At 63.8% G+C, this 115,343-nt stretch carries 98 protein-coding genes, 1 tRNA gene and 5 pseudogenes; 67 read left to right on the plus strand and 37 right to left on the minus strand.

The features are described from left to right. From X726_RS161155 to X726_RS161100, 12 genes are all read left to right on the plus strand, one after another. Nucleotides 1-348: MotA/TolQ/ExbB proton channel family protein (locus tag X726_RS161155; protein WP_023668585.1), on the plus strand; the 348-nt coding region annotated here is incomplete at its 5' end. Between the two features lie 6 nt (nucleotides 349-354). Beyond that, entirely contained in the window at nucleotides 355-813 is a 459-nt protein-coding gene (gene exbD, locus X726_RS161150) for a TonB system transport protein ExbD (RefSeq protein WP_023668586.1), read from the plus strand. Further along, a complete protein-coding gene (locus tag X726_RS161145; protein WP_023668587.1) occupies nucleotides 810-1,760 on the plus strand; it encodes an energy transducer TonB in 951 nt (316 codons plus the stop codon). Before exbD ends, X726_RS161145 begins: the two co-directional genes overlap by 4 nt. A 171-nt stretch (nucleotides 1,761-1,931) precedes the next feature. Beyond that, nucleotides 1,932-3,026 carry a transporter substrate-binding protein gene (locus X726_RS161140; protein ID WP_023668588.1) on the plus strand — a complete coding sequence of 365 codons (1,095 nt, stop codon included), beginning with the start codon at nucleotides 1,932-1,934 and terminating at the stop codon, nucleotides 3,024-3,026. Next, nucleotides 3,023-3,637 carry an ANTAR domain-containing protein gene (locus X726_RS161135; RefSeq protein WP_023668589.1) on the plus strand — a complete coding sequence of 205 codons (615 nt, stop codon included), beginning with the start codon at nucleotides 3,023-3,025 and terminating at the stop codon, nucleotides 3,635-3,637. The genes X726_RS161140 and X726_RS161135 overlap by 4 nt, the downstream gene beginning before the upstream one ends. Then, on the plus strand, nucleotides 3,615-4,517 hold the full coding sequence (locus tag X726_RS161130) for an ABC transporter permease (RefSeq protein WP_023668590.1): 903 nt from the start codon (nucleotides 3,615-3,617) through the stop codon (nucleotides 4,515-4,517). Before X726_RS161135 ends, X726_RS161130 begins: the two co-directional genes overlap by 23 nt. 13 nt (nucleotides 4,518-4,530) lie before the next feature. Continuing rightward, nucleotides 4,531-5,451 (plus strand): ABC transporter permease, encoded by a 921-nt coding sequence (locus X726_RS161125; protein WP_023668591.1) that lies wholly within the window; start codon nucleotides 4,531-4,533, stop codon nucleotides 5,449-5,451. Nucleotides 5,452-5,479: 28 nt separating this feature from the next. Then, complete coding sequence (locus tag X726_RS161120; protein WP_023668592.1) at nucleotides 5,480-7,123, plus strand: ABC transporter substrate-binding protein; 1,644 nt, start codon at nucleotides 5,480-5,482, stop codon at nucleotides 7,121-7,123. Beyond that, nucleotides 7,113-8,057: an acetamidase/formamidase family protein gene (locus tag X726_RS161115; protein WP_023668593.1), complete on the plus strand. Its 945-nt coding sequence runs from the start codon at nucleotides 7,113-7,115 to the stop codon at nucleotides 8,055-8,057. The genes X726_RS161120 and X726_RS161115 overlap by 11 nt, the downstream gene beginning before the upstream one ends. Before the next feature lie 187 nt (nucleotides 8,058-8,244). Further along, nucleotides 8,245-10,026 (plus strand): ABC transporter ATP-binding protein, encoded by a 1,782-nt coding sequence (locus X726_RS161110; RefSeq protein ID WP_023668594.1) that lies wholly within the window; start codon nucleotides 8,245-8,247, stop codon nucleotides 10,024-10,026. Nucleotides 10,027-10,154: 128 nt separating this feature from the next. Continuing rightward, the gene (locus X726_RS161105) at nucleotides 10,155-11,105 is read left to right on the plus strand and encodes a hypothetical protein (protein ID WP_031196424.1); all 951 of its coding nucleotides are present in this window, start codon (nucleotides 10,155-10,157) and stop codon (nucleotides 11,103-11,105) included. A 52-nt stretch (nucleotides 11,106-11,157) separates the two neighbouring features. Then, nucleotides 11,158-12,372 (plus strand): hypothetical protein, encoded by a 1,215-nt coding sequence (locus tag X726_RS161100; RefSeq protein WP_023668596.1) that lies wholly within the window; start codon nucleotides 11,158-11,160, stop codon nucleotides 12,370-12,372. A gap of 47 nt (nucleotides 12,373-12,419) precedes the next feature. On the opposite strand, the gene X726_RS161095 is transcribed toward X726_RS161100, so the two are convergent. The 3 genes from X726_RS161095 to X726_RS161085 form a co-directional block, all read right to left on the minus strand. After that, complete coding sequence (locus X726_RS161095) at nucleotides 12,420-15,845, minus strand: acyl-[ACP]--phospholipid O-acyltransferase (RefSeq protein ID WP_023668597.1); 3,426 nt, start codon at nucleotides 15,843-15,845, stop codon at nucleotides 12,420-12,422. A 91-nt stretch (nucleotides 15,846-15,936) separates the two neighbouring features. Next, complete coding sequence (locus X726_RS161090) at nucleotides 15,937-16,224, minus strand: YiaA/YiaB family inner membrane protein (protein WP_023668598.1); 288 nt, start codon at nucleotides 16,222-16,224, stop codon at nucleotides 15,937-15,939. 111 nt (nucleotides 16,225-16,335) lie between these two features. Continuing rightward, nucleotides 16,336-17,022 carry a PspA/IM30 family protein gene (locus X726_RS161085; RefSeq protein WP_023668599.1) on the minus strand — a complete coding sequence of 229 codons (687 nt, stop codon included), beginning with the start codon at nucleotides 17,020-17,022 and terminating at the stop codon, nucleotides 16,336-16,338. A 107-nt stretch (nucleotides 17,023-17,129) separates the two neighbouring features. Between X726_RS161085 and X726_RS161080 the strand changes: the two genes are divergently transcribed. Both X726_RS161080 and X726_RS161075 read left to right on the plus strand, forming a co-directional pair. Then, nucleotides 17,130-17,738, plus strand: coding sequence for a TetR/AcrR family transcriptional regulator (locus tag X726_RS161080; protein ID WP_023668600.1), 609 nt, complete (start codon nucleotides 17,130-17,132; stop codon nucleotides 17,736-17,738). Nucleotides 17,739-17,840: 102 nt separating this feature from the next. After that, entirely contained in the window at nucleotides 17,841-19,802 is a 1,962-nt protein-coding gene (locus tag X726_RS161075) for an acyltransferase family protein (RefSeq protein ID WP_084630639.1), read from the plus strand. A 47-nt stretch (nucleotides 19,803-19,849) separates the two neighbouring features. On the opposite strand, the gene X726_RS161070 is transcribed toward X726_RS161075, so the two are convergent. Then, nucleotides 19,850-19,925: transfer RNA gene (locus X726_RS161070), tRNA-Ala, on the minus strand. Between the two features lie 148 nt (nucleotides 19,926-20,073). On the opposite strand from X726_RS161070, the gene X726_RS161065 reads away from it, so the two are divergent. Both X726_RS161065 and X726_RS161060 read left to right on the plus strand, forming a co-directional pair. Next, the gene (locus X726_RS161065; protein ID WP_023668602.1) at nucleotides 20,074-20,364 is read left to right on the plus strand and encodes a YggT family protein; all 291 of its coding nucleotides are present in this window, start codon (nucleotides 20,074-20,076) and stop codon (nucleotides 20,362-20,364) included. Between the two features lie 13 nt (nucleotides 20,365-20,377). Next, nucleotides 20,378-20,692 carry a DUF167 family protein gene (locus X726_RS161060; protein WP_023668603.1) on the plus strand — a complete coding sequence of 105 codons (315 nt, stop codon included), beginning with the start codon at nucleotides 20,378-20,380 and terminating at the stop codon, nucleotides 20,690-20,692. Between the two features lie 3 nt (nucleotides 20,693-20,695). Here the strand turns inward: X726_RS161060 and X726_RS161055 are convergent, their stop codons facing one another. Genes X726_RS161055 through X726_RS161045 form a run of 3 tightly spaced genes read right to left on the minus strand, consistent with a single transcriptional unit; the run spans nucleotide 20,696 to nucleotide 23,468 of the window. Beyond that, the gene (locus tag X726_RS161055; protein ID WP_023668604.1) at nucleotides 20,696-21,577 is read right to left on the minus strand and encodes a MurR/RpiR family transcriptional regulator; all 882 of its coding nucleotides are present in this window, start codon (nucleotides 21,575-21,577) and stop codon (nucleotides 20,696-20,698) included. A 50-nt stretch (nucleotides 21,578-21,627) separates the two neighbouring features. Continuing rightward, nucleotides 21,628-22,695, minus strand: a complete 1,068-nt coding sequence (ugpC, locus tag X726_RS161050) for a sn-glycerol-3-phosphate ABC transporter ATP-binding protein UgpC (protein WP_023668605.1) — start codon at nucleotides 22,693-22,695, stop codon at nucleotides 21,628-21,630. Between the two features lie 2 nt (nucleotides 22,696-22,697). Next, nucleotides 22,698-23,468 (minus strand): SDR family oxidoreductase, encoded by a 771-nt coding sequence (locus X726_RS161045; RefSeq protein ID WP_023668606.1) that lies wholly within the window; start codon nucleotides 23,466-23,468, stop codon nucleotides 22,698-22,700. Nucleotides 23,469-23,646: 178 nt separating this feature from the next. Between X726_RS161045 and X726_RS161040 the strand changes: the two genes are divergently transcribed. The 4 genes from X726_RS161040 (at nucleotide 23,647) to X726_RS161025 (ending at nucleotide 28,535) form a co-directional block, all read left to right on the plus strand. Further along, nucleotides 23,647-24,879, plus strand: a complete 1,233-nt coding sequence (locus X726_RS161040; protein WP_023668607.1) for a sugar ABC transporter substrate-binding protein — start codon at nucleotides 23,647-23,649, stop codon at nucleotides 24,877-24,879. A 424-nt stretch (nucleotides 24,880-25,303) separates the two neighbouring features. Continuing rightward, nucleotides 25,304-26,173, plus strand: coding sequence for a sugar ABC transporter permease (locus X726_RS161035; RefSeq protein WP_023668608.1), 870 nt, complete (start codon nucleotides 25,304-25,306; stop codon nucleotides 26,171-26,173). Beyond that, complete coding sequence (locus X726_RS161030) at nucleotides 26,170-26,994, plus strand: carbohydrate ABC transporter permease (protein ID WP_023668609.1); 825 nt, start codon at nucleotides 26,170-26,172, stop codon at nucleotides 26,992-26,994. The genes X726_RS161035 and X726_RS161030 overlap by 4 nt, the downstream gene beginning before the upstream one ends. A 65-nt stretch (nucleotides 26,995-27,059) precedes the next feature. Beyond that, complete coding sequence (locus X726_RS161025) at nucleotides 27,060-28,535, plus strand: M81 family metallopeptidase (protein WP_023668610.1); 1,476 nt, start codon at nucleotides 27,060-27,062, stop codon at nucleotides 28,533-28,535. A gap of 158 nt (nucleotides 28,536-28,693) precedes the next feature. On the opposite strand, the gene X726_RS161020 is transcribed toward X726_RS161025, so the two are convergent. From X726_RS161020 to X726_RS160995, 6 genes are all read right to left on the minus strand, one after another. Next, nucleotides 28,694-30,748 (minus strand): M3 family metallopeptidase, encoded by a 2,055-nt coding sequence (locus X726_RS161020; protein WP_023668611.1) that lies wholly within the window; start codon nucleotides 30,746-30,748, stop codon nucleotides 28,694-28,696. An 88-nt stretch (nucleotides 30,749-30,836) separates the two neighbouring features. Continuing rightward, the gene (locus X726_RS161015) at nucleotides 30,837-31,250 is read right to left on the minus strand and encodes a hypothetical protein (protein ID WP_023668612.1); all 414 of its coding nucleotides are present in this window, start codon (nucleotides 31,248-31,250) and stop codon (nucleotides 30,837-30,839) included. A gap of 67 nt (nucleotides 31,251-31,317) precedes the next feature. Then, nucleotides 31,318-31,962, minus strand: a complete 645-nt coding sequence (locus tag X726_RS161010; protein WP_023668613.1) for a carbonic anhydrase — start codon at nucleotides 31,960-31,962, stop codon at nucleotides 31,318-31,320. A gap of 149 nt (nucleotides 31,963-32,111) precedes the next feature. Continuing rightward, complete coding sequence (locus X726_RS161005; RefSeq protein WP_023668614.1) at nucleotides 32,112-32,876, minus strand: DUF429 domain-containing protein; 765 nt, start codon at nucleotides 32,874-32,876, stop codon at nucleotides 32,112-32,114. Next, on the minus strand, nucleotides 32,873-33,757 hold the full coding sequence (gene pdxY / locus X726_RS161000) for a pyridoxal kinase PdxY (protein WP_023668615.1): 885 nt from the start codon (nucleotides 33,755-33,757) through the stop codon (nucleotides 32,873-32,875). The genes X726_RS161005 and pdxY overlap by 4 nt, the downstream gene beginning before the upstream one ends. Nucleotides 33,758-33,890: 133 nt before the next feature. Continuing rightward, complete coding sequence (locus X726_RS160995) at nucleotides 33,891-34,142, minus strand: hypothetical protein (protein ID WP_023668616.1); 252 nt, start codon at nucleotides 34,140-34,142, stop codon at nucleotides 33,891-33,893. A 163-nt stretch (nucleotides 34,143-34,305) separates the two neighbouring features. Between X726_RS160995 and X726_RS160990 the strand changes: the two genes are divergently transcribed. The 7 genes and pseudogenes from X726_RS160990 (at nucleotide 34,306) to ppa (ending at nucleotide 39,356) form a co-directional block, all read left to right on the plus strand. After that, nucleotides 34,306-34,938 (plus strand): LemA family protein, encoded by a 633-nt coding sequence (locus X726_RS160990; protein WP_023668617.1) that lies wholly within the window; start codon nucleotides 34,306-34,308, stop codon nucleotides 34,936-34,938. A 239-nt stretch (nucleotides 34,939-35,177) separates the two neighbouring features. Then, the gene (locus tag X726_RS160985; protein ID WP_196813610.1) at nucleotides 35,178-35,948 is read left to right on the plus strand and encodes a YgcG family protein; all 771 of its coding nucleotides are present in this window, start codon (nucleotides 35,178-35,180) and stop codon (nucleotides 35,946-35,948) included. 49 nt (nucleotides 35,949-35,997) lie between these two features. Next, a pseudogene (locus X726_RS160980) lies at nucleotides 35,998-36,453 on the plus strand (TPM domain-containing protein); the annotation flags it as partial. 35 nt (nucleotides 36,454-36,488) lie between these two features. Beyond that, on the plus strand, nucleotides 36,489-37,379 hold the full coding sequence (locus X726_RS160975) for a YgcG family protein (RefSeq protein ID WP_023668620.1): 891 nt from the start codon (nucleotides 36,489-36,491) through the stop codon (nucleotides 37,377-37,379). A gap of 6 nt (nucleotides 37,380-37,385) precedes the next feature. After that, nucleotides 37,386-38,024: a TPM domain-containing protein gene (locus tag X726_RS160970; RefSeq protein WP_023668621.1), complete on the plus strand. Its 639-nt coding sequence runs from the start codon at nucleotides 37,386-37,388 to the stop codon at nucleotides 38,022-38,024. A gap of 168 nt (nucleotides 38,025-38,192) precedes the next feature. After that, on the plus strand, nucleotides 38,193-38,699 hold the full coding sequence (locus tag X726_RS160965) for a GNAT family N-acetyltransferase (protein WP_023668622.1): 507 nt from the start codon (nucleotides 38,193-38,195) through the stop codon (nucleotides 38,697-38,699). Nucleotides 38,700-38,822: 123 nt separating this feature from the next. Then, a complete protein-coding gene (ppa, locus tag X726_RS160960; protein WP_023668623.1) occupies nucleotides 38,823-39,356 on the plus strand; it encodes an inorganic diphosphatase in 534 nt (177 codons plus the stop codon). 218 nt (nucleotides 39,357-39,574) lie between these two features. On the opposite strand, the gene X726_RS160955 is transcribed toward ppa, so the two are convergent. After that, complete coding sequence (locus tag X726_RS160955) at nucleotides 39,575-40,171, minus strand: hypothetical protein (protein WP_023668624.1); 597 nt, start codon at nucleotides 40,169-40,171, stop codon at nucleotides 39,575-39,577. Nucleotides 40,172-40,426: 255 nt separating this feature from the next. Beyond that, nucleotides 40,427-41,044 carry a TetR/AcrR family transcriptional regulator gene (locus X726_RS160950; protein WP_023668625.1) on the minus strand — a complete coding sequence of 206 codons (618 nt, stop codon included), beginning with the start codon at nucleotides 41,042-41,044 and terminating at the stop codon, nucleotides 40,427-40,429. 73 nt (nucleotides 41,045-41,117) lie between these two features. On the opposite strand from X726_RS160950, the gene X726_RS160945 reads away from it, so the two are divergent. Both X726_RS160945 and X726_RS160940 read left to right on the plus strand, forming a co-directional pair. Then, nucleotides 41,118-42,401, plus strand: a complete 1,284-nt coding sequence (locus X726_RS160945) for an MFS transporter (protein ID WP_031214717.1) — start codon at nucleotides 41,118-41,120, stop codon at nucleotides 42,399-42,401. Between the two features lie 263 nt (nucleotides 42,402-42,664). After that, nucleotides 42,665-44,239 carry an alkaline phosphatase gene (locus X726_RS160940; protein ID WP_023668627.1) on the plus strand — a complete coding sequence of 525 codons (1,575 nt, stop codon included), beginning with the start codon at nucleotides 42,665-42,667 and terminating at the stop codon, nucleotides 44,237-44,239. 47 nt (nucleotides 44,240-44,286) lie between these two features. Here the strand turns inward: X726_RS160940 and X726_RS160935 are convergent, their stop codons facing one another. Further along, the gene (locus X726_RS160935; RefSeq protein WP_023753187.1) at nucleotides 44,287-44,565 is read right to left on the minus strand and encodes a hypothetical protein; all 279 of its coding nucleotides are present in this window, start codon (nucleotides 44,563-44,565) and stop codon (nucleotides 44,287-44,289) included. Between the two features lie 197 nt (nucleotides 44,566-44,762). On the opposite strand from X726_RS160935, the gene typA reads away from it, so the two are divergent. Beyond that, nucleotides 44,763-46,592 carry a translational GTPase TypA gene (gene typA / locus X726_RS160930; protein ID WP_023668629.1) on the plus strand — a complete coding sequence of 610 codons (1,830 nt, stop codon included), beginning with the start codon at nucleotides 44,763-44,765 and terminating at the stop codon, nucleotides 46,590-46,592. Nucleotides 46,593-46,651: 59 nt separating this feature from the next. Here typA and X726_RS160925 read toward each other — a convergent pair whose 3' ends face one another. Together X726_RS160925 and X726_RS160920 are read right to left on the minus strand one after the other, a co-directional pair. Continuing rightward, nucleotides 46,652-47,278 (minus strand): DUF1062 domain-containing protein, encoded by a 627-nt coding sequence (locus X726_RS160925; protein ID WP_023668630.1) that lies wholly within the window; start codon nucleotides 47,276-47,278, stop codon nucleotides 46,652-46,654. A gap of 341 nt (nucleotides 47,279-47,619) precedes the next feature. After that, nucleotides 47,620-48,654 (minus strand): L-idonate 5-dehydrogenase, encoded by a 1,035-nt coding sequence (locus X726_RS160920; protein WP_023668631.1) that lies wholly within the window; start codon nucleotides 48,652-48,654, stop codon nucleotides 47,620-47,622. A 139-nt stretch (nucleotides 48,655-48,793) separates the two neighbouring features. Here X726_RS160920 and X726_RS160915 point away from each other — a divergent pair, with 139 nt between their 5' ends. Next, nucleotides 48,794-49,408: a LysE family translocator gene (locus tag X726_RS160915; RefSeq protein WP_023668632.1), complete on the plus strand. Its 615-nt coding sequence runs from the start codon at nucleotides 48,794-48,796 to the stop codon at nucleotides 49,406-49,408. Between the two features lie 25 nt (nucleotides 49,409-49,433). On the opposite strand, the gene X726_RS160910 is transcribed toward X726_RS160915, so the two are convergent. Both X726_RS160910 and X726_RS160905 read right to left on the minus strand, forming a co-directional pair. After that, a complete protein-coding gene (locus tag X726_RS160910; RefSeq protein WP_023668633.1) occupies nucleotides 49,434-49,874 on the minus strand; it encodes a hypothetical protein in 441 nt (146 codons plus the stop codon). A gap of 3 nt (nucleotides 49,875-49,877) precedes the next feature. Then, nucleotides 49,878-50,441 carry a peroxidase-related enzyme gene (locus X726_RS160905; RefSeq protein WP_023668634.1) on the minus strand — a complete coding sequence of 188 codons (564 nt, stop codon included), beginning with the start codon at nucleotides 50,439-50,441 and terminating at the stop codon, nucleotides 49,878-49,880. Nucleotides 50,442-50,572: 131 nt separating this feature from the next. Here X726_RS160905 and X726_RS160900 point away from each other — a divergent pair, with 131 nt between their 5' ends. Both X726_RS160900 and X726_RS160895 read left to right on the plus strand, forming a co-directional pair. Beyond that, nucleotides 50,573-55,318 (plus strand): NAD-glutamate dehydrogenase, encoded by a 4,746-nt coding sequence (locus X726_RS160900; RefSeq protein WP_023668635.1) that lies wholly within the window; start codon nucleotides 50,573-50,575, stop codon nucleotides 55,316-55,318. Then, entirely contained in the window at nucleotides 55,203-56,807 is a 1,605-nt protein-coding gene (locus X726_RS160895; protein WP_348626748.1) for an MFS transporter, read from the plus strand. Before X726_RS160900 ends, X726_RS160895 begins: the two co-directional genes overlap by 116 nt. A 44-nt stretch (nucleotides 56,808-56,851) precedes the next feature. Here the strand turns inward: X726_RS160895 and purH are convergent, their stop codons facing one another. The 3 genes from purH to X726_RS160880 form a co-directional block, all read right to left on the minus strand. Then, entirely contained in the window at nucleotides 56,852-58,468 is a 1,617-nt protein-coding gene (gene purH / locus X726_RS160890; protein ID WP_023668637.1) for a bifunctional phosphoribosylaminoimidazolecarboxamide formyltransferase/IMP cyclohydrolase, read from the minus strand. A gap of 106 nt (nucleotides 58,469-58,574) precedes the next feature. Next, the gene (locus X726_RS160885) at nucleotides 58,575-60,299 is read right to left on the minus strand and encodes a heparinase II/III family protein (protein ID WP_023668638.1); all 1,725 of its coding nucleotides are present in this window, start codon (nucleotides 60,297-60,299) and stop codon (nucleotides 58,575-58,577) included. A gap of 217 nt (nucleotides 60,300-60,516) precedes the next feature. Then, nucleotides 60,517-61,356, minus strand: coding sequence for an AraC family transcriptional regulator (locus X726_RS160880; RefSeq protein ID WP_023668639.1), 840 nt, complete (start codon nucleotides 61,354-61,356; stop codon nucleotides 60,517-60,519). A 93-nt stretch (nucleotides 61,357-61,449) separates the two neighbouring features. Between X726_RS160880 and X726_RS160875 the strand changes: the two genes are divergently transcribed. Continuing rightward, a complete protein-coding gene (locus X726_RS160875; protein WP_023668640.1) occupies nucleotides 61,450-62,388 on the plus strand; it encodes a phytanoyl-CoA dioxygenase family protein in 939 nt (312 codons plus the stop codon). 19 nt (nucleotides 62,389-62,407) lie between these two features. Here X726_RS160875 and X726_RS160870 read toward each other — a convergent pair whose 3' ends face one another. After that, nucleotides 62,408-63,787: an RsmB/NOP family class I SAM-dependent RNA methyltransferase gene (locus X726_RS160870; protein WP_245272077.1), complete on the minus strand. Its 1,380-nt coding sequence runs from the start codon at nucleotides 63,785-63,787 to the stop codon at nucleotides 62,408-62,410. Continuing rightward, complete coding sequence (gene htpX, locus X726_RS160865) at nucleotides 63,784-64,809, minus strand: zinc metalloprotease HtpX (RefSeq protein WP_023668642.1); 1,026 nt, start codon at nucleotides 64,807-64,809, stop codon at nucleotides 63,784-63,786. The genes X726_RS160870 and htpX overlap by 4 nt, the downstream gene beginning before the upstream one ends. A gap of 105 nt (nucleotides 64,810-64,914) precedes the next feature. Between htpX and X726_RS160860 the strand changes: the two genes are divergently transcribed. Continuing rightward, nucleotides 64,915-65,121: a DUF1674 domain-containing protein gene (locus X726_RS160860; RefSeq protein ID WP_023668643.1), complete on the plus strand. Its 207-nt coding sequence runs from the start codon at nucleotides 64,915-64,917 to the stop codon at nucleotides 65,119-65,121. Nucleotides 65,122-65,232: 111 nt separating this feature from the next. Here the strand turns inward: X726_RS160860 and X726_RS160855 are convergent, their stop codons facing one another. Further along, nucleotides 65,233-65,898 (minus strand): HAD-IA family hydrolase, encoded by a 666-nt coding sequence (locus X726_RS160855; RefSeq protein ID WP_023668644.1) that lies wholly within the window; start codon nucleotides 65,896-65,898, stop codon nucleotides 65,233-65,235. A 179-nt stretch (nucleotides 65,899-66,077) separates the two neighbouring features. Here X726_RS160855 and X726_RS160850 point away from each other — a divergent pair, with 179 nt between their 5' ends. Together X726_RS160850 and X726_RS160845 are read left to right on the plus strand one after the other, a co-directional pair. Further along, nucleotides 66,078-66,947, plus strand: coding sequence for a transglutaminase family protein (locus X726_RS160850; protein ID WP_023668645.1), 870 nt, complete (start codon nucleotides 66,078-66,080; stop codon nucleotides 66,945-66,947). A 387-nt stretch (nucleotides 66,948-67,334) separates the two neighbouring features. Beyond that, nucleotides 67,335-68,603 carry a cyclopropane-fatty-acyl-phospholipid synthase family protein gene (locus X726_RS160845; RefSeq protein WP_023668646.1) on the plus strand — a complete coding sequence of 423 codons (1,269 nt, stop codon included), beginning with the start codon at nucleotides 67,335-67,337 and terminating at the stop codon, nucleotides 68,601-68,603. 66 nt (nucleotides 68,604-68,669) lie between these two features. On the opposite strand, the gene X726_RS160840 is transcribed toward X726_RS160845, so the two are convergent. Together X726_RS160840 and acs are read right to left on the minus strand one after the other, a co-directional pair. Further along, on the minus strand, nucleotides 68,670-69,407 hold the full coding sequence (locus tag X726_RS160840; protein WP_023668647.1) for an MOSC domain-containing protein: 738 nt from the start codon (nucleotides 69,405-69,407) through the stop codon (nucleotides 68,670-68,672). Nucleotides 69,408-69,416: 9 nt separating this feature from the next. Next, complete coding sequence (acs, locus tag X726_RS160835) at nucleotides 69,417-71,372, minus strand: acetate--CoA ligase (RefSeq protein ID WP_023668648.1); 1,956 nt, start codon at nucleotides 71,370-71,372, stop codon at nucleotides 69,417-69,419. Nucleotides 71,373-71,676: 304 nt separating this feature from the next. On the opposite strand from acs, the gene X726_RS160830 reads away from it, so the two are divergent. Next, nucleotides 71,677-71,949, plus strand: coding sequence for an usg protein (locus X726_RS160830; RefSeq protein ID WP_023668649.1), 273 nt, complete (start codon nucleotides 71,677-71,679; stop codon nucleotides 71,947-71,949). A 59-nt stretch (nucleotides 71,950-72,008) separates the two neighbouring features. Here the strand turns inward: X726_RS160830 and X726_RS160825 are convergent, their stop codons facing one another. Continuing rightward, nucleotides 72,009-73,043 (minus strand): aldo/keto reductase, encoded by a 1,035-nt coding sequence (locus tag X726_RS160825; protein ID WP_023668650.1) that lies wholly within the window; start codon nucleotides 73,041-73,043, stop codon nucleotides 72,009-72,011. Nucleotides 73,044-73,087: 44 nt separating this feature from the next. Next, complete coding sequence (locus X726_RS160820) at nucleotides 73,088-74,227, minus strand: MFS transporter (protein WP_023668651.1); 1,140 nt, start codon at nucleotides 74,225-74,227, stop codon at nucleotides 73,088-73,090. Between the two features lie 127 nt (nucleotides 74,228-74,354). Between X726_RS160820 and X726_RS160815 the strand changes: the two genes are divergently transcribed. After that, the gene (locus X726_RS160815; RefSeq protein WP_023668652.1) at nucleotides 74,355-75,263 is read left to right on the plus strand and encodes a LysR family transcriptional regulator; all 909 of its coding nucleotides are present in this window, start codon (nucleotides 74,355-74,357) and stop codon (nucleotides 75,261-75,263) included. 51 nt (nucleotides 75,264-75,314) lie between these two features. Here X726_RS160815 and X726_RS160810 read toward each other — a convergent pair whose 3' ends face one another. The 3 genes from X726_RS160810 to X726_RS160800 all read right to left on the minus strand — a co-directional run bounded on the left by X726_RS160810 (nucleotide 75,315) and on the right by X726_RS160800 (nucleotide 77,511). Next, nucleotides 75,315-76,364 (minus strand): aldo/keto reductase, encoded by a 1,050-nt coding sequence (locus tag X726_RS160810; RefSeq protein ID WP_023668653.1) that lies wholly within the window; start codon nucleotides 76,362-76,364, stop codon nucleotides 75,315-75,317. Between the two features lie 141 nt (nucleotides 76,365-76,505). Next, nucleotides 76,506-76,760: a type II toxin-antitoxin system Phd/YefM family antitoxin gene (locus tag X726_RS160805; RefSeq protein WP_023668654.1), complete on the minus strand. Its 255-nt coding sequence runs from the start codon at nucleotides 76,758-76,760 to the stop codon at nucleotides 76,506-76,508. An 88-nt stretch (nucleotides 76,761-76,848) separates the two neighbouring features. Beyond that, complete coding sequence (locus X726_RS160800) at nucleotides 76,849-77,511, minus strand: YggS family pyridoxal phosphate-dependent enzyme (protein ID WP_023668655.1); 663 nt, start codon at nucleotides 77,509-77,511, stop codon at nucleotides 76,849-76,851. A gap of 148 nt (nucleotides 77,512-77,659) precedes the next feature. On the opposite strand from X726_RS160800, the gene leuS reads away from it, so the two are divergent. Both leuS and lptE read left to right on the plus strand, forming a co-directional pair. Further along, entirely contained in the window at nucleotides 77,660-80,287 is a 2,628-nt protein-coding gene (gene leuS, locus X726_RS160795; RefSeq protein WP_023668656.1) for a leucine--tRNA ligase, read from the plus strand. Continuing rightward, a complete protein-coding gene (gene lptE, locus X726_RS160790; RefSeq protein ID WP_023668657.1) occupies nucleotides 80,274-80,870 on the plus strand; it encodes an LPS assembly lipoprotein LptE in 597 nt (198 codons plus the stop codon). The genes leuS and lptE overlap by 14 nt, the downstream gene beginning before the upstream one ends. Nucleotides 80,871-80,958: 88 nt before the next feature. On the opposite strand, the gene fsa is transcribed toward lptE, so the two are convergent. After that, complete coding sequence (fsa, locus tag X726_RS160785) at nucleotides 80,959-81,615, minus strand: fructose-6-phosphate aldolase (RefSeq protein WP_023668658.1); 657 nt, start codon at nucleotides 81,613-81,615, stop codon at nucleotides 80,959-80,961. Nucleotides 81,616-81,705: 90 nt separating this feature from the next. Here fsa and X726_RS160780 point away from each other — a divergent pair, with 90 nt between their 5' ends. The 4 genes from X726_RS160780 (at nucleotide 81,706) to X726_RS160765 (ending at nucleotide 88,046) form a co-directional block, all read left to right on the plus strand. Continuing rightward, complete coding sequence (locus X726_RS160780) at nucleotides 81,706-83,889, plus strand: primosomal protein N' (RefSeq protein WP_023668659.1); 2,184 nt, start codon at nucleotides 81,706-81,708, stop codon at nucleotides 83,887-83,889. 280 nt (nucleotides 83,890-84,169) lie between these two features. After that, nucleotides 84,170-86,374 (plus strand): TonB-dependent receptor, encoded by a 2,205-nt coding sequence (locus tag X726_RS160775; RefSeq protein ID WP_023668660.1) that lies wholly within the window; start codon nucleotides 84,170-84,172, stop codon nucleotides 86,372-86,374. 8 nt (nucleotides 86,375-86,382) lie between these two features. Further along, entirely contained in the window at nucleotides 86,383-86,763 is a 381-nt protein-coding gene (locus X726_RS160770; protein ID WP_156940617.1) for a hypothetical protein, read from the plus strand. After that, nucleotides 86,760-88,046, plus strand: coding sequence for a RhtX/FptX family siderophore transporter (locus X726_RS160765; RefSeq protein WP_023668662.1), 1,287 nt, complete (start codon nucleotides 86,760-86,762; stop codon nucleotides 88,044-88,046). Before X726_RS160770 ends, X726_RS160765 begins: the two co-directional genes overlap by 4 nt. An 11-nt stretch (nucleotides 88,047-88,057) precedes the next feature. On the opposite strand, the gene X726_RS160760 is transcribed toward X726_RS160765, so the two are convergent. Then, a complete protein-coding gene (locus tag X726_RS160760) occupies nucleotides 88,058-89,230 on the minus strand; it encodes an MFS transporter (protein ID WP_023668663.1) in 1,173 nt (390 codons plus the stop codon). Between the two features lie 119 nt (nucleotides 89,231-89,349). Here X726_RS160760 and X726_RS160755 point away from each other — a divergent pair, with 119 nt between their 5' ends. The 5 genes and pseudogenes from X726_RS160755 to X726_RS01000000166700 all read left to right on the plus strand — a co-directional run bounded on the left by X726_RS160755 (nucleotide 89,350) and on the right by X726_RS01000000166700 (nucleotide 96,228). Beyond that, entirely contained in the window at nucleotides 89,350-91,137 is a 1,788-nt protein-coding gene (locus X726_RS160755) for an IucA/IucC family protein (protein WP_031214726.1), read from the plus strand. Further along, nucleotides 91,134-92,198 carry a GNAT family N-acetyltransferase gene (locus tag X726_RS160750; RefSeq protein ID WP_023668665.1) on the plus strand — a complete coding sequence of 355 codons (1,065 nt, stop codon included), beginning with the start codon at nucleotides 91,134-91,136 and terminating at the stop codon, nucleotides 92,196-92,198. Before X726_RS160755 ends, X726_RS160750 begins: the two co-directional genes overlap by 4 nt. Beyond that, nucleotides 92,195-94,015: an IucA/IucC family siderophore biosynthesis protein gene (locus X726_RS160745; RefSeq protein WP_050588508.1), complete on the plus strand. Its 1,821-nt coding sequence runs from the start codon at nucleotides 92,195-92,197 to the stop codon at nucleotides 94,013-94,015. The genes X726_RS160750 and X726_RS160745 overlap by 4 nt, the downstream gene beginning before the upstream one ends. Beyond that, nucleotides 94,012-95,346, plus strand: coding sequence for a SidA/IucD/PvdA family monooxygenase (locus X726_RS160740; RefSeq protein ID WP_023668667.1), 1,335 nt, complete (start codon nucleotides 94,012-94,014; stop codon nucleotides 95,344-95,346). Before X726_RS160745 ends, X726_RS160740 begins: the two co-directional genes overlap by 4 nt. Before the next feature lie 110 nt (nucleotides 95,347-95,456). Then, nucleotides 95,457-96,228 (plus strand): annotated as a pseudogene (locus tag X726_RS01000000166700) (aspartate/glutamate racemase family protein). A gap of 16 nt (nucleotides 96,229-96,244) precedes the next feature. On the opposite strand, the gene X726_RS160735 reads toward X726_RS01000000166700, so the two are convergent. After that, on the minus strand, nucleotides 96,245-96,433 hold the full coding sequence (locus X726_RS160735; RefSeq protein ID WP_023668668.1) for a hypothetical protein: 189 nt from the start codon (nucleotides 96,431-96,433) through the stop codon (nucleotides 96,245-96,247). A 137-nt stretch (nucleotides 96,434-96,570) separates the two neighbouring features. On the opposite strand from X726_RS160735, the gene X726_RS160730 reads away from it, so the two are divergent. The 7 genes from X726_RS160730 (at nucleotide 96,571) to lepB (ending at nucleotide 103,652) form a co-directional block, all read left to right on the plus strand. Then, nucleotides 96,571-96,966, plus strand: coding sequence for a DUF4345 family protein (locus tag X726_RS160730; protein WP_023668669.1), 396 nt, complete (start codon nucleotides 96,571-96,573; stop codon nucleotides 96,964-96,966). A gap of 246 nt (nucleotides 96,967-97,212) precedes the next feature. Continuing rightward, nucleotides 97,213-97,773: a F0F1 ATP synthase subunit delta gene (locus X726_RS160725; RefSeq protein ID WP_023668670.1), complete on the plus strand. Its 561-nt coding sequence runs from the start codon at nucleotides 97,213-97,215 to the stop codon at nucleotides 97,771-97,773. Continuing rightward, a complete protein-coding gene (atpA, locus tag X726_RS160720) occupies nucleotides 97,773-99,302 on the plus strand; it encodes a F0F1 ATP synthase subunit alpha (RefSeq protein ID WP_023668671.1) in 1,530 nt (509 codons plus the stop codon). Before X726_RS160725 ends, atpA begins: the two co-directional genes overlap by 1 nt. Nucleotides 99,303-99,336: 34 nt before the next feature. Then, entirely contained in the window at nucleotides 99,337-100,221 is an 885-nt protein-coding gene (locus X726_RS160715; RefSeq protein ID WP_023668672.1) for a F0F1 ATP synthase subunit gamma, read from the plus strand. Nucleotides 100,222-100,291: 70 nt separating this feature from the next. Continuing rightward, a complete protein-coding gene (atpD, locus tag X726_RS160710; RefSeq protein WP_023668673.1) occupies nucleotides 100,292-101,863 on the plus strand; it encodes a F0F1 ATP synthase subunit beta in 1,572 nt (523 codons plus the stop codon). 109 nt (nucleotides 101,864-101,972) lie between these two features. Beyond that, entirely contained in the window at nucleotides 101,973-102,380 is a 408-nt protein-coding gene (locus X726_RS160705) for a F0F1 ATP synthase subunit epsilon (protein ID WP_023668674.1), read from the plus strand. A 525-nt stretch (nucleotides 102,381-102,905) separates the two neighbouring features. Next, complete coding sequence (gene lepB, locus X726_RS23805; protein WP_032892998.1) at nucleotides 102,906-103,652, plus strand: signal peptidase I; 747 nt, start codon at nucleotides 102,906-102,908, stop codon at nucleotides 103,650-103,652. Nucleotides 103,653-103,680: 28 nt separating this feature from the next. Here the strand turns inward: lepB and X726_RS160700 are convergent, their stop codons facing one another. Next, nucleotides 103,681-105,189 (minus strand): mannitol dehydrogenase family protein, encoded by a 1,509-nt coding sequence (locus X726_RS160700; protein WP_023668676.1) that lies wholly within the window; start codon nucleotides 105,187-105,189, stop codon nucleotides 103,681-103,683. 189 nt (nucleotides 105,190-105,378) lie between these two features. Between X726_RS160700 and uxaC the strand changes: the two are divergent. The 10 genes and pseudogenes from uxaC (at nucleotide 105,379) to X726_RS160665 (ending at nucleotide 115,144) form a co-directional block, all read left to right on the plus strand. Next, nucleotides 105,379-106,879: pseudogene (gene uxaC / locus X726_RS01000000166705) on the plus strand (glucuronate isomerase). A gap of 38 nt (nucleotides 106,880-106,917) precedes the next feature. Beyond that, nucleotides 106,918-107,895 carry a TRAP transporter substrate-binding protein gene (locus X726_RS160695; protein WP_023668677.1) on the plus strand — a complete coding sequence of 326 codons (978 nt, stop codon included), beginning with the start codon at nucleotides 106,918-106,920 and terminating at the stop codon, nucleotides 107,893-107,895. Between the two features lie 166 nt (nucleotides 107,896-108,061). Beyond that, nucleotides 108,062-108,529, plus strand: coding sequence for a TRAP transporter small permease (locus X726_RS160690; RefSeq protein ID WP_245260093.1), 468 nt, complete (start codon nucleotides 108,062-108,064; stop codon nucleotides 108,527-108,529). Beyond that, on the plus strand, nucleotides 108,530-109,810 hold the full coding sequence (locus X726_RS160685; RefSeq protein ID WP_023668679.1) for a TRAP transporter large permease: 1,281 nt from the start codon (nucleotides 108,530-108,532) through the stop codon (nucleotides 109,808-109,810). A gap of 38 nt (nucleotides 109,811-109,848) precedes the next feature. Further along, nucleotides 109,849-110,625 (plus strand): FadR/GntR family transcriptional regulator, encoded by a 777-nt coding sequence (locus X726_RS160680; RefSeq protein WP_023668680.1) that lies wholly within the window; start codon nucleotides 109,849-109,851, stop codon nucleotides 110,623-110,625. 23 nt (nucleotides 110,626-110,648) lie between these two features. Then, nucleotides 110,649-111,506 (plus strand): 5-dehydro-4-deoxy-D-glucuronate isomerase, encoded by an 858-nt coding sequence (kduI, locus tag X726_RS160675; protein ID WP_023668681.1) that lies wholly within the window; start codon nucleotides 110,649-110,651, stop codon nucleotides 111,504-111,506. Then, nucleotides 111,503-112,200 (plus strand): annotated as a pseudogene (locus X726_RS01000000166710) (SDR family oxidoreductase). Before kduI ends, X726_RS01000000166710 begins: the two are co-directional and overlap by 4 nt. 10 nt (nucleotides 112,201-112,210) lie before the next feature. Further along, complete coding sequence (locus tag X726_RS160670) at nucleotides 112,211-112,549, plus strand: cupin domain-containing protein (RefSeq protein ID WP_023668682.1); 339 nt, start codon at nucleotides 112,211-112,213, stop codon at nucleotides 112,547-112,549. Between the two features lie 240 nt (nucleotides 112,550-112,789). Next, nucleotides 112,790-114,597, plus strand: a pseudogene (recQ, locus tag X726_RS01000000166715) (DNA helicase RecQ). Nucleotides 114,598-114,991: 394 nt separating this feature from the next. Then, entirely contained in the window at nucleotides 114,992-115,144 is a 153-nt protein-coding gene (locus X726_RS160665) for a hypothetical protein (protein WP_023668683.1), read from the plus strand. Nucleotides 115,145-115,343 lie beyond the last annotated feature (199 nt).

Raw genomic sequence — 115,343 nt, forward strand, 5'->3', positions numbered from 1 at the left:
CGGCGCGTGTCGCGCGGCACCGGCGTGCTGGCGACGATCGGCTCGACGGCGCCCTTCGTGGGCTTGTTCGGCACCGTCTGGGGCATCATGAACGCCTTCATCGGCATCTCGCAGGCGCAGACCACCAACCTCGCGGTCGTCGCGCCCGGCATCGCCGAGGCGCTGCTCGCCACGGCGATGGGCCTGGTCGCGGCCATTCCCGCAGTGGTCATCTACAACCTCTTTGCAAGGTCGATAGCGGGCTACCGGCAGATTCTTGCCGATGCCTCGGCCGGGGTCGAACGGCTGGTCAGCCGCGATCTCGATTTCCGCACGGTGCCGCAGGCGCCCGCGCTGGCGGCGGAGTGATGGGCCATGGCGGCTAGAATTCGCGAGGCTATCGATGGCGATCTCGAAGAAAACCACGAGATCAATGTCACCCCGTTCATCGACGTCATCCTGGTGCTGCTGATCATCTTCATGGTCGCTGCCCCCTTGGCGACAGTCGACGTCAATGTCGATCTGCCGGGTTCGACGGCGACACCGGCGCCGCGGCCGGAAACGCCGCTGTTCCTGACGTTGAAGGACGATCTGACGCTGGCGATCGGCAATGACAGCGTGCCGCGCCAGGCTTTTGCCTCCGTGCTCGACGGCAGAACCAAGGGCGACAAGCAGATGCGCATCTTCCTGCGTGCCGACAAGGCGGTCGGTTATGGCGAGCTGATGGAGGTGATGAACCTGCTGCGCGGCGCCGGTTATCTGAAGATCGCGCTGGTGGGGCTGGAGACGGTGCCGGCGGACGCATCCGCGGCGCACCCGGGCGCCGCCCCGTGACGCAACTGGCCGCCGCCGCCCCCGCGGCGCCGCGCGCCGGCGTGCGCGAAATTGGCTTGTGGGCGGCTGCGGCCATTGTCATTGTCGGCGCGCATGTCGCGATCGTCTATGCCGTCCAGAGCTTCAGCCTGGCCAACATGGCCGATGGCGGCCCGCCGCCGGCTGTGGCTATCGAGCTGTCGCCGATGATGGTGGCGCCGGCGGTGCAGGAGGACTCGATGGCCGACGTGGTGACGCCCGAGCCGCCGAACCAGATCGAGGAGGCGGTTGCCGAACTGAAGCCCGTCGTAGAGCCCGAGCCCGGTCAGCCGGAGCCGGTCGCCGAGAAGACGGAAGCGGTTCAACCCGCCGCTCCGATCGAGACGGCAGCGGCCGAGCAGCCCGATCAATCGCCGCCGCTGGAGGAGGTGGTGCCCGACATCGTCCCGACCATAGCGCCGGATGTGGTCATTCCGCCGCCCCAGACCAAGCCGGCGGAGACCACGCCGGCGGAGACCAAGCCGATCGAGAAGGCGAAGAAGGCTGCCGAAAAACCCAAGCCGAAACCGAAAGAGAAGAAGGAAAAGGCCGCGCCGGCGAAAGCGGTCGTGACCGCCAGTGTCGATCAAAAGGCAGCGGCGAAGGCGTCGGCGCCGAAGGCTTCGCAATCGAGAGGATCATCAGTCAGTGCAAGCAAATGGAACTCCCAGCTGATCGGATGGATCAATCGCCACAAGCGCTACCCGAGCGCGGCAAGGTCGCGGCGCGCCGTGGGTACCGCAAATGTGACCTTCGTCGTCAGCGCTTCGGGCAAGGTGACCTCCGTCCGGCTGACACGATCTTCGGGGGACGCCGATCTCGATCGCGCCGCGCTCGGCATTCTGCAGGGTGCGACGGTGCCCGCGCCACCGCCTGAGAAGGCCGGTACGGCTGTCGTGGCGCCTTTGATGTTCACGCTGCGGAACTAGAAGCAGCCGGACAAGGCCGATCCCATGACCACGTACTTTCCCGCTTGACTGACCCGCCGGACCGAATACGCTAGCGCAAAATACCGGCCTTGGTCGCCGGGCGGCAAACATGCCTCGTATGCCTCGCCCTCCGGCGCTGGCTGCGGGGCATTGTCATTTCTGAGGATCGGTTTGAAACGGCGTATCGAGATCGGCATCCTGTATTCCCGCTCGGGCAGCTACCAGCTGGTCTCCGATGCGTGCCGGATGGGCGCCATGCGCGCCATCGCCGACATCAATGCCGATCGGAGCTATGGCATCGAACTGGTTCCGGTAGAGCGCGATCCGCAAAGTAATGCCGATCGCTACGCGACTTTGTGCGAGGACATTTTCAGGACCAGCAGCGCGCGCCATGTCGTCGGTTGCGTCACCTCGTGGAGCCGCAAGGAAACCATCCCGGTGCTGGAGAAGGCCGGCGGCATGCTCTGGTATGCCTGCCCCTATGAAGGGTTCGAGGCCAACGAGCATGTCGTCTACATGCACGCCTGCCCCAACCAGCATCTGGTTCCGCTGATGGCGCATGTCGTGCCGCGTTTCGGCGCCAACGGCTTCCTGCTCGGCTCGAACTACATTTGGGGCTGGGAGATGAACCGCGTGGCGCGCGACCTGATCGCGGATGCCGGCGGCAAAGTGCTGGGCGAGCGCTATCTGCGCATCGGCGAGACCGACGTGTCGCGGCTGATCGCGGAAATCCGGGCGACGAGGCCGAGCTTCATCCTCAACAATCTGATCGGCACCTCATCCTACGCCTTCCTGGCGGCTTACCGCGAGCTGGGCGATGAGGATGCGGCATTCAGGCCGGAAAACTGCCCCGTCATCTCCTGCAACCTCACCGAAGGCGAGTTGCCGGCGATCGGCGATACAGGGAAAGGGCATCTGTCGGTCGGGCCCTATTTCGCGCCCCGGCCGGCTGCCTTCGCTTCGTCCTTCGAGGCCTCCGCCTATGCCTCGGTGCAGGTGATGGCCGACGTGCTGTCGCGCGACACTGATGCCGGCCCGGCGGAATTTTCCAAAGCCTTCGCCGAGCGGCGCTTCTCCACCCGGCTCGGGCCGATCGCCATCGACGCCCACTCCCAGCACGCGACGCTGCCGGTGATCATCGGCCGGATCGCCGATGGCTTCTTCGAGGTCGTCAGCCAGGAGGATGAGGTCGCGCCGGATCCATATCTGTCGCGCTACGACCCCGCCAACACGTTCGGCCGTCCGCGTCTGAGAGTGGTGTCATGACCCGGACGCGCATCCCCAATCTCGGCGGCGCGCGGGCTTTCATCCTGCATCGCCCGCATCCGACGGTGCAGGCAATCACCAGGCAATTGTCGGCCATCGGCCTGGCTACGATCGACTGCTGGCCGGAATTGCCGCCGGAAGCTCTCGCCGCCGATTTCGTCTTCTTCGATGCCGATCTCGGTTTCGACGAGCAATTCCCGTGGAAGCCGGGCGAGGCGCCGATGCCGCTGGTGGCGCTGATCGGTTCCGAGGCGCCGGGGCGTATCGAATGGGCGCTGTCGCACAAGGCCGATGCGCAGCTGCTGAAGCCGGTCGGCAATGCCGGCGTCTACAGCGCTCTGTTGATCGCGAGACAGAGTTTCGAGGCCCGAAAACATTTAGCCGGCGAGATAGCGTCGCTGCGCCAGCGCGTCGCCGAGCGCCAGACCATCGTGCGCGCGGTGACGGCCTTGTCGAAAGGCAGCGACGACGAGCGCGCCTATGCGCAGCTGCGTTCGCTGGCGATGAGCTGGCAGATCAGCGTCGAGGATGCCGCGCGTCGGATCGTGGCAATGACAAGCGAGGAAGCGACGGGGGAAGAAGGCGGCGATGACCAGTCCCATCGCGCCTGATCTACCGGTGCGCATGCCGGCAAAACCGCGCGCCGGTGTCTGGCGCCGGCTGGTGAAACGCCGCCTCGCGCTGCTCGGCCTGGTCATCGTCGCCATTGTCCTTGCCGGCGCTGTGCTGGCGCCCCGGCTGACCGGCTATGACCCCAACGAGCAGATGTTCGACGGCCTGACCATCGAGGGCTCGCCGCTGCCGCCCAGCGCCCAGTACTGGCTCGGCACCGACCTGCTCGGACGTGACCTCTTGACCCGCATCCTCTACGGCGCCCGCACCTCGCTGATCATCGGCATCGTCGCCAATGGCGTGGCGCTTTTGATCGGCACTTTGGTGGGCGTCACCGCAGGCTATTTCCGCGGCTGGATCGGCAGCGCGCTGATGCGCTTCACCGATCTGATGATGGCGTTCCCGGCGCTGCTGCTCGCCATCTGCCTGGCGGCAGTGTTTCAGCCCAGCCTGTGGATCGTCGCCATGGTCATCGCGCTGGTCAACTGGGTGCAGACGGCGCGTGTCATCTACACCGAGACATCGTCGCTGGCCGAACGCGAGTTCATCGATGCCGAGCGCAGCATCGGGGCGAGTGCGCCGCGCATCCTGTTTCGCCACATCCTGCCGCATCTCCTGCCCACCATCATCGTCTGGGGCACGCTCGGCATCTCCACCACGGTACTGCTGGAGGCGACGCTTTCCTTCCTCGGCATCGGCGTGCAGCCGCCGACGGCGTCGTGGGGCAACATCATTTTCGAGAACCAGACCTATTTCCAGGCCGCGCCCTGGCTGGTGTTCTTCCCCGGCGCCGCAATCCTGGCGTTGGCGCTGGCCTTCAATCTGATCGGCGACGCGCTGCGCGACATCCTCGATCCGACGCAAAGGGGCCGGGAATAATGGGGGGCCGGTCATGATCGCCTATCTCGGCCGCCGGCTGATCCAGTCGCTGCTCATCCTGCTTGGCGTCTCGCTGATCACTTTTGCGCTGCTCTACCTCTTGCCGGCCGACCCGGTGCGGCAGATCGCCGGCCGCAGTGCTACGCCGCAGACCGTGGAAAACATCCGCCAGCAGCTCGGCCTGGACCAGCCTTTCGTCGTCCAGTATTGGCACTACCTGACGAAGCTAATCAGCGGCGATCTCGGCCGCTCCTACATCCAGCGCTCGGAGGTTACCGAGCTCATCGTCTCGCGGCTGCCGGCCAGCCTGCTTTTGATGGTGGGCGCCATATTGTGCGAGTTGCTGATCGGTCTAAGCATGGGGCTGATCGCCGCCGTCAAGCGCGGCTCCGCCACCGACCAGACCCTGATGGTGGCCTCCTTCGTCGGCGTCTCGGCGCCGCAATTCGTCGTCGGCTTATTGCTGCTCTACGTCTTTGCCGTGCGGCTAAGCTGGTTTCCGATCGGCGGCTACGGCACATGGCGCCATCTGGTGCTGCCGTCGTTGACCATGGGCGTACTCGGCGCCGGCTGGTATGCGCGCATGATGCGCTCGTCGATGATAGACGTCCTGCGCCAGGATTATGTCCGCACGGCGCGGGCCAAGGGCCTGGCGCGCAGCGCCATCATATTCCGCCACGCACTGCCGAATGCCATCCTGCCGGTCATCGCCATGATCGGCATCGACATCGGCATCTTCATGGGCGGCATCGTCGTCGTCGAAAGCGTGTTCGGCTGGCCCGGCATCGGTCAGCTGGCGTGGCAGGCGATCCAGCGCGTCGACATTCCGATCATCATGGGCGTCACGCTGGTGTCGGCCTTCGCCATCGTGCTCGGCAATCTGCTCGCCGACATCATCGCGCCGTTCATCGATCCCCGCATCAAGCTCAGATGAAAATGAAACAGAGAAAGGGAACACAACAATGAAAAAGTTTCTCGCATCCACAGTCGCGGCATCCGCCTTGGCCCTCATGCTCGGCATGACAAGCGTCCGCGCCGAAGACACGGTCGATCCCAACGCCAAGCAAGGCGGCGCCATCACCATCACCTACAAGGACGATGTTGCGACCCTCGATCCGGCGATCGGCTATGACTGGCAGAACTGGTCGATGATCAAGAGCCTGTTCGATGGGCTGATGGATTACGAGCCAGGCACCACCAACCTGAAACCCGATCTGGCAGAAAGCTACGAGATTTCGCCCGACGGCCAGACCTTTACCTTCAAGCTGCGCCATGGCGTGAAATTCCACAATGGCCGCGAGATGACGGCCGACGACGTGAAATATTCGCTCGACCGCGTCACCAATCCGAAGACGCAGAGCCCCGGCGCCGGCTTCTTCGGCTCGATCAAGGGCTATGACGATGTCGCTGCCGGCAAGGCCGAAGGCCTTTCCGGCGTCACCGTCGTCGATCCCTACACGGTGAAGTTCGAGCTGACCCGGCCCGACGCCACCTTCCTGCATGTCATGGCCATCAATTTCGCCCATGTCGTGCCGAAGGAAGAGGTCGAGAAATATGGCGCCGATTTCGGCAAGCATCCGGTGGGCACCGGCGCCTTCAAGCTCGCCGAGTGGACACTCGGCCAACGCATCGTCTTCGAGCGCAATGCGGATTACTGGCACAAGGGCCTGCCGCATCTCGACAAGATCACCTTCGAGATCGGCCAGGAACCGATCGTGGCGCTGCTGCGCTTGCAGAAGGGCGAGATCGATGTGCCCGGCGACGGCATTCCGCCGGCAAAATTCCAGGAGGTGATGGCCGATCCCGAGCAGAAGGCGCGCGTCGTGGAAGGCGGTCAGCTGCACACCGGCTACGTCACCATGAACACTACCATGGCGCCGTTCGACAATGTGAAGGTGCGTCAGGCCGTCAACATGGCGCTCAACAAGGCGCGCATCATCCAGATCATCAACGGCCGCGCCGTGCCGGCCAACCAGCCGCTGCCGCCGTCGATGCCGGGCTACGACAAGGAATACAAAGGTTATCCCTATGACGTAGCCAAGGCCAAGGCGCTGCTGGCCGAGGCCGGTCATCCCGATGGTTTCGACACGCAGCTGTTCGCCATGAACACCGATCCCAACCCGCGCATTGCCCAGGCGATCCAGCAGGACCTGGCGGCCATCGGCATCAAGGCCAGCATCCAGTCGCTGGCGCAGGCCAATGTCATCGCCGCCGGCGGTGACAAGGCCGGCGCGCCGATGATCTGGTCGGGCGGCATGGCCTGGATCGCCGACTTCCCCGATCCGTCGAATTTCTACGGCCCGATCCTCGGCTGCGCCGGCGCGGTGCCGGGCGGCTGGAACTGGTCGTGGTACTGCAATAAGGACCTCGACGCCAAGGCGGCCGAGGCGGATTCTGTGGTCGACCCGGCAAAGGCCGGCGAACGCGACAAGATGTGGAGCGCCATCTACGACAAGGTGATGGACGACGCGCCCTGGGCGCCGGTCTTCAACGAACAGCGCTTCACCATGAAATCCGCCCGAATGGGCGGCGCCGACAACCTCTATGTCGACCCGGTCCATATCCCGATCAACTATGACAATGTGTACGTAAAAGATGTGCAATAGCTGCGACTACACCATCCATGGGCGCCATCACCATTTCGGCTGGGACAATTCCTTTGTCCCGGCCGAGCGGGTGGCGCCCGGCGCGACCATCGAGTTCCAGTGCCTCGATGCCGCCGGCGGCCAGCTGAACGCCGACAGCACGGTCGCCGAAATCGTCAAGCTCGACTTCGCCGGGGTCAACCCGGTGACCGGGCCGATCTTCGTCGAGGGCGCCGAGCCGGGTGACGCGCTCAAGGTGACGATCGAGATGTTCAAACCGTCCGGCTTCGGTTGGACGGCGAACATTCCCGGTTTCGGCCTGCTCGCCGATGACTTCACGGAACCGGCGCTGAACATCTGGAAATACGATGCAGCCGCGCTCGAACCGGCGCTGTTCGGGAAAAACGCGCGCGTGCCACTGAAGCCGTTCGCCGGCACCATCGGCAATGCGCCGGCTGAGATGGGGCTTCACTCGGTGGTGCCGCCACGGCGGGTCGGCGGCAATCTCGACATCCGCGATCTCGCTGCCGGCACGACGCTCTATCTGCCGGTTGAGGTGGCCGGCGCGCTGTTCTCGGTCGGCGATACGCACGCCGCACAAGGCGATGGCGAGGTCTGCGGCACGGCGATCGAGAGCCCGATGGACGTCGTGCTCAAGCTCGACCTTGTCAAGGACGCCAGGCTGAAGACGCCGCGCTTCACCACGCCGGGCCCGGTGACGCGCCATCTCGACGCCAAGGGTTACGAGGTGACGACGGGGATTGGGCCGGATCTGATGGCGGGCGCGAAGGAGGCGGTGGCGCAGATGGTCGATCTGCTCGCTGGGCGTTACCAGATCGATCCGGTCGAGGCCTATATGCTGGCCTCGGTGTGTGGTGATCTGCGCATCAGCGAGATCGTCGACATGCCGAACTGGGTGGTGTCGTTCTATTTTCCGCGTTGCGTGTTTGAATGATGTCAGGTCGGCGCTGCACCCCCACCCCGCTGCTTCGCAGCGACCCTCCCCATAAGGGGGAGGGTAAAGCGCTGCCGCCCTACCTCCCCCTTGTGGGGAGGTCGGACCGGACGTCCGGGTGGGGGTCAGCGCCAAGGTTTGTGCGAATGGTGCGACGGAACCAATCCGTCGCAGGGCTCCACCCACAATGACCCTCGCCGACACCCCCGTCCTCTCCATCGCCAACCTCTCCGTCAGCGTGCGCGGCGAGGACGGCGAGCGCGATGTCGTCTCCAACCTGTCGCTGACGCTGGCGCGCGGTGAGACGCTTTGCATTGCCGGCGAATCCGGCTCCGGCAAGTCGATGACCGCGCTGGCGATCATGCAGCTTTTGCCGCAGCCGGCGGCGCGCATATCGTCAGGCATGATCCGTCTTCGGGATGGGAATCGGGGCGACACCGACCTAGCAACCCTCGACGAACGCCAGATGCGGCGCATTCGCGGCGACCGCATCGCCATGATCTTCCAGGAGCCGATGACCTCGCTCAATCCGGTGCTGTCGATCGGCCGGCAACTGACCGAATCCATCGAAGCGCATACCAGCCTGTCGTCGGCGCAAGCCCGCCAGCGCGCGATCGAGGCGTTGAAGGCGGTGCGCATTTCGGAGGCGGAAAGCCGGCTAAAGCAGTTTCCGCACGAACTCTCCGGCGGCATGCGCCAGCGGGTGATGATCGCCATGGCGCTGGCGCTCGAGCCCGACGTGCTGATCGCCGATGAGCCGACGACGGCGCTCGACGTCACCGTGCAAGGCGAAGTGCTGGAGCTGTTGCGCGACCTGCAGCGCCAGCATGGCACCAGCGTCATCCTGATCACCCACGATATGGGCGTGGTTGCCGAAATGGCCGACCGGGTCATCGTCATGCGCGACGGCCGCATGGTCGAAGAAGGCACGACATCGGATATTTTTGCCCGCCCGCAGGCCGACTATACGCGCGAACTGCTGGCTGCCGTGCCGCGCATCGGCAGTGGTGTCGGTCGACAGAAATCCAGGGATGCGATTGACGTCTTGAAACCGGCCAATGTCGCCGAGATCAACGACCTGCATGTCCGCTTCGATCTGCGTGGCGGCATCTTTGGCCAGGTCACCCGCCGCGTCCACGCCGTCGAGGGCGTCAGCTTCTCGATCGCGCCCAACGAAACGCTTGCTCTGGTCGGCGAATCCGGCTGCGGCAAGTCGACGACCGCCAAGGCGCTGGCCGGACTGGCGCCGTATAGCGGCGACATCGTCATTGGCGGGCGCAATCTCTCCGGTCTTGGCCGCGACGAGCGCAAGGCGGTGCGCCGTGACGTCCAGATGATTTTCCAGGATCCCTTCGCTTCGCTCGATCCGCGCATGCGCGTCGGCGAGCTCGTCGCCGAGCCGCTGGTGATTCATGGCATCGCCTCCAAGGACGAGCGCCGCGAACGAGTGGGGGCGCTGTTCGAGCGTGTCGGCCTGTCGGCCGACCAGATGGAGCTTTACCCGCACGAATTCTCCGGTGGCCAGCGCCAGCGCGTCTGCATCGCCCGAGCGCTGGCGCTACGACCAAAACTGATCATCGCTGACGAAAGCGTCTCCGCGCTCGACGTCTCGGTGCAGGCGCGTGTGCTCGATTTGCTGAAGGAATTGCAGCGCGAATTCGGCGTCGCCTATCTCTTCATCTCGCACGACATGGCGGTGGTCGAGAACATTTCCGACCGCGTTGCCGTCATGTATCTCGGCCAGATCGTCGAGATGGGCACGCGCGACCAGGTGTTTTCCAACCCGCGCCATCCCTACACCAGGCGGCTGATCGACGCCGTGCCGGTGCCCGATCCGGCGCAGCGCAGAACGCGCTTCGCGCGCCTCGACCAGGAAATCCCGAGCGCCACCCGCAGGATCGGGGAGGCGCCGCTGAAGCTGGCGCTGAACGATGTCGGCGGCGGCCATCTGGTTGCTGCGGAAAGCTGAGCCCGCACTGGCTGGCAGCTGTTCTTTTACTTTGTTGAGTACAACCAAGAACTGCCGTCTCGGGTTTACCGCGTCTTAGGTGGACGGCGGCCACTATACGGTCGGAGTTCTTGCCACGGGGAAAAATAGTGCTCAAGGCGGTTCTGCAGCTGCTGCCGGGTCGGTTCATGGATGTGCGCATGCGCGTATCCGCCGACTACGAGACGCGTGTCGTGGAGCGGCCCGGGCGCTGGATGAAGGCGGCCGAGCTGGAGCAGTTGAGCAGCGATCTGCGGCTGGTGGCGTCGAAGACGCTGAAAGTCGGCAGCCTGACCTACGGTGTGTTTTCCGGTGACCGCAGCCGGCTGGAACATTCCATCATCACCATCGTCTATCGCCGCAGCGACGGGCGGCCGATCGCCTTCAACGCGCTGGCGCTGATGGAGATTTCGCTGGCCGGCAAGCCCTATGAAGTCTTGCACCTCGGTCTGGTCATGATCGATCCGGACGAGCGCAGCCGCGGTCTCAGCTGGATCCTCTACGGCCTGACCTGCTTCCTGATGTTTTTGCGCAACCAGTTCAGGCCGATCTGGATCTCCAACGTCAGCCAGGTGCCGGCCGTCGTCGGCATGGTCGCGGAGGCGTTCAGCAATGTGTTTCCCGGACCGCATGCCGGCGCGCGGCGCTCGCTGACCCATGTGCTTCTGGCGCGGCAGATCATGGCGCGGCACCGCCATGTCTTCGGCGTCGGCCCCGAAGCGGGTTTCGACGAAGAGCGTTTCGTCATCACCAATGCCTATACGGGCGGCTCGGACGATCTGAAGAAAACCTTCGACGAGACGGCCAAGCACCGCGAGGAGACCTTTAACGAGTTCTGCCGCAAGGAACTCGACTACGGGCGCGGCGACGATGTGCTGCAGATCGGCCAGATGAGCTTCCAGTCGGCGCGCACCTTTCTCGCCGACACGGTTCCGCGCCGCTCGCTTGCAGCACTTGCCGTGGCCGGCGCGGCCGCCACGCTGCAGCGGCTGGTGCTGCCGGTGGTTCACTGGGCCGATAGCACCCGCCAATGGAATGTGCTGAGACCATGGACACGCTGATGGCTTCATTCGTGGCGTCTCGGTTTATCCGCAAGCTGATGGCAGCCGGCCGATGATGAACCTCGACGGCACGCTCGTCGCCGACACCATCACCTCGCTAGCGGCGCTGGTTGGCCTGCTTGTCGTGATATCGATCATAGGCGGGCGCGACACGGGCGATCCGCTGTCGCGGCGCTTTCTATTCGGCCTCAAGGTGCTGGCAGTGCTGCTTGCCTGCCGCATCCTCGACTGGACCACGGGTCTTGCCTTTTTCCGGTTCGTCACCATCACGGCGGCGGGTCTGCTGCCGCTGGCCGCACTGCTGCTGACCGAAGGCCTGCTGCGCCGGCACGCGCCGTTCGCTCTCAAATTGTTCGCCGCCGGCGGTGCCCTGCTGTTCTTCCTTCTGGCGCCGATCCCGGCACGTTTCGCTGAACCATGGCGAATGGCGGTACTACTTGCCTTCCAGTTCGGAGGTTTTCTCGCCATCGGCTGGCTGGTGATGACGCGCGATCGCGACAGCCTGTCGGCGGCCGAAAACCGCACGGTCGAGCGCATGGCGCTGTCGCTGCTGTTGATCATTCCGTTCATGGTCACCGACTACCGGCCCGGCCTGTTCGAAGTGCCGGTTCGGCTTGGCGGCATCGCCATCCTGTTCCTGTGCTGGCTGACGATCGGCCTTGGACGCGCCAGCCTCGGCCATCGCGACACGATCGGCGCCTTTACCGTGATTACGCTGAGCTCGGTTTTCGCCGGGCTGGCGCTGGGCGGCATCGACGATCTCGGCTGGCGCGGCAGTGTGCAGGGCGTGGTGATCGTGCTGTCGGCGACGCTGCTGGCAGTCATCTACAATGACAGCGTCAGCCTCACCGCGGAGAAGCGCCGCGACTCGTTGCTGAAGCACATGGCCGAGGGTGATCTCACCGACTCGGCGCGCTTCCTGCGCGGCCTGCAGAGCCATATCCTTGTCGACGGCGCGCTGATCCTGCCGGCAGGGGACCTCGGCGACTTCGACCTGAAGGTGCTGGCCCGTGCACTGGAGCAGGAGCCCGTGCGCTCGCTCGCCGATACGCAGCCGGGGGCGCCAGTCGACCAGGATATACGCGAGCAGCTGGCATGGCTGTTCGAGAAATTTGAGGCGACCCATGTGCTGCTGGCGACGCTCGAGCCGTTGACCGTGGTGGCGCTCAACATGCCGGCGCTGGCATCGTCGCCGGGCGTGGAAATGGAGCTGCGGGCAGTCCAGCGCATGGCGATGCTGATCTCGCAGCGGCATGCGAAGGGTTGATCATCTGAACGGGCCGGCTCTTGCGTCGGCCCGTTGCCGTAGCCGGGTCAGGCGGCCTTGGTCTTCAAGGCCTCTTCGTCGCGCACCATTTTTGTCACGGCGGCGAAGTCGAGCTTGCCGGAGCCAAGGACCGGTACCTTTGAGACCACCCGCACTTCGGCCGGGACCATCAGGTCCATGGCGCCGTTGGCCTTGGCGTAGGCGAGGAATTCCGCTCGTGTGGCGCCGGATGCCTCAGTGATGAGGATCAGCTTTTCGCCCTTGCGCGCGTCGGGCACCGTGGCGACCGCCGACAGCGAGCCCTTCCACAATTCGCCGGCCAGCGCTTCGACAGCGGCGAGCGAGATCATCTCGCCGCCGATCTTGGCGAAGCGCTTGGCGCGGCCGCGAATGGTGATGAAGCCGCCTTCGTCGATAGCGACGACGTCGCCCGTATCATGCCAGCCGTCCTCCAGCGGTTCGAGCACGCCGGGCTTCTCGGCCCGGAGATAACCGGCCATGACATTGGGGCCGCGCACGAACAGCCGGCCGCCTTCGTCGACGCCGGGGACCGGATCGAGGCGGTATTCCATGCCGGGCATGATCTTGCCGACGGTTCCGGAGCGATTGTACATCGGCGTGTTGATGGAGATCACCGGCGCCGTCTCGGTGACGCCGTAGCCCTCGAGGATGCGTAGGCCGAACTTCTCCATATAGGTCATGCGCGTCGCTGTCTTGACCGGTTCCGCGCCGGCAAAGCAATAGCGTATCGAGCGGAAGTCGTAGGGGTGAGCGGTGCGCGCATAGCCGGAGAGGAAGGTGTCGGTGCCGAAGATGATCGTCGCGTTCGAGCCGTAGATCAGTTCCGGCACGAGGCGGTAGTGCAGCGGCGAGGGGTAGAAATAGACCGGCACGCCGGAGATCAACGGCAGCACCGTGCCCGCGGTCATGCCGAAGGAGTGGAAGATCGGCAGCACGTTGAACACCTTGTCGCCCGAATGGAAGTCGATACGCGACGCCGCCTGGGCGGCGTTGGCCAGGATGTTGCGGTGGCTCAGAACGACGCCCTTCGGCGTGCCTTCCGAACCCGAGGTGAACAAGATCACCGCCGCATCGCCGGGCTTGCGTTTCGCGCGCGGCGTCGACTTGCGCAGCAAGCCGAGCAGCTTATCCTTGAGACTGATGGTCTTTCTGAGATCGTCGAGCCACACGATGTCGACCGAGCGACCGAGTTCCTCGACTACAGCGCCGAGCTTTGCCTGTTCGACGAACGCGCGGGACGTCAGCACGGTGCGGACTTCGGCGGCCTTGCAGGCGGACAGAATATTGGCAGCACCTGCGGTGAAGTTCATCATCGCCGGAACCTTGCCGGCGGACATGACGCCGAGCAGCGTCGCGCAAGAGCCGTTGGCGTTGGGCAGCATGATGCCCAGCGTCTGCTGGTCGGCATAAAGGTTCTGGAACTTCTCACCAAGCACGGCGGCAGCCGTGAGCAGCTTGCTGTAGCTGAGAGAACCGGTGACCGGATCCTGAACTGCGAGCTGATTCATGCCGCGTTCGTTCGCCGTCTCGATGATCTTTTCCAGTACGGTCTTGTCGATGTCCTGGGTGCGGAAAACGAGATCCGACATCACCTGGTAGAGCGCGGAACCCGCCGCGGCGCGGCGCTTGCGGCCCTTCAGCTCTTGCGGCACCTCGAGCTTGACCGGTTCCAGAATGGTCACCTTGACCTTCGGGAACAGGCGGCGGCGCACATGCTGCGAGCTCAACCGCGAGAAGTAGGTCTTCTCCAGCCCGTCGATGCGCACCGGCACAACCATCGAGCCGGTCTTGTCGGCAACCATGGCGGCGCCGTCATAGACCTTCATCAGGCCGCCGGTCACCGTGATGCGTCCCTCCGGGAAGATCACCAGCGGATCGCCGCCCTGCACGATCTTGATCAGCGTGCGGGTCGACATCGGCTTGGCCGGGTTGAGCGGCAAAGCGCGGGCAAGTTTCATGAACGGCTTCATCCACCAGGCCTGGGCAATGGTGTAGTCGATGGCGAAGACCGGCTCCTCATCGGTCAGCGTCAAGGCGAGCGGACCGTCGAGGAAGCTGACATGGTTGAGCGCCAGGATCGGCGCCTTGCCGGCCGCCTTGAGGTTTTCCATACCCTCGACTTCGAGGCGCAGGAAAGCGCGGAACAGGATGGAGACGAAGTCACGGAAGGGGTTCGTCGGCAAATATTTCAGCATCAGCCAGGCGGCAATCGCATTGGCCGCGACGAGGCCGAACAGGATGCCGCCGGTCGAGACCTTCGTCTGGATCAGGGCCATGATGATGCCGCCGCCAGTCATGAAACCGGCATTGACGATACTGACGGCGGCGACGACCCGGGCGCGCCGCGCTTCGGGCGACCAGGCCTGCACGGCGGCGAAGGTCGGCACCACCAGGAAAGCGGCTGCAATGGCCATGCCGGCGAGGTCGATGGCGACGCGGATCGTGTTTGGGCCGGCGAAGAATGCGCCAAGGGTTTCCGCCTGGGGCGACGGCGTCATGCCGGAGATGGTCCAGGCGAGATGCAGGCCGAACAGGGCGAGCAGCGCCGTGCCGACCGGTGCCGGCAACAGCACGATGCGGCCCTGCGACATCCAGGCGGCGATGGCCGAACCGATGGCGATCGAGACGGCGAACACGGCGAGGTAGACGGTGACGGCCATTTCGTTGCCGCCGAGCGAATCCTTGATCAGGACCGGCAGGAGCGAGAGCACGATGGCGCCGATCAGCCAGAACCAAGACGTCATCAGGCCGGCGCGCCAGATGCGCGTGTCGGTGCGCAATTCGGTGACCTGGCGCCAGGTCGAGCGGAAGATGTTCTTGTCGATGACAAGGTCGGGCGCCGCCGAACCGGTGGACGGGATATAGCGGCTGACGAGCCAGCAACCGACGGCGAGCGCCATCATGATCGGTCCGAACACCGCGACGCCGATACCATCGGCGGAAACGACGCCGCCGGCTATGGTGCCGCCGAGAATCGCGGCAAACGTGGCTGACTCGATCCAGGCGTTGGCCTTGGGCAGTTCCTTGCGTTCGAGGTGATCGGGCAGGATTCCGTATTTGATCGGTCCGAACAGCGCCGAGATGATGCCGAACATCAACAGCGCCGTCATCAGCACGGGAATGGACGACAGGGCGATGCCGACGACGGAGACACCCGCCGCGGCGATCTCGGCGAATTTCAGACGCTTGGCTATGAGTGCCTTGTCGAAGCGGTCGGCGAGCTCGCCGCCGAGCGCCGACAAGAGCAGGAAGGGAGCCATGAAGACGGCGCCCGCCAAGGTGACCAGTGATGCCGCCTGGTCCGCCGCCAGCGTGAACAGAATAAGGAACACCAGCGTGTTCTTGAGGAAATTATCGTTGAAGGCGGACAGGAACTGCGTCCAGAACAAGGGCGCAAAGCGCCTGGATGTCATCAGATGAGCTGTGGGACGATTGATCGGGGCGATTTCCATAGCGGCGACTTCCATTGGGCAAGACCGGTGAAAATCCTGACTGGATTGATCAGCGGTCTTGCGCGTTGAGCCTTGTTTAGCGGGAACCCGGTTACACTTCGTTACTGCGGCTGACTTCCATCAGCAACTTCTCGGTCTTGGCGTCTTCCAGCCGGTTGATGAAGCGGCTTGCCTCTTCCGAGTCGCGCAGTGTCTTGGTGATGGTGATCGAGGTGTGCACGAGCATGATGGCGGCCATGGCATAAAACCCCTTGGCGGCGAAGCTCGCCTCCATGAAGTAGATGCCGCCGGCCATCATTGTGGCGGCAACGGCGAAACTGGCCATGGTGAAGGTCTTCCAGGCGCTTGAGTCCTTGGGGGAATAGGTGTTCGGGGTCATCGATATGGTCCTTTCGTTTCAAGGTTAGGTTGGTTGGGCGTGGGTCTGTTTCAGGCTGGATACAATCAGGCTGGATACAATCAGACTGGATAACAATCAGGCCGGGTACGATCAGGCCGGCTTGGTCATGGTCTTCGTGAGCCGTTCGAGCACGGCGTCGGCGCTGCTTCTCAGCGGCGCACCGCAGCCGGCGGCCGCAAGCTTCTCTGAGACCGCGGCAGGATCGCCCGACTGTTCCATCTCGGCCATGGCGGCCGCGGTGTCGTCGATCTGCTTCTGCCTGGTGCGCAGGCGCAGCAGCGTCTCCTCGGCGTCCCTGAGCGCCGACAGGCTGGAGCCGGGCGCGCTTTCTCGCAGGCGCTGGGTCGAGTCGACCGCGGCAACGATGCGCTGGCCGCGCTGCAATTCGCGCAGGCGCATTTCGGAGACGCGGATAATCCGCTTGAGACGCTCGATCTCGGTGCCGAAGCTTTTCTGCGCCTCGGCGGAGGCGTCGCGTTCGGCTTCCAGCATGGCGATGGTTTCGGCGGCTTCGCGGGCCAGTTCATTCTGTCCCTGCTCGATCGCGGCGATCGTGCGCTTCTCCAAATCGTCGATGCGGAGGACAAGCTTCTTGAACTGCGCGACTTCCTGTTCGTTCTGGGCGATGGCAATTGCAACCGCCCGGCGGGCGGCCGCGATAGCGTCGGCGCAATCGCGGATCTGCTGGCGCAGGATTATCAGCGCGTTGCGGTCGACGACCGCCTCGGCGGCTTCGTAGCTTCGGCCGCGAACGAGAGCAAAAAACTGTTTCAACATTTCCGTTTCTCCTCTATGAACGTTGTTCATGAGGCAAAGTAGCACATTGTGAACGGCGTTCAAGGAGAAAATGAACGGTGTTCATGAATGCGCATAAGAGAAGGTTAATGACCGCAAAACGGGACGCCAAACGCGAGGACCTCAAAGGCAGGCTGATTGAGGCCGCGCAAGCGCGCATCCAGTCCTCGGGGCTCGCCGGTCTGCGTGCGCGCGACATCACGGCCGATGCCGGCTGCGCGCTCGGTGCGCTCTACACCGCCTTCGCAGACCTCGACGAGCTCGTCCTGCACGTCAATTCGATCACGCTGGCAAGACTTGGGGCGGCGTTGGATCAGGAGGCGACCGGCGTCGCCGAGCCTAGGGCAAGGCTGAAGGCGCTGGCCAAGGCCTATCTCGGCTTCGCCCGCGACAACCGCATGGCGTGGAAGGCGCTGTTCGAGCACCGTATGGCGCCAGGCGTGGCGGTGCCCGAATGGCATCTGGCCGAACATGCGGTGCTGGTCCAGCATCTGGTCGAGCCGCTGGCCCAGCTGCTCCCGGCGGCGGCAACGCCGGAGCTTTTGGCCCGCGCGCGCACGCTGTTCTCCGCCGTGCATGGGATCGTCGCCATCTCGCTCGAAGACCGTTTCATTGGCCTGGCGTCCACCGACCTCGAAAGTGAGCTGCTGGGTTTCGTCGACACGCTGGTGAGCGGACTGGAGACGGAAAGGGAATGAACTGCTGCGATCGGCTCTTGCCTCACGGCACTCTGCCCTTATGAAGATCGTGGCGCGGACTGCCGGTTGATCCAGGCCGGCTGAGACTGTTGGGGATATCCGGTGACAATCGATCAGAACCGTCGGTTTCGACCCGAAATACAGGGGCTACGCGGCTTGGCGGTCGCGCTTGTCGTGGTCTATCACATATGGCCGGATGTGCTGCCTGGCGGATATGTCGGCGTCGACGTCTTTTTCGTCATCTCTGGCTATCTGATCACGGGCCTGCTGGCGCAGATGGCGCTGCGCGGCGGCCGGATTTCACTGATCGAATTCTACTCGCGACGGGTGCGACGGTTGTTGCCGGCAGCAACCTTGGTGCTGCTGGTGGCATTGCTGGGCACGCTGCTTTTCATCTCAAAGGCGCGCTGGGAGGAAATGGGCAACCAGATCGTGGCGAGCGCTCTTTATGTCGAGAACTGGCGGCTGGCCTCGATTGCGGTCAGCTATCTCGAGGCCGACACCTTGCCGAGCCCGGTGCAACACTACTGGTCGCTTTCCATCGAAGAGCAGTTCTACATCGCCTGGCCGTTGGTGATGATCGGCGTGATCTGGCTGGCGCGCCGCCGTGACCTTCCGCTGAGGGCCTGCTTGATCGGGGCGTTGTCGCTCATTTTCGCGGCATCACTTGTTGCCTCTGTCGTTTTGACGGCGACGGATCCGGCCCAGGCCTATTTCGTCAGCCATACCCGCCTGTGGGAATTGGCGCTGGGTGGTCTGCTGGTGCTGACCGAACACCAGTTTCGACTGGCGGCACTCACTAGACAGTGGCTGGCGATCGCCGGCATCCTGGGCATCGTTGCGTCCGCCTTGCTGTTTTCCGCTGCAACTCCATTTCCCGGCGTCAGTGCGTTGTTGCCGACCTTGGCCACAGTGCTGGTCATCCTGGCTGGCGAGGTTGAAGTCGGCCGGTTTCGTGGGCTCGATTCGTTGCCACTTCGTTTCATCGGCGATCGCTCCTACTCGGTCTATCTATGGCATTGGCCGCTGATCACCATCTCCCAGGCGCAGGGTCATTCGCTGACCCTTGCCGGCGGTTTCGGCCTGATTGCGGCGACCCTGCTTCTATCGGATCTGTCCTATCGATATGTTGAGCAGCGCTACCGGCAAGCTCGGGGCGGCGCCTGGTGGAAGCCGCTGGGATACGGCACCGCGGCGGTTCTCACATGCGTGGCCGCATCCGGCAGCCTGCTGTTCTTTCTGAAGACCGAACGCATCGACACCGCGCTGATCGGCACGCCTTCCTACCCTGGGCCCGCCGCTCTCGTCTCCGGCGCCGTGGTCCCGGACGGTGTGAACCTTCTGCCGCCGCTGGCCCGGCTGAGGCGGGACGTGCCGGTCGTGTATGCAAGGAAGTGCCACCAGGAGGAAAGCTCGGAGCCCAAACGATGCTCTCTAGGCGATCCCACGGGTGCGAAAACAATGGTTCTGGTGGGAGATTCTCATGCAGCCCAGTGGGTGCCGGCACTGGACAAGATCGCAAAGGACCGCAACTTCAAACTGGTTACCTTTACAAAATCCGCCTGCCCATTCACCCGCGTGGCCATCACGGCGGATGGCAAACCCAACGTCTTATGCGCGCAGTGGCACGAAAAGGTGCTGGCCGAGATCCTAAAGCTGAAACCGGATCTGATCTTCACCAGCCAGTCCAATTACGGAGCGGTTCAGCAAGACGTGATGATCGAGGGGCTGCGAAGTCTCTGGGGCGGGCTGACGGACGCCGGCTCGCAAATCGTTGCCATCCGCAACACGCCCTATATGAAATTCGACCCGGGCGAATGCCTGAGTTCGACCCCAACGAAATGCGTCACCAAACTGAGCGATATTGAGCGGAGCAACGTGTTGGCGCTGGCCGCGGAAGGACAGAAAAATGTGCGCGCCATCGATATGCTCGATGCCATTTGCGGGCCGCAACTATGCCCGGCAGTTGTCGGCAACATCATCGTCTGGCGGGACAGTCATCATCTGACCGCCAGCTACTCGCTTGCCCTGGCGCCCTATCTCGCAGCGAAGGCGGGGCTTTGACGAGACGTCTCGGAACTTAGATGTGTCGACAGGCAGGAAAATTCCGCTGGTGGAGCTGAGGAGGATCGAACTCCTGACCTCGTCATTGCGAACGACGCGCTCTCCCAGCTGAGCTACAGCCCCGTCCAGCGGATGGCGCATTTATCGAAGGCTGCGGTTTCCTGTCAAGGCGGGGTTTTGCCGAAATCCCTTGTGCCCGATGCTTGTAGGCGACCGGCCCTTGCCGGTTTCGCGCTCAATGGCTACATGTCGGCAACAATCGGAGACCGGCATGCTCGCCCTCATTCAAACAATCGTCATGGCGCTGGACCTGTACTGGTGGGTCATCATCGCCTCGGCGATCTTTTCCTGGCTCTATGCGTTCAACGTCGTCAACTCGCGCAATCAGTTCGTCGGCAGCATCGGCAACATGCTCTACCGGCTGACCGAGCCGGCGCTGCGTCCAATCCGTCGGTTCATGCCCGACCTTGGCGGCGTCGACATCTCGCCGATCATCCTGCTTCTGCTCCTGTTCTTCCTCAGGCAGCTCATTCTCACCACGATAGCGCCGCTGGTCCTGTGAACCCGACGATGGCATGAACGCGCCATTCCGCTTGCGCGCCGACGGCATCGACCTGTTTATCCGGCTGACGCCGAAGTCTTCCGTGGACAGGCTCGGAGGCGCCGAAAAATCGGCCGACGGGCGCAGCCATTTGAAGGCGCGCGTGCGCGCCGTGCCGGAGAATGGCGCGGCCAATGCGGCGCTGGAACGGCTGGTGGCCAAGGCGCTGGGCGTTCCGGCATCGGTCGTGTCGGTCATTGCAGGCGGCACGGCGCGGCTGAAGACGGTGCGTGTGGTTGGCGAACCATCGACGCTGGTGAAGAGCATCGAGGCGCTGGCCGCCGGATAATCCTCAATCCCCCAGCGGCAACTTTGGATCGTCGACCTTCAGCGTGTTCACGCTCTGCTTGATGCGGCGCAGGTTTTCGAGAACCCTGGGTCCGCGCGTTTCGGCCACGGAGGTGACGATCATGTCGACGATCGACAGCAGCGCATAGCGCGACGAGGTCGGCTTGTAGATGTTGCCGTCTTCCAGCGACTGGAACTGGATAACGGTATCGGCGGCCTTGGCGAGCGCTGATTCCGGCGGGGTTACGGCGATGGTGCTGGCGCCATATTGCTGGGCCACCTGCACGGCGTCGATCACCGAGCGCGCATAGCCGGACACCGAGAACGCGATCAGCGTCGTCTCCGATGTGGCGACCGCGGCATACATGCGCTGCAATTGCCCGTCGATCTGCGCCAGCACCGGCACGCCCAGCCGAAACAGCCGGTTCTGCATCTCGGTCGCCATCATCGAGGAAATGCCGCCGGAGCCGATGCACAGCACATTGCCCGAACTGACGATGCGCGCGGCCACGCCCACCAGCGTCTTCATGTCGAGGTTTTCGCTGGCGCGCTGGATGGCGGCGATTGCCGCTTCGGTGATGGCCGACGCAATGCGCTGCTCGCGCGCGTCGCGGTTCAGCGGTTCGGGCGACAGATACTGGCCGCCAATGGCGATCGCCTGCGCCAGGTAGAATTTGAAATCGCGCAGACCCTCGCAGCCGAGATTGCGGCAGAAACGGGTGACCGTCGGCTCGCTGACGCCGACGCGCGCGGCAATTTCCGAGATTGCCGCCTTGGAGGCGAAGTCGAGATCGGTCAGCACGAGGCCGGCCAGGCGGCGGTCCGATTTGGTGCCGTCCTGCGACATCAGCTGCAGGCGCGTGATGATGTCGGCCGGCGTTTTCATTTCTGGGTTGTCGTCTTCATCGTGGTGTTTTCGTTTTCATGCCGGCGCTCTCATAGCGGCAGGCCTGTCGCCGTGTCGAACAGATGGATGTTTGCAGGCGCGACCGAGACCGGCAGCATCTCACCCGGCTTGACCTGTATCCGATCGCGGAACACGGCGCGCACCGTGTCAGCGCCGATGGCGCCATAGACATGGGTTTCCGAGCCGGTCGGCTCGACGACATCGACCTTGATCGCCATCGCGTCGACAGCCTCGCCGATGACGAAGTGTTCGGGCCGTATGCCGGCCTCGACCGTGCTGCCAGCCGGCACCGTCTTGCTGCCGAGCGCCAGTCGCCCTCCGCCGGCCGATTCGAACCAGCTTTTCTCGGGCGTCGTCTTCAGGGCGCCGGAGACAAAACTCATCGACGGCGAGCCGATGAAGGAGGCGACGAATTTGTTGGCGGGACGGTCGTAGAGCTCCAGCGGTGCGCCGACCTGCTGGATCTTGCCGCGGTCCATCACCACGATGCGGTCGGCCATGGTCATGGCCTCGATCTGGTCGTGGGTGACATAGACGATGGTCGATTTCAGCCGCTGGTGCAGCGCCTTGATCTCGGTGCGCATCTGCACGCGCAGTTGCGCGTCGAGATTGCTGAGCGGCTCGTCGAACAGGAACACCGAGGGTTCGCGCACGATGGCGCGGCCCATGGCGACGCGCTGGCGCTGGCCGCCCGACAGCTCCCGGGGATAGCGGTCGAGATAGGAGAACAGGTTGAGGACGCCGGAGGCCTTTTTCACCTTGTCGTCGATTGCCGTGCGGCTTTCGCCGCGGATCTTTGGGCCGAAGCCGATGTTGTCGGCCGCTTTCAGATGCGGAAACAGCGCATAGGACTGAAAGACCATCGCAACATTGCGCTGCTGTGGCGGCAAAGCGTTGGCGCGCACGCCGCCGATCAAGAGGTCGCCTGAGGTGATCGGCTCCAGCCCGGCCAGCATGCGCAGCAAGGTCGACTTGCCGCAGCCGGAAGGGCCGACCAGCACGACGAATTCGCCGCTCTTGATGTCGAGGCTGATGTTTTCGAGAATCTTATGGCGTCCGAAGGATTTCGACAGGTCGCGGAACTCAACGTCGGTCATGGCTACGCTCCCAGTATGTCGTCGATGAAGGGCAGGAAGCCGGCGGTCAGTCCGGCGTCGACCGGCACCACCGCGCCGGTTATCCCCGATGCGCGATCCGAAACAAGGAAGGCCACCGCTTCGGCCACTTCCGTGGCGTCGACGATGCGGCCGAGCGGATAGAGCCGCTTGAGCTTGCCGAGAACATCCGGGTTCTTGGCCAGGCGATGGTCCCAGGCGGCAGTGCGGATCGAGCCGGGGCAGACGACATTCGCGCGCAGCCCGCTGCGGCCGAGTTCCACAGCGATCGCTTTGGCATAGGCATTGATGCCGGCCTTGGCCGCGGCATAGGCCGGGTTGCCGAAATGGGCGATGGCGTTGACGGAAGAGATGAAGACGACGCTGCCCGAACCGCGCGCGGCCATTGCCTTGATCAGCGGATCGGCGAACAGCATCACCCCGGTCAGATTGAGGTCGAGCTCATGCGTGATCTTGTCGGGGGTCAGCGCTGCAAGAGTCTCGGCGCGCGTCCAGCCGGCATTGTTGATCAGGATGTCGGGCACGCCGTCTTTCCCGAGGATCGCCGTGATCGCGGCATCGGTGGAGATCCGGTCGAGAAGGTCGAAGACGTGGCCCGACGCCAGATGCGGACTGCCGAGCTGGTCTTGCGACTGGTCGCAGCCGACGACGCGCGCGCCTCGTTCGGCCAGCAGCGCCACAATAGCCGAGCCGAGCCCTCCGCCGGCGCCGGTCACCAGCACGGTCTTGCCTGCGAATTCGGCCTTTGAAACCACGCTGCGCGCCTCCCTGGGATCTACGATAATCGGAAAACGCTATTTTAAGAAATGTAATTAAGCAACAGGATAATCCGCTTGCACGAGGTCAAATGATGGATAATGTAGGAAAGTCACATTAAGCCTTGGTCGCCTGGAAGCCGCAAGAGCGCAGGCGCAATCAAATGGGAGAGATCGAATGAAGCTTGCAAAATGGACTGTCGGCCTGATGGCCGGAATGAGCCTGCTCGCCCTGGCCGCGCAGGCAGATGCCGGCGAGGTGCGCGTAACCGTCGCCGAATACAGCGCCAAGACCGGCCCGTATTTCGAAGCGGTGAAAAAGGAATTCGAGGCAGCCAACCCGGGTATCACCGTCAAGTTCGAAGTTGTGCCGTGGGACGTGCTGCTGCAGAAGCTGACCACCGACATCACGGCCGGTACCAATGCCGACCTGTCGATCATCGGCACCCGCTGGCTGATCGATTTCGTCCAGCAGGATGTCGCCGAGCCGCTCGACGCCTACATCAAGCCAGACTTCAAGGACCGCTTCATCGACACCTTCCTGTCGCCGTCGATCATGGAGGGCAAGACCTATGGCCTGCCGATCGCGGCTTCGGCGCGCGCCATGTACTACAACAAGGAATTGTTCGAGAAGGCCGGAATCGCCAACCCGCCGGCAACCTGGACCGAGTTGCAGGAGGATGCGCGCAAGATCAAGGCGCTGGGCACCGGCACGTTCGGCTTCGGCCTGCAGGGCAAGGAGATCGAGACCGACGTCTATTACTACTATGCGATGTGGTCGCAAGGCACCGAGATTCTCAACAAGGATGGCACGTCGGGCCTCGGCACGCCGGGCGCGCTCGAAGCCGCCAAGCTCTACAAGTCGATGATCGACGAAGGCCTGACGGAACCCGGCGTCACCTCCAACAACCGCGAGGACGTCCAGAACCTGTTCAAGCAGGGCAAGGTCGGCATGATGATCACCGCACCCTTCCTGTCCAACCAGATCAAGGACGAGGCGCCGAACCTGAAATATGGCGTGGCCGCTATCCCCGCCGGACCGACCGGCGCGCGCGGCACGTACGGCGTCACCGATTCCATCATCATGTTCAAGAATTCCAAGAACAAGGATGAGGCCTGGAAGCTGCTCGACTTCCTGTTCACCACCGAACAGCGCGCCAAGTTCACGCAAGGGGAAGGCTTCCTGCCGGTGAACAAGGAAGAGGCCAAGATGGACTATTACGTCAACAATGCCGACCTCGCCGCGTTCACCGCACTGCTGCCCGACGCTCGCTTTGCACCGGTCATCCCCGGCTGGGAAGAAGTCGCCCAGATCACCTCGGATGCCATGCAGAAAATCTATCTCGGCGGCGACCCCGAGGCAGGCTTGAAGGAAGCGGCTGCCAAGGCCAACGCCGTGATTAAGAAATAGGGCGTATCTCCCTGCGCCCGGCGCGGCCCAGAGATCGGGGCGCGCCACACTTTCCTCTCCCTCCGGAGGGGGGAGAGGTGGCTCGGCGAAGCCGAGACGGAGTGGGGGAACCACCTGGCAACCGCCGCGACGGACATAGGAAGGGCAATAGGGGCAAACATCACCTCGCCTTGCGCCCCAAGGGTCGACATCCACTCCGTCGACCCCCACTCCGTCGAGCTCCGCTCGACACCTCTCCCCCGATCGACGGGGGAGAGGAAAGGCCCCTTCCGCAACCGTTGCGGAGGATGGGCAGGCAGGTGAGGGGCAGCGCAAACGTCGCAGGAAATTCAAACCCTGAAGCGCTGCCTTAGACCGATATGCGAGATTGATCCGAGCTGGCGCGCCAGCGCCACTTATGTCCAACACGGTACGAATCCGGCCGATGCAAAATCGTTACCTGCCCTATTTATTGACCTTGCCCAGCCTGTTTCTGGCCGCAGTCGTCATCTTCTGGCCGGTCTGGGACCTGATCCAGATATCAACGCATGATGTCAGCCGTTTTGGGCAGCTGCGGGACTTCAACGATTTCGCCAATTATTCCGCCTTCCTCGCCGATCCCGATTTTCTGGCGGCACTCTGGCGCACCGGCCTGTGGACCGTGCTGGTGGTCGGCGGCGCGCTGCTGTTGTCCGTCCCCGTGGCGATGATCCTCAACACCGATTTCTACGGCCGCGGCATTGCCCGCGTCATCATCATGCTGCCCTGGGCGGTGTCGCTGACGATGACGGCAGTGGTCTGGCGCTGGGCGCTCAACGGCGAAAGCGGGATGCTGAACTCGGCGCTGATCGGGCTTGGCCTGATCCATGAAAACATCCAGTGGCTGGCGCGCGCCGAGACGGCATTCCCGATGCAGGTGCTGATCGGCATATTGGTGACGGTACCGTTCACCACGACCATCTTCCTCGGCGGCCTGTCGTCGATCCCCGACGACCTCTACGAGGCGGCGGCCCTGGAGGGGGCGACGCCGCTGCAGCAGTTCCGCGAGATCACCTTTCCGCTGCTGAAGCCGTTCATCAACATCGCCATCGTGCTCAACACCATCTACGTCTTCAATTCCTTCCCGATCATCTGGGTGATGACGCAGGGCGGGCCGGCCAACTCGACCGACATATTGGTCACCCATCTCTACAAGCTGGCCTTCCGCATCGGCAAACTGGGGGAAGCATCGGCAGTGTCGCTGCTGATGTTCGCCATCCTTTTGCTCTTCACCATGATCTATGTGCGCCTCGCCATGCGGGAGCAACGCGCATGACGCCCAAGCTGAAGCGCACGATCATTGCCTGGCTGCTGCTTTCGCCGCTGCTCGTGGTGACCATCTTCCCCTTCGCGGTAATGTTTTTGACCGCGGTCAAACCGCGGCAGGAGGTGCTGTCGCCGACCTGGTGGCCAAGCGAATTCCACTGGTCGAATTTTGCCGACATGTGGGTGGCGACCGGCTTTGGCCAGGCGCTAGCCAATTCGCTCTATGTCTCTGTTATCGCCACCGTCGGCGCCATCCTGATCTCGGTGCCGGCCGCCTATGCCATGTCGCGGTTTCGCTTTGCCGGCTATGGCGCCTTCCGCCAGTTCCTGCTGATCTCGCAGATGATCTCGCCGATCGTGCTGGTGCTCGGCCTGTTCCGGCTGATGGCGGCCTGGGGTCTGATCGAATCCACGACGGCGCTCGGCGTCATCTACATGGCTTTCAACGTCGCCTTCACCGTGTGGATGCTGCAAAGCTATTTCGACACCATCCCGCGCGATCTCGAGGAAGCAGCGTGGATGGAGGGCGCCGGCCGCTGGCTGACCTTGCGAAAAGTGTTTCTGCCGCTTTGCCTGCCGGCAATCGCGGTGACCGCCATCTTCACCTTCATCAACGCATGGAATGAGTTCGTCGTTGCGCTCACAATGCTGCGCAGCCAGGAAAGTTACACGCTGCCGATCCAGGTGTTCTCGCTGGTCGCCGGCCGCTACACGATCGAATGGCACCATGTAATGGCGGCGACGCTGCTGGCGACGCTGCCGGTGGCGATCCTGTTCATCTGGCTGCAGCGCTATCTCGTCCGCGGGCTGGCGCTCGGGGCCGTAAAATAGCAATTCCAGTGTGGAGCGGTTTTCCGTCCGGGATTGCGAAAAACAAATAGCCGTACGGAGTTTTCATGCGCATCTTCACCGCCTCGCTGGCGACCGAAACCAACACCTTCTCGCCGGTGCCGACCGACCGGGCGTCGTTCGAGATGGCGTTCTATGCCGGGCCGGGCAAGCATCCTGATACACCGACCTTGTGCTCCTCGCCGATGGTCGCGCTGCGCCGGCGCGCGGCTGCCGAAGGGCTGACCGTCATCGAAGGCACCGCCACCTGGGCGGAGCCGGGCGGGCTGGTGCAGCGGCAGACCTATGAGGCGTTGCGTGACGAGATTCTCGGCCAGTTGAAGGCAGCCTTGCCGGTCGACGCCGTCATCCTCGGCCTGCACGGCGCCATGGTGGCGCAAGGCTATGACGATTGCGAAGGCGATCTGCTGGAACGGGTTCGCGCAATCGTCGGGCCCGACGTGGTGATCGCGGTGGAGCTCGACCCGCACAGCCACCTGACGCCGAAGCGCGTCGCGGCATGCAATGTCATGGCCTATTTCCTCGAATTCCCGCACACCGACTTCTATGAGCGCGGCGAACATGTCGTCGAGCTTGCATTGGCGGCGGCGCGCAGCGAGATCAAGCCGGTGATCTCGACCTTCGACTGCCGCATGATCCAGGTGCTGCCGACCAGCCGCGAGCCGATGCGCTCCTTCGTCGACCGCATCAAGGCGCTGCACGGCAAGGACGGCGTGCTGTCGGTCTCGGTCATCCACGGCTTCATGGCCGCGGACGTGCCCGAAATGGGCACGCGCATCCTGGTCGTGACTGACAATGACAAGGCCAAGGGCGATGCGCTGGCGGAGAGGCTCGGGCGCGAGCTTTACGCCATGCGCGAAAGGACGGCGATGACGATGCTGAACACCGAGGATGGCATCGCGCGGGCACTGGCCGCGCGCAAGGGAAACCCCGGCAAGCCGGTTGTGATTGCCGACATCTGGGACAATCCCGGCGGTGGCGTCGCCGGCGACGGTACCGTCGTGCTGCGCGCAATGTTGGAACAGGGCGTTGACAATTTTGGCGTGGCGACGATCTGGGACCCGATCGCCGTCACCTTTTGCCAGGCGGCAGGCGAAGGCGCCGTCATCGACCTGCGCTTCGGCGGCAAGGCCGGGCCGCTGGCCGGCGAACCGATCGATGCGCGCGTCAAGGTGTTGAAAGCCGTCCCCGAGGGCTGGCAGACCTTCGGGCCGAGCCGGGTGACGCTCGGACCGACGGCACTGGTGCGGCTCGAAGGCACCGAAATCGACATCATCCTCAACACCAACCGCACGCAGACCTTCGAGCCGGATGTCTTCTCCAACATCGGTGTCGATCCGTTGTCGAAGGACATATTGCTGATCAAGTCGACCAACCATTTCTACGCCGGCTTTGAACCGATCGCGGCGGAGATCATCTATGTCTCGGCGCCGAGTTCGTATCCGAGCAATCCGGCGGTAACGGATTACAGGAAGCTGACGCGGCCGGTGTGGCCACGGGTGGCGGATCCTTGGCGCTGGTGATCTCCCCACTTGAGGGGGAGATCACCAAAGGCGACAGAGGGGGTCCTTGCGCGTGAAGCGCCGACCTTCATCTGCCGCAGGAGGTCGAGCCCAGTCGGACCGACCCCCTCTGGCCGCTTTGCGGCCATCTCCCCCTCGAGGGGGGAGACAAGGCGGCGCTATAGCAATCCCCGCTTCACCATCATCGCTTCCGGCGAAGGCATCTTGCCGCGGAACGCCGTGTACAGTTCCTCCGGATCCTTCGACCCGCCGGCGGCATAGATATTCTTCCGAAGCCGTTCCGCCAGAGCCGGGTTGAAGGGATCGCCGGTCTCCTCGAAGGCGGCGAAGGCGTCGGCGTCGAGCACTTCCGACCACATGTAGGAATAGTAGCCGGCTGAATAACCGTCGCCTGAGAAGATATGGCCGAAATGCGGGGTGCGATGACGCATGGCGATGGTGTCGGGCATATCAAGCTTTTCCAGCGTTTCGGCTTCGAAACGCAGCGGTTCCGCCGGCGCATCCGGCCGCGCGTGATACGCCATGTCGATCAGCGCCGACGCTGTGAACTCGACCGTGGCGAAACCGGCGCCGAACGTGCGGGCGGCCAGCATCTTGTCGAGCAGCGACTTCGGCATCGGCTTGCCGGTCTTGACATGCAGCGCATGCTTTTCCAGCACTGCGGGCACCGTCAGCCAGTGCTCGTAGAGCTGCGAAGGCAGTTCGACGAAATCGCGGGAAACCGACGTGCCCGCCACCGACGGCCAGGTGACGTCGGTCAGCATGCCGTGCAAAGCATGGCCGAACTCGTGGAACAGGGTCTTGGCCTCATCGACCGACAGCAGCGCCGCTTCCCCCGCCGGCGGCTTGGCGAAGTTCATGATGTTGTAGATCACCGGCTTGGAGCCATCCCCAAGCTTGTAGCCAGACTTCAGCGCGCTCATCCAGGCGCCAGAACGCTTCGAGGATCGCGCGAAATAGTCGGCGAGGAACAGGCCGCGCTCGCTGCCATCGGCGTTCTTCACCACGAAGACGCGCGCGTCGGGATGCCAGGCGGCGATGCCCTTCTTCTCCTCGAAAGTGATGCCGAACAGTTTTGTGGCGACGTCGAAGCAGGCGTCGATGACCCGGTCGAGTTGCAGATAGGGTTTCAGTTCCGCCTCGTCGAAGTCGAATTTTTCGGCGCGCAATTTCTCCTGGTAGAAGCGCCAGTCCCAGGCGGCGAATTTTTCGTTGCTGCCTGCCTTGGTCGCAAGCCGCTCCAGCTCCTTCTGGTCGGCGGCGGCCTTCTCCAGCGCTTTCTCCCAGACCGGGTCGAGGAGGTCGTGCACCGCCTTCGGCGTCTTGGCCATGGTGTCGTCGAGTTTCAGCGCGGCGAACGAGGCATAGCCGAGCAGCCTGGCCTTTTCGGCGCGCAGTTTCAGCATGTCGCGCACCACTGCGGTGTTGTCGCTGGCGCCGCCATTCTGGCCGCGCATGGTGAAAGCGCGGAAGGCGCTCTCGCGCAGGTCGCGGCGTTCGGAGAAGGTCGTGAACGGCTCATAGATCGAGCGCGACAAGGTGACTGCGTAGCGGCCTTTCTGGCCGCGCGTCTCGGCGGCTTCGGCCATCGAACTCTTCACGAAGTCCGGCAGGCCCGCAAGATCAGCCTCGTCGAGGAACAGCGCCCAGTCGCGCTCGTCGGCCAGCACGTTCTGGCCGAAAGTGGTGCCGAGCGAGGACAGCTCCTCGCTGATGTTGGCCAGCCGCTTCTTGCCGTCGGCGTCGAGTTTTGCGCCCGATCGCACAAAGCCTTTCCAGGTCTTCTCCAGCACCCGCAGCGTCTCGACGTCGAGTTTTAGCGTCTCCCGGCGCTGGTAGAGGTCGTCGATGCGGGCAAACAGTTTCTCGTTCATCGAGATCGCCGAGAAATGCCGCGACATCTTCGGCGAGATCTCACGCTCCAGCGCCTGGATCGCATCGTTGGTGTGGGCGCCGGCCCGGCACCAGAAGATCGACGAGACATGGTCGAGCGGCTCACCGGCGAGTTCGAGGGCTGCCAGCGTATTCTCGATGGTCGGCGCATCCTTGTTGCCGGCGATCGCATCGATTTCGGCCTCATGTGCCTTCAGCGCCGCGTCGAACACCGAGGAGAAATCGTCGTCGCCGATGCTGGCAAAATCCGGCAGGCCGAGCGGCCCTTGCCATTTGGTCAGCGGATGGGCGGCGAGATCGACGGTTTTCGTGGACGGCATGGGGGATCTTTCGATGATTGGCGGAGCTTGCTGACCGATGTAGGGCGATGACTGGCGCGGCGCAACAGCGCGGCCGTTCAAGCCCGCGTCAGAAGCCGTCGCAATTTTCCGCGATCGCCGCTTGCGAACTGGCGGTGATGCGGTTGCCGGTGACGGCGAACGTTTCCTGCATCAGCATGTCATTGTTGGGGAAATCATAGCAGGCGATGACAGTGGTGACGCCGGCCTCGCTCTTTTCGACGCGATGCCGGATTGCGGCGCCGGCGACCGCGCCCTTCCATTCGTCGATCGACGCGATGAACTCCTGCTTCGACTGCACGACGCCGAGATCGTCGAGCTTGATGCGGACATCGTCGGCGAGCAGGTCCGACAATTCGGTGCGATCGGCGACCAGCAGCGCCGAATACCAGCGGTCGATAATGGCGCCGTCATCGGAGCGGGCAGGGACGAGCGAAATCAGCAGCGCCGCTACGGCGAAAGCGATCGCACGCCAAACCCGCATTCTTCCCTCCTCTTATTTGACCATGCCCTTATCCGAAAACCGGTTCCCACTTTTCGGGATCATGGGTCTACGTCAAATCCGGCCGCTCGAAGTCGCCAGTGTCCTTGTTCATCACCCAGAGCTCGCCTGTCGAGATGTCGAACCAGGCGCCATGCAGCGACAGCCGCCCCTTGCCTTCGAGGATGGAGACGCAAGGGAAGGTCCTGAGATTGGCGATCGAATAGCGGATGGAAATCCGCTCCAGCGCCGTCTGCCGTTCGGTTGTCGTCATGAACGTGCTGGACGAAACGGTTTCGGCCGCCGGCGCGATCAGGCTCATCCATTTGCCGATGAAGTCGCCGGGCGACAGCGGCGCCGAATTGGTGTCGAGCGCGGCGCGGATGCCGCCGCAGCGGCCATGGCCCATCACCACGATGTTTTTCACCTTCAGGCTCTGCACGGCGAATTCGAGCGCGGCCGAGGTCGAGTGGAACTCGCCGTCCGGCGCATAGGGCGGCACCAGATTGCCGACATTGCGCAGGACGAACAGTTCGCCCGGACCGGCGTCGAAGATCGCCTCGGGGGCAGAGCGGGAATCGCAGCAGGCAACGATCATGGTTTCGGGCGCCTGCCCTTCGCGGGCGAGCTCGCGATAGCGTCCGCTCTCGGTGAGATAGCGGCCATTCATGAAGTTGCGGTAGCCGGTCCAAAGATGTTCGGGGAGATGGGGCATGGGCTAGGGATGAAGCCTTTCGGGGTTAGCGACGGCAGCTCATTTCAAGTTAGAAAGGCTCTAACGGCAAATGCCCGTCGCGGGCAATGCCGAATTGCGGATGGCTTCGTCGCAAATCGCCATGCCGCACGCATGGCTCGCCGCTTGCCTCACGCCCAGATCGCCAGGGGAATGCCCAAACGGTCGGCAAGCGGCGGGTCGGGAAACGGCTTTGCCTCGCCGCCGGCAATGCGTCCGGCAATCAGCATCATCGCTGCGGCGTCGAGGAAATCGTCGGCGGCAGCACCGCGTGGCGGCGGCTGGTCGAGGAAAGCTCTGGTATAGCCGTGCCGGCAGAGCAGCGCCTTGCGTTCTTCCATCCCGGCCGGATTGACGGCGCCCTTGATCTTCTTCGGCAGTGTCATCGGTTTTTCGCCGTTCAGCCGGCAGAAGGCCACTTCGGGATGCGATTCGAAGACGCGGCGGCGCAGTTGCGGACGTGCGATCAGCAGCGCGTCGATCTCGCGTATCTTGGCAAAGATGCCGAAGGCCTGGATCGAGACGCCGCGTGGCGGATCGGAGGTCGCCTTGGCCACCTCGCTGGCGCGCCGATGTGCCTCATACCAGGCCTCGACCGTGGTGAAGCCGCTGGTGTCGGCGTAGAGGGCCGGGCGGGACGGGATAGAGAAGACGCTGGATTGCCGTGCTCCGAGCATTGGCCGTACCAAGGTCTCCGGCCCGCGCCCGCCTCTTTGCGAGACGTCCGGCAGGCCGATCGGCATGTCGACGACCACTGTCGCATCGGCGGGCAAGGCGTCGAGCAGGGTCGCAAAGCTGGGAAAGACGCGGACTGACGGCGCGGCATCCAGATCGCGGCGGACGGCGATCCAGCCGGCCTTGCAGCCGTCGACGCCGACGACCACGGTCGAGGTCACGCCCGGCGGTCCCGCCCCGGATGCGTGAGGTGGCGCAGTTGCACCATCGCCATCGGATGCGACAGGCTCTGGGCATCGGTTTCAAGCTGCAACTCGTCGCCGCCACGCTTGGCGGTTCGCGCCAGGATTTCGTAGACGGCGGCGGTGGTCGATTGCAGCGCCTTGATCGGCGGCTGCCCCGACAGGATGCGGGCGAGGTAGACGGCCGCAGTCAGGTCACCGAGGCCATTCGGCGGCTTGTCGATGAGGCGGTGTTCGGCCAGCAGCGCCTGGGTGCCGTCAAGCAGCAGATTGCCGGTGCCGCCGGTCATCATCGACTGTGCCGACGTCACCAGCATTGTTGACGGTCCGGCATGGAGGGCGGCCGAGATCACCGATTTCAGATCGGGCAAAGGCGCGCCGGCCATCCACTCCAGCTCATAGCGGTTGGGGGTGGCGATGTCGGCGATCGGCATCAGCCGGTCGCGCATCGCGGCGGCCGTCGGCTCGGGCACATAGAGCCCGCCGGAATCGCCCATCACCGGATCGCATATATAAATCGCGTCCGGCGTCTTGGCCTTGACCGCCGCAACCAGCGAGGCGACGGCCTCGGCCTGGCCGGCCTCGCCAAGATAGCCCGACAGCACCGCGCCGACCTCACCCAGCCAGGGCGCGCGCTCGAGATCGGCCATCAGCGCCTTGAACTGGTCGAGCGGCGGCACGATGCGCGTGGCGCGGCCATGGCCCGGATGCCAGGGCAAGATGACCGTCGGTACCGCCCACACGGGAAAGCCCAGCGTCTCCAGCGCAAACACGGCGGCGCGGTTGCCGACCGAGCCGCGGGCGACATGGCTGGAAATGACGATGACCGCGCGCGGCGCGTCGGCTTTTTCGCTGTTCATGGAAAATCCTAGATACGGATAATTTTTCGTTGAATCGTCATCCTGATCTATCTCTTTGGTTGGAGCATGATCTCCGGACAAAACGGTTCCCGCTTGTCCGAGAAAACCGGTTCCCACTTTTCAGGATCATGCTCTAGCTGCCCCGGGAGACGTGGTACACGAGCCAGATCAAAAGGCCGAGGGCGACGATGAGCCCAAGTGCGCGACCGATGCGGGTGCCCCAGACCTCGATCGGATCGGATCGGTCGGCCTCCGCTGCGGTAACATGATCGCGCGCGCCTTTCGCTGCCCGTGACACCAGCGATGCGCCGCCAAGGCCGCCCTCGTTCGCCACGCGCTCGATAATGCGGCGCGATTCGCTGTCATCGTCGTGGCGTTCCGCCATGATCCTGTCCTGTTTGCCGGCAACCATACCGTGTTCGCGCGATCAATCACAGGGCCTCGCCGGCGCATGAATGCGCGCCAGGAATGCGCGCCAGCGGCAGACATTTTCTTGAGCGCGGATTGTGCTAATGCTTCGCATGCAACTTCTGTCGAGGGACCTCACCATGTTTGCCCAGCGCCTTGCCTTCCCTTTTCGCAGTCTGCCGGCCGTGCTGATGATGGCCGTCGTGCTGCCTCTGCTCGCCGGCTGCGGCTTCAACACCATCCCGACGGCGGAGGAAAACGCTAAGGCGGCATGGAGCGAGGTGCTGAACCAGTATCAGCGTCGGTCCGACCTCATTCCCAATTTGGTCGAGACGGTGAAGGGCTATGCCTCGCATGAAAAGGACACGCTCGATGCGGTGGTCGAGGCGCGCGCCAAGGCGACGCAGATCACGGTGACGCCGGAAACGCTGAAGGACCCCGAAGCGCTCAAGAAGTTCCAGGATGCGCAATCAGGGCTGACCAGCGCGCTATCGCGGCTGATCGCGGTGTCGGAGGCCTATCCCGACCTCAAGGCCAACCAGAATTTCCTGGCGCTGCAGGCGCAACTCGAAGGCACCGAGAACCGTATCGCCGTGGCGCGGCGCGACTACATCCTGGCGGTCAAGGATTACAATCTGACGCTGAGGACCTTTCCGTCGGTGCTATGGGCAACCTTCTGGTTCCGCAGCAACGAGCCCTTCGCCAACTTGACCGTCGAAGAAGACAAGATGCAGCCGCCGAAGGTCGATTTCGGCACGAAGCAGGGCGGGTGATGACGTCTGGGTGAGCTTGGCCTTTGCCAGCCTTGCGTTCCTTCACACCCCCCTCTGTCCTGCCGGACATCTCCCCCTCAAGGGGGGAGATCAGCTGTCTTCTGTCCTTGCGCCAAATATCAGCGTTGCCGGCTGAGCGTCGGCAGCGAGATTGCCAATCTCCCCCCTCGAGGGGGAGATGTCCGGCAGGACAGAGGGGGACGCGAAGGAACGCCAACCTTGGTGTTCTTCTCGCCTTTCTGGCCGTCTTCCTGCCCCTCACCGCCTTCGCCGCCGACCTCCCCGCGCTGACCGGCCGCGTCGTCGATAACGCCGGGATCATCGATGCAGGCACCAAAGCCGCGCTCACCCAGAAACTCGCCGACTTCGAGACAAAAGGCTCCGACCAGATCGTCGTCGCCACCATCCCCAGCCTCGACGGCGAGGAGATCGAGCCTTACGCCAACCGGCTGTTTCGCTTCTGGAAGCTTGGCCAGGCCAAGGAAAATAACGGCGTGCTGCTGCTGGTGGCGCCGAACGACCGCAAGATGCGCATCGAGGTCGGCTATGGGCTGGAAGGCACGCTGACCGATTTGCACACCAAGCTGATCATCGAAAACGACATGGTGCCGGCGTTCCGCGCCGGCGATTTCTCCGGGGGCATTTCCAAGGCCGTCGACGACATGGTGATGGTGCTGGAAGGCAATCCGGAGGAATTGGAGGCGCGCGGCGAGCGCAACCAGAAGCCGCCCATCAATACCGACAATCTGTTCTTCGGCGTCTTCATCAGCATCTGGGCAATCATCTTCTTCGGCAGCATGGCCGCCTCCATCCTGCCGCCGATCTTCGGCCAAAAACTCGGTCCCGGCCGCTATCGCTGGCTCGGCATGACATTCGAGCCGGGCCGGCGGTCGTCCAGCGGCGGCTGGTCTTCGGGCGGGGGCGGCTGGTCGTCGGGTTCAAGCGGTGGTGGCGGCTTTTCCGGCGGCGGCGGTTCGTCCGGCGGCGGCGGCTCCTCGGGAAGCTGGTGACGAGATGACAACACGCATCGCCAATCCCTGGCATGGCCGCTTCGCCACGATGACCGGCGCTGCCTTGCTGGTCTTGCTCGTCAGCTTCGCGGCGCTGGCGGCGGAACTGCCCGCCCTCACCGGTCGTGTCGTCGACAATGCAGGCATCATCGATGCCGCGACCGAGGCGGCGCTCACCCAAAGACTGGCCGATTTCGAGACCAAAGGCTCCGACCAGATCGTCGTCGCGACGGTTCCCAGCCTCGACGGCGAGGAGATCGAGCCTTACGCCACCCGGCTGTTCAACGCCTGGAAGCTCGGCCAGAAGGCCAAGAACAATGGCGTGCTTCTGCTGGTGGCCGTGAACGACCGCAAGATGCGCATCGAGGTCGGCTACGGGCTGGAAGCCACGCTCACCAACCAGCACGCCACACGGATCATTGAAGGCATGGTGCCGGCCTTCCGCGCCGGGGATTTCTCCGGCGGTATTTCCAAAGCGGTCGACGACATGATCATGGTGATTGAGGACAGTCATGGTGGTTGAGGGGAACTGGTGACGGCATGACAGTACGCGTCTTCAATCCGCCAAGACCTGGCCGCGCAGCCGCGACGATCGGCATCGCCCTGTTGACGATGCTCACCATGCTGTTTGTAGCCTTGGCGGCAGACCTGCCGGCACTCACCGGGCGGGTGGTCGACAATGCCGGTATTATCGACGCCGCGACCAAGGCGGCACTGACGCAGAAACTCGCGGATTTCGAGACCAAAGGCTCCGACCAGATCGTCGTCGCCACGATCAACAGCCTCGACGGCGAGGAGATCGAACCCTACGCCAACCGGCTGTTCCGCTTTTGGAAACTCGGCCAGGCCGGCGAAAACAACGGCGTGCTTCTGCTGGTGGCCAAGAACGACCACAAGATGCGCATCGAGGTCGGCTACGGGCTGGAAGGCACGCTGACCGACCTGCACACCAAACTGATCATCGAAAACGACATGGTGCCGGCGTTCCGCGCCGGTGATTTCTCCGGCGGCATTTCCAAGGCCGTCGACGACATGGTCATGGTGCTGGAAGGCAACCCGGAAGAGCTGGAGGCGCGCGGCAAGCGCAACCCGGCCGACCGCAGCACGCCCATCGATCCCGTCGTCACGGTCTTCCTGATCCTGTGGGCGGCGATGTTCTTCGGCGGCCTGGCGATGGCCTTCCTGCCGCCGATCTTCGGCACCAAGCTGTCGCCGGGCGTGTATAAATGGCTGGGCATGACCTTTCGCTACGGCCAGGGGCCGAGCGGATCGTCCTCGGGCTCCAGCAGCTGGACAACAAGTTCGTCGTCGGGCAGCGGATGGTCATCGGGAAGTTCGGGCAGCAGCTGGTCTTCGGGCTCAAGCAGCGGCGGCGGGTTTTCAGGCGGCGGCGGTTCGTCTGGCGGTGGCGGGTCTTCAGGGAGCTGGTGAGAGAAGATGGCAACACGACCGATCAGCCCACAGGACCATGAGCGCATCGCCACCGCGATCCGCGCGGCCGAGGCCAAAACCGACGGCGAGATCTACTGCGTCGTTGCGCATGCCAGCGACGGCTATTTCTTTCCCGCCGCCTTCATGGCGACATCAGGCATGCTGATTGCCAGCCTCGCCGTCGCTTATGGGCTGGAAGCCTGGTGGCTGTCGATCCGGCTGCCGCATTTCGTCATTGTCCAACTGCTGGCACTGGCCTCGGTGTTGGTGCTTTTGTGGGCGCTGCCGGGCTTGCGCATCCATCTGGTGCCGCGCCGGCAGCGTTATCAGGCGGCACATCACAATGCGCTCAGGCAGTTCCTCGCCCGCAATGTCCACCGCACCACGGCGCGCACCGGCGTGTTGGTCTTCGTGTCGATCGCCGAGCGTTATGCCGAAGTGGTCGCCGATTCGGGCATCGACAGCAAGGTCGGCCAGCATGTCTGGGACGGCGTGGTGCGCGATCTCCTGCAGCATGCCGGTGACGACCGGCTCGCCGACGGCTTCGTCAAGGCGATCGGGCAGGTCGGCGCGGTGCTGGCCGAGCATTTCCCGGTGACGTCGGGCGACGCCAATGAACTGGACGATCATCTCGTCGAGATCTGAAAAGCCAGCACGCGCTACCCGGACGGACGCCTGACCGCGCCGGCTGGGTGCGTTTTCCAAGCAGGCTTTGCCCATTGTCAGCAGCGTCGCGATCGGCTGTGAGAAAGCGGTCGGCGGGCTGACCTCGACTCTTGCAAATGGCCGATGCGGGTTTATGGTTAACAAATCATGAATACGCTGAGCATCGACATCAGGAAAGCCGAACCGCGCGACGCTGGCGCCATTGCGGACGTGCACCAGCAGGCTTGGGAGGGCGCCTATTCCGGCATCATCCCGCATCGCTCGCTGACCTCGATGATCAACCGCCGCGGCGCCGACTGGTGGGCCAACGCCATCCGCCGCGCCGCCACCGTTCTGGTGGTCGAGATCGGCGGCACCATCGCCGGCTATGCCACGATCGGCAAGAACCGCGCCCGCGAGCTGAAGCAACAGGGCGAAATCTACGAACTTTACCTGCGTCCGGAATATCAAGGCATCGGGCTCGGCAGCCGGCTGTTCAAGGCGGCGCGGGCGCGGCTTGCCGACCACGGGCTGAAGGGAATGGTGGTGTGGGCGCTGGAAGACAACCAGAACGCACTTTCCTTCTATGCCGGCGCGGGTGGCCGTGACGTCGCCGAAGGCGTCGAGATTTTCGAGCAGAGGGCGCTCAAGAAGGTCGCCTTCGTCTGGGAATGACCGGCTTCGGTTACAAATCATCATAAACCGTGCGCTTCCGTTAGCGCTTCGCACCAATCGCCGCATTGCACCATGCTGCGCCGCCCGCTATCGATCTTGGACATCGAGAGAGGGATTTAAGCCATGCGAATCGAAGCCATTGCCATCGGAAAGAACCCGCCCGAGGACATCAACGTCATCATCGAGGTGCCGATCGGCGGCGAGCCGATCAAGTACGAGATGGACAAGGAGGCCGGCACGCTGTTCGTCGACCGTTTCCTGCACACCTCGATGCGCTACCCCGGCAATTACGGTTTCGTGCCGCACACGCTGTCGGGCGACGGCGACCCGATCGACGTGCTGGTCTGCAACACGCGCGCGCTGGTGCCGGGCTGCGTCATCAATGTGCGACCGATCGGCGTGCTGGTGATGGAAGACAATGCCGGCCAGGACGAGAAGGTCATTGCCGTGCCGTCGCCGAAGCTGACGCTGCGCTACGAAAACGTCACCGAATACACGCAGCTGCCCGAGATCACCCGCGACCAGGTCCAGCACTTCTTCGAGCACTACAAGGATCTCGAGCCCGGCAAATGGGTCAAGATCGAAGGCTGGCACGATTCCAAATACGCCAAGAAGATGATCGTCGACGCGATCGCACGGGCGAAGGCGGCGAAGTAGCGCCGAGAGAGGCCTGCGTCTCGTTCAAGTAAGCGGCAAACGCCAGCGCGAGGCACCCCCCTCTGGCCTGCCGGCGATCTCCCCCTCAAGGGGGGAGTCGCAACGGCTTTCGTCAATTTTCAGCGCCGAAAGAAAAGCGCCGCCAGCGAAGCTGCCAATCTCCCCCCTTGAGGGGGAGATGCCCGGCAGGGCAGAGGGGGTGCCTTGCACCCACGTGACTAGTTATCCACCCGACCAAACGCCGGCACGTTGCCGATGAGGGTGTGCTTGTCCTTGCCACAGGCGAAACTCTTCGCCTTTTCGTCGGCCAGCTTGCGCGCCTGGTCATTGGCCTGCGGGTTGCCGGTGGCCAGCACGAGGCCGATGGTGCAGCCGTCGCGGGCTTCCATCTGGGCGACCTTGGCGACGAGCAGCACTTCGGTCGGCTTGTTCTCGTCCTCGGGATTGCTGATCGAGCGGCGGTGGATGACGGCAAAGGGAACGGCAACGTCGCCCTTGGTCTCGATGCGCCACTCGACCTTGGCGCCGGACGAGTTGAAGCCGGAAAAGCTCTCCCAGACCGAGGTCATGTCGCCGCCGGGCGGAAATCCGTAGAACAGCGATTCACGGGCGTCGTCATAGGCGATCAGCACGGGATAGCCACGATAGCCGGAGCAGGCGAGTTCGGCCCATTCGCCGTCGCCTTCCTGCGCCTGCGCATAGGTGACGCAGTCCTTTTGCGAGTCGAGGTCGGTGTAGACGCTTGATATGCCGTCGGCATGGGCGGTTTGGGATAGGGCGGCGAGGGCGAATGGAACAAGCAGCAGGGTTCGCATGCGGACGTCTCCCGTGAAGTTCGCCCCAGCCTATCGCCAAATCTGCGGCCGGCCTAGCGTGCCAATCTCAACGTTGGCGCCGCCCAAATCGCCCTGCCGGGCAATTCTCCCCCTGAACGGGAGAAAGTGGCCGGCTGCGCCGCTGGCGACAACCTTGCAACGCTGGCAATTGGCGAAATCGTGATGAGAGCGTTCCTCGCCCCATTTCCGGGAAAGGATGCCGGCAGGTGAGGGGCGGCGCCAACGTTCGAAATGTTATTTCTTCAAGCTCGCCTCGATCAGCAGGTCGGCGTTGTGGGCGACCGCTGCCGCCGGGCCTCCGAGGCCGAAGAGCTGGCCACTGATATAGGCGCCTTCGATCAACAGCAGCAGGCCGTCGCCGAGCGTGTCAGGGTCTTTAGCGCCCATCGCTGCGGCCATCGCGCGCAGGCGGTGGCGCAACTCCTGCTTGTTGGCCTCGCTGACGACGCGCGCCGGATGGCCATGTTCGGGATATTCCACCGCCGCGTTGGTCATGCCGCAGCCGCGATAGTCCGGCCTTTGCGTGCGCTTGCCGACGCGAGTCAGGAAAGCCCTGAGCTGTGCCCGTGGGTCGCCGGGATGGGCAGCCACGGCTTCGTCGAAACGCTCCCAATACTCACGGTCATATTGCCTGAGATAGGAAGCGGCGAGCTCGTCCTTGGAGGGAAAGCTGCGGTAGAGGCTGGGCTTGGTGACGCCGGCGCGCTTGACGATCTCGTCGACGCCGATCGCCCGGATGCCGCGGCGGTAGAACAGGTCGTACGCCACGTCGAGGATTTTCTTGGCAGCCTTGGGCGGTGCGGCTGCATGACCGTCTTTGATGGTCAGTTCAATATTTTTGTCCGTTGGCATGGTATGACTCGATTGACGTGTTACCGATCGGTACGTATACATGTCCTCACCCTGCAACGTACCGGTCAGTAACATGATAGCTCAATCCCGTCCCTTTGGCCAGCGCTACGCTTTCGTCGTGGTTGGCGTCATCTTCCTTTGCCTGTTGATCGCGGCCGGGCTTCGTTCCGCACCCTCGGTGATGATGCTGCCGTTGGATAAAAGCTTCGGCTGGGGGCGCGATACGGTTTCGATTGCCGCTGCGATCGGCATCTTCCTTTACGGCCTGACCGGGCCGTTTGCCGCCGCATTGATGGAGCGTATCGGCTTGCGCCGCACGCTGCTTGCCTCGCTTGTGATCATGTCGGGCTCGACCGCGCTCAGCCTACTGATGACCGAGCCCTGGCACCTGTTCCTCACCTGGGGCGTGTTTTCCGGCATCGGCTCCGGCGCGGTCGCCACCGTGCTCGGCGCCACCATCGTCAACCGCTGGTTCAAGACCAATCGCGGCTTGGTGATGGGGCTGATGTCTGCCTCCAGCGCCACCGGCCTGTTGGTGTTCCTGCCGCTGCTGGCATCGCTCGCCCAGTCGGGTGGCTGGCAGCCCGTCGCTACCGCCGTCTCGATCGCCACCGCCTGTCTTCTGCCGCTGGTCTGGCTGTTGGTTCCGGAGCGTCCAGCTTCGATCGGCATGGTGCGCTATGGCGCCGGGGCCGATGACGTGCCGCCGGTATCGCCGGCATCGCAAGGCAATTTCCTGGCGCATACACTCAACACGCTGCGCCGCGCCGCCGGCACCCGCGTCTTCTGGTATCTGTTCGCCACCTTCTTCATCTGCGGCTTCACCACCAACGGGCTGGTCGGCACGCATCTGATCTCCTTCTGCGGCGACATGGGCATCCCCGAGGTACAGGCCGCGGGCCTGCTGTCGCTTATGGGCATTTTCGACCTGATCGGGACGACGCTCTCGGGCTGGCTCACCGACCGTTTCGACCCGCGCAAGCTGCTCGGCGTCTACTACGGCATTCGCGGCCTGGCGCTGATCTATCTGCCCTATTCCGGCTTCTCGGCGACCAGCCTGATCATCTTCGCCGTGCTCTACGGTCTCGACTGGATCGCCACCGTGCCGCCGACGCTCAGGCTCGCCAACGAGGCCTTCGGTGACCGCAGCGGCCCGATCGTGTTCGGCTGGATCGTAGCCGGCCACCAAGTCGGCGCCGCCACCGCCGCCGCCTTCGGCGGCACCATGCGCGAACTGCAGGGCAATTACGAACTGGCTTTCCTGATCGCCGGCATGACGGCGAGCGTGGCTGCGTGTCTGTCGCTGCTGATCAATACGAGCAGGCCGGCTTTCGATCCGGAGCCGCAAGCGGCGTAAGGCGCGGTACTAATCTCCCCCCTCAGGGGGGAGATGGCCGCGAAGCGGCCAGAGGGGGTCCGTGCGACCGGACTCAGCCTCTTGCGCATAGGAGGTCGGCGCTCCAAGCGAGGCGACCCCCTTCTGTCGCCTTCGGCGACATCTCCCCCCTCAAGGGCGGAGATCACCTGTCGATTGTTATCAAAGTTTCATCTTCCCGAGATGTGGCTGAAACATTGAAGCTGGAGCTTGCTGGCACCGTTCGAAGCCATCAGGAGACAGCCATGAACAAGATCTCGTTGACCCGCCGCGCTTTCGTCACCTCTGCCAGCGCCGCCGGTCTGCTCGGCGCATCGGGGCTCGCTTTGCCCTATTATTCGCGCGCCAGCCAGCGCCCGGCCTTCACCCATGGCGTCCAGTCCGGCGATGTCGATGCCTCGAGCGGCATGGTGTGGACGCGCACCGACCGGCCTTCGCGCGTCACGTTCGAAGTGTCGTCGACGGAAAACTTCGCCAATGCGACGCGGCTGGCGCCGCTCGATACCTCGCCGGCCAGCGACTTCACAGTCAAGCGCCTGCTTACCGACCTCGCCTCCGACCAGGATATCTTCTACCGGATGACTGCCGCCGACCTGTCGGATATCAACGCCGTTTCCGAACCGATCGTCGGCCGTTTCCGCACAGCACCCGCCTCGAAGCGCGACATAAAATTCGCCTGGTCGGGCGACACGGCCGGCCAGGGCTGGGGAATCGATGAGACCGGCATGAAAACCTACGCCACCATCGCCAGGCACACGCCGGATTTCTTCCTGCATTCCGGCGACACCATCTATGCCGATGGCGCCATGAAGGACGAGGTAGACCTGCCTGGCGGCGGCAAGTGGAAAAACGTCGTCCTGATCGACGGCAAGCGCAAGGTGGCCGAGACGCTGGATGAGTACCGCGACCAGTGGAAATACAACATGATGGACAAAAACGTTCTGGCCTTGAGCGCCATCTGCCCGACCTTCTACCAGTGGGACGATCACGAGGTGCTGAACAACTGGTCGGATTCGAAGAATCTCGGCGCCGACAGCCGCTACACCGAAAAATCCATCCATGTGCTCGCGGCGCGTGCGGCGCGCGCCTTCCATGAGATGACGACGATCCGCTACGAGCCGTCCGAGCCCGGCCGCGTCTACCGCAAGATCGCGCATGGGCCGCTGCTCGACGTGTTCTTCCTCGATATGCGCTCCTATCGCGGCCCGAACGGCCCCGACATGCAGGAGGACATGACGCCGCAGTCACGCATGCTGGGCGAACAGCAGACGAAATGGCTGAAGCGCGAGCTGACGAATTCCAGGGCGACCTGGAAGATCATTGCCGCCGACATGCCGCTCGGCCTCGTCGTCTGGGACGACGGCGCCAAGAAGGTCGGCGCGGAAGCCATCAGCAATGGCGACAATGGCCTGCCCAAAGGCCGCGAGCTCGAGATCGCCGACCTGTTGCGCTACATCAAGAGTGCCGGCATCACCAACACGGTCTGGTTGACCGCCGATGTCCACTACACGGCGGCGCACTATTACAACCCCGACAAGGCGCGGTTCCAGGATTTCAATCCTTTCTGGGAATTCGTCTCGGGCCCGATCCACGCCGGTACCTTCGGTCCCAATGATTTCGACATGACCTTCGGCCCGGAGCTGAAATTCATCAAGGCGCCGACCACCGAACAGGGCCAGAACCTGCCACCCTCGGCCGGCCTGCAGTTCTTTGGCCTGGTGGACATTTCAGGGGCGACAGAGCAGCTGACCGTGCGGCTGATGGATCGCGACGACATCGAGCTTTACAAGGTGACGCTCGATCCGGTGCGGTCGGCGTAAGCCTTTGGGTCGGTGCGAAGCATCGCTATGCCTGGAAGGGGCAGCCGTCAGTCCGGGTAGCAAACCGTCGGAATCTTCGGCCACACCGCGCTGTCGCAGCCTGCAACCTGCTGCCTCTGCTTGAAAGAGGCGCTGACCGGGCCGGTGACCACGGGGTCGACGCCATCAGGGGCGTCGGCAAACATCTGCTCGGCCGTCCGGTCGGACGACGAAGCCGGATTGGCTTCCTTCACCGTGGCGGCCGATTGAGCGGCATTGGCCGCCAGCACGGCAGCGAATGCGACCGAAGCGATGAGGGGCCAAAATCGGTTGAGTTTGTCGGTCATCAATTTCGAACTACCCGGGCCCAGAAAGGTTCCCGCCTTGGTTAACAAAACCATCTCACACCGAGATGCTTAAGATTTGATGAGTATTTGGTGGTGCGCCTCCTCTTTCGCAATTGCGAAAAACCCTGTATGAGCCGCGCAACTGAAAGAGGCGGCGCCTTTTGGCCTGCTGCCTGCAACGCTCCCGAGACCACAAAATGAAAATTCGTAATATCGCGATCATCGCGCACGTCGACCATGGAAAAACCACCCTCGTCGACCAATTGCTGCGACAATCCGGTTCCTTCCGCGACAATCAGCGCGTCGCCGAGCGCGCCATGGATTCCAACGACCTCGAAAAGGAACGCGGCATCACCATCCTGGCCAAGGCGACCTCGGTCGACTGGAAGGACACCCGCATCAACATCGTCGACACACCCGGCCACGCCGATTTCGGCGGTGAGGTCGAGCGCATCCTGTCGATGGTGGATTCGGCGATCGTGCTGGTCGACGCCGCCGAAGGCCCGATGCCGCAGACCAAGTTCGTCGTCGGCAAGGCGCTCAAGGTCGGTCTGAAGCCGATCGTCGTCATCAACAAGATCGACCGTCCGGACGCCCGCCACGTCGAGGTGGTCAACGAGGTGTTCGACCTGTTTGCAGCGCTTGACGCCACCGACGAGCAGCTCGACTTCCCGATCCTCTACGGTTCTGGCCGCGATGGCTGGGTCTCGGAAAATCCGGAAGGCCCGAAGGACCAGGGCCTGGCGCCGCTGTTCGACCTCGTCATCAAGCATGTGCCGGAGCCGACCGTTCATCCCGGCCCGTTCCGCATGATCGGCACCATCCTGGAAGCCAATCCGTTCCTCGGCCGCATCATTACCGGCCGTATCGAGAGCGGCACGCTGAAGTCCAACCAGGCGGTCAAGGTGCTCCACCATGACGGCACGCAGATCGAAACCGGCCGCATCTCCAAGATCCTCGCGTTCCGTGGCCTCGAGCGCCAGCCGATCGAAGAGGCGCAGGCGGGTGACATCGTGGCAATTGCCGGCCTGTCGAAGGGCACTGTCGCCGACACGTTCTGCGACCTGGCGGTGACCGAGGCGTTGCATGCGCAACCGATCGATCCGCCGACCGTGACCATGTCTTTCCTGGTCAATGATTCGCCGCTCGCCGGCACCGAAGGCGACAAGGTGACCAGCCGCGTCATCCGCGACCGCCTGCTGCGAGAAGCCGAAGGCAATGTCGCGCTCAAGATCGAGGAATCGCCCGACAAGGATTCGTTCTTCGTTTCCGGCCGCGGCGAATTGCAGCTGGCCGTGCTGATCGAGACGATGCGCCGCGAAGGCTTTGAAATCGCCGTGTCGCGTCCGCGCGTCGTCATGCAGAAGGGCGAGAACGGTGAATTGCTGGAGCCGATCGAGGAAGTCGTCATCGACGTCGACGAGGAGCACGCCGGCATCGTTGTGCAGAAGATGTCGGAGCGCAAGGCCGAGATGGTCGAGCTGCGGCCTTCGGGCGGCAACCGTCAGCGCATCGTCTTCCACGCGCCGACGCGCGGACTGATCGGCTACCAGTCGGAACTGTTGACCGACACGCGCGGCACCGCCGTGATGAACCGGCTGTTCCACGCCTACCAGCCCTACAAGGGCGAACTGCCGGGCCGCACCAACGGCGTGCTGATCTCCAACGAACAGGGCGAGGCAGTGGCCTATGCCATGTGGAACCTCGAAGACCGCGGCCCGATGGTCATCGACCCGGGCGTCAAGGTCTATCAGGGCATGATCATCGGCATCCATAGCCGTGACAACGACCTCGAAGTGAACGTGCTGAAGGGCAAGAAGCTGACCAACATCCGCGCCGCCGGCAAGGACGAGGCGGTGAAGCTGACGCCGCCGATCCGCATGACGCTGGAGCGCGCGCTGGCCTGGATCCAGGACGACGAGCTGGTCGAGGTGACGCCTAAGACCATCCGCCTGCGCAAGCTCTATCTCGACCCGAACGAGCGCAAGCGCTTCGAGAAGTCGGCCAAGGTTGTGGGCGCGGCGTAATCGTCTGATTTCCAAATCCGGAAGGAGGCGAAGCACCGATGTGCTTCGCCCTATTTCGATTATCTGCTCGCCCTTGAGATGATGGTTTCTCGGTCGGCTTCGCCGGAGAGATCAATTCGCACGATCGTGCCATCGCGAGCCGGCTTGCGCAAAGCCTTGGCTCCCTCCGGAAAGACGGTCAACACCAGCTTCTCCTCCAGTGCCTGAAGCCGCGACCGCGAGATGCCGAGTTCGCCGGCGAGCAGACGGTCGAGCCGCAGCGATGTCGGCATTTCCAGCCCAAGCCTGATTTCAAGCGCGGCTGCGGGTCGGCCTTCGCCGCCGAGCCGGTGTTTGTGAACGGCGACATCGGGAAACTCCTCGACGCGGCCGACCCGGTTTCGCAAAGCCACGACATCGAAGGCATGGCGGCGGGCGAGGGCCGGATCGTTGCTTTCGAGCGCTGCCAGCAGCGCGGGTTCGATGTCGCGGCGGTTGCAGCGTTCGAAAATGCCGAAATTCCACGAATTGTCGCAGTCGATGCAGCGATAGATCAGCCAGACATCAATGCGTTTGCCATTGGCGTTGACGCGGAATTTGTCGCTGCAGCGATAGGCTTTCACCGCGCTGCAGCGGTTGCAGTGGACCAGGGGTCGAGGCGCGATTTCGGGCGTGATTGCCCAGTGGATAGCGAGATGTTGGGACAAGCCGGAAGACCTTCCAGTGTGGAAGTTCTTCAGGTCGGCAATGGCGAGATGCCCATGCGGGCACGGCGTGGCGAGAGCTAGCTATGTCGGAAATCAGCTGTCACGGGCGGCAAAGCGCGCGACAACGGTTCAGCAGTGCCAAACCGGTCTCGAACCGCCGCCTGAGGAACACGTGAAATGGAGCAGGCACCGCTTAATGCGGCGCCCTGCCAAGTGTGATCAGGGGAGTTGGCGAGACCGGCGGTTACTGAGGCAAAATGAAGCTCGAAATGAATGTCGGGACGGTTCTTCTAGCGGCAAGATGCCGAGCGGGCAAGGTTCATGGCGGTGTCTCGCCCTGCTCAGGCGAAGGCGATCTGTACCTTCATCGATTTGTTGCGGTCGCCGGCGATCTCGAAAGCCGCAACCGCCTCGTCCATTGGATAGATGCCGGTCAGCAGCGGCTTAACGTCGACGCGACGGTTGTTGATCAGATCGACGGCCAGCGCGAACTCGTCGTGGAAACGGAAGGAGCCGCGCATTTCGATCTCCTTGGCGACGATGAGATTCTGAGGCAGCGACATGTCGCCGCCTAGGCCGAGCTGCACGAGCACCCCGCGCGGCTTCAGCACATCGAGCCCGGCTCGCACCGCGCGCTCATTGCCGGAGCATTCGAACATGACGTCGAAACTGCCCTTCTCGACATTGTAGCCAGCGAGCTTGTCGGCATCTGTGGCGACATTGATGGTGCGGTCGGCGCCGATCTCGTTGGCCTTGGCCAGAACCGCGTCCATGACATCGGTGACGACGATCTCACGCGCGCCGTGGACACGTGCGGCAAGGATGCTGAGCGCACCGATCGGCCCGCTGCCTGTGACCAAGACCCGCTTGCCGAGCAGCGAGCCGGCGCGGTTGACGGCATGCAGCGTTACCGCGAACGGCTCAGCAAAGGCGGCTTCGTTGATGGAGACATGGTCGGCTATCTTGTGGCACTGCCAGGCCTCGGCGACGAGGCACTGGCGGAAGGCGCCCTGTATATGTGGCATCGGCATGGCGCTGCCGTAGAATCGCATGTCGAGGCATTGGTTCTGCACGCCCTGCAGGCAGTAGCGGCACGCATTGCAGGGCCGGCTGGGCGAAATCGCAACGCGGTCGCCGACGGCAAGGCTGGAAACGCCGGCGCCAAGTGCCTTCACCGTGCCAGCGACCTCATGTCCGAGGATCATCGGCTCGCGCAGGCGCACCACGCCGAAGCCGCCATGATTGTAGTAGTGCAGGTCCGAGCCGCAGATGCCGCCGGCCTCGACCGATATTTCGACCTGTCCGGCGCCAGGCGCGCCCGAATCGGTCTCTTCGATGCGCAGGTCTTTTGCGGCGTGGATGACGATTGATTTCACGGCCGCGATCCTTTCTCAAACCGCTGGCACGGGCAAGTCCGATCTCCGAAATGTGTCGCGTTCGTTGGCCCTCAGGCAGAGGGTGCCAAATTGACGCCGATCGGATATTCTTCGCCATCCAACGCTCGAAGGCTCCGTCATGCACCTCACCTCGCTCCTGATCTTCGCCGCCGCCTTGTTCGTCGCTGCCGGTTCGCCCGGCCCGTCGATCGCCGCACTTGTTGCCCGCGTCATCTCGAAAGGCTTTCGCGACGTGTTCCCTTTCCTGCTCGCCATGTGGATCGGCGAGGCCATCTGGCTGTCGCTGGCGGTGTTCGGGCTGGCGGTCGTGGCGCAGACCTTCCATTTAGCCTTCGTCGTCGTGAAATGGATCGGCGTCGCTTACCTCGCCTACCTCGCCTTCAAGATGTGGACCGCACCTGTCGACGCAAAAGAAGGCGAGATGCCGCGCGAGGATTCGGCGACAAAGCTGTTCTTTGCCGGCATGGCGGTGACGCTCGGCAATCCCAAGATCATGATGTTCTATCTGGCGCTGCTGCCGACGATCATCGACCTCGCTTCGGTGAGTGTCATCGGCTGGGTCGAACTGACGGCGACGATGGCGGTGGTTCTGATCGCCATCGATCTCGCCTGGGTCGTCGCGGCCTCACAGGCGCGCAAACTGTTGAAGAGCAAGCGTGCGATGAAGATCGCCAACCGCATCAGCGCCACGACGATGGCCGGCGCCGCCGCGGCCATCGCGGCGCGATCCTGACCGCCTTTCTATGGGAACCTCAAAGCTAGACTTTGTCCAATAGACCCATGCTATCAGACGTGCCAACTTTCCAGCCGGCGAAGCATCCCAAAACGCCACAGGCCGCGCATCGTACGCCAACATAAAGCCAGCGAACGCCGTCACGTTCCGGGTAGATGGAAAACCCGACGCCGATGTTTGCAGCTTCGGAGCCGCACTCGGTGCACGCCCATCGTTCCGGCTGGGCTTCGTCCCAAAATTCCGCACTGTCGCAGATAAGATGCTCGGGTCCGCAGACCGTGCACGTTCGTCGCGCCACACCCTCGTCATCGTCGGCATCGAGGAGAAACGAGATGGAACCGCACTTGCAGCGGGCGAGCCTGAAGTCATGAACCTCGGCGTTGTCGGCGCCATAGGCTTCCAAGTATTCTCCGATGTCAGTGGGCTCGCTGCCAACCCACCACTTGCCTGACGTATCTATCGTCATTGGTCACCTCGCCATTGAGTGGTATTCGTCGTTCGGGCGCATGTCGATGGCCGCCGCCACGCGGTTCGACATGTTGAAGAAGGCGGCGGTCGAGGCGATGTCCCAGATGTCTCGGTTGGTGAAGCCGGCGTTGCGCAGTGCTTCCCTGTCCGCCTCGACGATCTTTGCCGGCTCTTCCGTCAGCTTGACGGCGAATTCGAGCATCGCCGTCTGTTTCGGTGAAAGATTGGCAGCGCGGAAGTTCATCACCATCATCTCGCCGAGAGCCGGATCGCCGGAGAGCTGGCGCACCGCCGCGCCATGCGCGGTCAGGCAATAATAGCAGTGATTGATCGAGGAAACGACGACCGCGATCATCTCCCGTTCCAGCTTCGACAGGCCGGATTCACCCAGCATCAGATCATTGTAGGTGTCGGTAAAGGCGCGCAGCTTCTTCTCGTCGAAGGCATAGGCAAGAAGCACGTTGGGAACCAGGCCGAGCTTTTCCTCGCATTTGGCGAAATAGGCTTTTGTCGCCTCGCTCAGTTCCGCGATACCGAGGTCAAGTGCGCTGATTTTGCCGGACATGGGGTCTCCCTCTTCGTTCACCGCCGCCTGACCGTCGAATTCCTGTAATTCTTATCGAGCCGTCAAACCTTTGTCGCCAAACAGCGGTCATCTGCTACCATAGTCGTAAAAGCATGTGACGGGAGGACAACATGGCGAGCGTGAAATCCGCAGCTAAGCCGAAGAAAACAGCCAATGCCGGGGTGAAACCCGACGGGAAGCCGGCCAGGCTCGCCGACTATCTGCTGGCCCGCGCGCCGGCCGAAGACATTGCCGCCTATGACGCCGCCGACCTGGAGCGCGCCGCCGACCTGGCAGGACGTGCGGTCGCCGCCCACAAGAAGGGCCAAAGTGTCGTCGCCGTCGATGCCGGGTCGGGCGTCTCCCGCGAGGGCCGCCCGATGACGATCATCACCGTCGTCAACGACAACATGCCGTTCCTGTTCGATTCGATCCTCGGCGAGATCACAGAAACTGCCGGCGAACCGACTTTGGTCACCCATCCGGTCATCGTCGTGCGTCACGGCAAGGCCGGCGTCGACGAGATCCTCGGCGACGGCAGCGCCCTCAAGGACGATGGCAATCACGACCGCCTGAGCGTCGTCCATGTCCATATTCCGCGCCTGACGGCGGAGCAGGCCGACGCGCTGGCCGACCGCCTGCGCAAGATGCTCAACCAGGTGCGCGCCGCCGTCAGCGACTGGAAGCCGATGCTCGCCCGTCTCGACCAGGCGATTTCCGAATTCCGCTATTCCGCCGTGCCGCTCGACAAGAAGAGCGTTGCCGAGGCCATCGCCTTCCTTGAATGGCTGCGCGACGACAATTTCACTTTCCTTGGCATGCGCGAGTTCAAATATTCCGGCGGCGCGGAGAGCGGCAATCTGGAGCGCGCCGACAAACCCGGTCTCGGCATCCTCGCCGACCCGGATGTGCTGGTGCTCCGGCGCGGCACCGAGGCGGTGACGACGACGCCCGAAATCCGCGCCTTCCTGCATGGGCCGGAGCCGCTGATCGTCACCAAGGCCAACGCCAAGTCGCTGGTGCACCGCCGCATTTATCTCGATTATATCGGCGTCAAAACCTACACCGCCAAGGGCACGCTTGCCGGCGAGTTGCGCATGGTCGGCCTGTTCACCTCGACCGCCTACACGCGCTCGGTGATGAAAATCCCGTATCTGAGGTCAAAGGCCGAGACCATCATCGCCAAGTCCGGCTTCGACCGGCACGACCATTCCGGCAAGGCACTGATCAACGTTCTGGAGAGCTATCCGCGCGACGAACTGTTCCAGGTGCCGGTGCCGATCCTGAAGAAGCACGCCGCGGCCATTCTCGGCCTGGTCGAGCGGCCGCGGGTGCGGGCGCTGGTGCGCGCCGACCAGTTCGACCGCTTCGTCTCGATCCTCGTCTTCGTGCCGCGCGACCGCTATGACAGCGTCGTGCGCGAGAAGATCGGCACCTATCTCAAGACCGTCTTCGAAGGCCGTTTGTCGGCTTACTATCCGGCTTTCCCCGAGGGCGGGCTGGCGCGTGTGCATTTCATCATCGGCCGCTCCGGCGGCAAGACGCCGAAGGTCGAGCAGGCGGTGATCGAAGCGGCGATCCGCGACATCGTGCGAACCTGGGACGACGCGCTGGCCGAAGCTGCGGAAGCCGTCGGCGGCGATCCATCGCTGAAGGCGATCGCCGCGCGTCTGCCTGAGAGCTATCGCGATTCCTTCAGCGCGGCCGTCGCGCTGAAGGATGCGGGGCGCATCGCCGGCATCAGCACCGCCAACCCGATCGCCATCGACTATTACCGCCATGCCGAGCAGAAACCGCATCAGGCAGCGCTGAAGATCTACCACCACGGCAGCCCGGTAGCGCTGTCGCGTCGCGTGCCGGTGCTGGAAAACATCGGCTTCCGCGTCATCAGCGAGCGCACCTTCGAAGTTGGCGAGGACGGCGGCGACACCGTCTTCGTCCACGACATGGAGTTGGAGAACAGCTACGGCAAGCCGATCGACCTCAGCGATGGCGGCGCGCTGTTCGAGGACGCGTTCCTGTCGGTCTGGCGCGGCGACATCGACAATGACAGCTATAACGGGCTTGCCCAGACCGCCGGCCTGTGGTCGGGCGAAGTCAGCATTCTGCGCGCCTATGGCCGCTACCTGCAGCAAGCCGGTATCCCGCAGAGCCAGGATTTCATCGCGGCCGCGCTCAACCGCTATCCCGACATTGCGCGCGGCCTGCATGCACTGTTCGTCGCTCGTCTCGGCCCGACCGCCGAGACGGAAGGCGTCGTCGCCGCCAAGCACCTCAAGGCCAAGATCAAGGACGCGCTGGAGGAAGTCCCTAACATCGATGACGACACCATCATCCGCCGCTATCTCAACCTGATCGAAGCCTCGTTGCGCACCAATCATTTCGTTGCGGGAACGAAGGCGCGGGGCCATTCACTGGCGATCAAGCTGGACTCGCAAGCGGTCGATGGCCTGCCGGCGCCGCGGCCGTGGCGCGAGATCTTCGTCTATGGGTCCGAGGTCGAGGGCGTGCATCTGCGCTTCGGCCCGGTTGCGCGCGGCGGCCTGCGCTGGTCGGACCGCGCCCAGGATTACCGCACCGAGGTGCTCGGCCTGGTCAAGGCGCAGCAGGTCAAGAACGCCGTCATAGTGCCGGTCGGCGCCAAGGGCGGCTTCTATCCGAAGAAGCTGCCGATGAGCGCCGGCCGCGACGCCATCTTCGAGGCCGGCACCTCGGCCTACAAGAATTTCGTTTCCAGCCTGTTGTCGATTACCGACAATATCGGGCTGGACGGTGTCATCCCGCCGGCCGGCGTTGTCAGGCGCGACCCCGACGATCCCTATTTCGTCGTCGCCGCCGACAAGGGCACGGCAACCTTCTCCGACACCGCCAATGCCATTTCGGAGAAACACGGTTTCTGGCTCGACGATGCCTTCGCCAGCGGCGGCTCGGCCGGTTACGACCACAAGAAGATGGGCATCACCGCCAAAGGCGCCTGGGAAGCGGTCAAGCGGCATTTCCGCGAGATCAACCGCGACATCCAGGCCACCCCCTTCACCGTCGTCGGCGTCGGCGACATGTCGGGCGACGTGTTCGGCAACGGCATGCTGCTGTCGCCGCAGACCAGGCTGATCGCCGCCTTCGACCATCGCGACATCTTCATCGATCCCGATCCAGACAGAGTGGCGTCGATGGCCGAGCGCGAGCGCATGTTCGCGCTGCCGCGTTCGTCTTGGCAGGACTATGACGAGACCAAACTGTCGGAAGGCGGCGTCATCGTCTCGCGCAGCCAGAAGTCGATCACGCTGCCTGCGGCAGCGGCGGCGGCGATTGGCCTCGCCAAGACCACCGCGACACCGGCCGAGATCATGACCGCCATCCTCAAGGCGAACGTCGACCTTCTGTGGTTCGGCGGCATCGGCACGTATTTACGGGCCTCGGGCGAAACCAATGCCGAAGTCGGCGACCGCGCCAATGACGCCATCCGCATCACCGCGCTCGATGTGCGGGCCAAAGTGATCGGTGAGGGCGCCAATCTCGGCGTCACGCAGCGTGCCCGCATCGAATTCGGCATGAATGGCGGTCGCTGCAACTCCGATGCCATCGACAATTCCGGCGGCGTCAACTGCTCCGACGTCGAGGTCAACATCAAGATCGCGCTGGCGTCCGCCATGCGCAAGGGATCGCTGACCCGGCCGGCGCGCAACAAGCTGCTGGCCGAGATGACCGACGAGGTCGCCGGCCTCGTGCTGTCCAACAATTACGAACAGACGCTGGCGCTTTCCATCGCCCGCAAGCGCGGCCTTGCCGACATCGCGCACCAGAGCCGGTTCATGGCGGCGCTGGAGGCTCGGGGCCTGCTCGACCGCGCTGTCGAGACGCTGCCGTCGCCGGCCGCCCTTGCCGAGCGCGAGGCGCGTGGCGAGCCGCTGACCCGGGCGGAGCTTGGCGTGCTGCTCGCCTATGCCAAGATCGTGCTGTTTTCCGACATCGTCGCCAGCGACGTGCCTGACGACGCGCATTTCGACCGCGACCTGATGGGCTATTTCCCTGACCGGATGGCGAAGAAATATGCGGCCGAGATCCATGGCCACCGGCTGCGCCGCGAAATCATCGCCCGCGTCGTCGCCAACGATCTCGTCAATCGCGGCGGACCGTCATTCGTCAACCGGCTGCAGGAAGCCACGGGGCGCAGCGCGGCCGACGTGGTGCGCACCTTCGCCGTGGTGCGCGACGGCTTCGCGTTGCCGGCGCTCTATCAGGAGATCGATGCGCTGGACAGCCACATCGACGGCCAGGCGCAGCTCGATCTCTACCAGTCCGTCAGCCGGCTTATCTTCGTGACCAGCGGCTGGTATCTGAAGAACGATGCCGGCACCGCAGCGCTCGGCCAGCGCATTGCCGAACTGCAAGAGGCGCGCATGGCGCTGGAGCCGAAGCTGCTCTCGCTGCTACCGGCCTTCTCGCGCGAGCGGGTCGAGGAGAGGCGGTATGGCCTCTTCAAGGCCGGCGCCCCGGAAAAGCTCGCCGGGCAGCTGGCAATGGCCGATGTGGCGGGACTGATCCCCGACATCGCACTGACGGCGCGCACGGCCAATGCCGACGTCGTCGCCTCGGCCAAGGCGTTCTTCGCCGTCAGCGATGCCTTCCGCATTCCGCGCGTCGAAGAGGCGGCGCGTTCTATCACGCCGTCGGACTATTACGACCAGCTGGCGCTGTCGCGCGCCACCGACACGATCGGCGCGGCGCGGCGCGGCATCGCGGTGGCGGCTCTCGCCGGCCATGCCGGGACGGCGGACCCTGTGGCGGCNCCGACCCCCACCCGGACCTTCGGTCCGACCTCCCCACAAGGGGGAGGTAGGGGCGCGGCGCCTTTCTTCGCGTCTCTATGCAGGTAGACAGCGGCGACATCCAGGTGAGGGGCAGCGCGAATCTTTGGCGGTTTGCATGAGCATTCGAAACATGCAGACATGGCGTCCGACAAGCGCGGTGTCCGGGGGAATCATCATGGCGGCGATAGATGCAGTGCAGCGGGCATCCGGGCGTGGCATCTGGGGGTGGATGTTCTTCGACTGGGCGGCGCAGCCGTTCTTCACCGTCGTCACCACTTTCATCTTCGGCCCTTATTTCGTCTCGCGCATGGCCAACGATCCGGTTTCGGGCCAGGCGGCCTGGGGCTACGGCATCGCTGTTGCGGGCCTGGTCATTGCCGTTTTGTCGCCCATCCTCGGCTCGATTGCCGACCAGACCGGGCCGCGCAAGCCGTGGATTGCGTTCTTCGCCTCGATCAAGATCATCAGCCTTTGCCTGCTATGGTTCGCCGCTCCCGGCTCGAACCTTTTCCTGGTGGTGCTGTTCTTTTCTCTCGCTTCGGTCGCGGCGGAATTCTCGACCGTGTTCAACGATTCGATGATGCCGCGCCTGGTGCCGAAGAGCGAGATCGGCCACGTCTCCAACATTGCCTGGGGACTTGGTTATCTCGGCGGCATGATCGCGCTGATCTTTGTCGTCGCCTGTCTGGCGGGTTCGCCGGAGACCGGCAAGACGATCATCGGCATCGACCCGCTCTTTGGGCTCGACCCGAATCTCGGCGAGGACGCGCGCGCCACCGGGCCGCTGTCGGCCGGCTGGTATTTCCTGTTCATCCTGCCGATGTTCTTCTTCACGCCAGACGCCATCAAAGGCATTCCGATCGGGCCGGCGGTGCGCGAGGGGCTGTCGGAACTGAAGTCGACGCTGACTGAAGTGCGCCGGCGCAAAGGCATCTTCCGCTTCCTTGTCGCCCGCATGATTTATCAGGACGGCGTCAATGCGCTGCTCGCTTTGGGCGGCACCTTTGCGGCAGCGATGTTCCATTGGTCGATCACCGAGATCGGCATGTTCGGCATTATTCTCAACGTCGTCGCCATCGTCGGCTGCCTGGTTGCCGCATGGCTGGACACCGCGCTTGGCTCCAAGACCATCGTGATGATTTCGCTCGTCCTGCTCAGCATCGCCACCATCGGCATCGTTTCGACCGGGCCAGGCTACACGCTGTTCGGCGCCTGGATGATGCCGGGAGCCGATAGTGGCGGCCTGTTCGGCACGGCGGCGGAAAAGGCCTACATTTTCTATGGCCTGTTGATCGGGCTGGCGTTCGGACCGGTGCAGGCGTCGTCACGCTCCTACATGGCGCGCAGCGTGACCGCGGCCGAATCCGGCCGCTATTTCGGCATCTATGCGCTGGCCGGAAGGGCGACGAGTTTCCTGGCGCCGTTCATGGTGGCGTCGATCACGCTCGCCAGCGGCTCGGCGCGGCTCGGCATGGCGGCCATCGTGCTGTTCCTGGGCGTTGGGATCGCGATATTGATCTGGACGCCGTACCCGGCGGATCAGCCAGTGGAATAGCGCCGCACTTTTCCTTCTCCCCTTGTGGGAAAAGGCAGAGGCGCTCAATGCCTGAAATGCCTCACGCCGGTAAACACCATGGCGATGCCATGCGCGTCGGCAGCGGCGATAACGTCGTCGTCGCGCATCGAGCCGCCGGGCTGGATCACCGCCGTGGCGCCGGCTTCGATCGCGGATATGAGCCCGTCGGCGAAAGGGAAGAAAGCGTCGGAGGCGACCACCGAGCCCTTGGTCAACGGCTCCGCGAGGCCAGCTGCTTCCGCCGCGTCGAGCGCCTTGCGGGCGGCGATGCGCGAGGAATCGACGCGGCTCATCTGCCCGGCGCCGATGCCGACCGTGGCGCCGTCCTTGGCGTAAACGATGGCGTTCGACTTGACGTGCTTAGCGATGCGGAAAGCGAATTTGAGGTCGGCCATCTCGGCCGCCGTCGGCGCGCGCCTGGTCACCACCTTCAGTTCGAAATCGTCGACCATTGCGTTGTCGCGGCCTTGGACGAGCATGCCGCCAGCGACGGATTTCACAGTGATGCCGCCGGCGTGCGGATCGGGCAGACCGCCGGTGACCAGCAGTCGCAAATTCTTTTTGGCGGCGATGATGCGGACAGCGTCCTCCGAAGCGTTCGGCGCGATGATCACCTCGGTGAAGGTTTTTACGATCTCCTGCGCCGCTTCGGCATCGAGGATGCGGTTCATGGCAACGATACCGCCAAAGGCCGAAACCGGGTCGCAGGCCAGCGCTCTCGCATAGGCAGCAGCCAGCGAAGCGTCCTCGGCGACGCCGCACGGGTTGGCGTGCTTGATGATGGCAACGGCGGCGCAGCGGTTGGGATCGAACTCGCCGACCAGCTCGAAGGCGGCATCGGTGTCGTTGATGTTGTTGTAGGACAGCTGCTTGCCCTGCAACTGGCGAGCCGTGGCGACCCCCGGCCGCTTGTCGCCATTGACGTAGAAGCCGGCGCTCTGATGCGGGTTCTCGCCATAGCGCATGACGCTTTCCAGCCTGCCGCCGAAGGTGCGCCAGGTCGGGTGCTCGATCTCAAGCGTTTCGGCGAACCAGCCGGAGATCGCCGCATCGTAGCTGGCGGTGCGGGCAAAGGCCTTGGCCGCCAGCTTCTGGCGGAAATCCAGCGACAGCGAGCCGATGTTCATCTCCAGCGCGTTCAGCACCGAGGCGTAGTCGCCGGGATCGGTGACGATGGCGACATAGGCGTGATTCTTGGCCGAAGCGCGGATCATCGCCGGGCCGCCAATGTCGATGTTCTCGACAACAGCGGCATAGTCGGCGCCGGAACGGCGGACCTCCTCGAACGGGTAGAGATTGCAGACGAGCAGATCGATCGGCTCGATGCGGTGATCGTGCATCGCCTTGGCGTGTTCGGGATCGTCGCGCACGCCGAGCAGTGCGCCATGCACCGACGGGTGCAGCGTCTTCACGCGGCCGTCCATGATCTCGGGAAAGCCGGTCAGTTCCGAGACGTCACGCACCGCCAGCCCCGCCTCGGCGATCGCCTTTGCCGTACCTCCGGTCGAGACCAGCTCGACGCCGGCCGCGACCAGCCCTTTGGCGAAGTCGGTCAGGCCGGTCTTGTCGAAGACGGAAAGCAGGGCGCGGCGGACCGGAACGAGGTCGGGTGCCGGAATGTTCTTGGCGGCGACGGCCATGGGCTGGCGGCCTTTCAGGGCTGATTGGAGAGCGTTGCCGGGCCGTAGCACATGAGGTCAGGAAATCAAGCCGGAAGCTCGATCAAGCCGGCGCCGGCAACGACGCTCAGCTGTGCTCGGGATAGCCGGCGATGCCAGTGCGCGTGAGCTGCCAATGCACTTCGGCGATCTCCGAGGCCTTGAAGGCGAGCACGATCTGGCGGCTGCGGCGCGGGCCGCCAAGGCCGGCGAAATAGATCGATTCCTCGACCTCCGGCACCACTTCGGTGCAGGTGAACACCCAGGTGTCGGCCTGGTCGGCGGTCAGCACCAGGCGGTCATGCTCGTCCTGCAAAAGGTTGATATCAGGGTGGATGTGGAAGCGCACCACGACGAAGTCGCGGCCATTGTTGCGGATCGCCGCACCGCCCGGGCGAAGGAAGCGATCCCTGCCGGCGAGCACATTGCCCTCGCTCGACAGTTTCAGCTCGCGCTCATGGAGGAAGCCAAAGCGCTGCATATAGCCGTCATGGCGGGCGATGAACCCTTGCGTGCCCTTCTGGTCGATGCGCTTGCAAGGCACATGCTGCGGGCCGCCGAGCAAGGGTGAGCCGAGCAGGTCGTTGACGCGCAGCGAATGGGAAAACCGCGCCGACGAGGTGTCGTTGATGGTGGCGGTCGAATGCGCCGCGGTGGCACGGGCCAGCGGCCGGAATTCGGCGGCGCCATAGGTGTCGATGCCGGCATTGACGATATAATGCTGGCGACCGGACGAGAGTTCGAAGGCCAGGCACCCGGCATGCGCGGCGTTGGACACATCGACGGCCGGCGACGGGCCGGTATCGGCAATTACCGTAACGCCGCCCATACACAGCCGCTCATAGCCGGAATGCGGCGCGTGCAGCAGCGGCGCGCCGGCGGTGTCGTCGTGGCGCAAGATGGTGGCAATGCGGTCGTGGATGGTGGCGCCCATGCCATTGAAGCGGGCGAGGCTGCCATCCTGATGGCGGAAGAAGCGCAGCGCCGGCAGCATGCGGTCGATGGCGCCCATCAGGGCGGCCGGTGGCGTTTCTGCCTGATTGGCATAGGTCTGGCGCAGCGGCAGGAGATCGGCGAGCAATTCGAGCACCGCCATCGGGTTGCGCGAAATATGGCCGCCATCGGGAAGGATCTGGCGGTCGAGTTCTTCCGCCAGGTTGCGGGTGGCGCCGCGCAGTGCCGAGGCCGGCGCCGGCAGCGACAGCGCGGCGAAGGCAAGCGCGATGCGAGCGCGCAGCCTGTCCTTGCCGTCCGGCATTTCGCGCGCCATCGAGCGGAGATAGCGGATCTGCACGGCGAGCGATTTCAGGAAGGCGCGATAGAACGGAAATTCGGCCCCTTGTAGGACAACCGAGGAGTGTTGCAACCAGGCAATGACTCGCTTGGCGGTGGTGCCGGGCTCCCAGGCTATGCCGGAAATCTGGTTGCCATGCATGGCGATCCAGTCGGAGACAAGCGCGCGTGCATTGGCGGCGGCCAGCTCGGTGCCGGCGGCGCGCATATGGCGCAGCCAGCGAAAGCCGTGCAGCGTCTTCACCCAGCCGCGGTTGGCGACGTCGATCTGGAATGGCGATTTGCCGCCGGTCTCGACCAGATGTCCCGACAGCGGATAGCGGCCATAATAAATCTCGAGCGCGATCTGCGGATCGGCGAGCCTGAGGTCGGGCGGTGCAATCAGGACGCGTTCGGGCGTGCGCCCGGAATAGCGCCAGCGATAGACTGGCCCTGCGCGAAGGCGCCGGCGCGTCTTGCGCCAAAACTCCTTAGCGACAAGCGTCCACAGACGTGTCGTGCTGCCGGCAGCCAGTGCCAAAACCCCTCCTCGTCGCCTGGAGATAGAGCATGCTGTCGCCCGAAAACCGCGTCACACTTTTCGGCATCATGTTCCGGTACCCCAGCACAAGCTTATATGATTCAAGAACTTGTGCGAAGTCGAATTCCGCCGACGTGAAGCGCCTCACGCTGCCGGCCACCGACCCGCCCCGAAAAAAGTCAAGCGCTTCGCGGGTTTAAGCCCGGCAATCCGGCACTCACTTGCGGTTGTGGCGAGACCGAAATTCGCTGGGCGAACAGTTTTCCCGGTCGCGAAACAGACGGGAGAAATAGAAGGCGTCGTGGATGCCGACGGCGGCCGCAATGGACTCGATGGGCGAATCGGAGGCGGCCAGCATCTGTTTGGCGCGGTCGAGCCTCGTGCGCAGTTGGAAGGCCTTGGGCGACATGCCGGCTGCCCGCGCAAATCTGCGCCGCAAGGTTGCCGGCGACATCGAGAATTTTGCGGCGAAGGCATCGAGATCGACCGGGTCGCACGCGCAGCGGCGCAATTCGTCGATGATGGGCTGCATGTCGGCATGCTGGAAGCCGGGATTTCGTTGACGGTTGTTCCAATCCATTGCCTGGCGGGCAGCACGCACGACGATGCGATGCATCGTGGCGGCGGCTTCTGCCTGGCTCAGCATCGTATCGAGCGACAGCTCACCATGCAGCCTGTCGAACAGCCGCTGCATTTTGCCGAGGTCGCGCAAGGGGACGACAGGGGCGTCCTCGGCGATCAGCCGCAGCCGGGTGAAATCGCGTATCAAGGCGCCGTCGAAGAGCGCCCAGCGTTCGAGCCATCCCGATGCATCCGGCCCGTAGGAATGCATCCTCCCGGGAAGCAGCCAGAACAGGGCCGGCGCTCGGATCGTCTGCATGCCGGCTGTCCTGGTTTCAAGCCAGCCTTGACCATCCTCAATCAGCACCACGGCGAATTCCGGCAATTTGCGCGCTTGGATCGCCTGCGTGACGCGATGCCGACCAATCCCTGTAACCGACAGGCCGCCGGCCGCGGCCGGTGCGGATCTGTAGAGCGCGTAAGGGTGATCGTTCATGAGCGAAAAGTCCATGGCTTCGTTCCGTCCATGGGCGAGCGTGCGAACAGTATGGCATTTCCAGCTAAGGATGGAAAATCGCAGGTGGCTGAAATGTCAAGCTCAACAGGTGGCACGCAACGACGGATTCCTGTTGCGTCAATCGATCTGAACGCCAACGGCAAGACATTATCGATGGCGCCGAACCGGTTGGGTCATCTCGTGCCAACCGACGCCGGGGTCGGCATCGATGCCATTCGCGGCCTCCTTGCCGAGCAAGGCTATGTCTGGCTGAAAAGTATGCTGCCGCGCCGCGACGTCATCGATTTTCGCGGCTGGGTGTTTTCGTATCTGGCCGACACCGGCTTGCTGCAGCCCGGGTCCGATCCCGCGCTTGGCCTGGCGGCGGCCGCCGGAACGTTCGACCGTCAGCTCGCCGATCGCCGGTTGATGGCGCTGGTTCGCTCCACCGCCTATGAAGGGTTCTGCGCACAGCCCCTGATGGCCCGGCTAATGGATGCGTTCGTCGGCGGGCTGTCCTATTTGCACAAGCGCAAGATCATGCGTTTCACCCAACCGGGCACCACCGTGGCGACGCCGGCGCATTACGACCTCGTTTATCTGCGCGGCGGCACCAGCCGCATCGTCACTGCCTGGATCCCGATCGGCGACGTTCCCGTCGACATGGGCGGCCTGGTCTATCTCGAGGGATCGCACGCCATCGGCCTCGACATGGAGGCCCGGTTCGCCAGGGAAAATGCCGGGCTGAGCCCGCAGGAGCGCATCAGCGCCTACAACAGGAACATGAGCGAGGGCGGCTGGGTGTCGAAGGACCTGCCCGACATGGCGGAGCGGTTCGATACACGCTGGCTGATCGCGGATTTCGAGGCCGGCGATGTCGTCCTCCACTCGCCCTATATGATCCACGCCTCGACGACCAACCAGAGCGCGGAGGGGCGTATCCGGCTCTCCACCGATATCCGCTACCAGAATGTCGATGATGAGATCGATGCAAGGTGGGGGAAGCACTGGAGTCTGAACGACATGCTTTAGGCATGTCGTCGCGTCGGAGTCAGGCCAGACGTCGCATGCGGGCGGCGAAGAAGCCGTCCAGGCCGGAAACCCCTGGCGAACCAAGGTCAAGATCGGCGGGTGTGGTGCGCAGCGTGCCTTGCGGGGTCAGGAAGGCGTCGATGCCGGCGATTTCGCCGGGCTGCAGCGGATCGTCGGCGACGGTCTTGTTGCCGGCCAGAAAGGCGCGATACAGATCCTCGCCTTCGATCGGGTCCAGCGAACAGTTGGAAAAAACAATCCGGCCGCCCGGTTTGACCAAAGTGACGGCGCGGGCGAGCAGCTTTGCTTGCAGATCGGCTAGCTTTTCGACGTCGGCTACCGTCTTGGTCCATGGCACGTCCGGGTGGCGCCGAACCGTGCCGGTGGAAGAGCAGGGCGCGTCGAGCAGGACGGCGTCGAAAAGCTCCGCCGGCTGGTATTTCAGCAGATCGGCCTGCACGATCTCGGCGGACAGCCCAAGCCGTTCGAGGTTCTGCGTCAGCCGCGCCAGCCGGTTCTTCGAGGTGTCCAAGGCGGTGACTTTGGCGCCGGCAAGGATAAGCTGAGCGGTCTTGCCGCCGGGGGCGGCGCAGAGGTCGGCGACGCGTAATCCTTTGACATCGCCGAACAGCCGCGCCGGAAAACTGGCGGCGGCGTCCTGGACCCACCATGCGCCTTCGCTGAAGCCCGGCAGTTCGGTGACGGACGCGCTGAGCTTTTCCACTCGCACCGTGCCGGTCGGCAGCACGATGCCGCCGAACTTTTCGGCCCACAATTCGGGATCGGCCTTGACCGTGAAATCGACCGGCGCCTCAACGCGATGCGCCGCCAGGATCTGTCTGGTCATCTCGGCGCCATAGGCGGCCTTCAGCCGGTCGGAGAACCATTTTGGCGCCTCGTCGGTGGCGGCAAGAGCTGCCGGCAGTTCGGTCTCCTTGGCGCGCACCAAAGTGCGCAGCACGCCATTAACGAGGCCGGAAAAGCGCTGCGTGCGTGGGTCCGACTTGGCGTGGGTCACAGCCAAATCGACGGCGGCGCTGTCGGGGATGTCGAGGAACAGGATCTGCGCCGCCGCAACATGCAGGATGTGCGACAAAGCTGTGGCGTTGGGCGGCAGCGGCTTTTCAAGGCGGCGGGCGAGGAGCCCGGCAATGGTCATGCGGTAGCGCAGCGCGGTCACCAGTATGGCGCGCACCAGGCCGCGGTCGCGCAGGTCGAGCACCTTGTATTGCGGATGGCCGTTCTCGTGGTCCGTCAGCCCGTCGAGCGGCGTTTTGGCGTCGATAACGGCGGCCAGGAGCCGCGCCGCTGCCTTGCGCGCGGCGAGGCCGGCGACGAATTCGTCCGAGCTGTTTTCGCGAACGCCTGAATGTGCGGGCCGGGGTCTGGCGCCGCTCACGACCACGGACCTTTGGGTCCGGTCGGGTTGCGGCCCCACGGATTGGCTTTCGGCTTGGCCGGTTTGGTCGGCGGCGTGGGTTGTGCTGCCTTGCCCCACGGGCCTTGCTCGACATCGGCCGGGAATTCTTCTGTTTGCCCGGGCGTCGGCGCTTGGCGCGGCGCCGGCTGGCGGCCTGCCATGTCGCGCGCCATCGCCTGCAGCGCGGCGATGCGGTTGTCGGTATTCGGGTGGGTCGAAAACAGGCTGTCCATGCGCTCGCCGTGAAGGGGATTGATGATGAAGAGATGCGCGGTCGCGGGATTGCGTTCGGCATCCGGGTTGCGGATGCGTTCGGCGCCGCGGGCGATCTTGTCAAGCGCTGATGCCAGCCAAAGCGGATTTCCAACGATTTCGGCGCCGCGCCGGTCGGCCTCGTATTCGCGGGTGCGGCTGACCGCCATCTGCACGATCATGGCGGCGAAGGGCGCGACCAGCATCGCCACCAGCACGCCGACAAAGCCGAACGGGTTGTTGTTGTCGCGGCTGCCGCCGAAGAAGAAGGCGAAATTGCCGAGCATCGAGATGGCGCCGGCGAGTGTCGCGACAATGGTCATGGTCAGCGTGTCGCGATGCTGGATGTGGGCCAGCTCATGCGCCATGACTGCCGCCACCTCCTCATGCGAAAGGCGCTCCAGCAGCCCGGTTGAGGCCGCGACCGCGGCGTTCTCGGGATTTCGGCCGGTGGCGAAGGCGTTCGGCTGCGGATTGTCGATCAGATAGGTCTTGGGCATCGGCAGGCCGGCCTGCTTGGCCAACGCCTCGACGATGGCGTGGAATTCGGGCGCGTTCCTGGCATCGACCTCGACGGCGTGGTTCATCGACAGCACCATCTTGTCGGCATTCCAGTAGCTGAACAGATTGGTGCCCGCGGCGACCAGGAAGGCGATCATCATGCCGCCGGTGCCGCCGATCAGAAAACCGACGCCCATGAACAGCGCCGTCATCGCGGCCAGAAGCATGGTGGTGCGTAGCGTGCTCATCATCTGCTCCCTGTGCGGCCGTGGCAAAAAAAGGTCGATCGGGGTGAACTCATGGCTATATGATGGGAAACGCCGCCCTTGGTTTCAATCCGCCCGGACTATCGCATGACCGACCAACCCAGCAAAGCTGATGCCGACCGGGAGAAGGACCTGACGCCGGCGGCCAGCCGAGCGCTGGCTGAAGCCGAGGCGCGCCGTGAAGCGTATCGCCAGAAGGAAGCTGCGTTGCCGAAGGAAATCGGCGGCCGCGGCGGCAAGGAACCCGGCCGCTACGGCGACTGGGAAGTGAAGGGCCTGGCTACGGACTTCTAAGGATATGCGGGATTCAGGTGATGCCGGCCTGCGAACAACCGGTTCCTGCGCTTCCGGTACTCACGGGCCGAGTCCGCTCCGTTCCGGTTCGCGACATATCCGAGCCTTGTCCTAAGCCGCGCTGCGCTGTGCCCCCAACGTCATCCAGCCGCTGTCATCGATCGCGATGGAGACGGTTTCGTAGCCGCCAATCGAGTTGTGCTGAGTCGTCATTGGATGCTGGTGAGTGGCGCTGATCACCATCACCGACGCTCCCGCTGCTTCCGCCGCCGCGATGCCGGCCGGTGCGTCCTCGAAGACCAGGCAGTCGCCGATGTCGACGCCGAGCCGCTTTGCCGCCAGCAGGAAACAGTCGGGCGCCGGCTTGCCGTGCGACACATCCTCGGCCGCGACCACCAAGGCGGGAACCGGGATGCCGGCGGCCCGCATGCGCAGCAGCGCCAACGGGCGCGGCGCGGAGGTGACGATCGCCCAGCGCTCGGCCGGCAGCGCGTTGAGAAACCGTACTGCGCCGGCGATCGGCAGCACGCCTTCGACATCGTCCGACTCGGCCTGCAACAGCACAAACGCCTCATGAACAGGGTCGACGCCGGGAAGCGCCAGCCTGGTGATGGTCTCGACCGCCCGCACGCCATGGATCGTCGGCAGGAAGGCTTCGACGTCGAGACCGTGCTTAAGCGCCCACGCCGCCCAGACGCGCTCGGCCGAGGCGATCGAATTGAGCACCGTGCCATCCATATCGAACAGGAACGCGGCGAATTTTCTGCCTGCAAACATCAGATTTCCACGGGGTTAGGGATCGTTTCGGGAGGGTCGAAACATGTCGTGCGACCGTAACGTCGCCACGCCTGCCTGGGAAGCCGCGGGAGAGCCTTTTCGATAGTTCCAGGGAACCATGGTCCCGCCTCTGGCGTTTTGAGCATACTGTTTTCCACGGGATCGAAGGGGCAATCATTGTGCTGATCCGGCTCGGCTACGAAATCGCCATTGAATGCGTCGGCGCCACGCCGGTCATCTCGCTGCTTGATATCCACAGGGATCGTCAGGCCGACATCAAACGGCAGACGCGCGTGCTGACGTCGCCTTCAGTGCCGAGCAAGGTCTATCACGATCTGTTCGGCAATACCTGCCGCCGCTTCACCGTACCCGCCGGCAGTTTCCGCATTCTCTATGACGCAGCCGTCGAGGACAGCGGCGAGCCTGACGCGGTCAACACGCTGGCCAGGGAAGTGCCGGTGGCGGAACTGCCGGACGATGTGCTCGGCTACCTCCTCGGCAGCCGCTATTGCGAGACCGATCATCTGAGCAGTCTGGCCTGGCAGCTTTTCGGCCATGTTCCCTCCGGCTGGGCGCGGGTGCAGGCGATCGTCGACTATGTCCACAACCGGCTGTCCTTCGGCTATGGCTATGCGCGGTCGACGCGCACCGCAGCCCAAGCGCATGAGGAGCAGGTTGGTGTATGCCGCGACTTCGCCCATCTGGCGATCACGCTCTGCCGCTGCATGAACATCCCGGCCCGCTATGTGAACGGTTATCTCGGCGACATCGGCGTACCGGCCGACCCGGCGCCGATGGACTTTTCGGCCTGGACGGAAGTGTTCCTCGACGGCAAATGGTACACGTTCGACCCCCGTCATAATCGTCCGAGGATAGGCCGCGTCGTCATCGCGCGCGGTCGTGATGCCACGGATGTGCCGCTGCTGCACAGCTTCGGCCCGCACCAACTCTCGCTGTTCAAGGTCTGGACCTACGAGCAGGAAGGCAATCTGTTCAATCCGCCCTATCACGGCGTCGACAAGACGGTCAGCGCGCGGATGCTGGCGTGACCGGATTCTGATCCGCTTCGACACACAATCCGGAAATGGAAAAGGCCGCCGCTTCTTGACGAAGCCGGCGGCCTTCCGTGTTTCCGTCCGTGGCGCGGCCAATGGCGGCGACCGAGGTCACCCGCCGCGCTTATCGCGCCTTAACGGGAAGACTGCTTCCCGAAAGTGCAATCCGCTGAGGCCACGTTCTGGAAAACGAAATCACTCGACATCGGATCACCTCCTTTCGATTTGTTGAACACGTACAGATGATGGGGTGCGTTGCAGCAAAAAACAAGATGCCGATTTGAAATAGCTGGCGAGCCGCCTTTTGCGCCGGGTTGCGAAGAGCCGCGAGGGCGGGCAAAATCCATGCAAGGTGGATTGTCAGGACTCGGGAGGATGGCCATGGAGGCAGCCGAGAAGGCCGCGCGCATCGTGCGAACGGTGATCGAAACGCTGAAGCCGGGTTTTGCGGTCAAGCTGTGGACCGGCGAGCGGATCGGTCCCGCCATCGGGCCCGTGCTCACCATCAACGACCAGGACATCGTCTGGCAGGTGGTGAAGCGGCCATCACTGTCGACGCTGATCGAGATGTGGATCTCCAAGACGATAGACATCGAAGACGGGACGATTTTCGATTTCTACGCACTGCCGTCGCAAGGCAAGCTCAGGACCAAGCTCAAGTCGCTGCCGAAGCTGGCGATCCTGCGCGACCTGCCGGCGGTGCTCCTGTCACGCAAGCAGATGAGTGCACGCACCGATCTGTCGGGTCGCAACCCCTATGTCAGCGGGTCGAGCCAGGAGGCGATCCAGCATCACTACGACATTTCGAATGCCTTTTACCGGCTCTTCCTCGACGAGCGCATGGTCTACAGCTGCGGCTATTTCACGGATTTCGCCGATGGCATCGACCAGGCGCAGGCCGACAAGCTCGACCATATCTGCCGCAAGCTCAGGCTGAAGCCGGGCGAAAAGCTGCTGGACATCGGCTGCGGCTGGGGTGCCATGCTGATCCATGCGGCCAAAAATTACGGCGTCGTCGGCCATGGCGTGTCGCTGTCGCAGGCGCAGACCGATCTCGCCCGCGAGCGCATCCGCGCCGAAGGGCTGCAGGACCGCATCACCATCGAGATCAAATCCTATGCGGAGCTCAAAGGCTCCTTCGACAAGATATCGTCGATCGGCATGTTCGAGCATCTCGGCCTCGCCAACCACGCCACCTATTTCAAGACCATCCATCGCTTGCTGAAGCCCGGCGGCATCTATCTGCACCACGCCATCACCAGGCGCAGCAAGGGCGACTTGAAGAAAACCTTGCGCAAGGGGCCGGAGTTCAAGGCGCTGCTCAAATACATTTTCCCAGGCGGCGAACTCGACACGATCGGCATGACGCTGGGCAATCTGGAGGCGCATGGCTTCCTGGTCTACGACGTCGAGAATCTGCGCGAGCACTATGCGCGCACCTGCCGGCTGTGGGCCGAGCGGCTACAGGCTCGCTTCGACGAGGCGGTCGCCGAAGTCGGCGAGGCCAAGGCACGGCTGTGGCTGCTTTATCTCACCGGCTGCTCGATCACCTTCGAGCGCGCCTCGGCGCAGATTTTTCAGACCGTCGTCACCAAACGCGCACGCGGGCCGAGCGGGCTGCCGCCGACACGGGCGGATCTGTATCGGTAGAGATAGGATTCGGGGCCGAACCCCACGCTTTCCAAGGTCTGCGATTCGCTGCCTCGCGGTAGAGGCCTACACGAACCGCATCGGCGCGCCGATCTCGACGCGGGCAGGCCTGTCCACAGTGCAATAGACGCCAAGATTGTGCGCGTTGTGGCGGACCAGATTGCGCAGGATGCCGGGATCGTGGTCGAAGCCGTCCTGGCTGATGATGGTGAAGCCGCAGCGGCGGCACGGCTCCGAGACGGTCACCAGCAGGTCGCCGATGGCAAGCTTGCGGCCAATCCATTCGGTCTCGGGAAACGAGCTCTCGACCGCCGCCATGTCGACGACAATGTTGGGGCGGAAGCGGCGCGGATCGGGAATGCCTTCGGGGTGCAGCGCCTTGAGCCGCGCCAGCGATGCGGTGGTCAAGAGATGGATCGGCGCTTTGCGGTAGCGCGCCGCGGTGAGCGGGCCGGTGTAGCCGGGGGCGTTGTCCTGGCTGAACGGCCGGATCGAGGCGGCGAAGCCGAGATAGGCCGAGATGGCTTGGTCGCATTCCACACCCGGCACTGCCAGCCAGTCGCCGTCGGGAACGGCGATCTCCAGCTTGCGGTCCTTGCTCAGCCGGGTGCGGATGCGCGGCACCTTGTGCCACTTGGCGTCGCGGTCGGGCCGCGCGATCTCATTGTCCGAGACATCGACAAGGCCGAACAGCCGGTCGCCGTCGATGGTTTCAAGGCCGACCGAAATGGCGTCCTGGCGTTCGCCGGCAAGCGAACTTGCGGGGTAACGCCAGAGCTCCGTGACTGCGCCCAGTGCAGCCATCAAATCCCCTCAGCCCTTCTTGTTCTGGCGGTTGGCGATCAGATCATCGACCACGGCCGGATCGGCCAGTGTCGAGGTATCGCCGAGCGCGGAAAAATCGTCCTCGGCGATCTTGCGCAGGATACGGCGCATGATCTTGCCGGAGCGGGTTTTCGGCAGTCCGGGCGCGAACTGCAGCTTGTCGGGCGAGGCGATTGCGCCGATCTCCTTGCGGACATGGGCGACAAGCTCCTTGCGCAGTTCCTCGCTCGGCTCCACGCCTTTCATCAAGGTAACGTAGCTGTAGATGCCCTGGCCCTTGATGTCGTGGGGATAGCCGACGACAGCTGCTTCCGACACCTTCTCATGGCTGACGAGCGCCGATTCGACCTCGGCCGTTCCCATGCGGTGGCCGGAAACGTTGATGACGTCGTCGACGCGGCCAGTGATCCAGTAATAGCCATCGGCGTCGCGGCGACAGCCGTCACCGGTGAAGTATTTGCCCTTGTAGGTGGAGAAATAGGTCTGCACGAAGCGGTCATGATCGCCATAGACGGTGCGCATCTGGCCGGGCCAGGAATCGGCGATGCAGAGATTGCCGTCGGCCGCCCCTTCCAGCACCCTACCTTCGCCGTCGACCAGCTGCGGCCTGATGCCGAAGAAGGGCCGCGTCGCCGAACCAGCCTTGAGGTCGGTGGCGCCGGGCAGCGGCGTGATCAGGATGCCGCCGGTCTCGGTCTGCCACCATGTGTCGACGATCGGCACCTTGCCGTTGCCGACGATGTTGAAATACCACTCCCAGGCTTCCGGATTGATCGGTTCGCCGACTGAGCCCAGCACGCGCAGCGACTTGCGCGAGGTCTTCTTCACCGGTTCGTCGCCGGCGCCCATCAGCGCGCGCAGTGCCGTCGGCGCAGTGTAGAAGATGTTGACCTTGTGCTTGTCGATGACTTCCCAGAAGCGCGACTGCGAGGGGTAATTCGGCACGCCCTCGAACATCAGCGTGGTGGCGCCGTTGGCGAGCGGGCCATAGACGATGTAGCTGTGGCCGGTGACCCAACCGACATCGGCGGTGCACCAGTAGATATCGCCATCATGGTAGTCGAAGACATATTGGTGGGTCATCGAGACATAGACGAGATAGCCGGCGGTGGTGTGCAGCACGCCCTTCGGCTTGCCGGTCGAGCCTGAGGTATAGAGGATGAACAGCGGATCCTCGGCCTTCATCTTCTCCGGCTTGCAGTCGCCTTTCACCGTGGCGATCTCGTCATGGTACCAGATGTCGCGTCCCTGAACCCAGCCGGTCTTGCCGCCGGTGCGGCGCACGACGACCACCTTATCGACCTTGGTGCCGGCCTTGGCGGCGATTTCGATCGCTCTGTCGGTGTTTTCCTTCAGCGGGATCGGCTTGCCGCCGCGCAGGCCCTCGTCGGCCGTGATGACGAAGGTCGACTTGCAGTCATCGATGCGGCCGGCCAGCGCGTCCGGTGAAAAGCCGCCGAAGACGATCGAGTGGATGGCGCCGATGCGGGTGCAAGCCAGCATCGCGTAGGCCGCTTCCGGGATCATCGGCATGTAGATGGTGACGCGGTCGCCCTTCCTGACGCCGTGCTTCTTCATCACATTGGCGAGCCGGCAGACATGCTCGTAGAGCTCGTTATAGGTGATCTTCTTGTCGTCGTAGGGATTGTCGCCTTCCCAGATGATGGCTGTCTGGTTGCCGCGCTTCTTCAAATGGCGGTCGATGCAGTTGTAGGAGACGTTGGTTTCGCCGTCCTCAAACCATTTGATCGAGACCTTGCCCTCGAAGGAGGTGTTCTTGACCTTGCTGAACGGCTTGAACCAGTCGATGCGCTTGCCGTGCTTGCCCCAGAACTTGTCCGGATTCTTCACGCTGTCGGCATACCATTTGAGGTAGGTGTCGTTGTCGATCAGCGCCTTCTTCTTCCACGCCGGCTGGACGCGGTGGATCTTCACCTCGGACATGTCTTCACTTCCTCCCAAACCAGGCCACCGGCTTGACCACAGCCAGTATCACGGCGACGCAGCCGCGAATTCGGCGGCATTATTAACAGTTCCGCGCTGACGGCAACATTAGACGTTGGATTCGCGTGGCGGGATGCCGCAGCTCCCGTTTCGGTTGTATCAGCACTCGGCAGCGGTCGCTGCTAACTGCATGTTTTCGTGCATAAAACCCGACTGGGATCAGGAAAATCATAGACAGTTAAGGAACGGCGCGCACAATTCGGTGTTGGGAGGAATGGAGAATCAACTAGGCCAAGGGGCTGTCATGCGCGATCATTCCGAAATGGACCTGATGCTCAAGGGGTATGGCCTGACCACGGCCAAGATTCTGTACCATTTTCCCGACCACCCGCATCTGCTGCAGAGCTTCATCTGGCAGGATTACGATCTGGCGCCGAAGTTTCCGGTGCTGATCAAGTTCATCGAGTTCTGGAAGGCCAGGCTCGACGGGCCGCTGCATTCGATCAGCTACACGCACCAGAAGCTGATCGCGCCGAACGAATGGCGGAAGGTGGATGGGGAGTTCGTGCTGCACTGAGCGGCAGTATAGCTGATCTCCCCCGCGAGGGGGGAGATTGGCAGCTTCAACGTCGGCGATCACACCGCAGGCGGGTTCAGCCGGGCGAAACCTTCCTGGCGGTGATAGGGGAAGTACGGGTAGGGCGCGGTCACTTCGCTTGCCTTGTCGAGCTTTTTGACCTGCTCCGGCGTCAATGCCCAGCCGACGGCGCCGAGGTTCTGGCGCAGCTGTTCCTCGTTGCGGGCGCCGATGATGACGGAGGACACGGTCGGGCGCCGCAACAGCCAGTTGATGGCGATCTGCGGCACGGTCTTGCCGGTCTCTTCAGCCATCGCATCAAGCGCATCCATGACCCGGTAGAGATGTTCGTCCGCGACCGGCGGGCCGAAATCGGCGGTGTCGTGCAGCCGGCTCTTTTCCGGCAGGGGCTGGCCGCGGCGGATCTTGCCGGTCAGGCGGCCCCAGCCGAGCGGGCTCCACACCAGCGCGCCGATGCCCTGGTCGAGGCCGAGCGGCATCAGCTCCCACTCATAGTCGCGGCCGACCAGCGAATAGTAGACCTGGTGTACGGCATAACGCGGGTAGCCATGCTTGTCGGCCTCGGCCAGCGACTTCATCAGTTGCCAGCCGGAGAAGTTGGAGACGCCGACATAGCGCAGCTTGCCGGCGCGCACGAGATCGTCCAGCGTCGACAACACCTCCTCGATCGGCGTGCCGGCATCAAACGCGTGCAGCTGCAGCAGGTCGATGTAATCGGTGCCCATGCGCTTCAGGGACGCGTCCACGGCCTTGATCAGCCGCGAGCGCGACGAGCCGTATTCGGCCGGTCTGTCGCCCATCGGCAGCGAGGTCTTGGTCGAGATCAGCACCGCGTCGCGGCGGCCTTTGATGGCTTCGCCAAGCACTTCCTCGGAGGCGCCATTCGAATAGACATCGGCGGTGTCGAACAAATTGACGCCGGCCTCGAGGCAGATGTCGATCAGCCGCCGCGCTTCCTTGGCGTCGCTGCTGCCCCAGGCCCCGAACAGCGGCCCGGAGCCGCCGAAAGTGCCGGCGCCGAAAGAGAGTGCAGGCACTTTCAGGCCCGATGCGCCGAGACGTCGATAATCCATTTTATGCTCCTTGATGATGTCGAAGAAGGATTTGCGCGTGATGCTCATGACTGGGCGCAGACCGGCGCCCCGATTGTGGGGGCGCGATCGAGGCGCAGCGCCAGGGCAGCGACGCCAAGAGCCGCGACCGGCAGCAAAGCGGCGATCCAGGTTAGTGAGCCGAGGCCGAGGCCATGGGCAATCACCGCGCCGCCAAGCCAAGCGCCGGCGGCATTGCCGAGGTTGAAGGCGGCGATGTTGAAGGACGAGGCGAGGCTCTGGCCCGCGCCTTGCGCCTTTTCCAGCACCCACATCTGCAGCGGCGCCACGGTGGCGAAGGCGGCGGCACCAAGCAGGCCGACATAGATGACGGCCAGGATTTGGCTGTGGACGGCGAAGGTCATGGTGGCCAGCACCAACGCCAGCACCACGAGGCTGCCGAGCACAGTCGGCACCAACCAGCGGTCGGCGACCTTGCCGCCAAGCAGATTGCCGGCGATAAGACCGCCGCCGAAGACGAGCAGGATCGGCGACACGGCGGCTTCCCCAAAACCGGTGATCTCGGNAGACGTGTGCTCTTCCGATCTGAGGCCGAGCAGCACCGGCGTGCGGCGCAGCACGGCGAGGTCGGCGCGCAGATTGGTCTTCTCGGGCGCTTCCTTGCTGCGCGGCACCAGAAGCAGGATGACGGCAAAGGCTGCCAAGCCGACCAGGGTTACGGCCCAGAAGGTGGCGCGCCAGCCGAAGGTCTGGCCGAGCCAGGTGCCGAAGGGCACGCCGAGGATGTTGGCGATAGTCAGGCCGGTGAACATCAGCGCGATCGCCGAGGCTTTCTTGTTGGGCGCGACCAGGCCGGTGGCGACCATCGAGCCGACGCCAAAGAAAGTGCCATGGGCAAAGGCGGTGATGATGCGGGCGCCCATCAGCGTCCAGTAGTCGGGGGCGATCGCACAGGCGAGGTTGCCGAGCGTGAAGATCGCCATAAGGGCCAGAAGGACGGTCTTGCGGGGCCAGTTGCCGGTGGCGATGGTCAAAAGCGGCGCGCCGATGACGACGCCCAACGCGTAGCCCGAAATCAACTGGCCGGCGGCCGAGATCGAGACTCCGAGATCTTTGCTGACATCGATCAGCAGCCCCATGATGACGAATTCGGTGACACCGATGCCGAAGGCGCCGGCAGCGAGGGCGTAGAGGGCAAGAGGCATGGCGGTTTCCAGTTCGAACTCGAACGAGCGCGCTGTCCAGACCCGCGCCCCGACCGCAGAGATCGTGTTGCCATGCCTTGTGAACCAGACTTGCCTTGGGCATATTTCCCGTGAAATAGATTCACAGATGGCCAGACCCGATATCAACCGTTCCGGCGAGATCGAAGTGTTCGTCCGCGTCGTCGAGGCGGGCAGCTTCTCGGCTGCGGCTCGTTCGCTGCGGATGACACCGTCGGCGGTGAGCAAGCTGATCGCGCGACTGGAGGCAAGGCTCGGCGCGCGGCTGGTCACCCGCTCGACGCGCAAGCTGCAGCTGACGCCGGAAGGGACGGCGTTCTATGACAGCGGGGTGCGCATCCTGGCCGATATGGCGGCGGCCGAGCGCGAGGCGGCCGTGGGTGCCGCGCCGCGCGGACGGCTGCGCGTCAACTCCTATGTGCCCTTCGGGGTGCATCGGCTGATCCCGCTGCTGCCTGATTTCCTCGAACGCTATCCCGAGATTTCGGTCGATCTGGTGCTGACCGACAGCGTCATCGATTTGATGGCTGAGCGTGCCGACGTCGCCATCCGCGCCGGGCCGCTCGGCGAATCGCGGCTGGTGGCGCGCAAGCTCGGGCAAACCCGGATGACGGTCGTTGCCGCACCGTCCTATCTCAAGACGCATGGCACGCCGCTGGTTCCAGCAGATCTCGACCGGCACAATCGCATGGCTTTCGGCTTTGCCCGGCATGTCGATGGCTGGTCGTTTGTCGATGCAACCGGGAACGCCGTCATGGTGCCGATCACCGGAAACACGCTGGTCGGCGATGGCGAGTCGATGCGGTTGATGGCGGTCGGCGGCGCCGGCATCGCCCGGCTGGCACACTGGCATGTGGCCGATGACATCGCGGCGGGGCGGCTGACGGCGCTGCTGGAGGATTTCAATCCGGGGGACGAGGAGCCTACCCACGCCGTCTATGTCGGCCAGGGCCGGCATTTGCCCGCACGGGTGCGGGCGTTTCTCGACTTTCTGGTCGAGAGCGTGCGGATGAGCTGAAAAGACGTTGGGGAGCCAGATGACCCCCCAAGCATCAGGCGACAGCGATGACTATTTCTTCGGGGTGAACGGCGCCGGGCGGCGACCGGCGCCCTGACGCTCCAGCATCCAGCCGGGATATTCGGCCGGCAGCGCACTGACCTCATCCAGTCTGGCGAGATCGTCGGCGTCGAGCTTCACCTCGGCCGCGGCAAGGTTCTGCTCGAGCTGCTCCATGCGGCTGGCGCCGATGATGACGCTCATGACGAAAGGTTTGGCCAGGACATAGCCGAGCGCCACCGTGGCGACGCTGACGCCGTGCTTCTGGGCGATCTCGCGCATCACGGCGACAGCCGCCCAGGCGCGGTCCTCATCGACCGGCGGGAAGTTGAAGGCGGCGCGGCGGCCTTCGCCATTGCCGGGCGCGCCGGGGCCGTATTTGCCCGACAGCAGGCCGCCGGCCATTGGCGACCAGACCATCAGGCCGAGCTTCTCCTCGTTGATGAGCGGCACGATCTCGCGCTCGAGGTCGCGGCCGGCGATCGAGTAATAGGACTGGATGGTCTCGAAGCGGGAAAATCCCTTGCGCTCGGCAACGCCCAGCGCCTTGGCGATGCGCCAGGCCGCCCAGTTGGAGACGCCGACATAGCGGACCTTACCGCTGGCAACGAGATCGTCGAGCGCCCGCAGCGTCTCGTCGACTGGCGTCACGGTGTCGGTGCCGTGCAGCTGGTAGAGATCGATATGGTCTAGCTGCAGCCGCTCCAGGCTGCCCTCGACCGAATCCATGATGTGGCCGCGCGAAGAGCCGCGCTCGTTCGGGCCCTGGCCCATGGCGCCATGCACCTTGGTGGCAATGACGACGTCCGAGCGTTTGACGCCAAGATCCTTGAGCGACTGGCCAAGCAGGCGTTCGGACTGGCCGAATGAATAGACGTCGGCCGTGTCGAAGAAATTGACGCCGGCGGCGATGGAACGGGCAACGATGTCGTTGACGCCCTTCTGGTCGAGGCTGGCGATCAGGCCCCATTGGGCATTCTCGCCGGCGGCGCCGAAGGTCATGGTGCCGAGGCACAGTTCGGAAACGAACATCCCCGTATTTCCGAGTTGATTGTAGCGCATGGTGGCGGCTCCAGCAGATGTGTGATGACGCCATGCAAATAGGAACGGTGCGTTTCGTTTCCAGTGGTGGCACAATCGACCTAGCGCAGTTGGCTCATAGAGCCCGTCAACCGTCGCGAGATCTTCATGCCGAAAAATCTATCAGAATTCCACGGGTCGGATCATCGTCTTTGAGCGGCGGTTGACCTCCTCGTCGAAATCGTCGTCCCACGCGGGACCGGAGAGAAGATATTCGGCAAGCGAAGGCTTTGCGCCGATCAGTTGGTCATAGTCATCAGGAGATAATACGACGGCAGCCGGCTTTCCGCGCAAGGTGATGGTTTGCGCCCCTTCTTCGTGCGCCTGTCGTACAAGCTTCGAAAGATTGTTTCTCGCGTCCCTGAGGTGCCAGTCCAAGAAGAATAGTCCTCGCTAACTCGCCGGATGTGCTCGAAACATTAGCTCGAATAGCCGGGGAACGACAGGTGTCTCACGAAGCCGAAGGCTACCGGCTTCCAAAAATCGCTGACCCGACCCGAACGCTGGTGGCGCCGAAGGCTATGGCGGTCTCGAAGTCGCCGGACATGCCCATCGACAGTTTTGCCACGCCGGCCTCCATGCCGAGCTTTTCCAGCAGGGCGAAATGCGGGCCGGGGTTTTCGTCGGCCGGCGGGATGCACATCAGGCCTTCGATGGCGAGGCCATGGACATCGCGGCAGCGGGCGACGAAGGCGACGGCGTCGCGCGGCTCGATGCCGGCCTTCTGCGGCTCCGAGCCGGTATTGACCTGGACGTAGAGTTTCGGCGTGCGGCCCTGGCGCACGATTTCCTTGGCGAGTTCGGCGGCGATCTTTTCGCGGTCGACGGTCTCGATGACGTCGGCGAGAGCGACGGCTTCCCTCGCCTTGTTCGACTGCAACGGGCCGATCAGATGCAGTTCGATATTAGGGAATTCCGCTTTCAAGGCCGGCCATTTGCCTTGCGCTTCCTGCACGCGGTTTTCGCCGAAGACGCGCTGGCCAGCCTCGATGACCGGGCGGATGACGTCGGCCTCAAAAGTCTTCGACACCGCAACCAGCGTCACCGAACCGGCGTCGCGGCCGGCCTCGCGCTCGGCGGCAGCGATCCTCGTCTTGACGGCGAAAAACTGTTCGACGGCGCTGGCCATGTCCATATCCTGCCTGTCTTTAATCGTCTTGGCCGGCTCGCCGCAGTTGACGGGTCCGGCAATCCATGGTGAACACCGCGACGACATTTACCTTGGCCACCGGGCCTTGTCCGGCGGTCTGCGCCTGCTTTTAAGTGAAAATCATCCGATGGCAACCGAACGATACAATCCGCGCGCTTCAGAGCCCAAATGGCAGAAGGCCTGGGCCGAAAAGAAGCTGTTCGAAGCGCATAACAACGATCCAAAGCCGAAATACTACGTGCTGGAGATGTTCCCCTATCCCTCGGGGAAGATCCATATCGGCCACACCCGCAACTACACGATGGGCGATGTGGTGGCGCGCTACAAGCGGGCCAAGGGCTTCAACGTGCTGCACCCGATGGGCTGGGACGCTTTCGGCATGCCGGCCGAAAACGCGGCGATGCAGAACAAGGTCCATCCCAAGGAATGGACCTACGCCAACATCGCCGCCATGCGCGAGCAGCTCAAGATGATGGGCCTGTCGCTGGACTGGGCGCGTGAGTTCGCCACCTGCGACGTCGACTATTACCACCGCCAGCAGATGCTGTTCCTCGACTTCGTCGAAAAGGGGCTGGTGACGCGCAAATCCTCCAAGGTCAACTGGGACCCGGAGGACATGACGGTGCTCGCCAACGAGCAGGTCATCGACGGCCGTGGCTGGCGCTCGGGCGCGCTGGTCGAACAGCGCGAGCTGACGCAGTGGTTCTTCAAGATCACCGACTACGCGCAGGACCTGCTGGACTCGCTGAATGGTCTCGGCGAGTGGCCGGAAAAGGTCAAGCTGATGCAGCAGAACTGGATCGGCCGCTCGGAAGGGCTGCTGATCCGCTGGCCGCTGGCCGCTCCGGTTGGCGATGCGAAGGAACTGGAGGTCTACACGACCAGGCCCGACACCATTTTCGGCGCGTCGTTCATGGCGGTCGCCGCCGACCATCCGCTGGCCAGGAAGGCCGCCGAGACCAATCTCGATCTGGCCAAGTTCATCGACGAAATCAGGCATATGGGCACGTCGGTGGCCGCACTGGAGACGGCCGAGAAGAAAGGTTTCGACACCGGCATCCGCGTCGTGCATCCGTTCGACGACTCGTGGACCCTGCCGGTCTACGTCGCGAATTTCGTTTTGATGGAATACGGCACCGGCGCCATATTCGGCTGCCCGTCGGGCGACCAGCGCGACCTCGATTTCGCCAACAGATACGGCCTGCCGGTGATCCCGGTGGTAATGCCGGAAGATGCCGACGCCAAGACCTTCCAGGTCACGGAAGAGGCCTATGTCGATGACGGCGTGATGATCAATTCGCGTTTCCTCGACGGCCTGAAGCCGGAGCAGGCGTTCGACGAGGTGGCAAAGCTCCTGGAGCAGAAGACCATAGGCGGGCGGCCAATGGCGGAGCGCAAGGTGAACTTCCGCTTGCGCGACTGGGGCATTTCGCGTCAGCGCTACTGGGGCTGCCCGATCCCGATGATCCATTGCGAGGATTGCGGCGTCGTGCCGGTGCCGAAGGCCGACCTGCCCGTCAAGCTGCCCGACGACATCGAGTTCGACCGTCCCGGCAATCCGCTCGACCGCCACCCGACCTGGCGGCATGTGAAGTGCCCGCAATGCGGCAAGGATGCGCGCCGCGAGACTGACACGATGGACACGTTCGTCGATTCATCCTGGTATTTCGCGCGCTTCACCGCGCCCTGGGCCAACGAGCCGACGGAGCCGAAGGCTGCCGATGACTGGCTGGCCGTCGACCAGTATATTGGCGGCATCGAGCACGCGATCCTCCATCTGCTCTATTCGCGCTTCTTCACCCGCGCCATGCGCGCGACCGGGCATCTCGACCTGGCCGAGCCGTTCAAGGGCCTGTTCACGCAAGGCATGGTGGTGCATGAGACCTACCGCGTCGGCGGAGCGTCGAACAATGGCCGCTGGCTGTCGCCGGCTGAGGTCAGGATCGAGGATGTCGGCGGCAAGCGCCGCGCCATCGAGATCGCCACCGGCGAAGAGGCGGCGATCGGCTCACTCGAAAAGATGTCGAAGTCGAAGAAGAATACGGTAAGCCCGGAAGACATCACCGACGGCTACGGCGCCGACACCGCACGCTGGTTCATGCTGTCGGATTCGCCGCCCGAGCGCGACGTCGAATGGACGGACGATGGCGCCGCCGGCGCACATCGCTTCATCCAGCGTGTCTGGCGCCTGGTGTCGATCGCCGCCGAGACGCTTGACGGCGCCAAGCCGCAGGCGGCGCCGGAGGGCGAGGCGGGGGCCGTTTCCAAGGCCGCGCACAAGATCCTGAAGGCTATCGGCGAGGATATCGAGAAGCTCGGCTTCAACCGGGCCATCGCCCGCATCTACGAACTGGCCAATGCCTTGACCGCGCCGCTAAACGACATCGCCGAGGGCAAGGCCGATGCGGCGCTCAAAGGCGCCTGCCGCGAGGCGGTGGAGATCCTGGTGCATGTGGTCGCGCCGGTCATGCCGCATCTGGCCGAAGAGTGCTGGCACACGCTGGGCGGCACTGATCTGGTCGCCGAACGGCCTTGGCCGGTCTACGATCCGGCGCTGGTCGTCGACAACGAGGTTGTGCTGCCGGTCCAGGTCAACGGCAAGATGCGCGGCTATTTGACAATTGCCCGCGACGCGGACCAAGGTGCGATCGAAAAAGCGGTTCTGGCTCTCGACTTCGTGCAGAAAGCGCTGGAAGGTAAGGCGCCCCGCAAGGTGATCATCGTGCCGCAGAGGATCGTCAATGTCGTTGTTTGACTTCAGAAGGATGGGGCCTGATCTGGAAAAGACGGCGCGCTTGCTGCGCCGCGCAGCGCTGTACGGCATGGTCGCTTCGATGGCGCTGGTTTCGGCCTGTACGGTCAGGCCGCTCTATTCCAGCGCGCCGTTGACGGCCGGCTCGACGCTCAGCGCTTCAGCGGAACTGGCGTCGGTCGCGGTCAAGCCGGTCAAGACCCGCTACGCCCAGCAGGTCCGCAACAATCTGATATTTGCCTTTGGTCAAGGCGCCGGCGAGCCGCCGGCGCCGGTCTACATGCTCGATCTCGGCGTCACCGAACTGGTCGAATCGGCCGCGGTGGTGCAGATCCAGACCGACGAAGACGAGCCGACGGCAGGCACGGTGACGCTGACCGCAAGCTATGTGCTGACCGATGCCACGACCGGGGTGGTGATCGCCACCGGCAAGCGCTCGATCCCGTCATCTTTCGACAAGCCGACGCAGGAGTTCGCTTCCTACCGGGCGCAGCTCGACGCCGAGAACCGCGCCGCGCGTGAACTGGCTGAAATGGTGAGCCTGTCCGTCGCCCAGGATCTGGTCAGGCACGGCAAGAAGGCCTGAGCATTTCCTGGCTTTGCCAACTCGACTTTAGCAGTTCGCAAAAAAAGGCCGGTTTCCCGGCCTTTTTCGTTGATACCGAACCTTGCTCTCAGCCGATCTTCTGGCCGGTCTTGGCCCAGTCGGCCGCGAACTGATCCAGACCCTTGTCGGTCAACGGGTGCTTGACCAGCGCCTTCAGCGTCGCCGCCGGCGCGGTAACGACATCGGCGCCGATCAGGGCTGCCTGCTTGACGTGGTTCACGGTGCGAACCGAAGCGACGAGGATCTCGGTATCGAAATCATAATTGTCGTAGATCTGACGGATTTCCTGGATCAGCTCCATGCCGTCGGCGCCGGTATCGTCGACGCGGCCGACGAAGGGCGAGATGAACGAGGCGCCGGCCTTGGCGGCGAGCAGCGCCTGGTTGGCCGAGAAGCACAGCGTCACATTGACCATGCGGTTCATTTCGGTGCGGATCGTCCTGCAGGCGCGCAGGCCGTCGAGCGTCAGCGGCACCTTGATGCAGATATTGTCGGCGATCTTGGCCAGGACCTTGGCTTCAGCCATCATGTCCTTGTATTCGCTCGCTACGACTTCAGCCGAAACCGGGCCCTTGACGATGTCGCAAATCTGCTTGGTGACATCAGCGATCTTGCCGCCGGATTTCAGGATCAGCGAAGGGTTGGTGGTGACGCCGTCGAGCAGCCCCAGGTCGTTCAGTTCCTTGATGTCCTTGATGTCAGCGGTGTCGACAAAAAATTTCATGGGGGTCTCCTGAAAGATTTCCATGTGCAGGTCATGCACATTCGGGGTTGCCCTTTGATCTAGACCAAAGTCGGGGCAAGGTCACGCCCGATGATCGAAGATTCGCCCTTTGTCGCAGCCGCGCCGGTGCTGGTGCCGATGCCCGCCGAACGGCCCTACACCTACGCTGTGCCCGCCGGCATGCGCGTGGTGCCGGGCTCGATCGTGCGCGTGCCGCTCGGTCCGCGCCAGGTTGCCGGCATTGTCTGGGACGGCGTGGTCGAAAAGGTCGACGCCAGGAAATTGCGGCCGATCGAGCAGGTTTTCGACTGTCCGCCGATCGACCGCGGCATGCGCCGCTTTGTCGACTGGCTGGCGCAGTACACGCTATCGCGGCCCGGTATGGTGGCGCGCATGCTGCTCAGGGCGCCGGAGGCCTTTGACCCCGAACCGTGGATCGAGGGCCTGCAGCGGACCCTCGTCATGCCCGACCGGATGACGGATGCCAGGACGCGCGTGCTGGAGACGGCCGAAGGCGGGCTTGCCTGGACGCGATCCGGCCTGGCGCATGCTGCGGGCGTGTCGACGACGGTGATCGAGGGGCTTAAGGCGCAAGGCGTGTTCGAGACGGTGATGATCCCGCCGCGACCGGTGGTCGCAGCGCCCGATCCCTCCTACGCCGTGCCGGAGCTGATGTCCGACCAGGCCGACGCGGCCGCCATGCTGCGCGCCAATGTCGCGGCCGCTGCTTTCAACGTCACGCTGCTCGACGGCGTCACCGGTTCAGGCAAGACGGAAGTTTATTTCGAGGCGGTGGCGGCAGCCCTCGACCAGGGCAAGCAGGTGTTGATCCTTTTGCCGGAGATCGCGCTGACGCATGCCTTCCTCGAACGCTTCCAGCAGCGCTTCGGCGCCAAGCCGGCGGAATGGCATTCCGACCTGCCGCCCCGAATGCGCGAAAAGGTCTGGCGACAGGTGGCGGAAGGCGGCGTGCGCGTCGTCGCCGGCGCACGCTCGGCGCTGTTCCTGCCGTTCCGCGAGCTCGGGCTGATCGTCGTCGACGAGGAACACGACCCCGCCTACAAGCAGGAGGACCGTGTCTTCTACAATGCCCGCGACATGGCGGTGGTGCGCGGCCATATCAGCGGCTTCCCGGTGGTGCTGGCGTCGGCGACGCCGTCGGTCGAAAGCCGGGTCAATGCGAGCCAAGGTAAATACGATAGAGCGGTTCTCTCTGCCCGCTTCGCGGAGGCGGCGCTTCCGCATCTCAAATCGATCGACATGCGCCGAGCGCCGCCGGCGCGCGGGGGGTTTCTGTCGCCGCTGCTGATCGGTGAGATGCAACGTACGCTGGAGAAGAAGGAACAGTCGCTGCTGTTCCTCAACCGGCGCGGCTACGCGCCGCTGACGCTGTGCCGTGTCTGCGGCCACCGCTTCGGCTGCCCGGTTTGTTCGGCCTGGCTGGTCGAGCACCGCTTTCGCGGCCAACTCGTCTGCCATCATTGCGGGCACAATGAGAAGCGGCCGGAGGCTTGTCCGGAATGCGGCACGCTCGACCATCTGGTCGCCTGCGGGCCTGGCGTCGAGCGGATAGCTGAAGAAGTCGTGGCGCATTTCCCCGACGCGCGCACGATCGTCCTGTCATCCGATTTGATGGGCGGGGTGCGCCGGCTGCGGCTGGAGCTCGAGGCCATCGCCAATGGCGAGGCCGACATCGTCATCGGCACGCAGCTGGTCGCCAAGGGCCATAACTTTCCCAACATGACGCTGGTCGGCGTCGTCGATGCCGATCTCGGCCTCGCCAATGGCGATCCGCGCGCCGCTGAGCGCACCTTCCAATTGCTCAGCCAGGTGACTGGACGCGCCGGCCGCACCGGCAAGAAGAGCCTCGGCCTGCTGCAGACTTTCCAGCCGGACCATCCGGTGATGCGGGCGATCGTCTCGGGCGATGCCGAGGCCTTTTACGAACGCGAGATCACTGAGCGCGAACGGGCAGCCCTGCCGCCCTTCGGCAGGCTTGCCGGCGTCATCGTCAGTGCGGTGACGCGGGCCGAGGCCGAAGGCCACGCGCGCGGCCTGCGCCGTGCAGCACCCCAGGCCAGCGACCTGTTCGTGCTCGGTCCGGCCGAGGCGCCGCTGTCGCTGCTCGGTGGGCGCCATCGTTTCCGTTTGCTGATCCAGGGTGAAAAGCGCGCCGACATCCAAGGCTTCATCCGCACCATGCTGGCCGAAGGGCCGAAGCAGCGCGGCTCGGTCCGCGTGCAGGTCGACATCGATCCGCAGAGCTTCTTGTAAGCACAAAGGCTGACGCCGCCGCCGGCCGCCCGTAAGCCGTTTGTCAAGAAAACTCAGCATCTTAGTGCCGGCTAAAATGCGCGCCGTTCATGTACCCGGCTATCATCCGTTCGCTGACTAATCCTGATTTGAAAAGCCACAAAATAAATGTTGACTCGTTTTATCATGAATTATAACTGGGCCTTTCCGCTCTGGCGCTGGGGACCAGGGCATGGATGGGGACAGCATGCGCAGATTTTTCAGTACGCTTCTTTGGTCATCGGCTTTGGGTTCGTCGATTATGGCAGGCGCGGCATTTGCCCAGGAAACCGCCCCGACAGACCAGCAGGGAGCCACCGTGCTCGACCAGATCCTGGTCACCGGCCGCAATGAAAGGTCGATTTCCAGCGTCGCCCAGTCTGTCCAGGTCGTGGAACAGGAACAGGTCGAGGAAGCCGCGCAGGAAAATATCGACGCCGCGACCCTGATCAGCCGCATCGTCCCCGGCTACGCGCCACGCAACCAGACCGTTTCCGGCGCTTCGGAAACCTTCCGCGGGCGCAGCGTTCTCATCATGGTCGACGGTGTGCCGCGCAACACACCGCTGCGGGACGTCTCACGCATCCTGTCGATGATCGACCTGAATTCGGTCGAGCGCATCGAAGTCATCAATGGCGCGTCCAGCCTTTATGGCGCCGGCGCCACCGGCGGCACGATCAACTTCATCACCAAGCGCGGCGACAGCGACAAGCCGAAGGTGACGGTGCGCACCGGCGTCACCGCCTTCACCGAAAACCCCGGCAAGTCGGCCGGGCCAAGCACCAGTGTCTCGGTCGAGGGCAAGAAAGGCGATTTCGACTATTTCTTCTCGGCCTCGGGCGATCTGTCGCGTCGCACCTATGACGGCCACGGCAACGAGCTGGCTTCGGACGCCATGCTTGGCCAAGGCGGCGGCGACCGCACCGGCACGGGCAATCTGTTCGGCGTGGCCGGCTACCAGTTCGATTCCAGGCGCTTCGAGGCCAGCGTCGACTGGACCTATGCCAACCAGAAGCCGGACTGGTTCACCGATTACACGACCAATCCCGTCTCCCCGGATTTCGGCGATCCCTATGAAGGCAAGCCGCTGAAGGAAGATTCGAAATATCTGACCGCCAAATACACCGACAGCGACTTCGCGCTCGGAAACCTCGAGGTCAAGGCGTTCTACAACGACATCTTCAAGCAGTCGCCCTTTACCAAATTCTCGGCCGTCAACAGCCAGGTGTATTTACCGACGAACCCGACGAGGCCGGTGATCCTGCCGCCGGGTACGGACCCGACCGCCGACTTCAACCAGACGGCGCTGCAATCGCGGCGCAGCGGCGTCAACCTGACCGTCAACACGCCGATGGACTTTATCACTCAGGGCAGCACACTGACCTGGGGCGCCGACTACGTTTTCGATGCCACCGATCAGCAGCTGACCAACGGCCAGGACGCCATCTCGCCCACGACCCAGAACTCGGTTGCCTTGTTTGCGCAGGGCGAAGTTCCGGTGACGGATCGCTTTCGCATCAGCGGCGGCGCGCGCTACGACCAGTTTTATCTCAACGTTGAAGACTTCACCCGGCCTGCCGCTGCCGTTCTGCTAGGCCGGAACATTATCGGCCTGCCGGCGATCCAGGTGACCGGCGGCTCGTTCGACTACGACGCCGTCACCTTCAACGCCGGCGCCGTCTACGATCTGACCGAAAGGATGCAGCTTTTCGCCAATTTCTCGCAAGGCTACAGCCTGACCGACATTGGCGGCTTCACCCGCCGGGCCGGGTTGAACTCCAACGCCGAAACCTGCGACGCCTATGGCACCGCCATCCGGCCGCTGCTGCCGTGCACCAACGCGCCGGATTACGCGATCAGCTATGCCGATATCGCGCCTGAACCCCAGCTGGTGAACACCTGGGAAGCCGGTCTGCGCGGCGATTGGGGCGACTATCGCGGCGGCGTCAGCACCTATCTGTCGACCTCGGACAACGGCGTCAGCTACGACATCGTCAACAACCGGGTATCGCAGCAGAAGGAACGTATCTGGGGCGTCGAAGCCAATCTCGAGGCAGACCTCAGCGGCATGTTCACGCTGGGCGGATCGGTCGGCTATGTCGAAGGCAAATACGACGCGGATCGCGACGGCTACATCGAAGCGAACGAATATCTGCCCAACAACCGCATTCCATCGACCTACAAGGGCCTGGTCTATCTCACCACCCGTTTCGAAAACGAGCTGACCCTGCGCAGCGAACTGGAGCTGTTTTCAGGGCGCGACCGCATCGCCACCCAGGACCTGGACGGCGCTGCGCTGGTCAATCTCGCCGTATCGAAGACGTTCGCCAATGAAAGCGTGCTGAACCTTGCCGTGCGCAATGTGTTCGACACCTACTACGTCAACCCTTCCGCATCGGCGACGCGCGGCGCCGACGTTCCGGGGCTGGGGCGTTCGGTCGCTCTGTCCTACCAGATCACATTCTGAGGGCGGCGATGGCGGTGTCTCTCCAACGAAACGGTGCATTGGTCTCGCTGCTGGCAGAAGCGCCCGCCGATCCGGCGGATGGCGGGGCCTATATCGAGGCGCTCGGCCGCCTTTCGCAGGAACTAGAGCCGTTCGTGCTGCTGGTCGATATCGGCATCGAGATCGCGCTGAGCGACGCCCAGCGCAAGGCGCAAAACCTCTGGTACAAGGCGGAACGCGAGCAGCTCGAAAAGATCTGTCGCGCCTGCGCACTGGTGCGCACCGCCGCCGACGAGAACATGCAGCGCGTCTGGCAAAGCCTGTTCGGCTTTCCAGTGCTCGTCACCCGCAGCCGGGCGGAGGCCGGCGCCTTCCTGAACGGTTACGCACCGAAGGACTATGTCAAATGAGCGGCGACGCAGACCGGCCGGCGCCCGCCGGGCTTTCGCGCCTGCGGCTTTTCGTCGTTCTCGCCTGCCTTTATCTGGCGCAGGCCATCCCGAGCTATCTGTTTGCCGCGACGATCCCGCCGATCCTGCGCGAGCAAGGCGTGTCGCGCACCGCCATCGGCATGATGGCGCTGCTGATGCTGCCGCTGGTGCTGAAATTCCTGTGGGCGCCGCTGGTCGATCGCTTTCGGCCAGTGGCCCGCGCCCATCGCGCCGGCTGGGTCATCATCACCCAGATCGGCGTCATCGCGGGCATCGCGGCCATGCTTTGGATCGAGCCGACCGATGTCGCCGGTATCTTTGCCGTCGGCCTTGTCGTGAGCCTGTTGATGTCGGCCCAGGACATCGCCACCGACGGCTACGCGGCCAAATATCTCGACCCGAAGGACAGGCCGATCGGCAATGCGATCCACGGCGGCGCCGTCGCGCTCGGCGTCGTTCTCGGCGGCACGCTCGGCCTGTTGGTTTATCATCATGCCGGCTGGCAAACCATGGTGGCCATGGTGGCCGCGCTGTCCGTCATCCCGCTGTTTGCTGCCTTCGCCATGCGCGAGACCGATCCCGTCGCCAGCGCGCTGCAGGCGGCCATCGACCGCCCCTCGATCCTGCGTTTCCTGCGCCGGCCCGAGGCACGCCAGATCCTGTGGATCGCGCTCATCTACCGCGCCAGCGAGGGGCTGGTGAAGTCGATGGAAGGCTCCTATCTCGTCGATGCCGGCGTGCCGCTCGACGTCATCGGTTATCTCTCGGGCGGCGCCGCGCTCACCGTCGGGCTCGGCGGCTCGGCGCTGGCGGCATGGCTGCTGCACAAAAGGGGCGCCGCCTCGGTGCTCGGCCTGCTCGGCGCGCTGCGCACCATCTGCTTCCTGATCTTTGCACTGCATGCTTTCGGCGCTATCGCCGGCTTCTGGCCGATCTTCGGCGCCTCGTTCCTGCAGACGCTGGTGCGCTACATGGAGATCGTGGCGCTCTACAGCCTGTTCATGGCCGTGACGTCGTCGGACCAGCCGGGCACCGACTTCACCATCCTGTCCTGCGCCCAGCTTATCGTCTACCTCGTCGGCTCCATGCTTGCCGGGCGCCTCGCCGACATGCTCGGCTACTCCGCGCTGTTCACCCTGGCGACCGTGCTGTCGGGCATAGCCGTGGTGGCGACCTATCGCATGTTGAATGCCCATTTCGCCGATACCGCAAAAGCCCAACCGGGTACTCCGATGCCGCCATTGCCGGAGGTCGCCGAATGAGCGCGGTCTTCCTAACGCCCGGTCTCACGAACCATGGCAGCGAGACAGGCGGCGGCCAGAGCCAGCGCCGCGCAGCCGGCCAGCGGCGCAAAGGGCCAGAGCGTGAAGGCGAAGCCGCCGGCCAATGCGCCGATGCTCTGGCCGAGCACATGGGTGCTGGTGAGCCAGCCGGCCGCCGCGCCCTGCTCGCCGGGCTCCAGGCGCTTCATCAGCCAGGCGGTGTAGCCGGGTGTCGCCAGGGCAATGCCGGCCGCCGCCACCACCAGAGACGCTGCCGAGGCAACATGGCTGGCCGTGACGGCCAGCGCCGTCATGCCGACGCAAACCATGAGACAGCCGACGACGACGCTGTTGCGCTCCGCCAGCCGCAGGCGCGCCATGAGCAGTCCCTGGACCAGAACCATGACGACGGCGACCAGCATCAGGGCCAGGCCGGTCAACGTCGTGGCCTGCGTCGCACCAAGGCCAAAACGCTGCTGGGTCATCGGGCCGAGCATCATCTGCACCTGTCCGAAGCCGAGCGTCAGGCACAAGCCCATCGCCAGGCAAGGCAGAGCGCGGCGATCGAAGGGCGATATTCCACGGCCGACGTCGGCCGCCCTGCCGTCGGTCCGTCCGCCGGCTTCCCCTTTGCCCCGCGCGAGCCACAGCAACAGCGGGCTGAACAGGAACAGGATGGGCGGCAGCAGCGGCGACAGGACGGCAGCCGTTGCCGCCAGCGCGCCGGCCAGCCGCCCCATGCTGACGCCGGCGCCAAGCAGTCCCAGCGCGGCCTGTCGCCTGTCATCGGCAACCGAGCGGCTGGCCCAGACCTGCGCCGTCGGCATGACGCCGGACGCGGCAAAACCGTACACGGTTCGCGAAAGCATCAGCAAAGCGATGCCCAGCGCGGCTCCCGTGCCGGCTATCAGCAGAATGGCGAACACCGCCTGGCCGGCCAGCATGGCGAGGCCGAGCAAGCGCAGCAGCCTGGCATGGCCAAGCCGCTCGCCCATGCGACCCCACAGCGGCGAGCCGACCAGAAAGGCCGCCGCGCCGACAGCAGTTGCCGCGCCGATGGCAAACGTGTCGACCCTCAGCCGCTCCATCACCAGGGGAACGAGCGATACGAAGGCCGACTGGCCGAAGCCGATTGCCGAGACCGCGATCGCCAGGCGGCGCAGAAGCGAAGATCGATTTTTCATACTGGTCCGCATAAGACCAAGCTTATTTCTTGTTTAGAACATGTAATCAACACAAATGTTTAAAGACGGCAATGTAAAACGTAATGCATTCAGTATTATTAGGATTTATGGGGATGCACATGGAACAAGTGAAACCTGAATCTTCCTCTGCATTAAGCCCGTTACTCAACGCGTTGCTGCGGGAATGGGATGGCTGGGAATTCGTCGACGCCAGGCAAACCGGGCTGTTTCGGCCGCAGGCGGCCGTGCTGCGTCTGAATTTCCCTGCCTCGCGCGCGGCGGTGCTCGTCGAGGCGCGGCATCGCTCGAAGGTTGGTTACCACGATTTCGCGATGCCGCTCTGGCGCCTCGATTCTAGTAACGAGGGGGCCGACGGCGAAGCGACCGAGATCGACCTTTTCAGCCTTCTGGCGCTGATCCTGGCGGATCCCGACATTGCCGGCCGGGCGACAGCGAAAAGCCGGCTGACCTTCCTGCGCCGCAGCCTGGCCAGCATCGCCGCAATCGCTGAGGCGACTGCGGCGCGTGGATCGTCGCGGCCCTTCTCCGAAGGCGATCCTGATTTCATCGATGCCGAAAGCGCCCTGCGCTTCGGCCATGCCGTGCATCCGGCGCCGATGAGTCGCGAAGAGTTCACGCACACGGATTCCGCGCGCTTCGGGCATGAATACTGCAATGCGTTCAAACTGCGCTGGTGGGCCGTCGACCCGACCATCCTCACTGGGGGCAGCGTCGAGCCGCTAGATGTCACCGAGATGGTCCGCGGGCTTGCCGCCAGCGATCCGCAGCTGCTTGCTCGGGCTGGCAAGCAACAGGGCAAGGTTCTCGTTCCGATGCATCCGTGGCAGGCCGTACGGCTCATGCTGGAAGACCGCGTCGAGCGCCTGTTTTGCGCCGGCCGTATCGTCGATGTTGGGCTCGGCGGACCAGCGTGGCGGGCCACGACCTCGCTGCGCACGGTTCATTCAGCTGAAGCCGAGTGGATGCTGAAATTCTCGCTCAGCCTGCGCCTGACTAATTCCAGGCGCATCGTCGAGGAGCATGAGTGCCGGCGCGGCCTTTCGGTGCACCGGCTGGTCAAGGGCAAGCTCGGCGGCGCCTTGCAGAGCCGCTGCCCGACCATGACGGTGCTAGGTGAGCCCGCCTGGTTCGGCCTGCGTGACGAAGACGGCCGGCTGATGACGGATACCATTGTCTCGTTTCGCGAAAACCCGTTTCGCGGCATGGGAAGTCCGCGGGCTGCCGTTCTCGGCGCGCTTTGCGAGCGCCATCCCGGCCGTACCGAAAGCCATCTGTCCGACCTGGTCCGCCGCATCGCCCGCGACGAGAAGCGACCTGTCGAGGAAACGGCGCGTTTGTGGTTCGAGCGTTTCCTTCATGCCGCCATCGAGCCGTTTATCGTTGCCTTCTCGGAATTCGGCCTGCTGTTCGGCGCCCATCAGCAGAACCTCGTCGTCGGCCTCGCCGGCGGCTGGCCGAATGCGCTCTATTTTCGCGACTGCCAGGGCACCGGTTATGTCGAGGAATTCCTGCCCAGGCTGCGCGAATTCGTGCCCGAGGCTGGTCAGGCGGGCGATCATGTCTTCCCAGCGGAAGCGGCCGCGAAGCTGTTCGGCTACTATCTGGTCGTCAATGGCGCTTTCGCCGCCGTCGCAGCCCTTGCCGCCGCTGGCCTCACCAACGAAGACGATCTGCTGGCGATATTCCGCCGCTCGCTCGAGCGGCTGGCCGCCACGCCGATGGCTGACCGGTCCTGCGTCGACTATTTGCTCAACGCGCCGACGCTCGCCGCCAAGGGCAATTTCCTGATCGCGCTGCGCGACATCAATGAGAACACCGAAGTGACCGACCCGCTGGCAGGTTACGTCGAGCTTCCGAACCCCCTGCATGTGAGAGAATACGCATGAACATCGAGGCTGCGAAAAACTGGTCACCCGCCACCGTCGCCGGCAACGAAGGATGGCAGCATCTGGCCTCGGCCGCGGAGCCGCTCGCCATTTGTGCCGGAGATGGCCATGTCAGCCTGGTCAACGCTGAGGGAACAGCGGTGGGACAGGCCCGCATCTCCGACGCGGATGGCCGCCTGCTCATCGACGATGTCGCGTTCATTGGCGGCCGCCTCGACCAACCGCAAATCCTGGCAGGTCTGGTCGACGCCGTGCTGCGCCTGCATCCTTCCTTCGACTGCGCCTTCCTGCCGGCGGCCAAGACGCTGTGGCCGGTTTCGGCGCTGGCCACCGAGACGGTTCCGGGTGAACCGGAATGCGCCGTCATCCATCGCTCGGTCCTGCGCCAGCTGCCGCTGCTGTGGCGCAGCCAGGCCTCGCATGTCACCTATCCGGCATTGACGACCGCTATCGGCCCGGAAGACCGGCTGCCGCCATTGCGCCAACCGCGCCCCTGCGGCCCGATGTACGAACGCTGGATTCCGGAAATCGGCCTCACCGTGTCGCTGCGGCCGATCGACCGCCGGACCGATCTCGACCTCTTCCATCGCTGGATGAACGATGGCCGCGTCGCCTTCTTCTGGGAACTTGCCCAGAGCCATGAGGATCTCGACAAATATCTCGCCGAGCAGGAAAGCGATCCGCATATTTTCGGCGTCATCGCCAGCTTCGACGGCGAGCCGACCGGCTATTTCGAGTTCTACTGGGCCAAGGAGGACCGGCTCGGGCCCTATTATGAGCCGCTCGACTGGGACCGCGGCTGGCATGGGCTGATCGGCAATATGCGCCATCTCGGCCGGCCGAAGACGCTGTCACTGTTCCGCTCCGTCACCCACTATCTGTTCCTCGACGAGCCGCGCACGCAGCGCGTCGTCGGCGAGCCACGCGCCGCGCACCAGAAGATGCTGAGCTATTGCGCCGGCGCCGCCTACGACAAGGTCAAGGAGTTCGACTTCCCGCACAAGCGCGCGGCGCTGGTCTGCTGCGAACGCGAGCGCTTCTTCCGCGAGGTGCCGCTGTGACGGTGCAGCAACCGATTGCCAAAGCGGGGGAGGCGACACGCTGGGCCGCGATCAACCGCGACGCCGTCGCCAAGGCCATTTCCGAACTGACCTTCGAGGAGTGCCTGTCGCCGCGCGAGCTTTCGCCCGGCCGATGGGAGCTGACGCCCGGCCCCGGCGTGACCTATCGCTTTGCCGCGACGCGGCGCCTGTGGGGCCAGATCGCCGTCCGTCCGGAGACGCTGACTCGCGACGCCGGCATCGAGCTGCCGGTCGACGATGCGGTCGCCTTCTTCGCCGACGCGCGCGAGACGCTCGGCATGTCGCCGGCAACATTCTGCATCTATGCGAAGGAGCTTTACAACACGCTGATGGCCGACATGCGGATCGCCAAGGCACGCGGCAATCGACCGGCCGCCGATCTAGCCGCGCTGCCGGATACCGAGTTGCAGGCATTGCTCGACGGCCATCCGAAGGCCCCTGCCAACAAGGGACGGCTTGGCTGGGGACGGGACGACTTCGAGCGCTACGCGCCAGAATCGGCCACCGCATTCCAGCTCTTCTGGCTTGCCGCCGCCAGCGATCGCTGCCTGCTGGCGCTTGACTGCGGGCTCGACGAAGAGGCGCTGCTGCAGGCCGCACTCGGCGACTACGAGCGCGCAAGGCTCGAAGCGGCTTTCAGCGCCGCCGGGATCTCGCGATCGACGCATAGGCTGCTGCCGGTCCACCCCTGGCAGTGGCAGGCGATGATCGCCTCGCAATATGGTAGCGAGATCGCCGCCGGCCGGCTGGTGCCGCTTGGCCAGTTCGGCGATCCGTTCCTGCCCTTGCAGTCGCTGCGCACGCTTGCCAATGTGGCACGGCCCGAGGCGCTGCACGTCAAGCTGCCGCTGACCGTCCTCAACACCTCAGCGTGGCGCGGCGTGCCGGGCAAATACATGGCGATCGGCGCCGATCTGTCGCGCTGGCTGGCCACGGTGGCGGCCGCGGACCCGGTGCTCAAGGACGTCAAGGTCTTGCAGGAAGTCGCCGGCGCCTTCTATCCGCATCCGCACTATACCGGCGTTGAAGGCGCGCCCTATCAGTTTTGCGAGATGCTGGGCGCCATATGGCGCGAAAGCCCCGAAAAGGATCTGACAGCGGGCCAGCGGCCGATGATGATGGGCGCCCTGCCGCAGCGCGACGCGCATGGCAGGCCGATCGCCAGCGCCCTGATGGAGCAGTCCGGCCTTGGTCCGGAGGCATGGCTCGATCGCCTGTTCTCCACGGCCTTCGTGCCGCTCTACCACTTCATGTGCCGTTACGGCGTCGGCTTCATCGCCCATGGCCAGAACGTCACCATCATCCTCGACGGAGCGACGCCTCTCGGCGTGGCGGTCAAGGATTTCCAGGGCGACCTCGATCTCGTCGACCAGCCGTTTCCCGAACTGGCCGGCCTCGACCCCAAAATCCTGTCGACGCTGAAGCGCCGGCCGCCGGCACATCTTCTCCAGCATCTGCAAACGGGACACATCGTCAGCGTTCTGCGCTTCCTATCCGAGGCGCTGGCCGCCTATGACCGCTTCGACGAGAGGACTTTCTACGCCATCCTGGCCGCCGCCATCCGGCGCTACCAGGCGCAGAACCCGGATCTGTCGGAACGGTTCGCGCTCTTCGATCTGTTTGCTCCGAAGATCCCACGCATCGCCATCAACAAGGTGCGCTTCGCCATCGGCTACGGCGACAGCGGCGAACGCCCTCTGCCCGACCTTGGCACACCGCTCGACAATCCGCTTAACCCCGAGTCAGCCCGGCGATCTCCCATCAGCCCAGCCAGCTCCACAAGGAGTTCGCCATGACCCATACGCTTGACCTCGCAGGCATCGGCATCGGGCCGTTCAATCTCAGCCTCGCCGCCCATCTCGATGCGGTGGACGGCGTCGAAGCGCGCTTCTTCGATCGGGCGACGCGGCTCGAATGGCATCCGGGCATGATGCTGCCGGGCGTCGAACTGCAGACATCCTTCCTCAAGGATCTCGTCACCGCGACGCATCCGACCAGCCCATGGTCGTTCATGTCCTATCTGGTCGCGCAGAAGCGGTTCTATGAATTCCTCAACGCGGATTTCTCAGCCATCCCGCGGCCGGAATTCGCCCGCTATCTCGGATGGGTCGGCGAGAACTTGTCTTCGCTGCGCTTCGCCAGCGCCGTCGACCGGATCGACTTCGACGGAACGAATTTCAGGCTGCGTATCGGCCGCGAGCAGGTGAACGCGCGCAATCTCGCCATTGCCGTCGGGCTGGTGCCTAACATCCCCGCCTGGGCGCGGGCGGCGGCCTCCGATCAATGCTTCCACAACGCCCAGGCCGCCAACCGCCTCGATCGCCTGAGCGGACAGCGTGTCGCCGTGATCGGCGGTGGCCAGAGCGGCGCCGAAGTGCTTCTGCATCTGATCTCCTCCGACGGCTTCGCCGGCCGCGAAATCGAGTGGATCTCGATGCGGCCGAATTTCCTGCCACTGGACGACTCGCCTTTCACCGACGAACTCTTCACGCCGGGCTATGTCGAAAACTTCCATCGGCTGCCGCAAGGGCGGCGCGAGACGATCCTGGAACAGCAGCTGCTTGCCGGTGACGGCGCATCGACGAGCACGCTGAAGGCGATCTATCGCCAGCTTTACACGCTGCGGCACCTCTCGGAGGAAACGACGGCGGTCAACATGACGCCGCACCGCGAAGTGCTGAACGTGACGCGGGAAGGCAGCGAATACCGGCTGATCATGCGCAACGGCTTCGACGGCGCCATCGAGACGCGCACCGTGGATGCGGTGGTTCTGGCCACCGGCTATGCCTTTGCCATTCCTGATTGCATGGCACCGCTCATGAACAGGATCGCGCTGGACGAGCGCGGTCATTACAGGCTCAACGCCAGCTTCGAGGTCGAATGGGACGGGCCCGACGACCGCCGGATCTACGCGCTCAATGCCGGCCGGCTCAGCCATGGCATAGCCGAGCCGCAGCTCAGCCTGATGGCTTGGCGCAGCGCCAAGATCGTCAATTCGCTGCTCGGGCGGGCACAGTTCGATCTCGATCTGCCCGATCCGCCGGTTGCCTGGAGTTCAAGGCACACGATACAAAGCCTGCATCATCTCGGCGCCAATGCGAGGATGACCGAATCGGGCGCCCGGTGATGTTTGTGGAGGCGGGCCGAAGAGCGTGGTACGGCGCGCGTTAAGGTTGACATCGACCCGTAAAGCTTTTCTGTGAGAGAGATCGTTCGGTCCTGCTGGAGGCTCAGCGCATGAAAACCCTTGGCCTCATCGGCGGCATGAGCTGGGAATCGACGGCGATCTATTATCGCCTGCTCAACGAGATCGTGCGCGAGCGGCTGAGCGGGCTGCATTCGGCAAAGCTGTTGCTCTATTCCTTCGACTTCGCCGAAATCGCCGACCGGCAGCATCATGGCGACTGGGACAGTGCGGGCGTGCTGCTGGCGGATNTCCTTCGACTTCGCCGAAATCGCCGACCGGCAGCATCATGGCGACTGGGACAGTGCGGGCGTGCTGCTGGCGGATGCCGCGCGCAAGCTGGAGGCGGGCGGCGCAGAGGGGCTTTTGATCTGCACCAACACCATGCACAAGCTCGCCGACCGGGTGCAGGCGGCGGTGTCGATCCCGCTTATCCACATTGCCGACGCCACGGCCGTCGCGGTCAAGGGCGCCGGCGTCAAGCGGCCGGCGCTGCTGGCGACCCGCTTCACCATGGAGCAGGATTTCTACAAGGGCCGGCTGACGGAGAAATACGGGCTGCAGCCCGTGGTGCCGGACCAGGCCGGGCGCGACATGGTGCACCAGGTAATCTACGACGAGCTCTGCCGGGGCATCGTCAGCGCGGCATCGAAGGCGGCCTATATCGACGAGGTCGCCCGTCTGCGGCGCGATGAGAAGATCGATGGCGTCATCATGGGCTGCACCGAGATCACCATGTTGATTGGCCAGCGCGATTTCGACATTCCGGTGTTCGACACCACGCGCATCCATGCCGAGGCGGCGGTCGCATTCATGCTGCCCTGAAGGGCCAAAACAGAGATCAGGGCTGGGCGGCCACGGCGACATTGCCGCTGCCGACAACTTTCAGCTTCCATCGATCTGCTTCCGTGCCGGCCAGATTGAGGTGCCCGGTCAGGAAATAAAGGCGATCGGTGTCGGGGCCTTTGGCTGTGCAAAACCGGTCCTGCAGATAGGAGGGAGGCGTCGCCTGATAATACAGGTTGGCCACGATGCTGGCCGGACGCGCGCGCGGCCTAAACAGCCTTCCGCTCCTTCACGAATTGCGCGCCGAAACTGCCGCGCGCTTGACTTCTTTTTGCAGCGACATTCAATGCATCCGGCATTGCTGTGAGGGATGAAAGCAAGATGGATTTTGCGTTTCCTTGGCCGACCAGCCAGGGCGAATGGCTGGCTTGGTCTAGCGCCGTCGTCACCTTGGCGCTCGGTCTGCTGTTTTTCCTCGCGCCAGGGCTGGCATTTCGGATTCTGCGGCTGCAGGTCCGGCCCGAAAGGGCAGCGGCAATCGCGGAAGGGCGCGGCCGCATGTCGGGCTTCTATCTCGGCGTCAGCCTGTGCTGCATTCTGTTGGCGCAGCCGTGGCTCTATATGGCACTCGGCTTTTCCTGGCTGTTCACCGCTTTTGGCCGTTTGCTGTCGATGATGTCGGACGGCGCCAACACGCCTTTCAACTGGGCGTCGATCGTCGTCGAACTCGTCCTGGCCGCGTTGCCGCTTGCCTTCGTCTTCGGCTTTCTGCCCTGAATCGGCAGCCAATCCAAAGGCTTCGGTTGAACTCTGCGGCCGGATGCGACAATAGTGCCCGAAAAGCATGCGGAACGACGCATTGCGGTCTTAAAATGCCTGTGCTAGACGGCAATCGACTTTCGGCCGGGGATAGCGGAAGCCGCGCCTCCGTGCTTGGAAAAACTTAGTAAGGTCAAAGATTTAGCCAGAGTTTTTGCTCGCGCCAACAATCTGCGGCCCCTCAGACAAGAGAAAAGACGGTCCGTGGCTCAATCGTCATCGCCAATCTCAGGTGTCGCAGAACGCTACGCGGGTTCGCTGTTCGAACTTGCGCTGCAGTCGAATTCGGTGGCCAAGGTCGAGGCCGACCTCAACAGTTTCGCCAAGATGCTGGATGACAGCGCCGACCTGACGCGCCTCATCAATAGCCCGGTGTTCTCCAGCGAGGACCAGGCCAAGGCAATCGCGTCGATCGCCGACAAGGCCGGCATCACCGGCCTGACCGGCAATTTCCTGCGCGTCGTCGCCCGCAACCGCCGGCTCTTCGCGGTGCCCGGCATGGTCAAGGCTTTTCGCAAGATCGCCGCCGAACAGCGCGGTGAGACATCAGCCGAGGTCACTTCGGCGCATGAACTGACGGCTGCCCAGCAGACCGAACTCAAGGCCGCGCTGAAAGGCGTCGCCGGCAAGGACGTGGCCATCACTGTTACCGTCGATCCGTCGCTGCTCGGCGGGCTGGTGGTCAAGATGGGCTCGCGCCTGATCGATACGTCGCTCAAAACCAAACTCAATTCGCTCAAGCTTGCACTGAAAGAGGTCGGCTGATGGACATCCGCGCCGCGGAAATTTCCGCAATTCTCAAAGACCAGATCAAGAATTTCGGCAAGGAGGCCGAGGTCTCCGAAGTCGGCCAGGTGCTGTCCGTCGGTGACGGTATCGCTCGCGTCTACGGCCTCGACAATGTCCAGGCCGGCGAAATGGTCGAGTTCCCCGGCGGCATCCGCGGCATGGCGCTCAACCTCGAAGCCGACAATGTCGGCGTCGTCATCTTCGGCGCCGACCGCGACATCAAGGAAGGCGACATCGTCAAGCGCACCGGCGCCATCGTCGATACGCCTGTCGGCATGGGCCTGCTCGGCCGCGTCGTCGACGCGCTCGGCAATCCGATCGACGGCAAGGGCCCGATCAAGGCGACCGAACGCAAGCGCGTCGACGTCAAGGCGCCAGGCATCATCCCGCGCAAGTCGGTCAACGAGCCGATGTCGACCGGCCTCAAGGCCATCGATGCGCTGATCCCCGTTGGCCGCGGCCAGCGCGAGCTGGTCATCGGCGATCGCCAGACCGGCAAGACCGCGATCATCCTCGACACGATGCTCAACCAGAAGGCCGTGCACGACAACGGGCCGGAAAAGGAAAAGCTCTACTGCGTCTACGTCGCCATCGGGCAGAAGCGCTCGACGGTCGCGCAGTTCGTGAAGGTTCTCGAAGAGCGCGGCGCCCTTGAATATTCGATCATCGTCGCCGCCACAGCTTCCGATCCGGCGCCGATGCAGTTCCTGGCGCCGTTCACCGGCGCCACCATGGGCGAATATTTCCGCGACAACGGCATGCATGCGCTGATCAGCTATGACGATCTGTCGAAGCAGGCCGTCGCCTATCGCCAGATGTCGCTCTTGCTGCGCCGCCCGCCGGGTCGCGAAGCCTATCCGGGCGACGTGTTCTACCTGCATTCGCGCCTGCTCGAGCGCGCCGCCAAGCTCAACGACGATCTGGGCGGCGGTTCGCTGACCGCGCTGCCGATCATCGAGACGCAGGCCAACGACGTGTCGGCCTACATCCCGACCAACGTGATCTCGATCACCGACGGCCAGATCTTCCTCGAAACCAACCTGTTCTTCCAGGGCATCCGTCCGGCGGTCAACGTCGGCCTGTCGGTGTCGCGCGTCGGTTCGTCGGCGCAAATCAAGGCGATGAAGCAGGTCGCCGGCTCGATCAAGGGCGAGCTCGCGCAGTACCGCGAAATGGCTGCGTTCGCGCAGTTCGGCTCCGATCTCGACGCCGCCACGCAGCGCCTGCTCAACCGCGGCTCGCGCCTGACCGAACTGTTGAAGCAGCCGCAGTTCTCGCCGCTCAAGGTCGAGGAGCAGGTCACGGTGATCTTCGCCGGCGTCAACGGCTATCTCGACAAGCTGGCGCTGAACCAGGTCGGCAAGTTCGAGCACGGCCTGCTCAGCCATATGCGCTCGGCCGGCAAGGACGTGCTGGACGGCATCCGCAAGGAAAAGACGCTGTCGGACGATCTGCGCGCCAAGCTGAAGGCCGAGATCGACGCCTTCGCCAAGACCTTCGCTTGAGAAGAAGCCGGACGCTCGGGATCAGGTTTGAAGCATGCCTTCATTAAAAGACCTTCGTAACCGTATCGCCTCGGTCAAGGCGACGCAGAAGATCACCAAGGCGATGCAGATGGTCGCCGCGGCGAAGCTGCGTCGCGCGCAGGAAGCGGCGGAGGCGGCGCGTCCCTATTCCGAGCGGATGGGTGCGGTGCTGGCCAATATCACGCAGGCGATCGGCGGCGGCGGCGATGCCCCGGCGCTGATGACCGGCACCGGCAAGGACGATGTGCATCTGCTCGTCGTCTGCACGGCCGAGCGCGGCCTGTGCGGCGGCTTCAACTCGCAGATCGCACGTCTGGCCCGCGACCATATCCGCCGGCTTCTGGCCGACGGCAAGCAGGTCAAGATCATCTGCGTCGGCAAGAAGGGTTTCGACATTCTGCGCCGAGACTATGCCTCGCTGATTATCGACCGCGTCGACCTGCGCGATGTCAAGAAGCTCGGCTTCGTCAATGCCGATGCGATCGCCCGTAAGATCATCCATCTGTTCGGCGAAGGCGGCTTCGATATCTGCACGCTGTTTTATTCGCAGTTCAAGTCGGTGATCAGCCAGATTCCGACCGCGCAGCAGATCATTCCTGCCGGCGTGGCTTCGGCTCCCGCCGAAGCGACCGCCGGTGGCAACGCCGTCTACGAATACGAGCCGGAGCCGGGCGAGATCCTCACCGACCTCATTCCGCGCAACATCTCGGTCCAGGTCTTCCGCGCGCTGCTCGAAAACGCAGCCGGCGAGATGGGCGCCAAAATGAGCGCCATGGACAATGCAACGCGCAATGCCGGCGACATGATCAACAAACTGTCGATCACCTATAACCGCCAGCGGCAGGCGCAGATCACCAAGGAACTGATCGAAATCATTTCGGGCGCCGAAGCGCTCTAGGCGCGACCGCCAGGAGGTCATCGACCTTCTGATGGAGCGTGAGAAACAAAGGACGAGAAGGGTAAAGACGATGGCGAAAGCAGCGACCCCCGCGAAGACGGCCCCCAAGGCGGCCGCAAAGGCTCCGGCAGCAGCGGCGAAGGCCGCTCCGGCCAAGAAGGCGGCCGCGCCCGCCAAGGCCGCGGCCCCGGCAGCGAAGACGACGAGCGTTGCCGTCAAGAAGACCGGCGCCATCGGCAAGGTTCGCCAGGTCATCGGCGCCGTCGTCGACGTGCAGTTCGGCGATCATCTGCCGGCCATTTTGAACGCCATCGAAACCTCCAATGTCGGCAACCGCCTGGTGCTCGAAGTTGCCCAGCATCTGGGCGAAAACACCGTGCGCTGCATCGCCATGGATTCCACCGAAGGCCTGGTTCGCGGCCAGGACGTCTATGACACCGGCGCGCCGATCACCGTTCCGGTCGGCCCGGGCATGCTCGGCCGCATCATCAACGTCATCGGCGAGCCGGTCGACGAAGAAGGCCCGGTCGACGGCATCGAGATGCGCGCCATCCACCAGCCGGCGCCTACCTATGTCGAACAGTCGACGGAAGCGCAGATCCTGATCACCGGCATCAAGGTGCTCGACCTTCTGGCGCCCTACGCCCGCGGAGGCAAGATCGGCCTGTTCGGCGGCGCCGGCGTCGGCAAGACGGTTCTGATCCAGGAGCTGATCAACAACGTCGCCAAGGCGCATGGCGGCTTCTCGGTCTTCGCCGGCGTCGGCGAGCGCACCCGCGAGGGCAACGATCTTTATCACGAGTTCATCGAGTCCGGCGTCAACAAGAAGGGCGGCGGCGAAGGCTCCAAGGCGGCACTGGTCTATGGCCAGATGAACGAGCCGCCGGGCGCGCGTGCCCGCGTCGGCCTGACCGGCCTGACGGTCGCCGAATATTTCCGCGACCAGGGCCAGGACGTGCTGTTCTTCGTCGACAACATCTTCCGCTTCACGCAGGCCGGTTCTGAAGTGTCGGCGCTGCTCGGCCGTATTCCTTCGGCCGTGGGTTACCAGCCAACGCTGGCCACCGACATGGGTGCGCTGCAGGAACGCATCACCACAACGACCAAGGGTTCGATCACTTCGGTGCAGGCGATCTACGTGCCGGCCGACGATTTGACCGACCCGGCGCCTGCGACCTCGTTCGCCCACCTGGACGCGACGACCGTGCTCAACCGCGCGATCTCGGAAAAGGGCATCTACCCCGCCGTCGATCCGCTCGACTCGACCTCGCGCATGCTCGATCCGCTGGTCGTCGGCGAGGAGCACTATGCCGTCGCCCGCCAGGTGCAGTCGATCCTCCAGCGCTACAAGTCGCTGCAGGACATTATCGCCATCCTTGGCATGGATGAGCTGTCGGAAGAGGACAAGCAGACGGTGGCCCGCGCCCGCAAGATCGAGCGCTTCCTGTCGCAGCCGTTCTTCGTCGCCGAAGTGTTTACGGGTGCGCCGGGCAAGCTGGTCGACCTCGCCGACACAATCAAGGGCTTCAAGGGCCTCTGCAACGGCGACTACGATCACCTGCCGGAAGCCGCCTTCTACATGGTCGGCGGCATCGACGAAGCGGTCGAGAAGGCTCAGCGCCTGGCGGCTGAAGCAGCGTAATCAAGGCAATAGGGAGTAGTCAGTAGTCAGTAGTGAATAGCGGCCGGGTGACCAGGACAGCTGTCCTCTCCCTACTCCCTACTCACTATTCCCTACTCACTAAATTGACATGGCTGAAGCTTTCAAGTTCGAACTGGTCTCGCCGGAGCGCCTCCTGGTTTCCGAGCAGGTCGAGTCCGTCGTCATTCCAGGCGCCGAAGGTGAAATGACAGTCATGGCGCACCATGCGCCAGTCATGACCACGATCAAGCCGGGCGTCGTCACGCTGAAGACCGCCGGCGGCAAGGAAGAGCGCTATGTGGTGTTCGGCGGCTTTGCCGACATCGTCCCTGCCGGCTGCACGCTGCTCGCCGAATCGGCGGTCGCCGTCGGCGATATCGACCGCGCCGATCTCGCCCGCCGCATCCAGGAAGCCAAGGAAGACGCCGCCGACGCCAAGGACGACCAGAGCCGCAGCAAGGCGGAGCAGTTCCTTAGCCAGCTTACCACGCTCGAAGGCGCGCTGCTGCCGGCGTAAGCCGCAGAATGACTTGAAGAAAAGGCCGGGCTCAGCCCGGCTTTTTTGTTGCGGCCGCCATCCTGGATCGTCTCGCATAGGCGCAGGGCCTTGGCGGGATTTCAGGGCGGGCAGCCAGCATGATCAGATCGGGTGGCGGCATGCCGGCTGCCAGTCAGGGCGAGATGAGCTTGTATTAGGCGATGGCGCCGGCGGAACCGCGATTTGGCTGCGGCGGTACAGTCGGATCGGGGCTTGCCCCTGCTTTCTGGTTGTTCGACAGTCCGGCTGTCTATCGATTTGGGGTGGCCGATGACGGAACAGACAACGCAACCGGAAGCGGCCTCGCGATCCCGGTGGACGACGGCGCTGATCGCGGCCTTTGGCGGTCCGTTCGGCGGGTTCCTTTGGATCGGCGCCGGCCGGCCGGCGGTTGCCAGCCTGGTGGTGATCAGCGCCATAAGCATTGCGCTGACATATGTGGGATTCCCGGTTCTGCCGGGGGTCGATCTCGCCTGGCTGGTGGATCTCTCCAGTTTAGGTCTCATGGTCCTGTGGGTAGCGCTCGTCGTGCCTTTCGCGTCACGATACAGACCGAACCGGTGGTATTCACACGGCCTTTCGGTGCTGCTGTTGGCCGTGCTGACCTCCTACGGAGCCGCGTTAGCGATCCGCACATTCCTCTTCCAGCCGTTTTCGACCCCGGCAGGCAGCATGACACCAACGCTGGAACTCGGCGACTATTTCTTCGTCTCGAAGTTTGCCTATGGTTACAGCCGCTACAGTGTTCCTCTTGGGCTGCTGCCCTTCGAAGGCCGGATCTTTGCCGCCGAGCCGAAGCGCGGAGATATTGTGGTGTTCAAATTTCCAGCGGATCCGAGCATCGACTACGTCAAGCGGGTCGTTGGACTGCCGGGCGACAAAATCCAGATGGTCGACGGAATCCTTCGCATCAATGGTGTGGCGGTCAAACTCGAGGATGTTGGTCCGTACAGCTCCGAGGACTCTCCCCAAAGCGCCAGACTGCAACGTGAAACCCTCCCCAACGGCGTTTCCTATTCCGTCATCAGTCTTACGGACAATTCAATAACCGACAACACGCGGGTGTTCGACGTGCCCGAAGGCCACTATTTCGTGCTTGGCGACAACAGGGATAATTCCTCCGATAGCCGGCTCAGTGTCGGCTTCGTTCCTGCCGAAAACCTGGTCGGCAAGGCAGTGCGACTGTTCTGGAATTCGCAAGGCACGGAGTATTCGTCGCGGCAGAGGCTGGACGCTCCGGCGGGACAATAGGCTTGAAATGGGCGGTTCCGGACCAGCTTCAGCCTACGTTTGTCGGCTCCGGTATGCCGAGCGCTGAGAGCGCAAGCACGATCCCGCCTTGCAGGATATGCTCGCGATGAGCGGCGACCAGTTCGATCAGCGTCTGCCGCTCGGGCTTGCCGCTGGCGAAGCCGGCCCAGTCGAACACCGCCGCTACTCGTTCCAGCATCCGTCGTTCGTCGAGCGCCGCCAGCGCCGCGTCGAGCGGATCGGTAAAGTGGGCTTCCGGCAGGTCCTTGCCGCGCGCCTCGCAGGCGGCGATCCAGGCGGCCATCACCAGCGTCAGATGCTCCGGGACCAGGCCGGCCTGGATGCGCTCGATGGCGGTAGCGACAATGCGTTGCGGCAATTTCTGGCTGCCGTCATTGGCGATCTGCGCCGTGCGGTGGGCCAGCGCTGTGTTGGAGAAACGTTCGGCAAGTTCGGCCGTATAGGCTGAGGTGTCGAGCCCGGCATCCCCAGGCAAGGTCGGGATGGCCTCGGCCCAGAGCCGGTCGACGAACGCGCGGATCGCGGGATCCGCGAAGGCGCGGTCGACCGTGACGTGGCCGCTGAGCAGGCCGATATAGGCGATGCCCGAATGGGCGCCATTGAGCAGCCGAAGCTTCATGTCCTCGAACGGCCGGACATCCTCGACCATGGTGACGCCGAATTTCTCCCAGGCCGGCCGTCCGGCTGGAAACCTGTCCTCAATCACCCATTGCCGGAATGGCTCGGTCATCACCGGCCAGGCGTCCTCGAGGCCGAGTTCGACCGCGATGCGCGCCCGGTCGGCATCGGTGGTTGCCGGCACGATGCGGTCGACCATGCTCGATGGGAATGCAACGTCATCGGCTATATGACCGGCGAGGGCAGCGTCGCCTGAAGCAGCAGCGCCGGCATCGCGCAGTTTTGCAAACCCGACCAGCAGCCGGTGCAGCGTGGCGCCATTGGCCGGCAGGTTGTCGCAGCAAAGCACGGTGAAGGGCGGCGTGCCGGCGGCCCGGCGTCGCACCAGCGCTTCCGCCAGGAATCCATGCGCTGTCCTGGGAGATCCGGGATTGCCCAGATCGTGGACGATATCGGGATGGTTTTCGTCGAGGCTGCCGTCGGCGGCCCTGAGATAGGCCTTTTCGGTGATGGTCAGGGTGACGATGCGGGTGCGCGGGTCGGTCAGCGCGGCCAGCACCGCGCCGGGGTCTTCCGGCGCGACCAGCATCGACTGGATCGAGCCGATAATGTGCAGCGCTTCGCCATCGCTGCCGCGCACCGCCAGCGTGTAGAGCCCGTCCTGTGGCGTCAGCGCATCGCGCGTGTCGGGGCTGCGCAGCGAGACGCCGACAATGCCCCAGCCGGTCTCGCCGGCCGCTAGGCAGTCATCGACATAGGCGGCCTGATGGGCACGGTGGAAGGCTCCAACGCCGAGATGGACGATGCCTGGGGCGACACTGGCGCGATCATAGGGGGGGACCGCGACCGAGGCCGGCAAGGATTGCACTGTTGCGTTGGAAAGGCGTGTGCTGGTCATGGCTTGGCTTGTTGGGCGCGGCTTGTCGCTGGATGGTGTGCGGGGCGGGATCTGCTAGCGGCGTAACATCCGCTCTTCCGCTGCACAATGACCTGACGCCGGTTAAAAGTCATCATACAACAATCCAGTTTTTGTATGTTGACATTATTTCTTTCCAATCCTACCGATATCGCCCCTGGGAGGAACGACGTGGCGGGACTGACCGATCCGGATCTGCTTTTTGCCGCCGCAGGGCGCGCGCTGTCGATCGCGCGCGATCTCCATGCCGGCATCAAGGACCTGCCGATCATCAGCCCGCACGGCCACACCGATCCGCGTTGGTATGCGCTCAACGAGCCATTCCCCGATCCCGCGCAATTGCTGGTGGTGCCCGACCACTACATTTTCCGTATGCTGTTCAGCCAGGGCGTGCGGCTGGAAGATCTCGGCGTCCCGACCCTCGACGGCTCGCCGGTCGAGACCGATCCCAGGGCGATCTGGCGGCGCTTCGCCGAGCACTATTACCTCTTCCGCGGCACGCCGACGCGGTTGTGGCTCGACCATGTGCTCGAGCATCTGTTCGGCATCGAAGAGCCGCTCAACGCCAGCACCGCTAGCCGCCATTACGACACCATCGCGGCGCTTTTGCAGCGCGACGATTATCGCCCACGCGCGCTGTTCGANGCCGCTCAACGCCAGCCCCGCTAGCCGCCATTACGACACCATCGCGGCGCTTTTGCAGCGCGACGATTATCGCCCACGCGCGCTGTTCGAGCGCTTCAACATCGAGGTCATCGCGACGACCGAGGGCGCACTCGACGATCTCCAATGGCACAAGACGATCCGCGACAGCGGCTGGCAGGGCCGCGTCGTCACTGCCTACAGGCCGGATGCCGTCGTCGATCCCGACTTCGAAGGATTTTCGGCCAATCTCGATCGCCTGGGCGAGATCGCCGGCTGCGACACCGGCACATGGGTCGGCTATCTCGACGCGCATCGCCAGCGCCGCGCCTTCTTCAAAAGTTTCGGCGCAACCTCGTCGGATCACGGCCATCCGACGGCCGAGACCGCCAATCTTTCCGATGCGGCGGCGGAAGAGCTGTTCAACCGCATCCGCCGCGGCTCGGACGACGAGCGCGAGCGCAAGCTGTTTCGCGCCCAGATGCTGACCGAAATGGCCAAGATGAGCCGCGACGACGGGCTGGTCATGCAGATCCATCCCGGCTCATGGCGCAACCACTCGCCTGGTGTTTTCCAAAAATTCGGCCGCGACAAAGGCTTCGATATTCCGACCCGCACCGACTATGCCGCGGCGCTCAAACCCTTGCTCGACTGCGTCGGGCTGGAGCGCGACCTCTCCATCATTCTGTTCACGCTCGACGAGACCAGCTACGCGCGCGAACTGGCGCCGCTGGCCGGCGTCTATCCGGCGTTGAAGCTCGGGCCGGCCTGGTGGTTCCACGACAGTCCGGAAGGCATGCGCCGGTTCCGCGAGATGACCACCGAGACCGCCGGCTTCTACAACACCGTCGGCTTCAACGATGACACCCGTGCCTTTCCGTCGATTCCCGCCCGTCACGATGTGGCGCGCCGGGTTGACTGCGCCTTTCTCGCCCGTCTCGTCGCCGAGCACCGGCTGCGTGAGGACGAGGCGCATGAGCTGGCGCGGGAGCTTGCCTACACGCTTGCCAAGAAGGCGTACCGGCTGTGAGCCGGGCGCGTGGAATTTTAAAAGGGAGGAAGACAGTCATGTTGCATTTTTCAAAACTGGTGGCAGCCACATTCGCCTTCGGCTCGCTGATGATCGGCGTTGCCGGCGCCCAGACCGTACTGCGCTCGGCCGACACCCATCCGGACGGGTATCCGACTGTCGAGGCGGTCAAATATCTCGGCGAGCTCATCAAGGAGCGCACCGCCGGCCGCTATTCGGTCGAGGTCTATCATTCGGCGCAGCTCGGCGAGGAAAAGGACACGATCGAGCAGACGCAGACCGGTGTCATCGATCTGAACCGCGTCTCGATGGGTCCGTTCAACGGCATCGTGCCGGAAACCGCCGTGCCGTCGCTGCCCTACATGTTCCGTTCGGTCGAGCACATGCGCCATGTCATGGACGGGCCGATCGGCGACGAGATCCTCAAGGCCTTCGAGACGCATGATCTGGTCGGCCTTGCCTTCTACGATTCCGGCGCCCGTTCCTTCTACAACACCAAGAAGGACATCACCTCGATCGCCGATCTGAAAGGCATGAAGTTCCGCGTCATCCAGTCCGACGTGTTCGTCGATATGGTCAACGCGCTTGGCGCAAATGCCACGCCGATGGCGTATGGCGAGGTCTATTCGGCGCTCGAAACCGGTGTCATCGACGGCGCCGAGAACAACTGGCCCAGCTTCGAATCCGCCAAGCACTACGAAGTCGCCAAGCACTATACCGTCGACCAGCACCAGATCGTGCCGGAAGTGCTGGTGATGTCGAAATCGAGCTGGGACAGACTGACGCCGGAAGACCAGGCGATCGTCAAGCAGGCGGCCAAGGATAGCGTCGTCAAGATGCGCGAATTGTGGGACGCGCAGGAGAAGAAGTCGCGAGAGATCGTCGAGAAGGCCGGCGTCAAGGTCAGCGAGATCGACAAGCAGCCGCTGATCGATGCGATGAAGCCGGTCTACGACAAGTATCTGAAGACGCCGGAGCTCAAGGACCTCGCGACGCGCATCCAGGCGACCAAGTGATTTTCTGGCGGGGCGGCATGGCGCCGCCCCGCCAATCGCTTTTAGGCGACGGAAAGACCGGGAGGATCGGATGACTGCGGGAACGGCCAGGAGCGGAGCGCCACCGCGCTTCAGTGCGGTGCTTTCGAAGATTTGCGACGGTGCGCTCTATCTCGCGGGCATCGGGATGGTCGCCATGACCGCGCTTGTTGCCTACCAGGTGTTTTCCCGCTTCGTGCTCAACGCGTCACCGAGCTGGACCGAAGTCACCGCCATCATGCTGATGAACTGGTTCATTTTCCTGGGCGCTGCCGTCGGCGTGCGCGAGAATTACCATATGGGCTTCGACGTGCTGCTCTATATCCTGCCCAAGGGCAGCAAATGGGCGCTGCGCACCCTGTCCGACCTGATCGCGTTCGGCTTCGGCTTCGGCATGGTCTGGTACGGCTGCAAGCTGGTCGGGCTGACCTGGCACACTGTCATCCCGGCGCTCGAACTTCCCGGCGGTTTCGACTATCTGCCGCTGGTTGCCGGCGGCTTTCTGATCTGCCTGTTCTCGGCCGAACGCATCGCGCTGCGCTGGTCCGGCGCCGACATCGACAAGGATATCAATCTCGAAGAAGTGCCGGAAATGCCGGCCGTGCAGGAGGCCTAGATGGAACTCTGGATCCTGTTTGGCGTCTTCACGCTTTTGATGTTTGCCGGCACGCCGATCGCCTTTTGCCTGGGTGCGGCGTCCTTCGCCACCGTGCTTTATCTCGGCCTGCCGCCCCTGGTGGTGTTCCAGCAATTGAAGTCGGGCATGTCGGCGTTCTCGCTGATGGCGATCCCGTTCTTCATCTTTGCCGGCGACCTGATGGTGCGCGGCGGCATCGCGCAGCGCATCGTTTCCTTTGCCGGCTCGCTGGTCGGTCATGTCCGCGGTGGGCTCGGTCAGGTCAACATCATCGCCGCGACGTTGTTCGGCGGCATTTCCGGCTCGGCGGTGGCGGAAGCCGCTGCCGTCGGCGGGCTGATGATCCCGCAGATGAAAGCGCGCGGCTACGGCGCCGACTATGCCGTCAACGTCACCTCGATGGCGGCGCTGATCGCGCTGCTTCTGCCGCCGTCGCAGAACATGATCATCTATTCGATCGCCGGCGGCGGCAAGATTTCGATCGCCGACCTGTTCACCGCCGGTATCCTGCCTGGTCTGCTGTTCGCCGCTTCGCTGATGGTCACCGCCTATTTTGTCGCCCGCAGCCGCGGCTACCCGGTCGAAGCCTTTCCCGGCTTCTCGCGTGTCGGCCAGCTGGCGGTCATCGCCATCCCCGGACTTCTGCTCATCGGGATCATCTTCGGCGGCGTTCGCTCGGGCGTTTTCACGGCGACGGAAAGCTCCTGCATCGCCATCATCTACGCCTTGCTGGTCACCGTCTTCGTCTACCGGTCGATGGCCTGGGGCGATTTCGTCCATGCCACAAAGGGCGCGGTGCGGACGACCTCGATGGTGCTGCTGATCATCGGCACGGCGGCCTCGTTCAGCTGGCTGATGGCCTATCTCAAAGTGCCGGTGCTGCTGATCGCAGGCATGAACGCCATCTCCACCGATCCGCTGGTGGTGCTGCTTCTGCTCAACGTCTTGATGCTGCTGCTCGGCACCTTCATGGACATGGGGCCGATGATCATCATCTGCACGCCGATCTTCCTGCCGCTGGTCACCCATTACGGCGTCGACCCCGTGCATTTCGGCGTCATCACCATCCTCAATCTCGGCATTGGGCTCAACACGCCACCGGTCGGCACGGTGCAGTTCGTCGCCTGTGCCGTCGGCAAGATTACGGTCTGGGAAGCGATGCGCTCGATCTGGCCGTTCTATGGCGCGGGCATCGTGGTCCTGGGGCTGGTCACCTATATTCCGGCGATTTCGCTCTGGTTGCCGAGCGTGTTCAAATAGGGCGTCTTCAAACAGACGTCTTCAAACAGGGGTGCGATATGGCATCGGATAGCGCTGTTGATCTCAGGGTCGAGAGAAAACCCAAACTGTCGGAGACCGTCGTCGCTGCGATCCGCAAGCAGCTGCAGGCGGGCGAGATCCTGCCCGGCTACAAATTGCCGACCGAGGGCCAGCTGACCGAGACCTTCGGCGTCAGCCGCACCGTCATCCGCGAAGCGCTGGCCAAGCTCGCCGCCGACGGGCTGGTCGAGGCGCGCCAGGGCGCAGGCGTGTTCGTCACCGAGCACATCTCAACGATGTTCGGCGCGCTCGCCGCCGACATGGGCAGCAAGGATTCCATCGCGCTCAATGTGCTCGAAGTGCGCCTGGCCGTCGAAATCGAATCGGCCGGGCTCGCCGCCATTCGCCGCAACGCCGCGCAGGAAGCAGCGATCCAGGAAGCGTTCTTCGAATTCGAACGGCTGCTTCTCAACAGCGAGCCGACCGGTCCGGCCGATCTCGCCTTCCACCGGGCAATCGCCAGCGCCACCAACAACCCGTTCTATGTCGAGATGCTCGATGTGCTCGGACGCCGCGCCATTCCCTGCGACGTGACCTCGCCCTGGTCGACGGAACTTGTGCAATCCGACAGCTATCAGCGCGGGCTGCAGCGCGAGCATCTGGTGATCCTGAATGCGATCACCTCGGGCGACGCCGAAGCTGCGCGCGAGGCGATGCGCGCTCATCTCACCGCCAGCCAAGAGCGCTACCGCGAGCGGCTGCACGCCCGCCAGGTCTACTACGCCGACTCGGTCAAGGCGTCGGCAACCAAATAGCCATTCATTCAGCTGGAGCAGCAATGACTCAAAGTCACCCGCATACCGATTTCACCTCGCGTTTCGCCATCGACCCGGTCGCCGCGGCTTCCATGGGCACCGACGAACTGCGGCACAACTTCCATATTGACGACCTGTTCCAGCCGGGACGCGTCAGCCTGACCTATGCCCATTATGACCGCATGATCGTCGGCGGCGCCGTGCCGGAAGGGACAGCGCTGCCGCTGGAAGCGATCAAGCCGACGGGGACCAAGAATTTTCTCGACCGCCGCGAACTGATCATCGTCAATATCGGCGGCGCCGGCTCGGTGACGGCAAATGGCGAGACCCACCAGTTGCAGGCGCGCGACATGCTCTATCTCGGCATGGGCAGCACCGACGTTTCGTTCGCATCGGCCGAAGAGGGCGCACTGGCCAAGTTCTATCTGCTCAGCGCGCCTGCGCATCACACCCATCCCAACCGGCTGATCCGCATTGGCGATGCCAAGCGCCTCGATCTCGGCAGCAAGGAAACCTGCAACGAACGCTCGATCTTCCAGTTCATTCATGCTGATGGCGTCAAGACCTGCCAGCTGGTGGTCGGCATGACGCAGCTGGCGCCGGGCTCGGTGTGGAACACCATGCCTTGCCATGTGCATGACCGGCGCATGGAGGCCTATCTCTATTTCGACCTGCCGGAGACGGCGCGCGTCTTCCATTTCATGGGCGAGCCGGACGAAACGCGGCATCTGGTGATGGCCAACGAGGAGGCGGTGCTGTCGCCGGGCTGGTCGATCCATTCGGGGGCCGGCACCTCGAACTATGCCTTCATCTGGGCGATGGCCGGCGACAATGTCGACTACACCGATGTCGATCCGGTGCCGCTGGGTGAATTGCGTTGAGCGGCCCTTCCTCCTTCAGCCTGGCCGGCAAGCGTATCCTGGTCACCGGCGCGAACACCGGCATCGGCCAGGGCATCGCGGTCTCGATCGCGCGCGCCGGCGGCACCGTCATAGGTGTCGGCCGCTCGGCGATGGACGACACGGAAAGACAAGTCGCGGAAGCCGGCGGCCAGTTCGAGACTGTGCGGTGCGATCTCGCCGATCATGTTGCCGCCAAGGCCATGCTCGACCAGGTGTGGGAGAAGACCGGCCCGATCGACGGGCTNTCGACGTCAATCTGAAGACGCTGTTCTTTCTCAGCCAGGGTTTTGCCAGGCGCGTGCTGACCGACCCGAGGCGGCGCGGCAAGATCGTCAACATCGCCTCGGTGCTGAGTTTCCAGGGCGGCATCCGCGTCGCGTCCTATACCGCGTCGAAACATGGCGCGCTCGGCATAACCCGGCTGCTGGCCTGCGAATGGGCGGCAAAAGGCATCAACGTCAACGCCATTGCGCCCGGCTATATCGAAACCAACAACACCGAGGCGTTGCGCGCCGATCCCGACCGCAGTGCTGCCATCCTGGCGCGCATTCCGGCGGGACGTTGGGGCGGGCCGGAAGACATAGGCGATGCCGCCGTGTTCCTGCTGGCGCCAGCGTCCGACTATATGCATGGCGCGGTGGTTCCCGTGGACGGCGGCTGGCTGGCGCGATGAGGAGATGGTCATGATTGAAGCCAAGATTTTCGCACAGCCCGGCGAGAGCGCCTGGACGCCGACGCCGGACGGCAACAGGCGGCGCGTTCTCCTGCACACCGACGAACTGATGATGGTCGAGTTCGGTTTCGACAAGGGCGGCGTCGGCGCACTGCATTCGCACCCGCATGTCCAGGCCAGCTATGTCGCCGAAGGTCGCTTCGAGGTGACCATCGACGGCCGCACCGCGACCATCGAGACCGGCGGCAGCTTCATCGTGCCGTCCAATCTGGTGCACGGCGTCAAGGCGCTGGAGGCCGGGCGCCTGGTCGACAGCTTTACCCCGCACCGCGCCGATTTCCTGGCCTGAACCTTTTNCCCGCGCCTCCTGGGGAGGCGCGGGCTGTTGCCTGTGCGCTCGTGGCGCAGCGGTACTCGAAACATCGCCGCAGGGTTGGACGGTGCCGCAACATGGTGAAGATTGGTTTAACGATGCCAACCAGGTCGATCGCCGGTGGGGTGTTGCTGCTGCTTGTTGTGGTCACGCAGGGGCTGCGCTAATCGTTCTGTCCACGCCGCTGCTTCGGGCGGCCGATCGAAAACATCAGTGATGCAGATATCGACGACGAGCGTACCGACGCACGATCCCAAACGGCGCGTCCTCAAGGACGTGTTCGGTTTCGACGATTTCCGTCCCGGACAGGCCGCGGTGATGGAGGCACTGCTTGGCGGCCGCCACGTGCTGGCGGTCATGCCGACGGGTGCGGGCAAATCGCTGTGCTATCAGGTTCCGGCGCTGGTCAAGGGCGGGCTGACCATTGTCGTTTCGCCGCTGGTGGCGCTGATGCAGGATCAGGTCGCCGCACTGCGCCTCGCCGGCGTCGCCGCCGATACGATCAATTCCTCGATCGACCGTGATGCCAATGTCGCGGCATGGCGCCGCGTCGCGTCGGGCCAGACGCGGCTGCTCTACCTCGCGCCGGAACGGCTGATGACCGAGCGGATGCTGGATGCGCTTGCCAGGCTCGATGTCAGCCTGATCGCCATCGACGAGGCGCATTGCATTTCGCAGTGGGGGCCGGCGTTCCGGCGCGAATATGAAGACCTTTCGCAACTGCGTGGCATCTTTCCCGACGTACCGATCATTGCGGTGACGGCGACGGCGGACGAGACGACGCGGGCAGACATCGAGAGACGGCTGTTTGGCGGGCGTGTCGAAACGCAGGTGCTTGGCTTCGACCGGCCCAACATCAAGCTTGCCATCGAGCCCAAGCAGGACAGCAAGCGGCAGTTGCTCAATTTCATCGGGCGCCATCAGGGACGCAGCGGCATCGTTTATTGCCTGTCGCGCAAGAAGACCGAAGAGATGGCGGCATTCCTCGAAAAGAACGGCGTGACCGCGCTCGCCTATCACGCCGGGCTGAGCAAGGAGGCGCGTGATGCCAACCAGAACGCCTTCATGACGCTGTCGGGCGTCGTCATGGTGGCGACCATCGCCTTCGGCATGGGGATCGACAAGCCTGATGTCGCCTATGTCTTCCACACCGACCTGCCGGGCAGCCTCGAAGCCTATTACCAGGAAATCGGCCGCGCCGGTCGCGACGGCCGGGCGGCGGAGGCGCATATGCTTTACGGCCTTGGCGACATCCGCATGCGCCGCATGTTCATCGACGACGAGGACGCCGCTGTCGAACACAAGCGCCGCTCGCATGGCCGGCTCGATACGCTGATCGGCTATTGCGAGACGGCCGAGTGCCGCCGCCAGGTGCTGCTCGGTTATTTCGGTGAAGAGGCGGTCCCTTGCGGCAATTGCGACAATTGCCTGGAACAGGCGCCGCGCGCCGACGGCACCGCCGAGGCGCGCCTCATCCTGGCGGCGGTGGCGCAGAGCGGCGAGCGCTTCGGCGCCGGCCATGTCATCGACATCCTGATCGGCCACGAGACTGAAAAGATCGCGGCAAGGGGGCATCACAGGCTGGCAGCCTTCGGCAATGNATGATTCGCCAGCTGGTCGCGAACGGTTTCCTGATGCCGGACCCGGCCGGCCATGGCGGGTTGGCCATCGCGGACAAGGGCCACGCACTCGGCCGGGGCGAGGTGCCGTTCCAGTATCGGGTCGAGATGCGCACGCGCGCCGCGCGCCGCGCGGCTCGCGCCGGGCAGAGCCCTCAGAGCGAAAATGCCGATGCGTCGCTGCTCGCGGCGCTCAAGACGGTGCGGCTGCGGCTGGCCAAGGAACGCCAGGTGCCGGCCTATGTGGTGTTTTCGGATCGTACACTGATCGACATGGCCGAGCGTCGTCCGCAAGACCTCGACGATTTCGCCGAAGTGAATGGCGTCGGTGCGGCCAAGCTCAAGGAGTTCGGCAAGGTTTTTCTGAGCGCCATTGCCGCGCACTTTTCCGAGGCGTCAGGCTGAGAGGCTTTTGCTGGACCAAAGCCCGATCGGCTTCAGTACGCCTTCAACTTCCCGCCCGCTTATCCTTTCATTTGGGCGCTACCCTGCCGTAGGGGAATGGCCTTCCAAATTGTATGGAACCGTGACGACAACACACATTCCTGAATCTATGCGGTCGATTCTTCGGATGTAGCCGTGACTATGGAAACCCGCTGTTGCGCGCGGATGGCGGTTTTCTCGGCCTTGGAGACGCTACGTCGGCAGCCGCTATCCGCTGACCCGAATGGTATGATTCAGACCATCTTTGTTGTTGAAAACCCGCTTTCGACGGGAGTATAAAACTCGAGGTTACCATTGCTTTTCGTATAGAGGCTGTGGTGGAAACGTGGGTCCAATCCGCAAAGCATTGCCTTGCGTGGAAGTGGTCGAAGCCGGCGGCGGATGGTCCGTTCCTGTGGCCAAGGAAGACCAGGAAATTACCCGATCATTCGTGATTGAACCGTTTGCGCTGTCCTATGCTGAGGGCCAGCGGATACGCCTGCATCTCGACAAGTTCGTTCGTCTGTAGAGAGGCTAAGCCCGATGAAAGACCGGTGGGAACCTGACCACCAGTTCATTGAAAGCGCCCGCCGTAGCCAGCTCCGAGCGGAGAGCCAACTGGACTCCCTGCAATCGACCATCGCCGAAACGCGACGCGTCCTAGAGGCTTCACGGAAGCTCTTGGAAAAGATAGGGAATGGCCGGTGCAGGTTGGGCATGCTTGTGGG

Source organism: Mesorhizobium sp. LSJC285A00 (genome assembly GCF_000503155.1).
In the GTDB taxonomy this organism is placed as follows: Bacteria; Pseudomonadota; Alphaproteobacteria; order Rhizobiales; family Rhizobiaceae; genus Mesorhizobium.

Excerpts from the sequence above, each read along its gene's own strand:
- X726_RS160700 (WP_023668676.1), bottom strand. The coding sequence starts at position 105,189 with ATGACCAGCACACGCCTTTCCAACGCAACAGTGCAATCCTTGCCGGCC.
- X726_RS161130 (WP_023668590.1), top strand. The coding sequence starts at position 3,615 with ATGACCAGTCCCATCGCGCCTGATCTACCGGTGCGCATGCCGGCAAAA.
- X726_RS160970 (WP_023668621.1), top strand. The coding sequence starts at position 37,386 with ATGGCAACACGACCGATCAGCCCACAGGACCATGAGCGCATCGCCACC.
- X726_RS161095 (WP_023668597.1), bottom strand. The coding sequence starts at position 15,845 with ATGGAAATCGCCCCGATCAATCGTCCCACAGCTCATCTGATGACATCC.
- X726_RS161100 (WP_023668596.1), top strand. The coding sequence starts at position 11,158 with ATGATGAACCTCGACGGCACGCTCGTCGCCGACACCATCACCTCGCTA.
- atpA (WP_023668671.1), top strand. The coding sequence starts at position 97,773 with ATGGACATCCGCGCCGCGGAAATTTCCGCAATTCTCAAAGACCAGATC.
- X726_RS160765 (WP_023668662.1), top strand. The coding sequence starts at position 86,760 with ATGAGCGGCGACGCAGACCGGCCGGCGCCCGCCGGGCTTTCGCGCCTG.
- purH (WP_023668637.1), bottom strand. The coding sequence starts at position 58,468 with ATGGCCGTCGCCGCCAAGAACATTCCGGCACCCGACCTCGTTCCGGTC.
- X726_RS161035 (WP_023668608.1), top strand. The coding sequence starts at position 25,304 with ATGCAAAATCGTTACCTGCCCTATTTATTGACCTTGCCCAGCCTGTTT.
- X726_RS160690 (WP_245260093.1), top strand. The coding sequence starts at position 108,062 with ATGGTCGCCATGACCGCGCTTGTTGCCTACCAGGTGTTTTCCCGCTTC.
- X726_RS160950 (WP_023668625.1), bottom strand. The coding sequence starts at position 41,044 with ATGCCAACGGACAAAAATATTGAACTGACCATCAAAGACGGTCATGCA.
- X726_RS161055 (WP_023668604.1), bottom strand. The coding sequence starts at position 21,577 with ATGAAAACGCCGGCCGACATCATCACGCGCCTGCAGCTGATGTCGCAG.
- X726_RS161120 (WP_023668592.1), top strand. The coding sequence starts at position 5,480 with ATGAAAAAGTTTCTCGCATCCACAGTCGCGGCATCCGCCTTGGCCCTC.
- X726_RS160945 (WP_031214717.1), top strand. The coding sequence starts at position 41,118 with ATGATAGCTCAATCCCGTCCCTTTGGCCAGCGCTACGCTTTCGTCGTG.
- X726_RS161125 (WP_023668591.1), top strand. The coding sequence starts at position 4,531 with ATGATCGCCTATCTCGGCCGCCGGCTGATCCAGTCGCTGCTCATCCTG.
- X726_RS160825 (WP_023668650.1), bottom strand. The coding sequence starts at position 73,043 with ATGGATTATCGACGTCTCGGCGCATCGGGCCTGAAAGTGCCTGCACTC.
- htpX (WP_023668642.1), bottom strand. The coding sequence starts at position 64,809 with ATGAGCACGCTACGCACCACCATGCTTCTGGCCGCGATGACGGCGCTG.
- X726_RS160800 (WP_023668655.1), bottom strand. The coding sequence starts at position 77,511 with ATGGCCAGCGCCGTCGAACAGTTTTTCGCCGTCAAGACGAGGATCGCT.
- X726_RS161110 (WP_023668594.1), top strand. The coding sequence starts at position 8,245 with ATGACCCTCGCCGACACCCCCGTCCTCTCCATCGCCAACCTCTCCGTC.
- X726_RS161060 (WP_023668603.1), top strand. The coding sequence starts at position 20,378 with ATGAACGCGCCATTCCGCTTGCGCGCCGACGGCATCGACCTGTTTATC.
- X726_RS160910 (WP_023668633.1), bottom strand. The coding sequence starts at position 49,874 with ATGACGATAGATACGTCAGGCAAGTGGTGGGTTGGCAGCGAGCCCACT.
- atpD (WP_023668673.1), top strand. The coding sequence starts at position 100,292 with ATGGCGAAAGCAGCGACCCCCGCGAAGACGGCCCCCAAGGCGGCCGCA.
- lptE (WP_023668657.1), top strand. The coding sequence starts at position 80,274 with ATGTCGTTGTTTGACTTCAGAAGGATGGGGCCTGATCTGGAAAAGACG.
- typA (WP_023668629.1), top strand. The coding sequence starts at position 44,763 with ATGAAAATTCGTAATATCGCGATCATCGCGCACGTCGACCATGGAAAA.
- X726_RS160680 (WP_023668680.1), top strand. The coding sequence starts at position 109,849 with ATGGCATCGGATAGCGCTGTTGATCTCAGGGTCGAGAGAAAACCCAAA.
- X726_RS160875 (WP_023668640.1), top strand. The coding sequence starts at position 61,450 with ATGTCAAGCTCAACAGGTGGCACGCAACGACGGATTCCTGTTGCGTCA.
- X726_RS160770 (WP_156940617.1), top strand. The coding sequence starts at position 86,383 with ATGGCGGTGTCTCTCCAACGAAACGGTGCATTGGTCTCGCTGCTGGCA.
- X726_RS160860 (WP_023668643.1), top strand. The coding sequence starts at position 64,915 with ATGACCGACCAACCCAGCAAAGCTGATGCCGACCGGGAGAAGGACCTG.
- X726_RS161025 (WP_023668610.1), top strand. The coding sequence starts at position 27,060 with ATGCGCATCTTCACCGCCTCGCTGGCGACCGAAACCAACACCTTCTCG.
- X726_RS161040 (WP_023668607.1), top strand. The coding sequence starts at position 23,647 with ATGAAGCTTGCAAAATGGACTGTCGGCCTGATGGCCGGAATGAGCCTG.
- X726_RS160750 (WP_023668665.1), top strand. The coding sequence starts at position 91,134 with ATGAACATCGAGGCTGCGAAAAACTGGTCACCCGCCACCGTCGCCGGC.
- X726_RS160815 (WP_023668652.1), top strand. The coding sequence starts at position 74,355 with ATGGCCAGACCCGATATCAACCGTTCCGGCGAGATCGAAGTGTTCGTC.
- X726_RS160840 (WP_023668647.1), bottom strand. The coding sequence starts at position 69,407 with ATGGCTGCACTGGGCGCAGTCACGGAGCTCTGGCGTTACCCCGCAAGT.
- lepB (WP_032892998.1), top strand. The coding sequence starts at position 102,906 with ATGGTCCTGTGGGTAGCGCTCGTCGTGCCTTTCGCGTCACGATACAGA.
- X726_RS160905 (WP_023668634.1), bottom strand. The coding sequence starts at position 50,441 with ATGTCCGGCAAAATCAGCGCACTTGACCTCGGTATCGCGGAACTGAGC.
- X726_RS160965 (WP_023668622.1), top strand. The coding sequence starts at position 38,193 with ATGAATACGCTGAGCATCGACATCAGGAAAGCCGAACCGCGCGACGCT.
- X726_RS160780 (WP_023668659.1), top strand. The coding sequence starts at position 81,706 with ATGATCGAAGATTCGCCCTTTGTCGCAGCCGCGCCGGTGCTGGTGCCG.
- X726_RS160935 (WP_023753187.1), bottom strand. The coding sequence starts at position 44,565 with ATGACCGACAAACTCAACCGATTTTGGCCCCTCATCGCTTCGGTCGCA.
- X726_RS160695 (WP_023668677.1), top strand. The coding sequence starts at position 106,918 with ATGTTGCATTTTTCAAAACTGGTGGCAGCCACATTCGCCTTCGGCTCG.
- acs (WP_023668648.1), bottom strand. The coding sequence starts at position 71,372 with ATGTCCGAGGTGAAGATCCACCGCGTCCAGCCGGCGTGGAAGAAGAAG.
- X726_RS160685 (WP_023668679.1), top strand. The coding sequence starts at position 108,530 with ATGGAACTCTGGATCCTGTTTGGCGTCTTCACGCTTTTGATGTTTGCC.
- X726_RS160760 (WP_023668663.1), bottom strand. The coding sequence starts at position 89,230 with ATGAAAAATCGATCTTCGCTTCTGCGCCGCCTGGCGATCGCGGTCTCG.
- X726_RS160880 (WP_023668639.1), bottom strand. The coding sequence starts at position 61,356 with ATGAACGATCACCCTTACGCGCTCTACAGATCCGCACCGGCCGCGGCC.
- X726_RS160730 (WP_023668669.1), top strand. The coding sequence starts at position 96,571 with ATGGATTTTGCGTTTCCTTGGCCGACCAGCCAGGGCGAATGGCTGGCT.
- X726_RS160955 (WP_023668624.1), bottom strand. The coding sequence starts at position 40,171 with ATGCGAACCCTGCTGCTTGTTCCATTCGCCCTCGCCGCCCTATCCCAA.
- kduI (WP_023668681.1), top strand. The coding sequence starts at position 110,649 with ATGACTCAAAGTCACCCGCATACCGATTTCACCTCGCGTTTCGCCATC.
- ppa (WP_023668623.1), top strand. The coding sequence starts at position 38,823 with ATGCGAATCGAAGCCATTGCCATCGGAAAGAACCCGCCCGAGGACATC.
- X726_RS160975 (WP_023668620.1), top strand. The coding sequence starts at position 36,489 with ATGACAGTACGCGTCTTCAATCCGCCAAGACCTGGCCGCGCAGCCGCG.
- X726_RS160755 (WP_031214726.1), top strand. The coding sequence starts at position 89,350 with ATGGAACAAGTGAAACCTGAATCTTCCTCTGCATTAAGCCCGTTACTC.
- pdxY (WP_023668615.1), bottom strand. The coding sequence starts at position 33,757 with ATGAACAGCGAAAAAGCCGACGCGCCGCGCGCGGTCATCGTCATTTCC.
- exbD (WP_023668586.1), top strand. The coding sequence starts at position 355 with ATGGCGGCTAGAATTCGCGAGGCTATCGATGGCGATCTCGAAGAAAAC.
- X726_RS161010 (WP_023668613.1), bottom strand. The coding sequence starts at position 31,962 with ATGCCCCATCTCCCCGAACATCTTTGGACCGGCTACCGCAACTTCATG.
- X726_RS161085 (WP_023668599.1), bottom strand. The coding sequence starts at position 17,022 with ATGTTGAAACAGTTTTTTGCTCTCGTTCGCGGCCGAAGCTACGAAGCC.
- X726_RS160940 (WP_023668627.1), top strand. The coding sequence starts at position 42,665 with ATGAACAAGATCTCGTTGACCCGCCGCGCTTTCGTCACCTCTGCCAGC.
- X726_RS161065 (WP_023668602.1), top strand. The coding sequence starts at position 20,074 with ATGCTCGCCCTCATTCAAACAATCGTCATGGCGCTGGACCTGTACTGG.
- X726_RS161015 (WP_023668612.1), bottom strand. The coding sequence starts at position 31,250 with ATGCGGGTTTGGCGTGCGATCGCTTTCGCCGTAGCGGCGCTGCTGATT.
- X726_RS161080 (WP_023668600.1), top strand. The coding sequence starts at position 17,130 with ATGACCGCAAAACGGGACGCCAAACGCGAGGACCTCAAAGGCAGGCTG.
- X726_RS161030 (WP_023668609.1), top strand. The coding sequence starts at position 26,170 with ATGACGCCCAAGCTGAAGCGCACGATCATTGCCTGGCTGCTGCTTTCG.
- X726_RS160810 (WP_023668653.1), bottom strand. The coding sequence starts at position 76,364 with ATGCGCTACAATCAACTCGGAAATACGGGGATGTTCGTTTCCGAACTG.
- X726_RS160845 (WP_023668646.1), top strand. The coding sequence starts at position 67,335 with ATGGAGGCAGCCGAGAAGGCCGCGCGCATCGTGCGAACGGTGATCGAA.
- X726_RS160670 (WP_023668682.1), top strand. The coding sequence starts at position 112,211 with ATGATTGAAGCCAAGATTTTCGCACAGCCCGGCGAGAGCGCCTGGACG.
- fsa (WP_023668658.1), bottom strand. The coding sequence starts at position 81,615 with ATGAAATTTTTTGTCGACACCGCTGACATCAAGGACATCAAGGAACTG.
- X726_RS161135 (WP_023668589.1), top strand. The coding sequence starts at position 3,023 with ATGACCCGGACGCGCATCCCCAATCTCGGCGGCGCGCGGGCTTTCATC.
- X726_RS160855 (WP_023668644.1), bottom strand. The coding sequence starts at position 65,898 with ATGTTTGCAGGCAGAAAATTCGCCGCGTTCCTGTTCGATATGGATGGC.
- leuS (WP_023668656.1), top strand. The coding sequence starts at position 77,660 with ATGGCAACCGAACGATACAATCCGCGCGCTTCAGAGCCCAAATGGCAG.
- X726_RS160830 (WP_023668649.1), top strand. The coding sequence starts at position 71,677 with ATGCGCGATCATTCCGAAATGGACCTGATGCTCAAGGGGTATGGCCTG.
- X726_RS161020 (WP_023668611.1), bottom strand. The coding sequence starts at position 30,748 with ATGCCGTCCACGAAAACCGTCGATCTCGCCGCCCATCCGCTGACCAAA.
- X726_RS160995 (WP_023668616.1), bottom strand. The coding sequence starts at position 34,142 with ATGGCGGAACGCCACGACGATGACAGCGAATCGCGCCGCATTATCGAG.
- ugpC (WP_023668605.1), bottom strand. The coding sequence starts at position 22,695 with ATGACCGACGTTGAGTTCCGCGACCTGTCGAAATCCTTCGGACGCCAT.
- X726_RS161090 (WP_023668598.1), bottom strand. The coding sequence starts at position 16,224 with ATGACCCCGAACACCTATTCCCCCAAGGACTCAAGCGCCTGGAAGACC.
- X726_RS160775 (WP_023668660.1), top strand. The coding sequence starts at position 84,170 with ATGGCAGGCGCGGCATTTGCCCAGGAAACCGCCCCGACAGACCAGCAG.
- X726_RS160740 (WP_023668667.1), top strand. The coding sequence starts at position 94,012 with ATGACCCATACGCTTGACCTCGCAGGCATCGGCATCGGGCCGTTCAAT.
- X726_RS161115 (WP_023668593.1), top strand. The coding sequence starts at position 7,113 with ATGTGCAATAGCTGCGACTACACCATCCATGGGCGCCATCACCATTTC.
- X726_RS160990 (WP_023668617.1), top strand. The coding sequence starts at position 34,306 with ATGTTTGCCCAGCGCCTTGCCTTCCCTTTTCGCAGTCTGCCGGCCGTG.
- X726_RS160705 (WP_023668674.1), top strand. The coding sequence starts at position 101,973 with ATGGCTGAAGCTTTCAAGTTCGAACTGGTCTCGCCGGAGCGCCTCCTG.
- X726_RS160715 (WP_023668672.1), top strand. The coding sequence starts at position 99,337 with ATGCCTTCATTAAAAGACCTTCGTAACCGTATCGCCTCGGTCAAGGCG.
- X726_RS160915 (WP_023668632.1), top strand. The coding sequence starts at position 48,794 with ATGCACCTCACCTCGCTCCTGATCTTCGCCGCCGCCTTGTTCGTCGCT.